Source organism: Bacillus cereus group sp. MG9 (genome assembly GCF_040459995.1).
Classification (GTDB): domain Bacteria; phylum Bacillota; class Bacilli; order Bacillales; family Bacillaceae_G; genus Bacillus_A; species Bacillus_A mycoides.
Window position 1 is genome coordinate 1,352,492 of record NZ_JARVHC010000001.1, and the last position, 115,343, is coordinate 1,467,834.

The following is a 115,343-nucleotide window of genomic DNA, read 5'->3' on the forward strand; positions in this document are numbered from 1 at the left end:
ACTGCCTCAGCTTCATGCGTTAGTATGGGGAAATAAACGAGGGGTATAATGAGAAGGGATGTTTAAAATGGCAGGAAGATTAGATGAAGATTTAAAAGATGTAACATTATTAGGAAATCAAAATACAAAATATGTATTTGAATATAGCCCGGAAATTTTAGAGGTATTTGATAATAACCATCCAAACCGTGATTACTTTGTAAAATTCAATTGTCCTGAATTTACAAGTTTATGTCCGAAAACAGGACAACCAGATTTTGCAACAATTTATATTAGCTACATTCCAGAACAAAGAATGGTAGAGAGTAAATCTTTAAAGCTATATTTATTTAGCTTCCGAAATCATGGTGACTTCCACGAAGATTGCATGAACGTTATTATGAATGATTTAATTAAATTAATGGATCCACGCTATATTGAGGTATGGGGGAAATTTACACCACGTGGTGGTATTTCAATCGATCCTTACTGTAACTACGGCCGCCCAGGAACTAAGTATGAGAAAATGGCAGACTACCGCATGATGAATCACGATTTATATCCAGAAAAGATCGATAATCGTTAATATAGAAAGAAAGGATCTGTATGATATACAGATCCTTTCTTTCTATTATATTATGCATGTTGATTAATGACAGTATAGTTTTTATGGCTTACAACTGTAAGAGGTTCCATATCTAGTTCTCTAAAATTCTCCATAATTGTTATATCAACAATAACGGAGTTTTGATTTACCTTTTGAACACGGCCTTGCATTCCACCTTTAAATTCAATGATATCTCCAGTTTCTGCGATCTGCATAAGCAACTCTCCTTGTTCCAGTTTTCCCAAAAAAAGAATAATTTGGGCTTTTTTATTTCTTCCTATTTTGAACTATATTTACTACTTTGTAAATGTTTCCAAAGTAAAAATTCGAAAAATATTCACTTTTTGTAAGAAAATATGTAAAAAATATTGTTTAGGAGAAGAATGATGAAAATGCATACATCTTTATACGGGAGTATAATAAAAGATACAATGACCTACTAAAGTGGGAGAAATTAGGGGCTGGAAAATGATGTTTGAAATTGTGGGGAGCTTTATAGCGATTTTATTATTTTTATTTTCATATATACAGTTGAAGAAAGTGCGTCATCATGAAACAACTACATATTTTGATGGACTGGATGGTGTGCACACTTCGATAACACATGATAGTGGTGGGGATATATAACTTTCTTTTTATGCATGGTATGATGGCAAGAAGAAATAGTACGTAATATAGTTCGTAAGTGATGAATGGGGAGTGGAAAGAATGCGAATTTCTTTTATTCGTCATGGTCGTTTGGACAGTACTATAGAGCCAATGACAATTATTTCATTTCGTGAATGGATGAAGCAATATGATTTAGGGACTACAGTAAAAGAAACTCCTATACCAATTGAAACAATTGAGGCGATTGAATCAGCGAAACTGGTTGTAACGAGTGATCAAAGGCGCGCTGTACAGTCAGCGGCTGAGTTATTGGATTCCCTATCTTTTGTGCAAAATCCTCTTTTTAGGGAAGCTGAAGTTCCAACGAGTTTTTATGCTCCAAAATGGTTGAAATGTAAACCGAATGTATGGATGTTTATTGGACGTACACGATGGATAGTTGGTTATAGTAAAGAGGTTGAGTCTTATAAGGAAGTACGAGAAAGAGCAAGGCAAGCCGCTAATATGTTGCACCGCTATGCGCTCGTACATGGACATATTGCCCTTGTAGGTCATAGTTATTTTAATGCAATGATTGGGACTGAACTGAGGGCAATGGGGTGGTCTGGTTCGCCTATTTTTCATAGGAAGCCATGGGGATGTACAACGTATACATTTCATGAGGCGATGGATGGAAATGTATTAAATACAAAATTAATTTAAAAGAGGCTGTCCCTTTGGCAGCCTCTTTCTCTACATAACAAGTAAAAAAGAATTGTCCTTTTAAGATATAGAAACCAATGACCGTAATGGTTTTATTAGATGGGCATACGGTTCACCGACGAGCATAACGGTTTTATCTTCTTTGTAACCAAGTTTTTCATATAGTGAAAAAGCGCGTTTGTTTTCTAAATTAACAAGTAAGGCGATTTTTTCATGCCCTTTTTCAGTTGCATGAAGTTCAGCTGCATCGATTAATTTAGAGCCAATACCACGTCCACTGTACATACTTGAAACTGACAACGTGTCAATATAATACTCATCAAGTTCAGCTTCTTTTTCTAACGTAATGGATTCGTCTTCATGTAGTTCTCTTAAGTAGTGTATGATTGGTGCATCAAGTTGTTCAGCGTCACTACCGTGATAAACGACAATAACCCCAACTACCTTTCCACCTTGTTCAGCCACTAAACAGTTTTCATAGCTCAATCGATTATTTTCTTTTACGAACCATGTTTCAAGTCCTAGTATTACTTTTGCTTCAACTGTGCTACCTGTGATTTTTTCAGCAATTTCGTGCAGAGCGTTATACAATAAAGGTGCTACTTCTACCGCATCTGTCTTTTTTGCTTTCCGAATCATAGTATCCCTCCTAGTTCTAAATGTATATTGTAGCATAAAATAAAATATCAAACAGTGATTTGGAACTTTGTTATACAGGGCATCAAAAAGTTTGATATAGAGAAGTAGCTATGTTAGTATATGATATTTAGTGCGAATATAATAAAGTGATATAGATATAAAAATAATGAAAGTGAATTACATAATAGTAACGGGATAATTTTACCGTTGTCGACCTATAGAAGATGCGATAGAATAAAATATTGCAGAGAGGTGAAATACATGGATAAACAATTAGCAAATACAATTTTGGATCAGCTGAAAAATGATGAAATAAAGGAGTATGTTGCGACGAAAGATGTATTTTATACGTTCAGAGAAGTTGTTGTAAATCGAGAAGATTTTAAACATATTATCGGGAACGCACAGCGCGGTGGACAGGTAATTTATACATATTCAGAAACACCACGTTCATAAATAGAAGATAAAGGAGAGGAGAATTATGGGAGATTTTAAACAAGGCATATTGCCACATTGGGATTACATGTGGAAAGATAGAGCTGGGAATAGGTTTATGGGAATGGTTATGTATCCAGAGAAACGAAAATGTTCAGCAAAAATGCTTCAGAAAATAAAAAGAGCATATGAGCAAGCAATAGAAATTAAAGTAACTGTACAAGTTCAACATACATATCAGTACGTAGAAGGAATGATCGTATACTTTGATGAAGAAGCTCCTGTATGTACAATGCTCGATAAAGATGAGAATCCACATCATATATTTGTAAAAGATATTTTGCGTATTGAGCAGCCTGAATGATTTTTTTCATAAATAAATTGAAGTTCCATAATAATAATCTTTTTCTATAATAGTTATCTTTTAGTATGTAACGAGGAACGAAAGAGTATGTATAAATATTTAATAAAGTAAAATTGATAAATGTAATCGTTTTTTGGAACAGATTATCGTTTAAGGTCTGTTCTTTTTTGCGTGATGCTGGAGAAATATATTACTCCAGCATTTACTGTTTTATGACAAAAAATATTGTTAACTTTTTTTAAAATAAGGTTAAATTCGTTGACAACTTTTTTGAAAAGCACTTTATTGACATGAGTTTTAGAATGTTGTTTCATAGTCTTTGTATTGAAAAAAATCGACGGTCATGTCGAAAAGTGAAATTTAAAAAAAGAAAGAATTTATACATATATCTTGTGTCTTATTTTGAAACGTAATACAATATATAGAGAAATCAAGAAACGACATACAGAGAATATAGATTGGAGAGGGAGGGTCGGAAATGTTAGTTGCATATGATTCTATGACAGGAAACGTGAAGCGTTTCATTCACAAATTAAATATGCCGGCCGTTCAAATTGATGAAGCTCTAGTATTAGATGAAGACTTTATTCTTATTACGTATACAACAGGTTTTGGAAATGTACCGGAACGTGTTTTAGACTTTTTAGAACGCAATAATGAAAAATTAAAAGGCGTATCTGCAAGTGGCAATCGTAATTGGGGAGACATGTTTGGTGCAAGTGCTGACAAAATCTCTACTAAATATGAAGTGCCTATTGTATCAAAATTTGAGTTATCTGGAACAAATAATGATGTAGAATATTTTAAAGAAAGGGTGCGGGAGATTGCGACACATTGAACTGAATAATGAAATCACGCAAATGCAGGACGGTTTTTATCAGCTTCATAAAGATAAAGAGGCATTAGAAGTCTTTATGGAAGAAGCTAGAGAGAATACCGTTCATTTTAATAGCGTGGCAGAGCGAATGGAGTATATGAAAGAACATGATTACTATTACAACGTTCTGGACGAGTATAGCTTGGAGGAAGTAGAAGGAGTTTATAACATCGCTTATGGTGAAAACTTCGAGTTCCAATCTTATATGGCAGCATCTAAGTTCTATAAAGATTATGCGTTAAAAACGAATGATCAAAAACAATACTTAGAAAGCTATGAAGATCGTGTAGCAATTGTGTCATTATACTTAGGACGCGGTGATGTTGCGAAGGCAAAACACTTCGCAAGCATGATTGTAAAACAAAACTACCAACCAGCGACACCAACCTTTTTAAATGCGGGACGAAGCAGAAGAGGAGAAATGGTGTCTTGTTTCTTGTTAGAGATGGATGATAGCTTAAATTCAATCGGCTTTAACATTAATACTGCAATGCAATTATCGAAAATCGGTGGTGGAGTAGCTTTAAACTTATCTAAGCTACGTGCACGTGGTGAGCAAATTAAAGGTATTGATAACGCCGCAAGTGGTGTAGTACCTGTTATGAAATTACTTGAAGATTCGTTTTCGTATGCGAATCAGTTGGGTTAACTTTATGGCTCAACTATAAAACCAGGTCAATTGCTGGAACGCCTGAGTATATCAAGGTAGGATACTACGAAGAAATTACGTAGCGAACCCTGAAAATCCAAGATTGCAGGAAATCAGCAGCCGAGCTCCTAAATTTATTAGATAAGGAGAAGGTTCAACGACCAAGTGGCTATGTAGGTGACTAAGTAGCTCGAACCTGGCTTCTCAAAACAACCAAATTCAAAGGGTGTATACAGTTATTATAGTTTATGCCATATTCATGTGCATCAAACATATGATAAATGGTTAAATGAAGAATTTGGCGAGAAGAAGATATGGTCTGAACTCTATAGCGATATAGAGAGGATAGCAGAAATGACTATCCCCCATACGTTTTGACGATATGGAGTAACAATATGCAACGAAAAGGTGCAGGTGCAGTATACTTAAACATTTTCCATTGGGATATTATTGAGTTCCTTGATACTAAAAAAATCAATGCCGATGAGAAGAGCCGTATTCAGTCTCTATCAATCGGAATTATCGTTCCAAGTAAGTTCTTTGAACTTGCTGAGAAAAACGAACCTTTCCATGTTTTCGCGCCTTATACAGTATTTAAAGAGTACGGAAAACATTTAGATGATATAGATATCGACGAAATGTACGATGAATTAATGGGCAATCCGAAAGTGAAGAAGAAGCCATTAGATATTAGTGCGCGTGATATGCTGATTAAAATTGCTATGATTCAGCTTGAGTCTGGTTACCCATACTTAATGTTTAAATCAAATGCAAATAACCAGCATCCACTGAAGGATATTGGAACTGTGAAGATGTCGAACTTATGTACAGAAATCTTCCAGCTACAAGAAACTTCTGAAATAAATGATTACGGTACAGAAGACATTATCCGTCGTGATATTAACTGTAACTTAGGATCGTTAAATATCGTAAACGTAATGGAAAATAAAGAAATTCGTGAAGCAGTTCATGCGGGAATGGAAGCTTTAACAGCTGTTTCTGATATGACGATCATTCCGAATGCCCCAACTGTGAAAAAAGCAAATGATGAGCTTCATTCAGTTGGACTTGGAGCAATGAACTTACACGGATATTTAGCAAAAAATAAAATCGCTTATGAAAGTGCAGAAGCGAAAGAATTCGCTCGTACATTCTTTATGATGTTAAATTACTACTCGATTGAGAAAAGTATGGAAATCGCTAAAGAAAAAGGCGAGACATTTAAAGACTTCGATAAGTCTGATTATGCAAACGGCACATACTTTGCAAAGTATGAAACGACAGATTACAGCCCAGTAACTGAAAAAGTTCAGCAATTATTTGAAGGAATTCATATTCCAACAAAAGAAGATTGGACAAGTTTAAAAGAGCAAGTACAGAAGAATGGTTTATACAACTCATATCGTCTTGCAATCGCTCCGACACAATCGATCAGTTACGTTCAAAATGCAACTTCAAGCGTAATGCCGATCGTAAATCAAATTGAATCAAGAACATATGCGAATGCGACAACATATTATCCAATGCCGTATTTATCAAAAGATACGTTCTGGTACTATAAATCTTCTTATGATATGAATCAGTTTAAATTAATTGATTTAATCGCAGAAGTTCAAGAACATATTGACCAAGGAATTAGTACAATTCTTTATGTTAATAGTGATATTTCAACACGTGAGTTAGCACGTTACTACATTTATGCACATAAAAAAGGCTTGAAGAGTCTTTATTATACGAGAACACGTAAATTAAGCGTGGAAGAGTGCGTGGCTTGTACCGTTTAATATAAAAAATGAGACATTATGAGCAGGGTTTTTCTGAACCCTGCTCATGCTTAGTTATCAATTTTTTATGTTTATTTAGAGAAGGGGCGATTTAATGCGTGCGGTAAACTGGAACAAAAAAGAAGATGATTTTAGTTTAATGTTTTGGAAGCAAAACATCGCTCAGTTTTGGACAGAAGAAGAAATCGCAGTGTCTTCTGACAAAAATACTTGGGCACAATTATCAAAAGAAGAGCAAATTGCTTATAAGCGTGTATTAGGTGGTTTAACACTTTTAGATACGAAACAAGGTGGCGAAGGGATGCCACTTGTACTTGTTCATCTTGAAAATTTACAAGCGAAAAGTGTATTAGCTTTCATGGGCGCTATGGAAGAAGTACATGCGAAGAGTTACAGCCATATTTTCACAACGTTAGCTACTGAAGAAGAAATTGATGATATTTTTGAATGGGTAGATAACCATCCATTACTTGAGAAAAAAGCTGGTATTGTTACTAGTTACTATCGTCGCTTATTAAAGCCTGAAGTAACGAAAAAAGAGTTATACATGGCAATGGTAGCAAGTGTGTTCTTAGAAAGTTACTTATTCTATAGTGGATTCTTCTATCCACTTTACTTAGCGGGTCAAGGTAAATTGACGGCAAGTGGTGAGATTATTAACCTAATAATTCGTGACGAGTCAATTCACGGCGTATTCGTTGGTATTTTAGCACAACAAATCTTCACAGAACTTTCTGCAGAAGAGCAACAAGAAGTACAAACGGAAACGCAAGAGTTATTAATGGAACTGTATGAAATTGAATTGGCATATACAGAAGAAATTTACACTTCTATCGGTCTTGTAGAGGATGTAAATCGTTTCGTTCGTTACAATGCGAATAAAGGACTTATGAACTTAGGACTTGAGCCGAAGTTTGAGGAAGAAGAAATTAACCCAATCGTTTTAAATGGTTTACGTACAGATACGAAAAACCATGACTTCTTCTCTGTAAAAGGAAATGGTTACGTAAAAGCAACGAATGTTGAAAAGTTAGCAGACGATGACTTCGTATTCAATTTTTAATATAGTGTTATAGAAAAAGCTGTCTTTATAGAAAAGACAGCTTTTTTGCTATGAATAGTTTACATAATGTTATTATTTCATGGAAATATTTTAATCTTGTAAAAGCCCAATTTTTGAGGAAGTGGGAATCAAGAAAAAACACGGATTAAGGTTTTATTTTCATATTTAGTCGTATGAGAGATTGAATAACTTATGTCAAAATGAATAAAAAATGAGAAGAAATGAGGTCTAATTCCACCTATACGTTCTTTTAATATTGAATTTTTAAACTCTAGAAATTTTGGCTTGAAAATTGCATGAATATTTAAAAAGTAACAAAAAGGGAGGTAATACTCGGTGTGATATATAGTTATTTGAAAACGCTTCCTTTTGATTGTCGATTTTTAAATGGAAATTAGATAGAGAAAGTAGGAGGAATGATAGGTGGGGAAAGTAGTTGGTTTAAAACGTTCATTAGGGCTTTGGTCAATTGTTATGCTAGGGGTCGGGTATATGACACCGATGGTTGGGTTTGACACATTTGGAATCGTTTCTGAAAAAACGGGTGGTCATGTTCCAGGAGCTTATCTTATTGCATTAGCGGGGATGTTGTTTACCGCTGCAAGCTACGGAAAAATGGTAAAGGCTTTTCCTACCGCAGGATCTGCTTATACGTATACACAGAAGACAATTAGTGCAAGGCTTGGGTTTCTTGTTGGATGGTCCGCGTTATTGGATTATTTGTTTCTACCAATGGTGAACGCACTATTAACGAGAATTTATATGTCAGCATTTTTCCCAAGTGTTCCTAGTTGGGTATGGGTCATTGGCTTTGTTCTCCTGGTTACATTAATAAATATGATTAGCGTAAATGTTACTGCTAATTTCAATACGTTCTTAGTAATATTTCAAGTGTTAGTAATGGCCGTATTTGTTTTTCTAGTTATAAAAGGCTTATTAGCGGGAGAGGGAACAGGAGAAGTTTTTTCCATTCAGCCGTTTTTTCAATCAGATATACAAATATCACCGTTAGTTGCAGGTGCAACAATTCTTTGTTTCTCATTTTTAGGTTTTGATGCAGTAACTACATTTTCAGAAGAGACACCAAACGCCAAAAAAACAATTCCTCGAGCTATTTTTCTTACTGCTTTAATCGGCGGAGTTTTATTCATTACTACAACGTATTTTACACAATCTATTTTTCCAGATACATCTGTATTTAAAAATCAAGAGTCAGCATCCCCAGAAATTGCGCTATATGTTGGCGGGAAATTATTTCAAGCTTTCTTTTTAGTAGGAACCCTTATGGGGACACTTGCGTCTGGTTTAGCTTCTCATACAAGTGTATCTCGATTATTATACGTAATGGGGCGAGATAATGTAATTCCGAAGAAAATATTCGGATACATTCATCCTCGCTGGAGAACCCCAGTATATAATATTATTTTTGTAGGAATTATTTCGCTCTTCGCTATATTCATTGATTTAGAAACAGCAGCATCTCTTATTAACTTTGGAGCGCTTATTGCATTTACATTTGTTAATTTGTCTGTAATTTCTTACTATATAATCAAGAAAAAAAGATATAAGACGATAAAAGATTTCTTAAATTACTTAGTTATGCCTATTTTGGGTGCTGCTACTGTAGCCGTACTATGGTTTAATCTCAATATCCATTCACTTATTTTGGGACTTTGCTGGGCTGCTATTGGAATTGGGTACCTTCTATATGTTACAAATATGTTCCGTTCAGCTCCTCCGCAAATGCATTTTGAAGAAGCACAGGAAATATAAAGTGAAACTATAATCAGTTGGGTGGGGCATCCCCCGCCGATTATTAGCCCTCACCAATCGGGCGTTTACGGGCAGCAGGGCTCCCACCTAACTTCTTTGCTCCAGCCGAATTTTGAGGTGGGAGTTTTACTGCCCACAAATAGCGGGATAAAAAAGAAAAAGAAATCGGGAATGGATCCGATGTCTTTTTCTTTGAAGATTGGGCAACCATGCAGTATTGCATAATTCATTCAACGATTCATAAGGAAGAGGGGCAAGTCTAGGGAGTATGGCTGATAAAAGATGATCAATATAGTATTTTCATTTGGCACAATTATTGCTTTGTACAATTAGTAAAAATATAAAAGCGGGGTGTTATTGTCGTAATCCAAGTAGAAAACAAATACAGTTGAACTTGAAAATCATTTCATTGAAGGTGGTTGCAAAGTTGTAGGAATAGCATGTCTAATATGCTAGTTGCATTTTTAACCTAAAGGAGGGAGCAAATGAAACTGGATATTTTATTAGAAGAAGTGGAGAGACAACAAATTGGCTATTATTGCATTTTGTCGAATAGCCATCGTTACGATATAGCTGTTACGTATTCGCAACAGTTTCTTGGAAAAGCAATGGTTACCTCAATTCAAAATGGGAGAATGGTTTTATTAAGTCAAGAAGATATTGGAGAGGAACAATATTGGGCACCAAGGTTAGGAATTGAGGTAGAAGATATAGAAGAGCTTCAAAGCTTTTTCTATATGGTTCTTCAGTCACAAAGGTTAGAAGAACAATATTAATAGAATAAAAGAAAGGGATGATTGATTGTGTATTATGATATTATTACGAGTCCGTGTTATGGAATAATTGAAAAAGTGTCTATTAATAAGGATTCTCGAATTTATGAATGGGAGCCATTATTCTCTATTAAAGATATGAATGGTAAACTGGAAGTAATTAAGATGGGATGTAGTGGAGAAGTTCAATCTTTAGAAGTAGAGGCGGGAGATAAAGTAATTCCAGGTATGGTATTAGCGTATATTCAAGAAGACCTTTTCGTTAGTGGTAGTGATTAATGATAGAACAATGAGGAAGATGGAGGCGTTCATCTTCCTTTTTTTATTAAGTAAAGAAAAAAACGTTTTATTTTCAGATTAATTAAAAAAATCTGCATTTAATGATACAATACAAATTATATAGTTCAAAGGAGGAATAGCAGCATGTTTTCCATTGCTCATAAAAAAATTAGACCTATTGTTTCTCTACCTATCGATCAATCTGAAAAGGAATGGAATATAGATGTTGAAAATATAAAAGAATCTTTTCTATTTTTAAAAAGAGAAGAGAAATTATTTGCATACGTTCATGTGAAGGATCTGCTATCAAATAGTAAGGGATTAACTGCTAAGGTATTGCTTTCAAATGCTGTTTCACTAGATACAATATGTCATCTTAGTAAAGATATTTCTTTAACAGCTCTTTTTCAAATTATTGGAGCACCGATTGCGATAGTAAAAAATGAAATGGATGAGCTAACAGGATATATAAGAAGAGAGGATGTTTTTGCAGAACTATTTAAACAAGAAAATCAGAGTGTTGATATATTAAAAATTATTTTAACGTCTATTCCAATGGGGATTTTTGTAGTAGATCGTGAAAAGAAAATTGTAAATTGCAATGAGTCTGGTTTGAAGATGATTAAATCGACTCCTGAAAAAGTTATGAATGTACCAGCAGAACTGATTTTTAACGAAGAGCACATTAATAACGTATTTACAACGGGAAAAACGATCTTGAATCAATTACAAATCACAAATGAGATGGGTGTATTAGTTGACTATAGTCCAATTCCAAACTTTGATCAAAGTATTGAAGGAATGGTTATTATTGTGCAAGATTTGCCGATGGTCGAGGACATGGCGATGGAAATTGAATATATAAAGGATTTAAATGAAGATTTACATGCAATCTTGTCTAGTATTTATGATGAAATATTAGTTGTTAATCATAAAGGGGAATTAATTCGTTATAGTGAAACTGTTATCAATGATTTTTGGGGGAGTAGTTTGAAAGACCTTTTAGGAAAAAATCTTTTAGAATTAGAAAATAAAGGATTATTCAGTCCGTCTGTTACGCGATTAGTGTTGGAAAAACAAAAAAAGGTATCAGTTGTACAAGAAACAAAAAGCGGAAGAAAAATATTAGCAGTTGGAAACCCTGTATTTAATGAAAACGGAGAGCTTCATCGTATTATTATTGCTTCAAGGGATATTACCGAAGCAACGAGATTGAAGACGGAATTACATGAAATAAAGAAGATATCAGAGCAATATAAGAAGGAGTTAGATGACTTTAAAAATAAAGATCGTTTTCTTAAGAAGCTTATTTACTGTAGTCCGAAAATGGAGCAAATTATTAACCAAGCTAAAAAAATAGCAGATTTTTCTTCCAATGTTCTTATTTCTGGAGAATCTGGCGTCGGAAAAGAAGTAATTGCTCAGGCAATTCATCAACTTGGAAACCGATCTTCAAAGCCATTTTTAAAATTAAATTGTGGTGCAATTCCAGAAACTTTGCTAGAAAGTGAACTATTTGGTTATACGAAAGGTGCTTTTACAGGAGCCGATAAAAATGGAAAAGAAGGATATTTTAAGCGGGCGGATCAAGGTATTTTATTTTTAGATGAAATTGGAGAAATGCCTTTACATTTGCAAGTGAAATTGCTTAGAGTCTTGCAAGAACAAGAAGTAATTCCTATTGGAAGTACAATCCCTACGAAAATAAATGTACAAATTATTGCTGCTACAAATAAGAGTCTTGAAAAGATGGTGGAATCTGGAATATTCCGTGAAGATTTGTTTTATCGGCTAAATGTAATTCCGTTGCGAGTGCCTCCTCTACGAGAGCGAATGGAAGATGTTCCGGTACTTGCCTTTCATTTCTTGCAACAGTTAAATGAAAAATATAATAAAAATTATCATTTAACTCCAGATGCGCTTAGCTTACTAGAGTTTTACTCATGGCCAGGAAATGTACGTGAATTACAAAATATGATTGAACGTTTAGTAGTATCAGCAGACGATCCAGTAATTGAAGCGGAGTTTGTTAGTAAGTTTTTAACAACTGGTTATGACTTTAAAAAATCAAAACCAGTTATTACAAGAGTATTACCATTACAAGAAGCACTACATTCTGTAGAAGAACAATTGATTTTACTTGCAATGAAGCAGTATAAAACAACGACTAAGGCTGCAAAAGCTCTTGGAATCAGCCAATCTTCAGTGAGTCGTAAATATCAAAAAATTGTTAGTGAAAAAGGGATAGCGGCTGATATCATCTCTTATTCCTAAAAAAGGAGAAGGTCACATAGACTTCTCCTTTTTGTGTGCGCTCAGCATGTGCATATTCTCTAGGAGTCAAGTCCCGAGTGGTGAAGGCGGTAGCGGAAATGATTAACATTCCGTTTTATGCAAAATGGAATAGTGTATGCGAGAGTGCATAAATTGTTTATTGTTTTTAAGAAAATAGTCAGTTTATGTATGATTCCTTTGGATTTTAAATATTGGCATGAAAATTGCTTATAAATATATAAACGATTGATGAAGGGGGATTCAATATAGTGCTAGATTTAAAAATGTATGTAAACGGTGAATGGAGAGAGTCTAGTAATCAAGAGAAAAGAACGATTATTAACCCTGCGAATGGCAAGGGTATAGCATATGCACCTGAGGGAACGATTGAGGATGCAAAATACGCGATAGAAGTGGCAAGAACGGCTTTCGATAGCGGAATTTGGTCAGCAACATCCACTGCTGAAAGGGCATCATATTTATTTAAAATAGCAGATGAAATTGATAAAAATATGGAAGAATTAGTATACCTTGAAACAATGGATAATGGAAAAACGTACCGTGAGGCAGAAGGAGATATTGGAGATGCAGCGGCTTGTTTTCGCTATTATGCCGGATTGATTACAAAGCCAGATGGTCAAACATATCATGTAGCCGATCCGATGCAAGCGATGGTTGTAAGAGAGCCAGTTGGTGTTTGTGGATTAATTGTTCCATGGAATTATCCGCTATTGATGAGTGTATGGAAAATTGCACCTGCTTTAGCAGCTGGAAATACAATTGTGTTTAAACCTTCTGAAGTGACACCAATCACTGCAACAAAGCTATTCGAAATCCTTGAAAAAGTAGGGCTACCAAAAGGTGTTGCCAATATGGTAATGGGGGCTGGTCCAATAGTAGGGAATGAAATTGCAGCGAGTCATAAAGTGGATATGATTTCCTTTACAGGTGGAACAAAGACAGGTAAGCACATTATGAGAACAGCGGCAGATAATATGAAAAAGATTTCGTTAGAGCTTGGGGGAAAATCTCCAAATATTATTTTTGCAGATGCGGATTTTGAGACCGCTATTGATTATGCTCTATTCGGTATTTATGCAGGTAGCGGACAAGTATGCTCAGCAGGATCAAGAATCCTTGTCGAAGAAAATATTTATGATAAATTTGTTAATAGTTTTGTAGAGCGAGCGCAGCAAATTAACGTTGGACCTGGTGATAATCCAGAATCAGAAATGGGGCCACTTGTAAGTCAAGAACATATGGAAAAAGTATTACGTTATATTGAAATTGGGAAAGACGAAGGTGCAAACGTTGCCAGCGGAGGTAGACGAATAATGGAGGATGGAAAAGGTGATGGTTTCTTTATTGAACCAACAGTCTTTGTCAATGTAAAACCTGATATGCGCATTGTCCAGGAAGAAATCTTCGGTCCTGTTGTAGTAATTCAAAAGTTTAAAAATGAACAGGAGGCAATTGAGTTAGCAAATGGTACAGATTATGGCTTAGCTGGAGGGGTATTTACGGTTGATGGTGCAAAAGCAATGCGCGTAATTCGCAAGCTTCGCGCAGGAATTACGTGGATTAATAGCTATCATCCAACATACAATGAGGCGCCTTGGGGCGGATATAAGCAAAGTGGTATAGGTCGTAGTCTAGGAACGTTTGGTTTAGAAGAATTTCAAGAAATTAAGCAGATTAATATAAATCTAGAAGTAGAACCTATTGGTTGGTTTGCAAATAAAAAAAATGTAGAGGTGAATTAGATGGAAACGAACGTGAAAAATAAATTGAATGAGAAAGAATCAAATGTAAATGAGTATATTACGAAAGTACTACAGTTAATTGAAAAAGAAAAGGTTACTGAAGAAGAGGCAAACTGGATTCAAAAAGAAACAGTAGATGGATTTAGAGAGCATGTAAACCCTGGTTTTCTTGCTTATAGAAAAACAGTAACAAAAGATGGACAATTTGCAGCAGTAGAATGGTCAGATGAAGGATCTTGTTTCATGGATATTAATGGTAAAAAGTATATTGACTGTTTAGGTGGATTTGGAATTTATAATGTTGGTCACCGTAATCCGAAAGTGGTAAAAGCTGTAACGGATCAATTAAAGCGTCAAGCATTGCATAGTCAGGATTTACTAGATCCACTTCGAGCAATTCTTGCAAAGATTTTAGCGGATATTACACCTGGTGATTTGAAATACGCCTTCTTCACAAATAGTGGAACAGAAAGCGTAGAGGCAGCATTAAAACTAGCAAAAATGTATAGTGAACGAACAACTTTCATTGCTACAACGCGTGCTTTCCATGGTAAGAGCCTTGGTGCTTTATCGGGGACGGCAAAAGGAATGTTCCGTAAGCCATTTTTACCATTAATTCCGGGTTTCCGTCATGTTCCGTTTGGCGATATTGATATGATGAGAAAAACATTTGAGACATGTGCATTAGTGGGAGAAGATGTTGCAGCAGTTATTTTAGAACCAATTCAAGGAGAGGGCGGTATTATTTTACCTCCAGAAAATTATTTGAAACAAGTACGAGAGCTTTGTGATGAGTTTGGATCACTCCTTATCTTTGATGAAGTACAAACTGGAATGGGACGTACAGGAAAAATGTTTGCTGCAGAATTATATGATGTCGTGCCGGATATTATTTGTCTTGCGAAGGCGTTTGGTGGAGGTGTAATGCCAGCGGGAGCTATTGTTGCGAAAGAAACAGTATTCAAAAGTTGGTTTGAAAATCCATTTATGCATACAACAACATTTGGAGGAAATCCACTTGCATGTGCTGCTGCAATTGCAACAATCCATGTATTATTGGAAGAGAAATTACCGGAACGAGCTATGGAAGTTGGGGAGTATTTCTTAAATGGATTGAAACAAGCTGCAGAAGGGCACGAAGATAAAATCTTTGAAATTCGTGGTCAAGGTTTAATGATTGGGATTGAATTCCATAAAGACGAGATTGGTTATGAAGTGTCAAAGGCGATGTTTGATCAAGGAATTCTTGTTGCGGGAACATTAATTAACTCAAAAACAATTCGTATTGAACCATCCCTTACAATTAGTTATGAAGAAGTAGATACAGTTATTAATACGTTTAAATCTGTGCTAAATCAAGTAAAAGTAAAATAAATTTTGTATAAGGTTATATGTGAATTCAAACGATTGAAACTAAAATTAGAATAGATTTACCTGTATGTTATTACAGGAAGGCAGTGTAACGAAAAGTTACACTGCCTTTTTATTACATTTTTTGTTGTAAGTATTTACATGTAATTTGTCTTAGTGTACTATTTAACTAACACACTAAGACAGGAGGGGAGAAATGAAAATCGAGTTTTCTCCAAATACACCAATTTACATTCAGGTAATGGAATACATAAAGAAAGAAATTGTAACGGGTCATTTATTGCCTGGCGATAAAATTCCCTCCGTACGTGAATTAGCGAGTGAATTACAAGTAAATCCAAATACGATTCAACGTACATTTCAAGAGTTAGAGCGGGATGGAGTTGTTGTAACACGTAGAGGAATGGGGCGATATGTAACGAATGAAGGGGAGAAAATTATGGAGCTGCGAAAAGATATGGCGAAAGAATTACTTCATTCTTTTATAGATGGAATGGACAATTTAGGTTTTTCAGAAGAAGAAATTCTTACAATCCTTCGTTCTTCATTACATGAGAAAAGGGAGGAGAGCGAATGACAGAGTTATTAAAAATAGAAAATCTATGGAAGCGGTACGGATTAAAAGCAGTGATCCGTGAGTTAAACATAGAGATTACAGAAGGAAAAATCGTTGGGCTTGTTGGAGATAACGGAAGCGGGAAAACGACGTTATTAAAAATGATTGCAGGCCTACAACACCTTTCTGAAGGCAGCATAGTAATTAACGGTAAAAAAGTAGGGTTAGAGACGAAAGAAATCGTTTCATTTATGTCTGATAAGCCAGTCTTTGATGATTGGATGACGGTAAAAGATTCTTTATTTTTCTATCGAGATTTTTATAAAGACTTCGACATTCAAAAAGCGGTAGATACGATTGCGGAATTTAAAATACCGTTAGAAGAAAAAATTACAGCTTTATCAAAAGGTATGGTTGAAAAGCTACAAATTATTTTAACATTTTCGAGGAAAGCGAAGTTATACGTACTAGATGAACCGCTTGGCGGAATTGATCTTGTTTCTAGAGAACACGTATTGAACCTCATTCTACAATTTTATAGAGAAGATTGTACGATACTAATCTCGACTCACTTAATAAATGAAGTTGAAAATATTTTTGATGAAGTAATCTTTTTAAAAGATGGGGAAATTGTATTGTATGAAAATGTAGAAGAGTTACGTTTTCAGAGAGGGAAAGCTGTCACAGATGTGTTTAAGGAGGTGTTTAGTAGGTGAAGTCGAGCTTAATATATATGTACAATGTGAATAAAAAGCAAATTATTATTTCATTATTATCATTTATATTCGTTGTAGCTGTCGCTTTCGTAAGCTTGGGAAATTATATTAAGCAAGAATCAGGAGAGGTAAGGCAAATAATTATAGTTTCCTTAGTCATCTTAGTATATATAATTTTTATAGCATTGATATTTATTCAGGCGATATCTGCATTTGGAAAAATGACTGAAAGTACATTATTTCGGTTAACACCGACATCAGGTAAAAAGATTGTTTTAGCAATATTGTTATATACTGCAATTAGTTTACTTATTTTTGAAGTAATAGGTTCTATTTTTTTATATAGTATTTCTATGAAAATAATAAAGGGTACAGAGCTCTATGAAGTGTTATTTACCCAAAGTGTATTCAATCCATTAAAGCACCTCTTTAGTACTATGTTATATGTATTTAAATTATCTAGCATATTGCTTGTATTACTTTTTGCAGTAGCTAGCGTTAAAGTTTTTTCTTTGAAAAAGAAGAAGCTAGAATATACGATTATATTTTTGTTGTTTTTATTAGTAACAAAAGTGATGAGCGTTATATATGAAATGTTGGGTGGGCTTGCTCCTATAGTGCCCTTAATAAGAAATTTAATTTATATAGATGAATCGTCAGATGGAGATATAATGTTATTCCCGGAAAAGCTTATGAATTTATATAGCCTTAGTTTTTCTATAGGAATATTTATCCTACTTGTTTATATAACAGGGCGCATCATCGACAAAAAACTAGAAGTTTAAAGGAGGAATCATCATTGGGAAATGTAGTAGTGAAATTAGAAAATGTCCGAAAAAAAATTGGTAGAACAGAAATTATTCGGGGCTTATCATTTGAGGTTCGTGAAGGAGAGGTATACGGATTCCTTGGACCGAACGGTAGCGGTAAGACAACGACAATTCGTATGATGACAGGTCTTATTTCTATGACAGAAGGCGATATTACAATTTGTGGTCATAGTATTCGCACAGAGCGTGAAAAGGCGCTAGAGCAAATTGGAGCGATTGTAGAAAATCCCGAGCTATATGATTATATGACTGGAATGCAAAATTTAAAGCATTTTGCGAACATGGCGATTACCCCAATTAGTAAAGAGCGCATCGCTGAAATTGTAAAGCTTGTTGAATTAGAGCATGCGATTCATAAAAAGGTGAAAACATACTCACTTGGTATGAAACAGCGTTTAGGAATTGCGCAGGCGTTACTTCATCAGCCGAAAATCTTAATTTTAGATGAACCGACAAATGGATTAGATCCAGCTGGTATTCGCCAAATTCGTGATTATTTACAACGATTAGCGAAAGAAGAAAATATTGCAGTCATTGTATCAAGTCATTTATTAAGTGAAATTGAATTAATGTGTGATCGCGTAGTTATTATAAAGCAAGGTGAGTTTGTACAAGAGTATAACTTACATGAACAAGCGAAGCATGATGAAACAGTTGTAGTTGCATTTGAAGTAGATCAAGTTCAAAAAGCGAACGAAATTATTAAAGGTAAAGTACAAGGAAATGTAGCTGTGGCATCTGTAATGAAAGAAGGGATTCCGCAAATTGTAAAACAGTTAGTGAATGCTGATGTACTCGTATACGGTGTTACTGTTCAAAATAAAACGTTAGAGGATGAGTTCTTAGCGATTACAGGGGGAGTGAAAGCGTAATGTTTAAATTAATTCAAAATGAATTTTTAAAGTTACATGCGAAAAAAGGTATGTACATTTTAATAGGTGTAATTGCAGCATTGGAGATTTTGGGAGTTTTAGCGATGCTGAAATGGGGAGGAGGAAATGAGTTTAAAGGATCATATTTAGATTTTGTAAGTTCAGAGATTGGTTTAATTACCTTATTTGCAACAATTTTTGGAATTACGATTGCGTCTCGTACAATTACTGATGAGTTCCAAAAAGGTACAATTAAGCAGTTATTAATCCGTCCGAGAAAACGAATTACAGTTTTGTTCTCTAAATATATTACAGTGTTACTTACTATATTATTTATCATATTTGCTAGCACGTTAATCGCAATGATTATTGGCGGGATTGTAATGGATGGTAGTAAAACAGGAGTAACGTTAGGAATCGTAATGAAGTCCATTTTATATCAAGTACTTTCACCGTTCTTCTTTGCAACTCTTTCATTTTGCTTAGCTAATGTATTTAGAAATTCTGTATTACCATTAATTATTACGATGTTCCTATTTTTCTTACAAGGACCAATTAATATGGTACTAATGATGTTTGCAAAAGGTGTAGCGAAATTTGTGGTGTTTTTCCATTTAAATTTAAGTGTTTACGACAGTAATAAATTAGTAAGCGGTGGAATGGAACCACCATTTACAGAATTTACGTTTACAACTTCATTATTACTTGTGGTTGCATATTTTGCTGTATTACTTGTAGCATCAAGTGTATTATTCCAAAAACGTGACGTATTATAGTAGAAAAAATCCCCGTGTTAACGGGGATTTTTATTAACCAGCTTTTTTGATTTATGTAGCTTTTAAGTGTGGCAGATACATATTTACTTAGGAACATAATTGTAACTAAGTTGAAGAACATTGATATGGTATATCAAATAGGATTGTTATTATGTAATTTAATACGTATATTATTCGGAATAAAGTGAGAAAAATAGGAAGATTTTCAACTATATTCATATTATAATTTAGTTATTCGGCCATTTGTGGAGAAGGGCTACCCATAAAACACTGAATAAATTTTCACTTTATATCATCTCTGGAGGTGTTCAATATGCAACATGCATTTTCACGTATAAGGCTACGTAGTTTTTTTGGATGGACGATTATAGGGATGTTCCTGACGATGATTCCATTAAATTTATCAGGTGCTTCTGACAATACGATAGAGTTCCTGTCACAAATATCAATATTTTTCGCATTTCCACTATTGTGGCTATATTTAAAAACAAGTAAAAATAATGTTGTTTTTAAAAGTTTTTTTGATAAGCCCGGACGTTTACATTGGGGGTTAATTGTATTAGCAACGATCATGGGAATGATTTTTGCAGTCGGTATATCCCAAATTCAATTTTATATTTTAGCACATACTTTACCTAATTTCTTAGTTACCATGTTAGAAGATGGTAATGTAATTAATACGAGTAACATATACATGACGATATTTACTTTTATTTCAGCATGTGTATTAGCCCCAATAATGGAAGAGGTTATTTTTAGAGGTTTTTTCTTACAACGAATGGCTTACAAATGGGGGATTAAACGAGCGATTATTATATCCTCTCTTATTTTTGGACTAGGACATTTTGATGTTATCGGTGCTTTCATGTTCGGTGTTATTATGTGCCTTCTATACATAAAGACAAAAAATATATGGACGAATATTGCTGTGCATGCTCTAAATAATTTGATTGCAACGAGTATGCAATTTGTAGGTGGAGATGGAAGTGACGCAATCTCGATTACTGAATTACAAGCACAAAGTAATTTATGGATCGGCATTGGTCTTGTGATTATCGGTTTATTATGGTTCATTCCTTTTACTTGGAACCAGTGGCGTACAGTAAAAGAAGTTGGTGTGCCACCGATTCGTTTCATAAATGAAGAAAAAGTAGTGAATACATCAGAAGAAAATGAAATATATAGCCAAGTGATAGTAACAGATAAATTGATGGCTGTAGAACTACCTGATGAAGCTGTAAATAAGCTTCGGTTAGAAGAAAATGATTATGTAACAGTTTCTGTAGAAGAAGATAAAATTGTTATAAAGAAAGCGCATAATAGATAATTAAAAAGTAGCTCCTAAAGAGCTACTTTTTAATTTGTAATAATCTCTACACGAAAATTATTACCGTTCTTTACATATTTAATATCTGTAACGATCCGAACGGTTTTTAGAAGTTCAACTTTTTCACCAATTCGAGGGATGGTCGGAACATTGTCCCAAATACCAAGCAAGTCATCTAATTGTGCCGTTTTTTCATAAAACCAGATTTTCAATGTAAAGCCCCTTTCTCGAACTTTATGTATTTTAATACATGATATATCATTTTTATTCTTAATGTAAGGGGTTTTTACTCTTTTTGTGAATAAATATGAATTAATCTTCTGGGAATATATGTTCAATGTCCGGAGTAAGAGCTACTTCTGATAATACGATATGAGAAACTGTCGTTGCATATGAAGAAACATCATTGATAAATTCTTCAAGTTCAACGAGTGAAGGAACAGAGATTTTTACAATGTAGCATAAGCTTCCTGTTACTCGGTAACAAAAACTTGCAGATGGATAAGACTGAATAAACTGTTGCATACGTGTTGTATCACCATTTTTTAAAGTGATTTCTAAAATACAATCTAAAACAAGTCCTGCTTTTTTATAATTGATATCGATTGTGTATTTTTGAATAATCCCTTCACTTTCAAGTTTACGTACACGTTCTGTAGTAGACGGAGCCGATAAGTTTACTCGTTTTGCTAATTCACGCATCGAAAGGCGGCTATCATTATATAATTCATTTAAAATTTTTCGATCAACACGGTCTAATTGCATTTGTAAATATACCTCCAGTAAAATGATAATTTTTGTAAAGAAAAATTTAAAATTAAGATTCATATGAAATGTAAAGTGAACTTTATTTATTTTACAATAAAAAAGAAGGAAATAGGAGGGGAAATGATGGAGAGAATTACATTATCAAATGTAGGAGATACAAAGTTTCAAAAATTATTAGGTCATAATCCAGATATATTAAATTCGTGGAGTACGTTAGAGAATACACTGTATAGTACAGGGGCCCTTTCCGTAGAGTTAAAGGAGCAAGTAAGAAGAACATTAGCGTTTGGGAATGAATGTCCGTACTGTATGGCAAAGGGAAAGCCGGATGATATACAAAAAATAGAAGAAATTAGCGTAGCCGTTACTTTTGCACATGCATTTGTTCATGACCAAAAGGCGATAGATGATAATATGTTTCATATATTAAAACAATATTGGACTGAAAAAGAAATTGTAGAGCTTTGTGCCTATATTTGTTTTATTACTGCTTCGCAGCAACTTGGTTTTCTGTTTCAATTACAGCCCAATTAATTAGGAGGATATTATGCTTAATCAAGCAGCACTTATAATCATTGATGTACAGGAAGCATTCAACTTACCATACTGGGGCGTGAGGAATAACCTTTTGGCGGAAGAAAATATGAAAAGTTTGTTAGAAGAATGGAGAAAAAGAAAACTACCAGTTTTTCATATTCAACATGTAAATAAAGAAAATGTTCAATCGATGTTTTATCAACATGCGGAAACGGTAAACTTTAAAGAAGAAGTGCAACCAATGCCAGATGAAATAATTATCCAGAAATCCGTTAATAGCGCGTTCATTGGGACAAATTTGGAAGAACAATTAAGAGAACAAAAATGTAATACGGTAGTGATTGTAGGATTAACAACAAATCATTGTGTGGAGACTACAACACGGATGGCAGGTAATTTAGGGTTTACAACGTATTTAGTGAGCGATGCGACGGCTACATTCAATCGTAAAGGTCTGGACGGGACAGAGTATAGTGCAGAGGACATTCACAATATGACACTTGTAAACTTACATGATGAATTTGCCAAAATCGTTACGACTGAAGGTGTTTTAAAATTATTTTAAGAAAATAATTGTGGAATTATGTAGAAAAAAAAAAGAATATTTCGTATAATCTAAGTATAATCATTTTGAAAATAGGGGTGTCATCATATGGAGCAAATTCCAGTAAAGAAAATAGAAGAAGTACTCGTTTTAGCAGGAGATGATAAACAAAAGCAAAAGGAATTTTATGAATTGCTCTTAACAACGGAGTTTTATGTTGCTGGTTCACTTGAAGCAGAAGACGGGGCAACGGAAGGAACACTTCGTTTGCGTCATTTCCAAGGAGAGGATAGATGGATCGTTCCGTTCTTTACACAATTGAAATTTGTAAAAGATGTGTTGCCAGAAGGTACACCCCTTATTACGATACGTGGAAAAGAATTATTGGGTAGCATCGAGAAAGATGCGACAGCTGTATTAAATGTTGGAACAGATATGAGTAAAACATTTATTCCAGAAGAAATTGCAGAGATAGCATCAGGACGAATCTTTAATTATTATAAGTAAAAGGAAAAGCTTAGCAGCTTTTCCTTTTTAATTTGAACATGGAGTGGCTATACCAGAAGAAATAGAAACAGTTTTGTTAGTTGTATTTATTGTTGCTGTAGCTCCGAGGGGAATACCGATATTTGGACTTATATGTCCAATCGGTAAACCGAATAACACAGGTATATTATATGGCGTGAAATATTCATATAATATTGTTTGCAATGATTGAGATGGCTTAGAAGGGTTGCAGTCGTGACAACTTGTAAAAATAACGCCGCTGCATTCATTAAACTGTCCAGATAAAAGTAGTTGATTTAACATCCGGTCAATGCGGTACGGTTCTTCACCAATATCTTCAAGCAATAAAAGTTTATTTGGCGTATTTATCTCATAGGGCGAGCCAATTATACTTGTTAACACAGTTAAATTCCCTCCAACTAATGTGCCTGTAACTGTACATGGAGAGGTAGGTACGATACATTCTGATGCATATAAGATAGATGAATACGGATGGAATAGTTGATTGAAAGAAGATAAGGAGAGAGAATCTATACCTTTTCCTAATTCTTCAATCATTGGACCATGAAAAGTAACCAGCTCCGCATAACGTGAAAAGGCAGTATGTAAAGCCGTAATATCGCTATATCCCCAAAAAATCTTTGGATTCCGTTGAATGATTTCATATTGAATGTAAGGGAGGAGACGAGCGCTGCCGTAACCACCTCGTGCACAAAAGACTGCTTTGACCTCAGTATTTGTAAATGCTTCATGTATATCATCAAGACGAACTTGATCACTTCCAGCTAAATATCCATATTTTTCATAAACACTCTTTCCAATTATTACGGATAATCCCATCTCTTGTAATACGTTCACACCTTTTAATATATTCTCAAGTGTTGGTGGGCCAGACGGTGCAATAACCATTACTGTATCACCTTTTTGCAACGCATTTGGATAAATCATTGTTCTCAGCCTCCTTCTCTTTCAATATATTCGCTTGAGCGAAAGTTCAATCCTTGTAAAAGAAGGGGAAAGCATGTCATATAAAGAAGGTATAGGGAAAGTAGGAGGGAAAATGATGTTTACAAGTCGAGTAATAGATATATTACAAATTAAGTATCCGATCATTCAAGCAGGTATGGCAGGAGCGATTACAACGTCAGAACTTGTTGCAGCTGTGAGTAATAGCGGAGGATTAGGTACGCTTGGAGCAGGGTATATGAGCCCAGAACAAATCCGTGAAGCGATTTATAAAATAAGGGAACTAACAAATAAGCCTTTCGGTGTTAATTTACTTTTAACGAAAGAGATACAGATAGAAGAAGAGAAGGTAAACGAGGCGAAAGTATTACTTAGTGGAGTGAATAGAGAATTAGGTATAGAGGAAGAAAAGACTTTAAAACTTCCAAAAGGCTATAAAGAACAATTACAAGTATTATTAGAGGAAAAGGTACCAGTCGTTAGTTTTGCATTTCAAACGTTAGAAAAAGAAGAAATAGATGATTTGAAAAAGGAAGGGATAAAAGTTATCGGAACAGCTACCCATGTAGCGGAAGCGAAAGCACTTGCTAAGTTAGGGGTAGATATTATTGTCGGGCAAGGTAGCGAGGCAGGAGGGCATAGAGGAACGTTTATTGGGAAAGAACAAGATGCGATGATTGGTACATTTGCATTAATCCCGCAATTAGTAGCGGAAGTACCTCATATCCCGATTGTTGCAGCAGGTGGTGTAATGAATGGGCAAGGGCTTGTTGCGGCATTTGCGTTAGGGGCAGAAGCTGTTCAAATGGGATCAGCCTTTTTAACGAGTGAAGAAAGTATTACGCATGACGTGTATAAAGAGGCGATTTTACATAGTACAGATACGAGTACAACGGTAACCCGTGCGTTTTCCGGGAAATATGCACGGGGTATTCGTAATGAATTTATAGAGAAACATGAAGGAAGAGAAGAGAATTTACCAATGTATCCAGTGCAAAACGTATTAACTTCAAAAATACGTCAAGAAGCAGCGAAGCAAAATAAGGAAGAGTATATGTCGCTTTGGGCGGGACAAGCATCATCATTAGCACGAACGGAATCAGCTCAGCACGTAGTGAAACGTGTCATGAAAGAAGCAGAGAACGTAATTGAACAATTACAAGATGTATATAAAAAAAGACCACTTGAATAATTCAAGCGGTCTTTTGGTTAGTTTGCTTTATAAAATTGTTGGATAGCTTCGTCGATGTAAACCCAGCCTTTCCAACCTAAGTGCATATGATCTTTTAAGAAGTACTTATCATATTCATGATTTGAGAAATCAGCAATTGGATAGCCAGCTTGCTTAATTTGCTCATGAACTTTATTGTAGTATAATTCGCGTTTTTCTTTCGGGAAGCCAGCGTAATCATACCAAGGACCTTTTACAGGAACAGAAATGAAGAGCGGTTTTGCGCCAGATTGTTTTAATAAATCAAGTACAATTTGTAAATCTTCATATTCTGGTGATTGGTCATAAGCATCATTTTTTAAGTAACCTTCACGTTGTTTTAATTTCTTCTTAATTTTGCTATTGAAGTAATCATCTTCGATACCATATTCGTTAGAGCTTGATTCTACTGCACCTGTTTGATCAGCATGCTTACGAGCTTCTTCCCAGTTCATTTGTTTCAATGATGGATCAAGCTGTTCTTTATGCGGCTTAATATTAAACATAACTGTAAATAAGTCTTTACGATCTAGAATGTTACGATAAATATAAGCGAAAGGTTTAGCAGCAAGTGCTTTTACTTTATACTTTGTATCATCGTAGGCGATACCTTCAAGCGAAATTTTTAATAAAGTTTCTTTTTTAACAATCTCAAAGTTTAATAAGCGTTTTGCAATTTGTTTTTTCATTTCAGGTTTTAAATCATCGTTGAAAATGAAGTGGTAACCTTGTTGTTTTGAAAAGTTAGGTGCAAAGTGTGTCTCATCAATACCTTGTGGTACAAACCATTGCGGAGAAAGAACGAATATCATTTTCTTATCTTTCAATTGATCCATTGTAGATGCGAAGTTTAATACATGTACAAGGTCTTGTGTTCCACCGCGCCCAAGTAGGAATGGTGTGAATCCTTCAGGCCTTACTTTGAAATAATTCGATGGATGGAAAGCATCCATACGTGCGAATTCCGATGAACCGTACATCGGAAGATATTTCGGGTCTGCTAACATCTTTTGCTGTAAAATCATACTTTGAATCTTTTCTTCTTTTAAAGAAGTCGCAGCTTGTTCTACTTTCTCATCACTTAAAAGTGGGAGTAGGAAGCGCGTAGGAATAAGTAAGAATACAGCAAAAAGGGCCAATGCTAAAAGCATCGGACCAAATTTTACTTTGTTCATCGGATTTCTTCCAACTTTTTAATAACCATATTTGGTGTAGCCCACTCATCGCGGTCAAAATCAGAAATAGAAACTTCAATCTCTAAACGCTCTTGAAATTCTACTAATAAAGACACTACAGCGAAAGAATCAAGAATACCTTCTTCAAATAATTGAACATCTAAGTTTTCTTTCACAATATCGTTTTCACATACTTCTTCTAAAATATCTAATACTTGCTCTTTGAATTCTGCCATTTTAAAAATCTCCTTTATATCCGAAATATATTATATGTGCAACTTCTTAATAGTATAAGAAGGGTGCATTAAAAGTATCTGTTAAGGTGTCCAGAGAAGATCAGGAAACCGAAACATACAACGTGGAACGTAATTACAATCGCAAGGACATGCGTAAATTTATTATTTGGCCAAAACTTATGCTTCTTGTTTTTTCGTTCGAAAATATCGAACAAGATAAACAAGGCAGCGTGATAAAGACCATAAATAATGTATTGATACACATGCTCACCAGTAATATGCCATATTCCCATGATGAAAAAGTTTAAAAATGCACCGATATACGAAATTGTGTAACGGTTTTTAATTAACTTTTTCTTCGTTGCGAAAAAGACGAAACGCATGTAAATAAAGTCACGGAACCAGAATGATAAACTCATATGCCAGCGGTTCCAGAAGTCTTTAATGTTACGACTAAGGAATGGTTTATTAAAGTTTTCTGGAGTTTTAATTCCCATCATATAACTTACACCAATTACAAATGAGCTATAACCAGCAAAGTCAAAGAATAAATATAAGCTATAGCTATACATGTAAATCATATTTGATAGGATTGTATCTTGCTGAGCGAATGCCGGATCCATAAAATATTGCTTTATTAAGTAAGCAATAATAAATTTATACAAGAAACCTTGGAAAATACGGTTTAGCCCTGTATATAGTAAATTTTGATATTCTTCTGCACTAGGTGGCTTTTGAATATCTTTTTGGAATCTGCGGTAACGATCGATAGGTCCCGTTGAGATAGCTGGGAAGAATAAAACGAATTCCCAGAAATTAAAGAAGGAAAGTTCTTTAATTAAGTTATCACGAACTTCAAATACCATTTGTACTGCTCTAAATGTTACATAGGACATTCCTAAAAATACAACAAACTTTAGCTCAGGTACAAACGGTGCAATTTTTGCTAAAACAAGCGGTAAAATCGATAAAATAACAGCTATACAAAACGTGAATGTACTATTATTTTGTTTTCTTAACATTAAATAGCCTTTAATAAGGGCATATTGCCAAATAATAAATGCGGCTAACATGATTGCTTGCTTCGGTTTATCAGAGAAGATAATAACGAGCATTACTAATGTTAAAACGGCATTATATTTACGCAACATTTTACCTTTTAATCCAGCTATGATAGTAGGTATTAATAAAATGCCTACTATAGCGAAAAAATAAAATGATCCATATGCGGTCATGCTGTAACCTCACTCAATAATTTTTTGCGATCTACCTTTCCATTTGGTGTCATTGGAATAGAAGAGTGATACATGAATTTACGTGGAATCATGTAATTTGGTAATCGCTCATTGAGTTCTTTTTTGATTGCAGATGTTAATTTGAATTCTTTTTCAAACGAATGCTCTCCAGGAACAACAACCGCTAATAAGTAATCATATTTTTCACCTTTTTTAATTGGAACAACAACTGCACCTTCTACGTAAGAACACGCGCGAAGATGATGTTCGATTTCTTCTAATTCCATTCGATAACCATGAAGCTTAATTTGGAAATCAAGACGACCATTATAGAATAGAAGACCATTTTCTACATAGCCAGCATCACCTGTTTTATAGGCGCGCTCACCATCAATCATGGTAAATACTTTTTCTGTTAATTCAGGGCTTCCTAAATAGCCAACGCTTACGCTTGGACCGACAATTACGATTTCACCTTTTTCACCGTCAGGTGCAATTGTACCATCTTCTTTCATAATAAGAAGGCGACAGTCTGATTTACAGTAGCCAACTGGAAGTGATTTGTATTGATCAAGCACTTCTGCTGTAACGTGAATGCCTGTTACAGCAACAGTAGCTTCTGTTGGACCGTACGTATTCATAATTGCTGCTTTCGGGAAACGCTCAATTAATTTTCTAGCTACTTCATTTGGTAACACTTCACCGCAGAATAAGAATGTTTTCATGTTTGGTAGCATACTTTCAGAGAAAGAGGCTTCCATTAAACACATTTCTGCGAAAGATGGTGTCGAAGTCCATACTTGTATATCCGATTGCTCTAAAGAAGCAAACAAGTCTTTTGGACGTGCAATCATATCTTTATCGATTGCCCAAAGTGTACCACCTGTTACTAATGATGGGTAAATATCCATTACAGATAAATCGAATGAGAAAGGTGCTTGGTTTAAGAATACTTGCCCTGTTTGTAAGTTGAAATCTTCTACAGCCCATTTTGTAAAGCTAACAAGACAGTTATAAGTAATCTGAACCCCTTTCGGATTACCTGTACTTCCTGATGTGTAAATAATGTAGAAGTTCTCATCACCTTTTACCGCATGTTCAGGATTTGGAATGTTCCCTTTATGAGTAAAGAAAATATCTTTTAAGTTGTCTTCACTTACGATACGAACTGGTAAATCAGTTACAGTTACTTCAGTTCCTGATAAAAGTAATTTCGCACCAGAATTTTCAGCGATACGTTGTACGCGATCAGCTGGGATAGATAAATCTACAGGAATGTAAGCATGTCCAGCTTTTACACAACCTAAAAAGTTAATAATCATTTCAGGTTGCATATGGCCATAAACCATAATTGGTGAACGATCATCTGGATACTCAGAAGAAATCCAATGTGCTAACGCATCAGAATCTTCCTTTAATTGTTTGTACGTAATTTTCGCATCTCGCCAAACAAAAGCGGTTTGATCAGGCGTTTCTACAGCCCACTTTTCAATTTGTTCTAATAACTTCATAACGTTCCCACCCTAGAATTCATTGTAAATAAATGTACTTGTGTTTGTATCATGGAATCCATACAACCAAAGTAATGCAAATAAAATTGCAAGGTAATAAACCGTCTTTGCAACCCATTGTGTGAGTGGTTGAGACCATATCTCTTTTAATCTTTCCATGTCTTTCCCTCGCTTAATGAAATAATAGCTCTTTGTAGGTATCATGTCCTACATTATTGTGAAAAAAACAAAATCCCACATTTTAGGTAAAAATAAGTCAAAAGGCTCTTTTCTGATATTAGCACTAAATACTAAAAAAGAAAATCCCTAACTTAGCAATTATATTACATTCAGCATGAATTTGTAATGGGTTTGACATGTAAATAGGAAGTGGATTGTGAGAAGGCGGGAAAATATAATATTTGTTTTGTTATTCCTGAATTGGAGTGGGTTAATAATCACTGGGTACTTAGTACATTTTCAAGGTATAGAGCCTTTTAAAAGGAGGTAATTATTATGAAAAGAGAGTGGAGGAGTTTTATTTCAGAGGAAAATATCATTAAATGGAGACGGCATTTCCATAAGTATCCGGAATTATCGTTTCATGAAAAAGAAACTTCGCAATTTATATATGAAACATTATGCTCATTTTCTTCTTTTGAAGTAACGAGACCAACGCAGTACAGTGTGCTAGCAATTAAAAGAGGAAGGCAACAAGGGAAAGTAGTTGCGATTCGAGCTGATATAGATGCTTTACCAATCCAAGAGGAGACAAGGAAACCTTATACGTCTGTGCATAAAGGAATAATGCATGCATGCGGGCATGATGCTCACGCAGCTATTTTATTAAGTACAGCAGAGACGATAGCAAATATGAAGGAAGATTTTGCAGGCGAAATCCGTCTGTTCTTTCAGCACGCAGAGGAAGTGTATCCAGGTGGTGGACAAGAAATGGTGGAGGCCGGTGTTATGGACGGCGTCGATTATGTAGTAGGTTTGCACGTTATGTCTGGATTAGAAAGTGGAAAGATAGGAATTGTATATGGCCCTATGATGGCAGCACCAGACGTATTTACAATTGAAATTTTAGGAAAGGGTGGTCACGCGGCACGACCAGAAGAAACGATAGATCCTATTGCTATCGGAGCACAAATTATTACAAATTTACAACATATCGTATCAAGAAATACAAGTGCTTTTATGCATAGAGTAGTGTCAGTTACACAATTTCATGGTGGGATGGCCGATAATATCATTCCTAGTGCAGCAGCTTTAATGGGAACTGTTCGATCTTTTAATCAAACATTAAGAGAGGAAGCAAAAGAGAAAATTGAGCAAATTGTAAAAGGAATTACAGAAGCACATGGGGGAGATTATACATATACGTATCGTTACGGATATGATCCAGTTGTTAATAATGAGTACATTACGAAAATAGTAGAAAAAAGTGCGATAAAATTGTTCGGAAATCAGCGTATTGTGCATCTTGAACCTTCTATGGGAGGAGAAGATTTTTCAGCGTATTTAAGAAAAGCACCTGGTTGTTTCATTAAATTAGGAACAGGGAATAAAAATATTGATACTTGTTATCCACATCATCATCCGAAATTTGATGTGGATGAATCGGCTTTAATTAATGGAGTGGAACTATTTTTAGAGACAACTATAAGACTACTAGAAACTGATAAAGCATAAAAAAAGGCAACTGCACTCTATTGCAGTTGCTTTTATTTCTTCCGTCAGAGAGGGCTGAGAAAGAACTATGCTCATTTATAGTATATGAATAGCTAACGGACAAGCTTGTACATTTTAACTATTTTTTAAAAAATAGTTATTGACTTTGATAATCAATTTCAATTAATCTAATGGTATAATTGAAATTGATAATTATTATCAATGAAATAGATGAGGAACCTTAATGAGAAAAACATTTCACCTTTTACGAAGGGGATTAAAAAATAAAGATGTTGATAAGCATATTGAATGGCAACGAAATGTAATTCGTTCTGAATATGTAGATGAGAAGAGTACGCTTCAAACAGAAAAAGAGATACAAGGTAAAAGGAGAGGTTCAGTTGAGTAAGTTAGTAATGATTTTTGCAAGTATGAGTGGAAATACAGAGGAAATGGCTGACCATATTGCGGGTGCGATTCGTGAAACAGAAAATGAGATTGAAGTAATTGATATTATGGATACACCAGAAGCTTCTATATTAGAGCAATATGACGGGATTATTTTAGGCGCTTATACTTGGGGAGATGGTGATCTTCCTGATGATTTTTTAGATTTTTATGATGCAATGGATTCTATTAACTTAACTGGTAAAAAAGCAGCTGCATTCGGTTCTTGTGATTCGGCTTATCCGAAATACGGGGTAGCGGTTGATATTTTAATAGAAAAGCTGCAGGAGCGCGGGGCAGCAGTTGTGTTAGAAGGATTGAAAGTAGAATTAACGCCAGAAGATGAAGATGTAGAAAAATGTTTACAGTTTGGAGCTGAATTCGTAAAACACCTTTCTTAATGGCAGAAGGGAGATGAAGAGCAATTGCATGAGAAAATCTCAATCAAAACGATGACAGATTACCATTTGTATGATTTTATGCGTTGTCCGCATAAATTTTATTTCCGTCATATAAAAAGAAGAGAACCTTCTTCATTTGAATGGCAACAAATAGCGCAAATGATTGTGAATCAAATTATTAATGAATATTACACGCTACCTGCGGGCCAACAAACGAAAATTGTACTTTTAATATTAATAGAAAAGTATTGGAAAAAAGTAAGGATTAATATGTTTGCTTCAAAGGCGGAGTACTATATTGTTTTAGCGAAGCTAACTGATCACTTATTACAGTTTGTTGAAAGGGATGATAGTCAGGCACCGCCGTTATTTTTATATGAGAAGTTTCAAACATATATGGAAGAGTTAGGTGTCCACATGTCATTGACATTTGAAGTTGGTGAGTGGAGTGCTGAATCGTTTGTAATTAAAAAGTATGTTGTCGATGCGGATGAGGAAATGCTTGCTCTTTGTCAGAAGCTAATGACAGTATTCAGTTATAAAGCTTTCGGTATTCTTCCGGGGAAAATTGAAGTTATTAATTTAATAGAAGGAACTAAGTATGAGTACATTCCAAAGCAGGAAGATATTATAACTGGAATGGATGATTTATTTAGAATGAAAGAAATGTTGCAGCAACCTGAGCACTATACAGAGCGTCATTTTCGTTCTGAGTGTATGAGTTGTGCGTTTCGTAGTGAATGCCAAAGGGAAGAAGTAAAGAAAGAAGCGAAGCAGAAGAAAAATATAGTACATTAAAGGATGCAATTTTGCATCCTTTTTATTATTGACATGAAAAGCTTTTCATCATTTACGGTATATGAGTAGCAGATTTTAATAAGAGGAGGAATAATCAATGAAAGATGAAACGGCAGTATTTCAATGGTTAAAAGAACAGAATGCTCCTTTTGGAATTCAACTGCAAATTTTACAGGCGTTTCAATTGTATAAAGTTATTGTTGAAATGGATAAAAAGTTAATGATGTATGAGGAGAGAGAGTATAGGGAGAGAATTTAATCTCGTCCCTGTAGTATTGCTTTAAGCTGTTCTTCATTCTTCTTTAATATTATTTCGTTGTTTGTTTCAATGTTATAAATAAGGTTATGTAGTAAAGGGCTGTATTGATAAAAGGTAGTGATGCGGTGAATGAGTAATGGATCGCGGTGAGAAATAAGTGCACTGTATTGTTCATATACAGATTTAGTAAACTCACGACCGAAATCATAATATAGCCCAGCAAAATCAAAAGCGGGATCGCCAATTTGAGCATCTCCAAAATCGATAACACCTGAAATGTTTTTGTGCAGGTTGTTAAATAAAATGTGATGATGTGTAAAGTCAGCATGAATGATTGCATTTTGAAAGGTAGATTTAGTTATACAGGTAAAGAAATTTTCGAATAAACGATTTAAGGCTGATTTCTGTAATGAAGTAAGACTGTTAGTAAGATATTGATTTAATTTTGTTTGTAGTTCTTTCCAGTAGGTAAGTGTTTTTTCGATAGGGAACCCTAGCGTTTCAGTACGTTTTAAAGGAATACTATGTAAAGCCGCAAGGAAAGTGGCTAATTGTGTAATGATTGCTTTCAATTCTTTTTTCTCTAGCTTGGTAACTATTTCGGTTGTTAACGGTTCACCGTGAATGAGAGGATAATAGCTACAAAATGGAACGGTATTACAATTATTCTTATACAATAGTTTATACTTAGGGACTGCAATTTCTTGTAATGAATGAGAAAGAATTGTGCACAGTTCTTTTTCTAACGGAATTCGGTTTGCATATTCAAGTTTTCGAGGGAAACGAAAGAGTAGGTCGTCATTTATAATAACCGCTATATTATCCCAACCTTCTTCATTTTGTTTATATGAATGTATAGAAAGACCGGGCAGAGCTTCTTTTATATATTGTTTGTAAGAGTCCATAATTGTTCCTCGTTTCTAAGTTAAAGGTAGGTTATTCCACTTTATGATATCAGAATTTTCTTTCTATATGTTAAAATATAACTATCATTATGGAGGAGGGTGGGGTGCATTACGAAGAAAAGAATATTAATCATTTCTCTATGTATCGCTTTTGGATTGTTTTGGCCATATAAAGAGGAGGTTTTTGCCACCTTTAAACCGATAGATCGCTACGAGTTAAATAAGGAATTAAAGAACAAAGGTATAGAAACTTTAACTGATAAAGAAATGAAAATGATAGGAGAACACTTGGTGACAGCGCAACTAGCAGTGTTTGAGTTTAATAATAAAGAAGATGTGAAACGAAAAGGTGAAGAAATATTTGTAAATAGAGGGTATGAACACATGCCTATCAAGCTAAGGTTGGGTATTTCATGAACTTCCGTTCTTGTTGCCTACATGCTTGATATTTTGCTTATTTGTTTCTAAAAATACGCATTCCAAATAAACCTTGATAAGGTGTATTTTTAAAGGTTATGCAGTTTTCTGCTTTAGATTGGATACAGTGCACTGATAAACAACACCTAGAATATCAAAGACTGTCTTTTTCTCATATCGATGGGATTTCCGTCCGTTTTTCTGTAAGAGGTCAAACAGACGAAGAAAAATTTTTGATACTTCTTGGGTGTCTTGTTGTATAGCTTCATATACTAAGTACAGATGATCTTGAATCATATAAATTGCTTTATATTCACTTAATTCTTTTTGTTTTTTCTGTAGTAACAGCTGTCGCATTTTGAACATAGTGGAAGAACAAAGAAAAATAGCGATTAACTGTCCATAAAGATGACATTCTAGACGCTCTCGCTTAATATTGTGACAATGATTGATACCAAAAAGAGATTTCCATGTTTTAAATACAATCTCTATTTGCCAACGTAGAGAGTAAATCTCGTGAACATGTTCCATCGGAACAATTTCCCATGGGATGTTGGTAATATAAACATTGATTTCTGTTAAACGTTTACTTTTTTCAGAGTATGTAACCCCTTTTTTCTTTTCAACATAAGTTTGCTGTTTCCTACGTTTATGAACTTGAGTTGATGTGAGTCTGTATATTACAACTCGTGAGGGTAATTTTTGTTGTCCAACATAGGCATTTCGAATTTCATAAGTATCTCCTGGTTTTATCTGATGCATGATATGTTCAAGGTCAAGTAAAGCATATAAAGATTGCTTTTTTACTGTCCCATCCCGAAAGAATTCTGGAGATTCATTTTTCACATATACTCTATTATTTAATTTCAACCGTGAAACATAGAACACCCCTCGTTGATCCATCTGGTCTAAATCTTTTAGAGAAAAGTATCCTAAATCTCGAATACATAAATCTCCTGGTCGTAAGGTATCCAAACATTCTGTACCAAAGGTTTTATCATTATTTTTACCTGGTTCCATTTGAAAATTGAGGAATTTTCCACTATGTAAATCATACTCTAGCTGAATCTTAATACCGGCTGTTTGTGCACATCCTCCTGAACCAGGATAAATAGGAGCCAAATGATTGGGTACTTGAAAAATAGTAGCATCTAAAATACGTATACGTTGAAAATAAGAGGTGTATTGGTTTGAGATTCGAGACGAATCGTTTAGTTTGCTTTTGATTAAAAGGGAGAACACACGCTGTAGAAATAAAACAGCACATCGGTTAAAACGTTGATTAAGTCCTTCTGGACTCATAAGTGTAGCTGTATTTGCATAAAGCTGGCTACATAATCGAGTAAGAGAATCGCTTGCTACCTGTTGACTAATCCAGATACATAAAGCAGCCAAATCTCGTGCGCCATACTTACTTTTACGTTTTACAAAACCTGTCTCTTGTGCGAGTTGTTGAAGAATATGTGGAGATAGATATCGCTGTAGTTCTTCTGCGAACAAATGAAACTCATCCTGAATCGATAGATTCATACAAAAACGCCATCCTTTCTGTATATTTCTACAAAAAGAATAACGTCTTTTTTACTTAATGGATAGTGTAAAAATTTATCTTTATGGCGATGGGACGGTACCTCATATAGTCGTTTGATAACTTTATATATTTACATGCTTTTCGTTAGCGGAAGTTAATTTCATTTTTAGCTTTCTGAATAATATCTGTTATAAATGGCGCTTTTTCATTTGTGTATGCGACTCTATCATGATGATGTTTTTCAGCTAATTTTTGTTTTAATTGATAATACTGTTGGAGTGTATCAGGATGATTTTTTAGATAATCTCTAAATAAGATATTACTGTTCCATTCTTCACTCCCTAGTTCATAAACATGTAAATGATGTGTTCCCGCTCTCCATAATCCCTTTCTAAAAAACCTTCTGTTTGGAAAATCTTTATGAAATACATATTCATATGCAATCTTTTTTAAAGGTTCAATAAACTCATCTACTTCTTTTAAATTATGAACTCCAATCATAATATCTAATATTGGTTTAGCTCCTAATCCTTCAACAGATGTACTTCCAATATGTTCGATTGTAATAGCTTTATCTCCCATTATACCTTTTAGAAGCCTTTGTTCTTCTTTAAATTGTAGTGCCCAATCCGGTGTATACTCATCAATAACAACTGGTCTTTCCATATTCCTAATCCCCCTTATGTATTTTGCGCTTGAACATAATATCAAATTTAGATGAGCAAAGCTACTTCAAATCAATAGAATTTTCGTTATGGGGGGATTTTGATTCCTTAGGTTGATGGGCATGGGGTATGAACAGTTAATAGAAAATTATTACCCAAATCGTTTTCGGGATTTAGAGTATAAATTTACAAACGAAGAGATACGTGAAGAGACAGATGAGAGTTTTCGCTATCATACTGTAGCGTACGTTACTGGTATTGAAAATGGCAAGAGAAGTGAAATGAAATTAAATTATGACATGAAAATTGTAAAGGTTAATAATTTATTCATGGTGTTAGAACAAAAACAATATGTACAATAAAAAACCCTCTAGAAGCAGAGGGACTTTAAAGATTTTCATTTTGTTGACCAAGTTCTTTTTGAGCAATGTATAAATTTCCTTGCTCAACTTGTTTCAGTGTATGAACAGAATCTCCTGCATATCCTTTTTCTGTTTTAACAGTTCTTTTTGAACGATTTGAATCTTGTTTCTTCATATAATAGACCACCCTTCCTTAAAAATAGACGAAAATGATGAGCACGAGTAATACAGCTGCGAAAATGGTAATGCCCATTAAAAAAGAAGTGTTTTTATATTTAGGTGGCTTATGTACATCTTGCCGATATCCAGGTGAAATTTCAGGGGCGAATTCTTCATCGAATGATTGTTTCTTTTGTTTTTCGTCCATATGTATCCACCTTTCTTTTTCATTATGTTACACGTTACAAGAAAAAATATGCATGAAGAAAACAGCCGCTATATCATTAGCGGCTGCTTTGCGTTGTATATTTTCTTTGTACTTGAAAGAGACGGATAAGCAGGAAGATTGCTCCAAATGCTAGACCGATAATAAGACCGATCCAATAACCTTTTGCTGCCCAGTCAGTATAAGTTGCTAACATGTAGCCAAGAGGTAGACCTATTACCCAATAAGCTATTAATGTCATAATTAAGGCAACATTTACGTCTTTATAACCACGAAGTGCTCCTTGTACTGGAGTTGCAATAGCATCTGAAATTTGAAATAAAATCGCGAATATAAGAAATTCTTTAGCTAAATGATGGACATTTGCATTTGTCGTATAAATAGAAGCAATTTCATCATCAAAGAAATAAAGAAGGATTGAATATAAAAGAGCGAAAGCAAGGGCTAACCCAATACCGATAAATCCATATTGTTTCGCATTATTGTAACGTTTTGCCCCAACTTCAAATCCGACTGCTATCGTCATTGCCATTGCTAAACTTAAAGGAGTCATATATAACAAGGAAGCAAAGTTCATAGCTGCTTGATGTGCTGCTATTGTTGTCGTACTAAAATTACTCATCATAAGTGTTACCGCAGCGAAAATACTCGTCTCAAAAAAGATAGCAAATCCGATAGGGACGCCAAGTTTCAGGAATTCCTTCCAGATTGTAAAGGAAGGGCGGTATAACTGTTTAAAGATATTGAAAGAAGCGAAAGGCTCTTTCGTACGAATAATAATAACCGTAATAATTAAAATACACCAATAGGTTGCTGCAGAAGCGATTGCCGCACCAACACCACCGAGTTTTGGAAAGCCAAAGTGACCAAAAATTAATAAGTAATTTAATACTACATTAATTGGTAATGATAGTAATGTAATAATCATCGTTGTTCGAGTTTTTCCTAATGCATCAATAAATCCACGTAAGACGGTGTAAGTAAATAAAGGGATAATTCCAATCGCGATAATAATTAAAAATTGTGCTGCAATACGTTCCACGGGTTCTTCTAATTGCATGCCATTTAAAATAGGTGAAACAGCGAAGAATCCGATAAGGATAACAACGAAACTAGCACAAATTGCTAAATATACTGCTTGTATGACAATGTGGGGAACGTCCTCCTTTTTCTTTGATCCAGCGAGCTGTGCAACAATAGGAGTAGTAGCCATTAAAATTCCTGTTAAGCCGGTACTAACGGGAAGCCATATACTTGTTCCGATAGCAACACCCGCTAAATCAATAGGACTCGCATGTCCTGACATTGTCGTATCAAAAAAGCTCATCGCAAATAATGACATTTGCGTTACAAAAATCGGGAAAAAGAGTAGTAAAAATTGCTTTAACTTTTGTGAGAATGAAGTAGTTTCTTTCATAAAATCCCCTTTCAACGTAAAAAACAAACTCTTATTATCATACAATTTAATCAAAAAATAGAAAAGAAATAAGCGTATACAACAAATGAAATCAATAAAAAAAGGATGCACTTTGAAAAGGGATAAGGTATTATGATAAGGTGTGAAAAAATTACATATTCGTTATTAAGGAGGCACTACTTGTGGCTGATTGGTTAATTGGATTAATCATGGGTGCTGTTGAAGGTTTAACAGAGTTTTTACCAGTATCATCAACAGGACATATGATTTTAACAGGACACTTAATTGGATTTGAAGACGATAGAGCGAAAGTTTTCGAAGTTGTTATTCAGTTGGGATCGATTTTAGCAGTTGTTGTTATATTTTGGAAACGTTTATGGTCATTAGTTGGAATAGGGAAAGTAACTGATGGACCATCTTTAAATTTATTACATATTATTATCGGGATGATTCCTGCCGGCATACTCGGCGTACTATTCCATAGCGCAATTAAAGAAGTTTTATTCGGTCCAGGACCGGTTGTTATTAGCTTAGTAGCTGGTGGTATTTTAATGATTGTTGCTGAGAAGTTTTCAAAACCAAGTACAGCAAGAACGTTAGATGAAATCACATATAAGCAAGCATTTACAATCGGAATGTTCCAATGTTTAGCACTTTGGCCAGGGTTTTCTCGTTCTGGATCAACAATAAGTGGTGGTTTATTAGCACGTGTTTCGCATACAGCGGCAGCGGAATATACATTTATTTTAGCGGTGCCAATGATGGTAGCTGCAAGTGCCTTAGATTTAATTAAAAGCTGGGATATATTAAGCGCGGCTGATATACCGTTATTTGCAACTGGATTTATTACAGCATTCGTTGTTGCGATGCTTGCAATTGTTTCATTCTTAAAATTATTAGGTCGTGTAAAACTAACACCGTTCGCTTACTACCGTTTCATTTTAGCTGCGGTATTCTATTTCTTCATTATGTAAGTATAAAATATCAGCAATACCCTATAGAATAGACACTTGAAAAAAGTCTACTCTGTAGGGTATTTTTTTATAGAGAGAGAAAAATGAAACTTTTACCTTCAATTACTTGTATTTCACCATGTGAAATATGCCATAATGATTTCGTTATAATAATTTTAAGGAAATCGATAGGGTATTTGAGAGGAGCAATTTAGTGAGTTTTGCAATAGAAATAGTAATTCCAGCACCAATTGATGTTGTATTTGATTATGTACACAATGACGAGAAAATACTAGAATGGAGTACCTTTATGGTAGAAAATAGGTATCCTTCAAATATAGATGTTGAAAACCCTCGTGAAGGTGACAAATATATATCTGTACAAAAGATGGGGAAGAAAATATATGAATTTGAGGCGGAAATTTTAGAGTATGATGAACCGTATATCGTTTCAGTTGGATGTGAGATGAAGCAAGGTTATACAGCTGCAACTTATATGTTAGAAGAGGATGAAGAAGGTACATCGCTTACTTTAATCGTAGAATTTGAACCGAAGAATTTTTTATATAAGATTATGTACAAGTTGACTGGGTGGATGACACGTGGAATATACATGGGTGAAATGGAACGTTTAGCAGCGTGCGTAGATGCTGTATATTCTCAGAAAAAAGGATTATAATTTAGTAAAATAAAAAACATGCCGAATTCGGCATGTTTTTTATTTTACTACTTTTTCAATCATGCTTTCCATTACATGTTCCCAAAGAGAAGTATCATCAGCTAATGTAGCACGGAAATTAGCATACATTTCTTTTTGTTTCTCTTCGAATGTTGGATCTTCTTTTTCAGGTAATGTAGCGCGCATTGAAGTTACTAATTCTTGTATTTTTGGAGCTCGTGGTCCAAAGACGGCTTGTTCATTTCCGTCTTTATCAATGAAAATAAAGATTGGAATCGCACGTGCTGTTCCGTTTGTTAAGTATTGATCCATTAACTCTAAGTTTTCATCGCGAATTAATAAACGCATATCAATATTTGCAACTTCAGAAATTCGTTTCATAACAGGTACACATAAAAGAGCGTCGCCGCACCAGTCAGCTGTTAATACGATAACGCGCCAGCCATCATTTTGACGTTCTTCTAAAACTGGAAGTAATTCATTTGGAATTAAAAAGTTATTGTAAATGTGTAGTAGCTCGTATTGGTTTACTTTCATTTCATTCACATATGTATCAAAGGACATGCCTTTATCGGCCCATTGTAGTAAGTTCATAAGTAACACCTCTTTAGTATGATTTATTTTTATTGTACCAATTTTTATATAGAAAAGCTTGTATTCTTACTCTTTCTTATCACTAAATAATTTATTTAGTGTGTAAAGGAATAGTGCGACACATAATTCAGCTATGTTGGGCATTTGTACACTCTCTATCCAGTCATCGGCGGTATGTATGACAAACCAATCTAACGTAATTTCAATTATAGAGAGCAGAGCAATTGAGAGCCAATTGGGCATACTTGTCATCATTGGATGTAGGAGCACTTTAAAGAAAATGAATATAAAATATGTAATACCGTCTAATAAAAGAATGAGTAAAAAAAAGAGTAGTAGAGCTGTTCTTGATGAATATTCTATACCTGTAATATGAAAGATTCCTACATATACAAAAAATATAAATGCAAAGAATATAATGAGAATAAGAATAACAACACTAATAATAATAGTCTTATCTTTTAGACTGAGATTAGAAAGTTTGTCTTCTTCACTCATTGCCCCAACTCCTTTTTCTGGAAAATCAATTTCATTGTACCATGAAATATCTATTAAAAAACTACGAATTATGGGGAAATAAGGTGACAAAAAGTAAGATTTCGTGTAAAATTATTAATAAGGTTTTTATTTAACTAAATTAAATAAAAGGGGCTGTCAAAGTTGTCTCAAAATCGAGAACAATTAATGGAAGAACTATCGACAAATGTTTTTGCAATGTTTCGCACGTTGCGTAATGATATTGGAAAAATATTTGGTGGTTACATACCGTGGAATGAGTTCATTGTCCTTAGAATATTGAACCGTACGAATAAAGAAATGGTCTCACGTGTAGCTAATGAGTTAAATGTGTCGAATAGTCATATTACAGCTGTTACAGAAAAATTAATTAATAAAGGCTTTGTAACTCGTTCACGTTCTACATCAGATCGCCGAGTTGTATATTTAGAGATTACAGAACAAGGGAAAGAGTTAGTTGCGAAAATGGAAGGTGAGAAAAAGAAATATTTACAAGAAAGATTTTCCGCACTTTCAGAAGATGAAATGGATATAATGATATCTATTTCTAAAAAACTTATTTAAATAATTACAAATAAGAAAACGCTTACCTAATTAAAAAGAAGACCTTCCTCATATATGGAAGGTCTTCTTCTGTGTGTAATAGATGATAAAAAATAAAATGTGTATGAAAAAAGATAGAGCGCCATACTACTAATAAAGGAAGGGGGGAGAAATATGACGAATCGTAATGGTAGTCAAGGAAGTGGGAATCAAGGTTCACCAAAATCAGGGCAATTCCAGCAGGAGTTTAGTACTGAATTTGAAACGGGAAATGATAATAAAGGAAAAGAATATCGTTCGAAAAAAGGAAGTAAATCAAAAAAGGAGTGAAATGATTCACTCCTTTTTTGATTTAAGATGCTGCAGATTGATCCGTATTATATTTTTCTTCTGATTTTGCAACAATCATTGCACAAATTGCATCACCGGAAATATTTACAGCAGTTCTAGACATATCTAGAATGCGGTCAATACCGATAATTAAAGCAATGCCTTCTACTGGTAGATTTACTTGATTTAAAACCATCGTAAGCATTACTAGTCCAACACCTGGTACACCTGCAGTACCGATACTAGCTAGTACAGCAGTTAATACGACCATAGCTAATTGTGGTAATGTAAGTTCAACGCCGTATACTTGAGCGATAAATACAGTTGCTACCCCTTGCATAATAGCAGTACCATCCATATTAATCGTTGCACCTAGTGGTTGTACAAAAGAGCTTATCGCTTTTGGAACTCCAAGTTTTTCTTGGGCTGTTTTCATGGCAAATGGAAGGGACGCATTAGAGCTAGATGTACTAAACCCAATTGCCATTACCGGACCGAAATGTTTAAAGAAACGAATAATACTTTCTTTGGCTAGTACCTTTAATAAGCCGCCGTATACGAAGACACCGTGAATAATGAGTACCAACATAACGACAATCATATACTTGAACATCGCAGCGACGCCTGCAAGACCCATTTTACCAACGGACGAAGCGAGCAACCCGAATGTTCCGATTGGAGCTAATTTCATGACGAGATTAACAAGATACATCATTAATTCGTTGCCCTGTTCAAGTAATGAATGGACACCTTGAACTCGTTTTCCTAAAACAGCTAAACCGAGTCCGATCAATGCGGCAAAGGCAATAATTTGTAGCATGTTCCCATCAGCCATCGCTTTTGCTGGATTATCTGGCACAATATTCAGCAATGTATCAACGAAAGATGTTTCAGTTTTTGCACCTTCATACTTAAGCCCGTCTGTTTTAAAGTTACCGCCAGCTCCTGGTTTTATGATAAGTGCAAATGTAACTGCAATAGAGATAGCGACAGCTGTTGTTACGAGAAAGAATGAAATTGATTTTAAACCAATTCTTCCAAGTTGTTTCGGATCTCCAAGACCAGCAGCCCCAAGTACGATAGAAATGAACACAACAGGAACAACTAGCATTTTAATAAGTCGAATAAACAGTTGACCAAGTGGATTGAACGCATATTGATTCAATGGCTCAAAAATAGATGGAGCAGCTAAATTTAAAGTGAGTCCGACAACTAGACCGAGAAATAATGCAATTAAGATTGCCTTTGTTTGTTTCAATAAAAACCCCCCTTTGTTTTTGTAAAATTGCTTTCTAAATTAATTATACCGAAAAAATACCTATTTTGACAATATTTTCTGAATATTTAGTATAAAACTGTCTGTTTCAATGTATATAGTCCAGTTTTGCTGAAATATGTGGAAAGAATACATTTATGTATTTGGAAAAAAAATAGACCATCACATGATGGCCTAGGGAAGGGGACAATTTATATCAATTTAATTAGGGATGGAAGCTATTCAAAGACACTGGGGAATGTCTTATAAATTAGGGAGGAACAGCTTCGATACATATACTATAAAAGATAGATGTGAACATAGAGTGAAAGAGAGAGGGATTTTTAAGTAAGAAGAAAGAGAGAATAAAAAAATAAGACCATCACATATAGGATGGTCAAAGGAAGGGGACAATTTATGTCAATTTAATTAGGGATGGAAAGCTGTTCAAGACACTGGGGAATGTCTTATAAATTAGGGAGGAACAGCTTCGATACGTATACTATAAAAGGTAGATGTGATCCTCGTGTGAACATGGAGTGAAAGAGAGAGGGAGTTTCAAATAAAAGATAGAAAGAATAAAAAATAAGACCATCACATATAGGATGGTCAAGGGAAGGGGACAATTTATGTCAATTTAATTAGGGATGGAAGCTATTCAAAGACACTGGGGAATGTCTTATAAATTAGGGAGGAACAGCTTCGATACATATACTATAAAAGGTGGATGTGATCCTCGTGTGAACTTGGAGTGAAAGAGAGAGGGAGTTTCAAATAAAAGATAGAAAGAATAAAAAAATAAGACCATCACATATAGGATGGTCAAGGGAAGGGGACAATTTATGTCAATTTAATTAGGGATGGAAAGCTGTTCAAGACACTGGGGAATGTCTTATAAATTAGGGAGGAACAGCTCCGATACATATACTATAAAAGGTAGATGTGACCCTCGTGTGAACTTGGAGTGAAAGATATGGGAATTTGAAAAGGGATAAAATAGTTGTTGTAAGAGTTATAGTATAAGTGGAGATATAATAGAAAATATTCTTTTGTAAAACGATAGGAGTCTGAATATAAATAAAAGTTGAAATCTATGAAAAAAAGGATTATGCTCAACTATATTATGAGAATATAAGGTTTATCCCGCTACTTGTAGGCTCTTAAAGAGTCTTTATTTATGAGGGGATAAAAGCTTCACTTGATAAAGGGAGTTAGTGATATGGAAGTAGCAAAAAAACAAGGGTTGTATAATCGTTTTATACGATTGAATCCACCACAAATTTTAGCATTAGGCTTTTTTTGTTTAATTGTGGTCGGAGGATTGTTATTAAAGTTACCGTTTGCAACGAAAGTACATATTAGTTGGGTAGATGCTTTCTTTACAGCTACGTCGGCAGCGACTGTAACCGGTTTAGGTGTTGTAGATACTGCGAGTACGTTTACGATGTTTGGTGAAATTGTTATTATGTTTTTAATTCAAACGGGTGGTCTCGGTCTTATGACGATAGCCATTTTAATTGTTTGGGTATTAGGGAAAAAAATTGGTTTACGCCACCGATTATTAATTGGAGAAGCATTTAATCAAACAAATATTGGTGGTCTTGTGAAATTAGTAAAACGTGTTTTTATTTTTTCTATTTGTATTGAGCTAATTGGAGTTATCTTTTTATCGATTCGCTTTATTCCAGAGTTTGGTTTTGGAAAAGGTTTATACTATAGTATTTTTCACGTTATTGCGTCATATAATAATGCCGGCTTTGCGCTTTGGCCAGATAATTTAACAAGATATGTAGGAGATCCTATTATTAATATTGGGATTTGTTCTTTAATTGTAATAGGAGGGTTAGGATTTACGGTATTAATTGATATATGGTATAGCCGTAGTTTCCGAAAATTATCACTGCACTCCAAAATCATGATTGTTGGAACGATAGCACTTAATGTTATTGCGATGATTGTGATTTTTGTATTGGAATATAATAATGTGAAGACTTTGGGGCACTTATCTTTAAATGAAAAATTATGGGCTTCGTTCTTCCAAGGAATTACACCTCGTACAGCTGGTTTTAACACGGTAGATTATGGGGGGATGGAAGAGTCATCGATACTATTTACGATGGTATTAATGTTTATTGGTGCGGGAAGTGTATCGACAGGCGGTGGAATTAAGTTAACGACATTCGTTATTTTAATTACATCAGTTCTTTCTTTCTTTAGAAAGAAAGAGAATTTTGTTTTATTTCAGCGTACGATTAAAATGTCGACAGTAACGAGAGCGTTAGCAATTGTCGTTGCTAGTCAAATACTTATTTTTACAGCGGTATTTGTATTAATGCTTACAGAAGACTTCAGTTTTATTCAGTTATTATTTGAGACAATTTCAGCGTTTGGTACAGTAGGGTTAACAATGGGGATTACTGCGAAGCTATCGGCGTTTGGAAAATGTATTATTATGTTTGTTATGTTTTGTGGATTAATCGGACCGTTAACACTTGTGTTCTCTTTGGCACGACCAGCAAAACAAAAAATTAAATATCCATCAGAAGATGTATTTACAGGATAAGGTATCCCGCATAAAGCGAGATACCTTTTTCTTTTTAAAAAAGAGAGAACAATAAACCAATAAGCGCCACTCGGAATAAAATCGCAATGAGTGCAGCGATACCACCCACAATGGCAGCGGTACCGCCAGTTACAGTAGCCCCGCGATTATAAGCGTAAATACCAAGTAGAACAGACACAAGACCAAATAGTGTTGGGAATGTGAATAATGATAATATTGCTAAGGCAAGAGCAATGAAACCAGCAGTCGATCCAGCTGCAGACGATCTTACATCATCGTTATCTTTATCATCATAATCGATACGCTGTGGTGCAACTTCAGCTGCGTATTCTTCTTTATAATCACTATCTATTCGATCTCTTTTTTTATATTCATCAAATTTCTCAGTCAAAGTAAGGACTCCTTTCATAACAAGGTTCAATAGTAGTATGTTTCTCTTTACTGTTTTTATCCCGCTATTTGCGAGCAGTGAGACTCCCACCTCAAAATTTGGCTGGAGCCCTGCGGCTCGTAAACGCCCGATTGGTGTGGGCTAATAATCAGTGGGGGATGAACAAAACCTCCACTGATTAAAGTTTCACTTTATCCGAACTTGTACAGGGAGTAATATCCAATTGGAAAGTGGAAAATGTTTTTTCAAAATAGGAAAACTTAGTATGACTTCCTCTATTTTGGAAAGTATAAAAAAGAATAATGAGGAAAGGGTGTAGTACATAATGGAACATCCAATTGAAAATTTAATGAAAACAGCAATGACAAATTTAAAAGAGATGGTAGATGTAAATACGATTGTTGGAAGTCCGGTTTCAACAGCTGACGGAAATGTAGTATTAACAGTATCTCAAGTGGCTTTTGGTTTTGGAGCTGGTGGAAGTGACTTTAAAGGTGATTTTATTTCCGAAAAACATAACGGCGGACAAGGGCAGCATAAAGAGAACAAGCAAAGTCATCCATTCGGAGGCGGAAGCGGGGCTGGGGTTTCTATTAGCCCAGTTGCTTTTTTAGTAGTTGGTTCTAACGGTGTGCAAGTGTTGCATCTCAATAGTAGTACACATTTAATTGAAAAAGCGTTAAATACTGTGCCAAGCACTGTGGATAAATTTGTGAATGGTCGCCAAAAGTGAACTTGCATTTTTTAGGAATTATGATATATTAGAAAAAGTGCGCTTTATGACGATCGGAATAATTGAACTGTAAATATATATGATGTGTGGAATAAGGGAGAGGAATTTATGATTAATATCAAAAACTTAGTAGTTGGCTTATGTATGTTAGTAAGCGGTTTTGTTGTATATGTAATAAAAGAAAAAGCTCCATTCTAAAACAGACAAACCGTTAATGTCTGTTTTTAATTTGTGAAAAATGTTGACAAGTTATTGTATTGGTGTTAAAATTTTAATTCGTGTCTCGGTTAAAGCTAGTGTAAAGTAAATAAATCTTATGAATATAATACGAAAAGTTTGCGAAAGATCGGGTAGTCTTACCAACAACTTTTGTGAACAAACCCTATAAATTGTATATGTAAGCTTTATATGTATACTAGTGAATCAAGGAGCGGTCAGTGGAACCGTAATGGTGAGAGAGAGGTAGGGCTTTCATCCAGTATATGTTACTTTCCCGTTAGGTGAATATAAAAAAGAGGGCTCCTTTTGAAAAGGAGCCCTCTTTCTATAAATAAATTGAAACTATAATCAGTGGAACCATTCTATTCCCTTTACATGTTAGCTCACAAATAATGTGATAAAAATGATTAAGTGCGGTTTTCAACTTGCTGACAAATTTCATCTGTTGTTAAACCATGTGCTTTAATTACAGATCCTTTTATCGATGTATCTGCAATGCCCATCATATTAGAATCTTGCCCGGTTACAACGCAACAATCACACCCATGTGCATCATTTTCAGAGTTAAGTGAAACGACTTCATGTCCTTGTTGCTGAAGAGCTTGTTGAACATCAGTTAAAGAGTTCTCAACACCAATTCTAGCCATAATTTTCACCTCCTACCATCTAGTTGCTAGTATGCTCAAGTTCATAGCATATATTTATGAAAAGATGGTAGGAAGAGAATATTTGTTTAGTCGTTATATACACCAGTAAGCATTTGACTTACGAATTGATCGTTTAATGTATCTTGTGCTGAACTGTTATTAGACTGAATATCGATTGAAGCTGTGTAGTTGTTATGTTTTTTGCTATGTGGTTCTACTTCAACGTAATTATCGAATTTACAAAAACCTTTCGTATCCATTAAATCAAATAATTGAAGCATTTCTACTACCTCTTGTCTCGTTCCTTTAATTTGTACACACGCCATTGTTATTTCCTCCTTCAATTTGACAAATTGTTTTTTAAAAATAGGATTATGATTACTAAATGAAAAATATGAATGTTATTTTTAGACAGCGTTATTTTTGTTATTTTCCCCCTTTTTCACCAAAAGTCGTTGTATATTACCGGATTTATAAAATCGGACGTCCGTTTATTGAATACAATAGATTCGTATCAATTGGCGAAAACCCTTCTTTTAAACAAATATTTTTTTTAGTAGAATTTGACGAAAAAAAAATTTTGACTTTTTGTAAACGTTAACAATGTTATTAAATCAATATAAACAAAGATGTACGTACGATTAAAAATTAAAAATTTTCTAAAAATTCACTTGATTTATTTGAAAAGGAGAGTAGACTAGGAAACAATAAAAAACTCATAGAACATAGGGGGCGCTTTCAAGTGAACGAGCAGTGGATTTTCTTAAATGGAGAATTTGTTCCAAAAGACGAAGCAAAGGTTTCAGTATATGATCATGGCTATTTATATGGCGATGGAGTGTTCGAAGGAATTAGGGTATATAGCGGTAATGTTTTCCGTTTGAGAGAGCATCTTGTCCGGTTATATGAATCAGCGAAATCCATCATGTTAGAAATTCCATATACGTTAGAAGAAGCAACGAAAATCGTTGTTGAAACGATTCGACAAAACAAAATATCTAATGGATATATCCGCCTCGTTGTATCAAGAGGACCTGGGAACTTGGGATTAGATCCCGATTCTTGTACGAAACCAAATGTAGTAGTAATTGCAGAGCAATTATCTTTATTTCCACAAGAATATTATGAAAAAGGGATTCCGATTATAACAGTTGCAACGCGTCGCAATCGCCCGGATGTTTTATCGCCTCAAGTAAAATCTTTAAATTACTTAAATAATATTTTAGTTCGCATTGAGGCGAAATTAGCTGGAGTACAAGAAGCACTTATGTTAAATGACCAAGGATATGTAGCTGAAGGCTCTGGAGATAATGTATTTATTGTGAAGGGAAATAAATTAATTACACCACCAAGTTCTGCTGGAGCGTTAGAAGGTATTACACGAAACGCGATTTTAGAAATCGGCGAAAAACTTGGATATGACGTAAGAGAAGAATTATTTACAAGGCATGATGTATATGTAGCTGATGAAGTGTTTTTAACAGGAACAGCTGCTGAAGTAATTGCTGTTACGACAGTAGATGGAAGAACGATTGGTTTAGGTAGAACAGGGCCACATACGAATCGTTTATTAGAAGAATTCCGTAAATTAGTTGTAGAAGATGGAGAGAAAATTTACGAAGAAAATAAAGTTGGATAATAGCTCTTATGACATGATAAAGCGTTGATAGGGAGGAGTAGTTGACTGTGAAGCCTCACAGAGAGTCGGTGGTTGCTGGAAACCGATGGTTCACGTTGACGAACATCACCCTTGAGTGCTAAGCTGAAACGTTTGTTTAGGCTTAGACGGTAGCTCCGTTATTAGCTAGACTCATATCCCGAGTCACTGAGGCAAGAGTAATCTTGCAAAGAAGGGTGGTACCGCGAAATCTTTCGTCCCTTCAGCACATAGCTGGAGTGTGGACGTAGGATTTTTTTATTTTATAAATGTTTTAAAAAAGGGGGCTTATAAGAAAAATGTCTTCAAAAACGGAAGAGAAACTGGCAACTGGTGCACAGCTATTGTTAGAAGCGCTAGAAAAGGAAGGAGTAGAGGTGATTTTTGGTTATCCAGGTGGTGCGGTTTTACCTCTATATGATGCGCTTTATGATTGTGAAATTCCGCATATTTTAACGAGGCATGAGCAAGGTGCAATTCATGCTGCTGAAGGATATGCAAGAATTACAGGAAATCCAGGAGTGGTAATTGCAACAAGTGGACCGGGTGCTACAAATGTTATTACGGGTCTAGCTGACGCGATGATTGATTCATTGCCACTTGTTGTATTTACAGGGCAAGTAGCAACAACGTTAATCGGGAGTGATGCTTTCCAAGAAGCTGATATTATGGGGCTTACGATGCCGGTGACAAAACATAATTATCAAGTACGAAAAGCATCGGATTTACCCCGAATTATTAAAGAAGCATTTCATATCGCTAGAACAGGAAGACCAGGCCCAGTCGTAATTGACCTTCCGAAAGATATGGTAGTAGAGAAAGGTGAGCGATGTAGTGATGTACAAATGGATTTACCAGGATACCAGCCTAATTACGAACCGAATCTACTACAAATAAACAAATTATTACAAGCGATTGCGACTTCAAAAAAACCGTTAATTTTAGCTGGAGCAGGTGTATTGCATGCAAAGGCATCGAAAGAATTAACAAGCTTTGCTCGTAAATATGAAATTCCTGTTGTTCATACATTACTTGGTCTTGGTGGTTTTCCGCCAGATGATAAATTATTTCTTGGGATGGGAGGAATGCACGGTTCTTACACGGCTAATATGGCGTTATATGAATGTGATCTACTTATAAATATAGGAGCAAGATTTGACGATCGTCTTACTGGAAATTTAGCTTATTTTGCTAAAGAAGCGATTGTCGCACATATAGATATTGATCCAGCGGAAATCGGAAAAAATGTGCCGACTGAAATTCCAATTGTTGCGAGTGCGAAGCAAGCATTAGAAGCTCTACTCAACTTTAAGGAAGGGGAAGTAAATCACAATGATTGGCTCTCATTATTGAATAGTAGAAAAGAAAAATACCCTCTTTCTTACAAAGAGCATTCGGAATGTATTAAGCCTCAATATGCAATTGATATGCTATACGAAATTACGAAAGGGGAAGCGATTGTAACGACAGATGTTGGGCAACATCAAATGTGGGCAGCTCAATATTATCCGCTGAAAAATCCAGATAAATGGGTAACTTCTGGAGGCTTAGGAACAATGGGCTTCGGGTTTCCAGCAGCAATAGGTGCACAAATCGCAAAGCCTGAAGAACTAGTTATTGCAATTGTCGGTGATGCTGGATTTCAAATGACCCTGCAAGAACTTAGTGTGTTAAAAGAGCATTCTTTACCAGTTAAAGTTTTTATTTTAAATAATGAAGCTTTAGGGATGGTAAGACAATGGCAAGAGGAATTTTATAATGGGCGATATTCGCACTCCTTACTTTCATGCCAACCAGATTTTGTTGCGCTTGCCAATGCTTATGGCATAAAAGGTGTTCGTATTGAAGACCCACTTCTTGCAAAGCAACAATTACAGTATGCAATTGAGTTAAGAGAGCCTGTTGTAATTGATTGCCGCGTACTTCAATCCGAAAAGGTAATGCCGATGGTTGCCCCAGGAAAAGGCGTTCATCAAATGGAGGGAGTGGAGAAAAGGTGAAGAGAATTGTAACAGCGACAGTTCGAAATCAAAGCGGTGTGTTAAATCGAATTACAGGTGTTATGACACGTAGACATTTTAATATTGAAAGTATTTCAGTAGGTCATACGGAATCATCGGATATTTCGAGAATGACGATTGTTGTACACGTTGAAAATGAACAGCAAGTTGAGCAGTTAATTAAACAACTTCATAAGCAAATCGATGTACTGAAAGTATCAGATATTACAGAAGAAGCGATGATCGCTAGAGAACTTGCACTTATTAAAGTAGCAACGTCTGTAGCAAGAGCAGAATTATATAGTTTAATTGAACCGTTCCGAGCCGCTGTAATAGACGTTGGGAAGGATTCCATAGTGGTGCAAGTAACAGGTACCCAGGAGAAAGTAGAAGCGTTAATTGAATTACTTCGTCCATATGGTTTGAAAGAAATTGCTAGAACAGGTGTAACAGCATTTACACGTAGTATGAAAAAACAAGATAAACAAGTTATGTTAATTCAATAATTATTTAAAAAATAGGGGGAAATGAAAATGGCGAAAGTTTATTATGAAAAAGACGTAACGGTAAATGTATTAAAGGAAAAGAAAGTAGCAATCATCGGATATGGATCGCAAGGCCATGCGCATGCGCAAAACTTACGTGATAACGGATTTGATGTGGTAGTAGGACTGAGGAAAGGGAAGTCATGGGATAAGGCGAAAGAAGACGGTTTTTCTGTATATACAGTAGCGGAAGCAGCAGAAAAAGCAGATGTAGTAATGATTCTACTACCTGATGAATTACAGCCGGAAGTATATGAAGCTGAAATTGCACCAAACTTACAAGGCGGCAATTCTCTCGTTTTCGCGCATGGATTTAATGTTCACTTTGATCAAGTAAAACCGCCAGCTAATGTAGATGTATTTCTAGTAGCACCGAAAGGTCCAGGACATCTAGTACGTCGTACGTTTGCGGAAGGGGGAGCTGTTCCTGCATTATTTGCAGTATATCAAGATGCAACAGGAGTTGCGACTGAAAAGGCACTTTCATATGCAGATGGAATTGGGGCGACGAGAGCAGGTGTATTAGAAACAACGTTTAAAGAAGAAACAGAAACAGATTTATTTGGAGAGCAAGCTGTACTTTGCGGCGGAGTGACTGCACTAGTAAAAGCTGGGTTTGAAACGTTAGTTGATGCTGGTTATCAACCGGAAGTTGCATATTTTGAATGTTTACATGAACTAAAACTAATCGTTGACCTTATGTATGAAGGCGGACTTGAAAATATGAGATATTCAGTTTCAGATACAGCGCAGTGGGGCGACTTCGTATCAGGACCACGCGTTGTAACGGAAGATACAAAGAAAGCGATGGGTGCAGTGCTAGCAGAAATTCAAGATGGTACATTTGCAAGAGGCTGGATTGCAGAGCATAAAGCAGGAAAACCAAATTTCCATGCGACAAATGAGAAAGAGAATGAACACGAAATTGAAGTAGTTGGACGTAAATTACGTGAAATGATGCCGTTTGTACAGCCGCGAGTAAAGGCAGGGGTCAAATAATATGAAGCAAATTTTGTTCATGGATACGACGCTACGTGATGGCGAACAATCACCAGGAGTTAATTTAAATGAACAAGAGAAATTACAGATTGCGAGGCAACTAGAGAGACTTGGTATTAATGTAATGGAAGCTGGATTCGCAGCAGCTTCTGAAGGTGATTTTCAATCGGTAAAACGTATCGCAAATACCATTCAAAATGCTACGGTTATGAGTTTAGCTAGAGCGAAAGAAAGTGATATTCGAAGAGCCTATGAAGCTGTGAAAGGCGCTGTCTCTCCTCGTTTACACGTATTTTTAGCTACGAGTGACATTCATATGAAATATAAGCTTTGTATGTCAAAAGAAGATGTATTAGATAGCATACATCGCTCGGTTACGCTCGGGAAATCACTATTTCCAACAGTTCAATTTTCAGCAGAAGATGCAACAAGAACATCGAGAGCATTTTTAGCTGAAGCAGTAGAAGTCGCGATTCGCGCAGGAGCGAATGTAATCAATATTCCTGATACAGTTGGATATACGAATCCAGAAGAATATTATTCTCTTTTTAAATACTTACAAGAATCCGTTCCGTCGTATGAAAAAGCAATTTTCTCTTGTCATTGTCACGATGATCTTGGGATGGCAGTAGCGAATTCGTTAGCTGCGGTTGAAGGCGGAGCGTTACAAGTAGAAGGAACGATTAATGGAATTGGAGAAAGAGCGGGGAATGCGGCGCTAGAAGAAGTCGCGGTTGCTCTCCATATTAGAAAAGATTTCTATGAAGCAGAATCCTCTATGACATTAAAAGAAATTAAAGCGACGAGTACGTTAGTAAGTCGGTTAACGGGTATGGTTGTACCGAAAAATAAGGCGATTGTTGGAGCAAATGCTTTTGCTCACGAATCAGGTATTCATCAAGACGGTGTATTAAAAGAAGTAACGACGTATGAAATTATTGAACCATCACTGATTGGAGAGTCACAAAATTTATTTGTATTAGGAAAGCATTCCGGGCGCCATGCGTTTACTGAAAAAATGAAAGAACTTGGTTATGAGTTTACAAAAGGAGAACGAGATGTGGTGTTTGAAGCATTTAAAAACTTGGCTGACCGTAAAAAAGAAATTACAGAAGAAGATTTACGTGCGCTTATGCTTGGTGAAGCAGCATTTGCGGCCCAGCAATATAGCATTACTCAATTGCAAGTACATTTCGTATCAAATAGTACACAGTGTGCAACGGTTGTACTAAAAGACGAGGAAGGAAATATGTACGAAGATGCAGCAACTGGTTCTGGAAGTATTGAAGCGATCTATAATGCAATTCAAAGAATTTTAGGATTAGAATGTGACTTAGCGGATTATCGCATACAATCTATAACGCAAGGTCAAGATGCACTTGCACATGTTCATGTTGAATTAAAAGAAGGAACTCATCAAGTATCAGGTTTTGGTGTTGCGCAAGACGTATTAGAAGCATCGGCGAGAGCGTATGTTCATGCGGCCGGAAAATTAAAATCTTTTATTACTCTTGTGAAGTAACTGTTTGATAAGTGAGGGGATCGTCCCTTACTTATCAAAGTATATTTCTGAAAATTCAGACAAAAAGGAGTGTTTTAATTGGAAAAACGTATCGTTTGTTTAGCGGGTGATGGTGTTGGTCCGGAAATTATGGAAAGCGCGAAGGAAGTATTGCATATGGTAGAGAGGCTATATGGACATCACTTTCATTTACAAGATGAGTACTTTGGCGGAGCGGCTATCGATTTAAATGGGCAACCATTACCACAGCGAACACTTGCCGCTTGTTTAGCGAGTGATGCGGTTTTACTTGGAGCGGTTGGTGGACCGCGGTGGGATGATGCGAAAGAAAGGCCAGAGAAAGGATTATTAGCTTTAAGAAAAGGACTTGGTGTATTTGCGAACGTTCGTCCTGTAACAGTAGAAAGCGCAACTGCACATTTATCGCCATTAAAAAACGCAGATGAAATTGACTTCGTTGTCGTTCGTGAACTAACAGGCGGTATTTATTTCTCTTATCCGAAAGAAAGAACGGAAGAATCGGCAACTGATACACTTACGTACCATCGTCATGAAATTGAACGTATCGTGTCGTATGCTTTTCAATTAGCGAGTAAGAGAGAGAAAAAAGTAACCTCTATTGATAAAGCGAATGTTTTAGAATCTAGTAAATTGTGGAGAGCTGTTACGGAAGAAGTAGCTCTTCGTTATCCTAATGTTGAATTAGAGCACATTTTAGTAGATGCAGCTGCTATGGAGTTAATTCGAAACCCAAGGAGATTTGACGTTATCGTAACAGAAAATTTATTTGGTGATATTTTGAGCGACGAGGCTTCTGTATTAGCAGGGTCATTAGGAATGCTTCCATCAGCGAGCCATGCGGAAAACGGGCCGTCTTTATATGAGCCTATTCACGGATCAGCGCCAGATATTGCAGGTAAAAATAAAGCGAATCCAATTGCGATGATGCGTTCAGTAGCGATGATGCTTGGGCAATCATTTGGATTAACGAGAGAAGGGTATGCGATTGAAGAGGCAATTTCTGCAGTTCTTCAATCTGGGAAATGTACAGCTGATATTGGGGGGAATGAGACGACAACTTCATTTACGAGGGCAGTTATTCAAGAAATGGAAGAGCAGGCACTAGTAGGGAGAGGAAGATAATGGGGAAAAGGTTACTAGATAAGCTTTGGGAAAGACATGTAGTTGTAACGAATGAAAATGGATTGGATTTATTATATATCGATCTTCATCTCGTTCATGAAGTAACGTCACCGCAAGCCTTTGAAGGCTTGCGGCTTGCAAATCGAACTGTTCGGAGACCGGAATTAACGTTTGCAACGATGGATCATAATATTCCAACGAAAGATGTTTGGAATATTACCGATCGCATTGCGAAGCAGCAATTGGATACACTTCGTGACAATTGTAAACAATTTAAGGTGCGATTAGCCGATATTGGTGATGAAGAGCAAGGAATCGTTCACGTTATAGGACCAGAACTTGGGCTCACACAACCGGGGAAAACGATTGTATGCGGTGATAGCCATACAGCAACCCACGGTGCTTTCGGTGCTTTAGCGTTTGGTATTGGTACGAGTGAAGTAGAACATGTATTAGCAACTCAAACGTTGTGGCAACGAAAACCGAAAGCGATGGGGATTGAATTAAAAGGAAAGTTACCGAAAGGCGTTTATGCAAAGGATATTATTTTGCATCTTCTCTCAAAGTACGGTGTAGCGGTTGGAACGGGGCATGTAATGGAATTCTACGGAGAGACGATTCGTGATATGGGTATGGAAGAGAGAATGACACTTTGCAATATGGCAATTGAAGGGGGAGCGAAAGCTGGCATCATTGCACCAGATGAGAAAACATTTTCTTATGTAAAAGGGCGTGAATATGCACCGAAAGACTATGAAACGTTTACGGGAAAATGGTCGGAGCTTTATACAGATTCAGATGCAATTTATGATTTACATATTTCGGTAGATGTTACGGATTTAGCACCGTATGTCACTTGGGGAACAAATCCTAGTATGGGTGTTCCTATTGATGAAAAATTACCAGAGAAGCATAACGAAAATGATGAAAGAGCATTTTCATATATGGGATTGAGCCCTGGGCAAAGTACGTTTGAAATTCCTGTTAAGCATGTCTTCATTGGTTCTTGTACAAATTCACGTTTATCTGACTTAGAAATTGCTGCATCTGTTGTAAAAGGGAAAAAGGTAAAAGAAGGTGTGCGAGCACTCGTTGTACCAGGATCAAAAAGTGTGAGAGAGCGGGCGATGCAAAAAGGCTTACATCGCATATTTGAAGAAGCGGGATTTGAATGGAGAGAGCCTGGATGTTCAATGTGTCTTGGGATGAATCCAGATCAAGTACCTGAAGGAGAACATTGTGCTTCTACTTCAAATCGTAATTTTGAAGGAAGGCAAGGGAAAGGAGCACGAACACATTTAGTAAGTCCAGCTATGGCTGCAGCAGCTGCGTTATATGGTCATTTTGTTGATATTAGAAAGGAGAGTTACGATGGAACCATTTCATATTCATAAAGGTACTGCCGCAGTACTTATGAATGATAACATTGATACAGATCAAATTATTCCGAAGCAATATTTGAAGAGAATTGAAAGGACGGGATTTGGAAAATATTTATTTGATGAGTGGCGTTACGATAATGAGCGCCATGAAAATCCTAATTTCCCCCTTAATGCACAAGAACGAAAAGGAGCAAGTATATTAATTACAGGTGATAATTTTGGATGTGGTTCTTCAAGAGAACATGCTCCATGGGCGCTTGCGGATTATGGTTTCCGCGTTATTATCGCCGGAGGATTTGCAGATATTTTTTATATGAATTGTATGAAGAATGGTATGTTACCGATTGTAATGGATAAAGAGATGCGTGAACAACTTGCCAAAACGAATGCGAGAGATCAAATGGAAGTTGATTTAGAGAATGAAGTAATTATTACGAATACGCACAGGTTTCATTTTACAATCGAGAAAATGTGGAAAGAAAAATTATTAAATGGTCTAGATGAAATCAGCATTACAATGCAATATGAACAAGAAATTGAAGAGTATGAAAGAAAAGTAGCTTCACATTAACTAAAAGTAGAATATTCGAAATGTATTTACATTCAGAATTAACTGTTATATAATATGTAAAAAATCAGAGGAGAAAGGGAGTAAGTATTATGAATATCGTGCAATCTATTAAAATGCTTACAAAACTACATCATCATACATGAAACCCTTGAACCTAACGTGAAAACGTGTAGGCACAAGGGTTATTCCCGTTGTACCTACACTCTACTAAAGAGCCTTGTAGGTATTTTGTCTACAAGGCTCTTTTTATTTTCGGTTTGGGTGGATGGAATGGCATAAATTAAAGAGGGAAGGGTGTGTGAATTCAGATGACAAAGTGGAAACGGGCAAATCCGAATGGAACGAGAGATTACTTATTCGAAGAATGTACGTTAATTGAAGAAGTGGAACAAAAATTAAGACGGACCTTTTTAGAGAGAGGTTATGAAGAAATAAGGACACCTACAATTGAATTTTATGATGTTTTTGCATTTCAAAACAGGCCGATAGATGAAGAAAAGATGTATAAATTTTTCGATGAAAAAGGACGGATTATCGTTTTACGCCCAGATATGACAATTCCTTTAGCAAGAGTAATTGGAACACAGAGAGGAGATATTCCTCTTAAAGTAACTTATAGCGGGAATGTATTTCGGGCGAATGAGTCCCTTACTGGGAAATATAATGAAATAGTGCAAAGTGGTATTGAAATTATCGGGATTGAAAATGTAAGGGCTGAAATTGAATGTGTGATAAGCGTAATTCAAGCACTTCAAAAATTAAAGGTGCAATCTTTCACAATTGAGATTGGGCAAGTGCAGTTATATAAATGTATCGTAAAAAAGCTCCCCATTAATGATGAAGAAGAGAAGTTACTTAGAACGTATATTGAAAGTAAAAATTATGCCGCACTCTCACACTTTATAGAAGAAAAGAAATTAAATCGGTGTGATGAAACAGTAAGGTTACTTGAGAAACTACCAAGGTTATTCGGGAGTTTAGATGTTGTTGAGGAAGCAGAAAAACTCGCCTCAAGTAATGAAATGAAAATGGCCATTGCGAGAGTGAAAGAAATATATGAAACAATTGAACAGTTAGGATATGGCTCTTACATATCAATTGATTTAGGTATGGTTCAACATTTGGATTATTATACGGGTGTTATTTTCAAAGGGTATATATATGAAATTGGAGAAGAGATTGTTAGTGGCGGAAGATATGATGAGTTAATTGGAAATTTTGGAGAGATGATGCCAGCGGTTGGGCTCGCGGTGCAAGTAAATCAAATAGTTAAGGCACTTCAAGAGCAGCAAGAACCATATAAACGAAAGAGAATAGATATTATGATTCATTATGAGTTAAATAGATTAGCAGAAGCGGAAAGGTTACGAAATTTACTGCAAAAGGACGGGAAGAATGCCCAGTTATCTTTATTCTCTAATTTAAACGATACTTTTCAATTTGCAAACAAGAATAAAATAATGACAGTCGTTGAGGCGAAGAGTGAGTCACTAGTGGAATATGTATGGAGAGAGAAATGGATCATCCAGAAAGAAGGGGAGGCTTCATGCGTAACATTCAAATTGCGTTAACGAAAGGAAGATTAGAAAAGCATGTTATTCCACTGTTTGAAAAAATTGGAATTGATTGTTCAGAGCTCAAAGATAAAGGAAGAAAACTTGTGTTTAAAAGTAAAAACACAAACATTTCATTTATTTTAGTGAAAGCGGTAGATGTTGCTACTTATGTAGAACATGGCGTAGCTGATATTGGAGTCGTTGGAAAAGATATATTAATGGAATTTGAGAAAGATATATATGAGATGGTCGATTTAGGAGTGGGCGTGTGTAAATTTTGTGTCGCTTCTATTCCTACGTATAATCCGAAGAGTTATCGAAAAAAACGAATTGCTACGAAATATCCGCACATTACTTCTACATATTTTCATGATAAAGGGGAGGATGTAGAAATTATTAAAATAGAAGGATCTGTAGAGATTGCTCCACTTCTAGGTTTGGCAGATGCCATTGTTGATATTGTTGAAACAGGAAAAACATTACAAGAAAACGGGTTAATTGTATTTGAGGAAATGTGCTCTATATCAGCTCGAATGATTGTGAATAAGGCTGCATTGAAAACTAAAAAAGACGAAATATTCTGTATTATAAATATGATGGAACAAGAAATTTTGTCAGGGAAATAGGGGGACTTTAAATGGAGATAGTTTTTGAAGATTTCCAAGAGGCTTTATCGAAAATAAAATCGCTACGAGAAAGCGCTAATATAATAGAAGAAACTGTTCAAAGAAGTGTAAGTGAAATTGTTCAAAACGTAAGGAAGAGTAAAGATGAGGCTTTATCGTTCTATACAAAAAAGTTTGATGGTGTAGAGACAAAAGATTTTCGTGTAAGTGAGGAAGAAATAAAACAAGCAAGTAAGTTTGTAGAACAAGCTTTTTTAGAAGCGTTAAAAGAGGCGAAGAAAAATATTATCTCGTATCACGAAAAGCAAAAAAGACAATCTATGTTTGATTGCGTGAGTGAAGGGGTAATTAGAGGGCAGCTTATTCGTCCGTTAGAAAATGTAGGTGTATATGTGCCGGGCGGGACTGCTTCGTATCCTTCATCAGTATTAATGAATGTATTGCCAGCAAAACTCGCAGGAGTGAAAAAAATTGTAATGGTAACACCGCCGAAGCAAGGAGGAATTGATCCGCATATTTTAGCTGCTGCAAGTCTTGCAGGTGTAGATGAAATATATATGGCCGGTGGTGCTCAAGTAATTGCTGCTCTAGCATATGGAACGGAATCGATTCCTAAAGTAGATAAAATAGTTGGGCCAGGGAATTTATATGTCGCGCTAGCGAAGAGAGAAGTATATGGGATAGTCAATATCGATATGATTGCTGGACCATCAGAAATTGTAGTTATCGCAGATGAAACAGGAAATGCCGAATATATTGCTGCTGATTTATTATCACAGGCAGAACATGACGAGAGGGCAACAGCTATTTGTATTACAACAAATATAAAGCTTGCTAAAGAAGTAGAAAGAGAAATAGAAAGGCAGCTAGAGACGTTGCCTAGAAGTGAAATCGCTCGTGAATCCATAAAAAGAAATGGAGCAATTTTTATTGTCCCTTCTTTAGAAGAGGCGTTTCATTTATCAAATGAAATCGCTCCAGAACATTTAGAGTTACACATAAAAGAGCCAATGAATGCTCTAGCTTATGTAAAGCATGCTGGATCAATTTTTCTTGGCCCATATGCACCTGAACCGCTCGGAGATTATTTGGCGGGGCCGAATCACGTATTACCGACAAGTGGAACGGCAAGATTTTTTTCTCCGTTATCCGTCGATGATTTCGTAAAAAAATCAAGCTTCGTTTCGTATACGGAAGAAGCGTTAAGAAGTGTACAGCATCATATTGTAGAACTTGCAAATAAAGAAGGTTTACATGCACATGCAAGAGCAATCCAAATTAGGTTTAAGGAGGAAGAATAATGCGCGAGTCTAGTCAAGTACGTGAGACGACGGAAACAAAAATTAAATTAAGTTTGCAACTTGATGAAAGTACGAATGTTTCTGTGCAAACGGGAGTTGGATTTTTTGATCATATGCTAACTTTATTTGCTAGACACGGAAGATTTGGTTTGCAAATTGAAGCTGAAGGTGATGTATTCGTTGATGCTCATCATACGGTTGAAGATGTTGGAATTGTACTCGGAACTTGCTTGAAAGAATCATTGCAAAATAAAGAGGGGATTAACCGTTACGGCTCAGCGTATGTACCGATGGATGAATCTTTAGGATTTGTCGCGATTGATATAAGCGGGCGCTCATATATTGTATTTCAAGGTGAATTAACAAATCCGAAGCTAGGGGATTTTGACACAGAATTAACGGAAGAATTTTTTAGAGCAGTTGCTCATGCTGCAAATATTACGTTACATGCTCGCATTTTATACGGAAGCAATACACATCACAAAATTGAAGCTTTATTTAAAGCGTTCGGTCGAGCGCTTAGAGAGGCAGTCGATAAAAATGCCAATATTAATGGTGTAAATTCAACGAAAGGGATGTTGTAATTGATTGCAATTATAGATTATGGAATGGGAAATATTCGTAGTGTGGAACAAGCATTAAAATATATTGGAACAGAGTACATCATAACGGATGATAAAAAAGAAATATTGAGAAGTGATGGAGTTATTTTACCAGGAGTAGGCACATTTCCGAAAGCGATGGGCGTTTTAGAAGAAAAAGATTTAGTATGTGTGCTAAAAGAAGTTGGGAGCTTAGGAAAACCGCTTCTGGGTATTTGCTTAGGAATGCAGCTTTTATTTGAGAAAAGTGAGGAACTACAAAATTGTAACGGATTAAATTTATTGCCAGGTGTTATTCGAAAGTTAAAAGTTCCTTATAAAATTCCACATATGGGGTGGAATGAATTAAAAAAAGAAGGAGAAATATCGCTTTGGAATGGAGTAGAGGACGGTTCTTTCGTATATTATGTCCACTCTTATTATGCAGATTGTCCGAATGAAATTGTGTATGGGGCAAGTGAATATGGTGTGAAAGTACCTGGTTTTGTAGCAAAAGGAAATATATTTGGCGCACAGTTTCATCCTGAAAAAAGTGGGGAAATTGGGATGCGAATGTTGAAAAATTTCAAAGGGGTGGTAGAAGCATGGAAATCTTCCCAGCTATCGATGTAAAAGAAGGACGATGCGTCAGGCTTTATCAAGGAGAGTTTAGTAAAGAAACGGTGATGAATGAAGATCCAGTCGCACAAGCAATCATATTTGAAAAACTTGGAGCGAAAATACTACACGTTGTTGATTTAGATGGAGCAATTGTTGGGGAGTCAGTAAATTTACCTGTCATTGAAAAAATATGCAAGGCGGTACGTATTCCGGTGCAAATTGGAGGAGGAGTTCGGTCACTCGCGGCAGTGGAGAAGTTGTTGTCAGTAGGTGTAGAAAAAGTGATATTAGGAACGGCTGCCCTTTACGATAAATCATTTTTAGAAGAAGCGGTTCGTCTATATAAGGAGCAAATCATAGTTGGAATTGATGCGAAAAAAGGTTTCGTAGCAACGAGGGGCTGGTTAGATGTGTCTGAAATTTCGTACATCGATTTAGCGAAGCAAATGGAAAGTGTAGGTGTTCAAACGATTGTGTTTACGGACATTTCAAAAGATGGGACACTTGCAGGACCAAATTTTGAGCAATTAGAGTTACTGCAAAAAAGCGTGGGTATTCGTGTGATTGCATCTGGAGGTGTCGCATCTATTCAAGATGTGAAAAGATTAAATGATATGAACATATATGGCGTCATTATTGGGAAGGCACTTTACGAGAAAACGATTGATTTAGAAAAAGTGTTACAGGTAACAAAACTATGTTAGCAAAACGAATTATTCCATGTCTAGATGTGAAAGAAGGGCGGGTAGTAAAGGGTGTGAATTTTATAGGGTTACAAGACGTCGGTAATCCTGTTGAAATAGCCGCATTATATAATGATGCGGGAGCAGATGAAATCGTATTTTTAGACATTACTGCGACGCATGAAGGGCGAAAAACGATTATAGATGTTGTAGAACAAACAGCCTCAAAGGTGTTTATTCCTCTTACAGTTGGCGGGGGGATTTCAAGTGTTAAAGATATGTACAATTTACTAAGAGCTGGAGCAGATAAAGTTTCAATAAACTCAGCGGCAGTGAGAAATCCGAAGTTAATCCAGGAAGGTGCGGAACATTTTGGCTCACAATGTATTGTCGTAGCAATTGATGCTAGAAAAGTAGCAGAAGATAAATGGAATGTATACGTAAATGGCGGAAGACTTAATACGGGAATGGATGCAATCGAATGGGCGAAGCGCGTTGTTAAGCTCGGGGCAGGAGAAATTTTGTTGACGAGTATGGATGCAGATGGAACGAAAAACGGATATGATCTTCGTTTAACAGGAGCAATTTCAAACAGCGTTTCTGTTCCAGTAATCGCATCAGGTGGATGTGGTCATGTGGATCACATTATAGAAGTATTTCAAAAGACAACAGTTGATGCAGCATTAGCGGCATCAATCTTTCATTATGGTGAAGCGACTGTACAAGATGTAAAGAGAAAATTAAGAGAAGCAAACGTTGAGGTGCGGTTATGAAACCTAATTTTGCAAAAGGATTGATACCAGCTGTTGTTATCGAGGAAGATACGAAAGAAGTTTTAATGTTAGCTTATATGAATGAAGAAGCGTATGACAAGACGCTGGAAACGAAAAGAACATGGTTTTATTCCCGTTCGAGACAATCGTTATGGAATAAAGGAGGTACATCGGGAAATGTCCAATATGTGCAATCACTTTATTTAGACTGTGATCAAGATGCAATCGTTGTTGTCGTAAAGCAAGTAGGGCCTGCTTGCCATACGGGAGAAAAAACGTGTTTTCACTACAAAATTATATAGGGGGATACATATGGAAGATATCCTTAAGTTATTATTTGAAACAATTGAAGAACGAAAGAAAAATCCACTCTCTGAATCATATACGAATTATTTATTTTCAAAAGGTGAAGATAAAATTTTAAAGAAAATTGGTGAGGAGTGCACCGAAGTAATTATTGCGTCTAAAAATAATGATAAAGAAGAAATAGTAAAAGAAATGGTTGATGTGTTCTATCACTGTTTTGTTCTATTAGCCGAAAAAAATATTCCATTAGAAGATGTCATGCAAGAAGTGAAAGAAAGAAATGGAAAGCTTTCGCGAGTAGGGGACAGAAGAGAAATAGATACATTATAAGGGGGAATATGGATGAAAGTGGACTATCATATTCATTTAGAAGAAGGACCATATTCAATAGGGTGGCTAGCTAAAATAAATGATGCGCTACAATATTTTGAACCGCTTAAAGAAGAAAAACATTCTATGGAATGGCTTATGAAAACACAAGAACGCCTGCAAAGACGTGTGAAGGAAGGTCCATTTACAGCGAAATGGATTGATTTATATTTAGAAGAAGCTGTGCGAAAAGGTATAAAAGAAGTTGGTATTGTCGATCATTTATATCGTTTTCATGAAGCGAAAGGATATTATGAAAAGTATGTAGATATTAGTGATTCTAAGCTTGGTCGCCTGCAAAAAGAATGGTTAGATCAAGTAAGAGTAACGTCTATTTATGATTTTACAAAGGCGATTGAAGAGGCAAAAGAGCGATGGAGTAAACGAGGGATAACGCTCAAACTTGGAATTGAGGCGGATTATTTTATCGGGGGTGAACAAGAGTTAAAAGGTTTACTAGCATTAGGAGACTTTGATTATGTAATCGGTTCGGTCCATTTTATAGATGGATGGGGATTTGATAATCCAGATACGAAAGAGTATTTTGGTACGCATGAGTTACATACTTTATATCACACGTTTTTCGCTACAGTTGAAAGTGCTGTTCGTTCCGAGCTTTTTGATATTATAGCTCACCTCGATAACATAAAAGTATTTAATTATCGATTGGATGAGAATGAACAGCTTTCTTATTATAAGGAAATTGCTCGTGCGTTAGTGGAAACAAATACAGCAACAGAAATAAATGCGGGATTGTACTATCGATATCCTGTGCGCGAAATGTGCCCAAGTCCGCTTTATTTACAAGTATTAGCTAAGCATGGAGTTCCGATTACTCTATCCTCAGATGCCCATTATCCGAATGATTTAGGAAAGTATGTGGAAGAGAATATAAAGACATTACGCAATCATGATATTTCTCACATAGCTACATTTACGAAACGAGTAAGAACGATGAGATTGCTTGAAGAAGAAGGAATAATTTCAAAATGAAACACGATTTTTTGATGAAAATCACCCTTTTTGTTCAAAATAAGAAAGAATGAAAAGGAGGATGAAAAATGGCGAAACAACAAAATAAACAAAACGTACAAGCGGCAGATCAAGCCTATACTTCTGAAACAAATAATACTGCTAACTCAGTTATTGAGGAACAAATTAGCGATACAGTTGCAGAAGGAACAATCGATGCGAAGCTTGGGAAAGAATCGCAAGAAAAAGCGTAAAAAGAGGGGAGAGTTGCATCTCCTCTTTTTTTATGGAAAAGTGTCGATTTTCAAAACTATAATCAAATTCCTTGGTTTTTATATGTAGATTTCTTACAATGAAATATAAGAGATATCATATTTTGTATAGAAGAGGTGTTAGTAGTGGCGAAAATATTAGTAGCAGGGAAAATTCCAGAAATCGGATTAGAATTATTGAAAAATCATGATGTAGAAATGTACAATAAAGAAGAATTAATTAGTGTAGAAGAGTTAGCAGAACGTGTAAAAGATAAAGATGCACTTTTAAGCTTACTTTCTACGAAGGTATCGAAAGAGGTTATTGACGCAGCACCAAACTTGAAAATTATCGCAAATTATGGTGCTGGTTACGATAATATTGATTACACATATGCAGGAGAAAAAGGAATTGCGGTAACGAATACACCGAAAGTATCAACTGAAGCGACAGCAGAATTAACATTTGCACTTCTTTTAGCAGCTGCACGTAGAATTCCTGAAGGTGATACGTTATGTCGTACAACTGGATTTAACGGATGGGCACCGTTATTCTTCTTGGGCCGCGAAGTACACGGTAAGACAATCGGAATTATTGGCCTTGGAGAAATCGGGAAGGCAGTTGCAAAGCGTGCGAGAGCATTTGGAATGAATGTTTTATATACAGGACCAAATCGAAAGCCTGAAGCTGAAAGTGAACTGGAAGCGACATACGTAACGTTGGAAGAATTATTACAAACAGCGGACTTTATTACAATTAACTGTGCTTATAATCCGAAATTACATCATATGATTGATGAAGAACAGTTTAAAATGATGAAGAAAACAGCATATATTATAAATGCTTCACGTGGACCAATTATGAATGAATCAGCACTTGCTCATGCACTAAAAACGAATGAAATTGAAGGTGCAGCTCTTGACGTATTTGAATTTGAACCGAAAATTACAGAAGAGCTAAAAGGATTAAAGAATGTAGTACTTGCTCCTCACGTAGGAAATGCAACATTCGAAACACGTGATGCAATGGCTGAAATGGCAGTAAGAAATATTTTAGCTGTATTAAATGGTGAAGAACCTGTAACACCTGTAAATCAAAAAGTATTAGTTACAAAATAAAAAAACCTTCCGAAATACGGAAGGTTTTTTTATTTTTCTTTATTCGCTTTTTTAGAAGGTCTTTGTCTAATAAATTGAGATAACATATACAAAATGTATAGTGGAATGGCAATGAATAAGAAAACAGAAATGTTGCCAAAACTTGTTTGGTACATTGTGATAATAATTCCAACTAAAAATAGTGTAATAATTATGCTATATCGTGGAATTGGTACATCTTTTAAACTTGGGATACGAACACGGCTCACCATTAAAAATGCGAACGTTACGAATACGGTAATGAGAACGATTTTTGGAATGGTATGTGAAAATAATGTTAAGAAAGCAACAAGCCCTCCTGCTGCAGTAATCGGAACTCCAGTGAAATATTTCATAGAAGTAGAAGATGGTGTTACATTAAATCGTGCTAAGCGATATGCTCCGAACAGAGGGAATAATCCCGCTATGTATAGTCCAATGATTCCGTAGTTGGAAAAAGATGTGTAATACATTAAAACAGCAGGTGCTGCGCCAAATGTTACAACATCCGCGAGTGAATCAAGCTCTTTTCCCATTTGTGAATCAACGCGTAATAAACGAGCGACACGACCATCAAGACTATCTAACATCATCCCGATCAGTACTAAAATAGCAGCTGATTTATAATATCCTAAAGATGCATAGCCGATTGACAAAAATCCGCTATATAAATTCCCGAGCGTAAATAAGTTTGGAATAGCTGCTCTATACAAAATCTGATCCCTTGCTTTCTGTTATAAATTCTTAATTAGTGTATGAAAGTTTACTTATTTTATCATACCATAAATTTCTTTCTCAGACGAAAAAAATTCCCAATTTGTGAAAGATTGTATAGAAGATAAATTTGAAAAATAAGTAAAAAAAGGAAGCAACTTTTGTAAAGTTGCTTCCTACACTATTCAAATTTCGTTGTCATCGTTCCGGTTTTATATCGATTGTTAGGATCAAAGCGTAATAAATCTCCATAAATGAGTTTGTCGGATAATTTTAATTCTGTTTTTGCTTTTTCAATATAAGGCTGACATAGTGTTAAATCAGCTTCTTCACCTGTGCTTCTTTTATAGCACATATTTTTTGTATAAACATAATCTTCCGAAACAAAACTGCCGTCCCGCATTACCATAAGAGGGTCTTTTTCTTTCGTAAATAAGTCTGTTCCAAATTCTACGGATTGATTTGTTTTAATACCAAGTAAATGAAGTAACGTTGGTTTAATATCAATTTGACCAGATACTTTAGAGATGACTTTTCCTTCTTGGCCAGGCACATGAATAATGAGAGGGACGCGTTGTAATTGCATAGAATCAAACGGTGTAATAGCGTCTTTCCCAAGGAACTGAGCCATAGCTGCATTATGGTTTTCAGAAATGCCGTAATGATCACCATAAATGACAATAACGGAATTATTATATAGTCCTTCGTCTTTCAATTGTTTAATAAATAATTTAAGAGCTTCATCCGTGTAACGAACGGTTGGGAAGTAGCGATTTAAAACACCACTTTCGGAATTAAATTCATCAACATATTGATCTTCTGGATTTAGAAGAAATGGAAAATGGTTTGTTAACGTAATAAATTTTGTATAGAACGGTTGTGGTAAAGATTTTAACTTTGGAATAGATTGCTCAAAGAACTCTTTATCTTTTAATCCCCAACCGACAGACATTTGTTCCGTTCCTACGTAATCATTTAAATTAAAGTAACGATCATATCCAAGCGCAGGATACATTACGTCACGATTCCAAAACGTTTTATCGTTTGAATGGAAGACAGCAGAAGAATATCCGTATTTCTTTAATTGTTCTGGTGTGGCAGTGTATTCATTTGTTGCATGAGTAAAGAATACAGAACCACGGTCTAACGGATAAAGGGAATTTTCAACGATAAATTCAGCATCAGAAGTTTTACCTTGTCCCGTTTGATGATAGAAGTTATCGAAATAAAAACTATCTTTAATAAACTCATTTAAAAATGGAGTAATCTCTTTTCCATTTATTTTTTTATTAATAACAAAACTTTGTGTAGATTCCATTGAAATTAAAATTACATTTTTACCCTTTGCAGCTCCAAATAAGTTTTTATCAACTTGTTTATCTTTTGAGTCTGTATAGTTTTTAATTTCAGAGAACCCGTCTCCACTTGCAAATACACGCTCAGCTGAAGACTTAGATTGAAGTGTAATATCAAATAGATGATATGTGTATAACCCTAAATTTTTCACGACAGTTTGACGATCAAACGAGCGTGAGAACATTTGTGGTTTATATATAACTGAAACAACAATTTGTAGTGCTAATAATACTGTTACGCCGCTAAAGAAAGTTCGCTTCTCAGAGCGAGAAAGGGGTGTTTTATCACCGAATGATGGGAATTTACGCGAAATAAACATTAAAATAATTGCGTCTGCAAATAAAAGTAATGTTTTATACGTAAAGAGTTCTTTTATACTCGTCCCTAAGTCAGCCATATTATTTGTTTGGAATAAAACAGGGAAAGTAACAAAATCGTTATAGAACCCGTAAAACATTGCATTTCCAAATAAAATAAATGACAGTATAAAACTAATTACAATAATAATTCGGTTTCGGTACTTAGATGCAAGTAAAGCGAAACCAAAAAATAAAAGCAACGAAGCTAGTGGGTTAATAAAAAGCATAAACTCTTCAAAGAAGTTATCAATTCTAATATCAAATGCTAGCTTGTACACAATATATGTTTTTATCCATAATAAAACGACTGCAACTAGTGCAAATCGCAGTTTTGGAAACAGATTTTGTAGCATAATATACTCCTCTCCTAAAAGCATGACGGTTCTTGTGAGCCGGTTTGATTAGCGCCTCATTTTATATATACGAACAGTCCTTTGTTATTATGTTTATTATACTATGAGTATCATTATACGAAAATAAAAGAGAGTTGTGGGCTTTTTTATAATAATTGAGTAGAAAAAGGGCAGTGGGAGACAATAAAACGGAGTTTCTATGTATGATAATTATCGTGCGCAAAAAGAATCGAGTAATAAAACGGAGGTTATAATGCGAAAATTATTATATTTTATAGTATGCAGTAGTGTTATACTTTTTGCTTCACCGAGTGTGTCGGTAGCACAATATGATGCACCCCTTATGGAAGATGCCCTTTATTCTGTTTTATTTCCAAAAATAAATAAGGCAATTGAAAAACAATATGGGAGCTTGAAGCCTTATCAATGTCCTAAAATTATTAGTTTAAAAAAAGTGTATAGTGGTACATATTTATTTCAAGCGAGTATTGAAGTAACGAAGTATGAACAGGTTGGTGGGAAAATTGTTCCACCATTTGAGAAGGTAACGGTTACATTTAATAACGAAGAGGGCGAATGGGAAGTGACAAAGGTTTCAGTAAAGCGCTTACCAAATGATACAAAATTAAACTGTAAAAAAACAATATAAAAAATTGTTTGACAAATAAAATGGTCCTTTGGTATTGTTAATAGCAACAATTAGATGTTTGAAAATTAAATAGACTTACCTCATCTACTCTCAAAGGTAGAGGCCGCGATAGGAAAGAGTAAGCTATGGGAGATTTAATGGAATCTGTGATCATAGGTTGAAAGGGACTATTGCCGAAATATAAGAATAACCATCTTATTCATATATTGGGACTGCATTGAATAAATGTAGTACTGTCATAAAATTTATTTTATGAAGAGCTATTTGGAGATGTTGATGCGGTTTCTTATTTTGAGGAGATAACAACTCGTTTATTTTTTCAATATATATTTTTCCTAATAAGAAACGCGTGTGAACATTGTTCCGCGCGTTTTTTGTCTATCTAAAAGCGTGCTGCAATGAATAGAAGATTGGGGTTATGAGTTTTAGAGGAAATAAGGGAGGAATTCAAATGTATTTACACGGCACAAGCCGAATCAATGGGCAAGGACACTTAGAAATTGGTGGGTGCGATACGACGCAGCTAGCAAAACAATACGGAACACCACTTTATGTATACGATGAAGAGTCTATTCGAGGAAAGTGCCGCGCGTTTCATCGTGCTTTTAAAGAAAGTGGTTTCTCTTATCAAGTAGCATATGCAAGCAAGGCGTTCTTGTGCATGGAGATGTGCCGAGTAGCTCGTGAAGAGAATATGTCTTTAGATGTTGTTTCAGGAGGAGAATTATATACTGCGCTCCAAGCTGGTTTTCCGGCATCGCGTATTCATTTTCACGGAAATAATAAAACAGAAGAAGAAATGATTATGGCTCTTCAGGCGAATATCGGTTGTTTTGTAGTAGATAATTTCTTAGAATTAGAAATCTTACATGATTTAGCAATGCAACATGGGAAATTTGTGAACATATTAATCCGTGTAACGCCTGGAGTAGAGGCACATACACACGAATATATAACAACAGGTCAAGAGGATTCAAAATTTGGATTTGGTGTTTCAAATGGTCAAGCGATGCAAGCAATTGAGCTTGCCTTGCAAAAATCAAATTATAATGTGCTAGGAATTCACTCGCACATCGGATCACAAATATTTGAAACGGCTGGATTTGTTCGAGCAATTGAAGTACTCCGCCAATTTTTAGAAGAAGTGAGAGAGCGAACACATTATGTGATGAAAGTATTAAATGTGGGCGGAGGTTTCGGTATACGTTATACGGATTCAGATACACCGTTAACACTTGAAACGTATGTGCACGCTGTAACAAGTACGATAAGAGAACAATTTACATTATGTGAATATCCGCTTCCAGAAATATGGATTGAACCAGGTCGTAGTATTGTAGGTGATGCTGGAACAACACTTTATACAGTCGGAGCGGTGAAAGAGATTCCTGGCATTCGGAAATATGTTTCAGTCGATGGTGGAATGACAGATAATTTAAGACCAGCGCTATACGGAGCCCGTTATGAGGCGATGTTGGCGAATCGAGGGAATGATGAGAATGAGGAACTCGTTTCGATTGCTGGGAAATGCTGTGAAAGTGGAGATATGCTGATTTGGGATATTAACTTACCGCAAGTTGCTTCTTCTGATTTACTAGCAATTTCTTGCACGGGGGCATATGGGTACTCGATGGCGAATAATTATAATCGTATTCGTAGACCAGCTGTCGTCTTTGCAAAAGGCGGGACGTCACAAATTGTCGTAGAACGTGAAACATATGAAAATATCATTGGGAACGATCGCATACGTATTAAAGAGCTGGTGTGAATGAGAAAGAAGGAGTTGTCTAGTAAAGGCAGCTCCTTTTAAAAAAATAAAAATAATTAAATATATCGGAAAACTAGGATTGAAAAAAATCAGAATTGTGATAAAATACAAATACAAAGCTTATCAAGAGAAGCTGAGGGAACTGGCCCTACGAAGCTCGGCAACCTGCTTATAGAAAGCAAGGTGCTAAATCCAGCAAAATGGAATCCATTTTGAAAGATAAGGTAAAATATATTACCGAACAGTCTTTTCGAAATGGGAAAGATTTTTTTTATGAATAAAAAGGGGGGCTGTTTGCGTGAGCGTACGGGAGCATTTTGATGAAGTATCTGAGAAAATTCAAGCGATGCTTGCTGATATGAAATATGGTTCCATTACAATTGTTGTGCAAGATGGAAAAGTGATTCAATTAGAAAAAAGTGAAAAGGTTCGTTTAAAGTAAAAAGCGCTGACTAGAAAAACTAGAGGCGGTTTTAATCTATTTTTAATAGGTTAAAGCCGTCTTTTTGCTTTTACAGGGGGAAAAAACATGTTGACGTACGAAACGTGGAAAGAAAATAGTGTTTCATTTTCTGAAGAAGATGAAACGAAAGGCGCGCTATCAGTATTAAGTTGGGCTTATAACGAATATAAAGATGAAATTGTATATGCATGTAGCTTTGGGGTGGAGGGAATGGTTTTATTGCATCTTATAAACCAAGTAAATCCATCTGCTAAAGTTGTATTTTTGGATACAAATGTTCATTTTCAAGAAACGTACGAATTAATTAAGAAGGTACGCGAGAGATTTCCTTCATTAAATATTATAGAAAAACAGCCAGAACTTACACTCGATGAACAAGCGAAGCTTCATGGAGAGAAGTTATGGGAAAGTAATCCGAATCTTTGCTGTAGTATTAGAAAAATTTTACCGTTAGAAAAATCATTAGCAGCGGAAAAAGCGTGGATATCAGGCTTAAGAAGGGAACAATCAGAAACGCGTAAGCATACACAGTTTATAAATCAAGATCGTCGTTTTCAATCTATTAAAGTTTGTCCGCTCATTCATTGGACTTGGAAAGAAGTTTGGCGATATGTATATAAACATAGTTTGCCGTATAACCCATTGCATGATGTTGGCTATCCGAGTATTGGGTGTGAGAAATGTACATTACCTGTAGGTGATTGTGGCAACTCAAGAGATGGAAGATGGGCTGGGAAAATGAAGACGGAATGTGGCCTTCACTTTCAATGAGATAGATTTTGAAATAAAGCTAAGAAGGGATATAAGAAGATGAGTACAACAAATGAATTAGTAAACCGCATTGATGAAACATATGAAATATCGAACATTGTAAAGGAAATCGAGATGGACAAAATTGCACTTAGTGATTTAGAACTTTTGGCGACAGGAGGATATAGCCCTCTTACAGGATTTTTAGGGAAGAGAGATTATGATTCAGTAGTAGAAACGCTTCGTTTAGCAAATGGTAGCGTATGGAGTATACCGATTGCACTACCGGTAACAGAAGAAGTAGCCGAGAAACTGCAGGCTGGAGAGGAAGTAAAACTTGTCAACGCCGGAAATGTATATGGTGTTATTCAAATAGAAGATATTTTTGTACCAGATAAAGAAAAAGAAGCGTTACTTGTATATAAAACGACGGATGAAGCACATCCAGGGGTGAAAAAATTATATGAACGACCAAACGTTTACGTTGGAGGAGCTATTATTCTTACAAAACGCTTTGGAAATAATCCGTTTCCTTCTTATCATTTAGATCCAATTGAAACGAGAGAAGAATTTAAAAAACGAGGTTGGAAAACAGTAGTTGGATTTCAAACGAGAAACCCAGTACATCGTGCCCATGAGCATATTCAAAAATCTGCCCTTGAAATTGTAGATGGTCTCTTTTTAAATCCGCTCGTTGGGGAAACGAAGTCAGATGATATTCCTGCTGATGTAAGGATGGAAAGCTATGAAGTATTACTTCAAAACTATTATCCGAAAGATCGTGTCTTTTTAGGTGTATTTCCTGCAGCAATGCGTTACGCAGGACCAAGGGAAGCGATATTTCATGCACTAGTAAGAAAGAACTTTGGTTGTACCCACTTTATTGTAGGGCGTGATCATGCTGGGGTAGGGGACTATTACGGAACATATGAAGCGCAGGAAATCTTTACGAATTTTACAGTAGAAGAGTTAGGGATTACGCCGTTATTTTTTGAACATAGTTTTTACTGCACGAAATGTGAAGCAATGGCTTCAACGAAAACATGTCCGCATGGAAAAGAAGACCGTGTCATTTTATCGGGTACGAAAGTACGAGAAATGTTAAGGAATGGTGAGATTCCGCCAAGTACATTTAGTCGTAAAGAAGTAGTGGAAGTGCTAATTAAAGGTTTGAAAAAAGAAGTAGTAACAGAATAGGGAGAGAATGAGATGGATACGAATATTACTTGGCATACAGCTTCTGTTTCAAAAGATGAGAGAAGAGTGAAGAATGGGCATCACAGTTTTGTAGTTTGGTTTACTGGTTTATCAGCTTCGGGCAAATCTACAGTAGCGAATGCGGTTGCTCGTAAACTATTTGAAAAGAATATAGGAAATTATGTGCTAGATGGGGATAACATTCGGCACGGTTTAAATAAAGACTTAGGTTTTTCTGAAAGTGATCGTATAGAAAATATAAGACGTATTGGCGAAGTGGCGAAGCTATTTGTAGATCAAGGTACTGTTGTCCTTACAGCGTTTATTTCACCATTTCAAGTAGATCGAAAACAAGTTAGGGATTTATTAGCGGCAGATGAGTTTATAGAAGTGTTTGTAAAATGTCCAATTGAAGAGTGTGAAAAACGTGATCCAAAAGGGTTATACAAAAAAGCGAGACAAGGTGATATTAAAGAGTTTACTGGTGTTGATTCACCGTATGAGGAACCAAAACAAGCAGAATTAATTGTAGAAACGCACAAGTATTCTATTGAAGAATGTGCAGAACAAATCGTGAAATACTTACAAGAGCGTAGTTTTATATAGGGGGATTAAAAATGACTTATGAAAAAGTATGGGCAAATAATGAAAAATTGAATCCGTCCGAGAAAAAGAAATTAGAAAAAGATGGATTAGAAATTTTTAATGATATTCCTTACTATGCGGAGAATGGATTTGAATCTATTCCGAAAGAAGAGTGGGACGCTTTTAAATGGGCAGGATTGTATTTGCAAAGACCAAAAGAGGCGGGCTATTTTATGATGCGTGTCAACATTCCTTCTGGAATTATTACAAATGCGCAGGCAGAGGTGCTGGCTTCCATTGCTGAAGATTATGGGCGTGATGTGTTAGATATTACGACAAGACAGGCGATTCAGTTTCATTGGTTAGAAATTGGGCAAATTCCGGATATTTTTAAGAGGTTAGCTAGAGTTGGTTTATCTTCAGCGGGGGCATGCGGTGATATTACGCGTAATATCACAGGAAATCCACTTGCTGGAATTGATGCGAATGAACTATTTGATACAACATCGATTGTTAAAGAAACATACGATTACTTCCAACATAATGAAGAGTTTTCTAATCTACCACGTAAATTCAAAATGTCTATTAGTTCTAACATTTATAATTCAGCAAATGCAGAGATTAACTGTGTGGCGTTTACACCTGCTACGAAAGAAATAAATGGTGAGGAAAAGGTTGGGTTTCATATAAAAATAGGCGGAGGATTATCAGCTCGTCCGTACTTAGCGGAAGAATTAAATGTATTCGTTTTACCAGAAGAAGTGAAGGCAGTGTCGATTGCAATTGCTACTATATTCCGTGATTTTGGATATCGTGAAAAACGCCACTTAGCACGTTTGAAATTTCTTGTCGCTGACTGGGGCGCTGAGAAATTTAAAGAGAAACTAGTAGAATACACAGGCCCATTGCAAAGTAAAGGGGAAAGTGCTCTCAAAGGCTGGAATGCAGGATACTTTTATGGCGTTCAAGATCAAAAACAAGCAGGATTAAAGTATGTCGGCTTTAATGTACCAGTAGGGCGTTTACACGCAGAGGAAATGTTTGAGATTGCAAGAATTGCAAAGAAATATGGAAACGGGCAAATTCGAACTTGTAACTCTCAAAACTTCATTATTCCGAATGTTCCGCCAGAAAATGTTGCAGGATTATTAAGTGAACCGTTGTTTGAAGCAATTTCAGCAAATCCGAAATCGTTTATCGGTCATGCGGTTTCATGTACTGGCATTGAGTATTGCAATCTTGCGTTAGTAGAAACGAAAGAAAGATTACGCAAAATCGCAGAGTACTTAGATACACAAATTGCACTCGATGTTCCAGTTCGAATTCATATGGTAGGATGCCCGAACTCATGTGGTCAACGTCAAATTGCTGATATTGGTTTGCAAGGGATAAAACTGAAAACGAAGGAAAAGGGAATCGTTGAGGCGTTTGAAATATATGTGGGCGGAACACTATTAGACGGAGGAGCATATAACGAAAAGTTAAAAGGGAAAATAGATGGAGAAGATTTGCCGGATGTTCTCGTGTCCTTTTTAAGTTATTTCCAAAAGAATAAATTACTAGCCGAAACGTTTTATGATTTCGTAGGACGTGTTGGAGTGGAAGAATTACAAATTGTACTAAATCGTGTATTAGAAGAAGTAATAGCATCTTAGGAGGGGCAATATGGACTTATATCGATTTGAAGCTGTATTAGTAAATAGTATTGTTCCAATTGTTGTCGTTGCTCAGAGTGAAGAACAGGCATTTAAGCTTGCGGAAATTGAGCTTGAAAAACATTTTTTACCGTTACCAGAAGTGAAAGAGATTTCTTTGTTTGAAAAAAAGAAGATTCGAAAAGGGGCGGCATTTGTTATTCATGAGTAGAGAACATGTAATACGAAATAATAGTAACTTCCATTCGTGATGAAGAGTGGAAGTTTCATTTTATAGTAGAAATGAGGAGAGATTATGGGGAAGGTTTATATCGTCGGGGCGGGTCCTGGTGATCCGGATTTAATTACTGTTAAAGGGTTGAGATGCATCGAGAAGGCTGATGTTATATTGTACGACCGTCTCGTAAATAAAGAATTGCTTTCTCATGCAAAGCCTGAAGCGGATTTAATTTATTGCGGGAAACTCCCAAATTATCACACGATGAAGCAAGAGACAATTAACACATTTCTTATTAAATATGCGAAAAAAGGAAAAGTTGTAACGAGACTTAAGGGCGGAGATCCATTTGTATTTGGAAGAGGTGGAGAAGAAGCTGAAGCGTTAGCGAAGCAAAGTATCCCATTTGAAATTATTCCTGGTATTTCAGCTGGTATAGCTGCTCCTGCTTATGCTGGAATTCCAGTAACGCATCGCGATGCAAGTGCAAGTTTTGCTGTTGTGACAGGGCACCGGAAAGAAGGGGCTGAAGAGGAAGTGAAGTGGGAAAGTTTAGCGAAAGGTGTAGATACATTAGCGGTCTATATGGGGGTTAGTAATTTACCTTACATATGTGAACAACTAATAAAACATGGAAAAGATCAAAGTACACCTGCCGCTATCATTGAGTGGGGAACGACATCTATGCAGCGTACTGTTACAGCGACGTTAGGAACAATTGTAGATGTTGCCAAAAAAGAACGAATTCAAAATCCGAGTATGATTGTTATTGGAGAAGTTGTCCGTTTTAGAGAAAAGATACATTGGTTTGAGAAACAAACGGAAAATGCATATCAAGTAAGCGGAGTATTGTAAAATGAAGGCTGTTATATATATATGTCATGGAAGCCGTTTGAAAGCAGCAAAAGAAGAAGCGGTTGCATTTATTACGTCATGTATGAACCGTGTAGAGGCAAATATTCAAGAAATTTGTTTTTTAGAGCTAGCGAATCCTTCTATTGAAGAAGGATTTCGTACATGTGTGAAGCGTGGTGCTACAGAGATTGTCGCTATTCCTGTTTTTTTATTAGCGGCAGGACATGTAAAGAAAGATATTCCGCTTGAATTACGAAAGTTAAACGAGGAATATCCGGATATCAAAATAGTGTATGGTAATCCATTTGGTGTATCAGAAGTGCTTGTAAAAGCGGTATATAACGGAAGTGGTATTAAAGACTATAAGGAAGAAGTAACACTTTTGCTCGTTGCAAGAGGGAGTAGTGATCCGGAAACTTTACAAGACATAAAGTGGATTTCTTCTTTATTTCAAAAAGAAGAGAACATTAAAGAGGTGGAAGTTTGTTATTTAGCAGCCGCAGAGCCGAAGTTTGATGAGAGGTTGAAAGAAATTGTAGAACAAAAAGAACGGAACATTGTTGTGTTACCTTACTTATTATTTACAGGCTTACTCATGAAACATGTTGAGAAAGAAGTGCGTCAATATGAGTCGGAAGAGATAAAAATAAGTCCCTATTTAGGAAAGAATGTAGCGTTTCGAGAGATGTTAATTCAGAAAACAGAGGAAATATTGAAGGGAGATCAATATGTATCCACTTACAGTGCGAGTTGATAAGAAACGTGTTGTTGTCATTGGTGGAGGGAAAGTAGCGGGGTTTAAAATTATTCCTTTACTAAAACAAGGTGCGGATATTGTTGTAGTAAGTACAGAATTAGATGCAAATTTAGTGAAACTTGTAGAAGAAAAGCAAATTCGTTGGTATCAAAGAGAGTATGAGAAAAGTGATATTAAAGATGCTTTTTTAGTAGTTGCAGCGACTAGTGATTCGGTACTAAATGAACAAATTGCTGAAGATGCCGCAGTGAATCAATTGGTAAATGTTATTACGAATCCGGAAAGTGGAAATGTTCATTTTCCGGCGGCAATTCATCGTGGACTACTTAATTTAGCTGTTTCTACTGGAGGGGCAAGTCCGAAACTTGCAAAAAAGATTCGTGATGATATCGCAAATAAATATGATGAGAAGTATGAATCGTATCTTGATTTTTTATATGAAGTTAGACTAAAAGTGAAAGAATTACAAGTGGAGAAAAGGCAAAAAAATATATTGTTACAAGAAGTATTAAAGTCGATATATGTTCAAAGTGAACAAAAAAGAGAGCTTTTTTTACAAGAATTAGAGAGGGGAATTTATATAGGATAGTGAGTGAATTGTGCTTTACAAATATAAAAATATAATTTATAATCACAAGTAACTTCAAAAGATGAAATCGATGAGCAAGAAGAGTACGTATATTTGATGCGTTCAGAGAGCTGGGGTAAGGTGTGAGCCCGGTACGATAAAATATACAGAATGGGCTTGCGAGAGGTATGCTGAACATTGCAGTAGGCAACCCGGGTTCCGCCGTTAAAAGGATAGGGTATCGGAATTTTCCTGTACCTGAACAAGTGGGATTTATTGATCCAATTGAGGTGGTACCACGGTATTCTATTACATATATCGTCCTCTACATGCATATTTGCGTGTAGGGGACTTTTTTATTTTCTAAAGGAGGTGTGCGAGTATGAAATGAAAGTGTATAATTGATAAAAGTTATAATATTCAGAAAAGGAGAATTTATGATGAAAGAAACACAGCAATGGACGTCGAAAATTGGCTTTGTACTCGCAGCAGCCGGAGCCGCAGTAGGTCTTGGTGCAATATGGAAGTTTCCATATGTTGCAGGTAATGGTGGGGGAGGCGCATTCTTCCTTGTATTCTTACTATTAACTTTATTTATTGGTATGCCTCTTCTTTTAGCTGAATTTGTTATTGGCCGTAGTACTCAAAAAGAGGCCGTTACAGCTTATAAAGTATTAGTACCGAATAGCAAGTTATATCCTTGGATTGGTCGTATGGGGGTTGTTACTTGTTTTAGCGTACTATCTTTTTATAGTGTTGTAGGTGGATGGATTTTACTTTATTTATACTATAGTGTCACAGGTAGTTTCTGGAACGGAGTAGTCGATTATGGACAATTGTTTGCTGAAACAATTTCAAATCCAGTAAGTGCGATTGGGGCGCAATTCATCTTTATGCTTTGTACCATTTTTGTTGTTAGTAAAGGTGTGGAAAAAGGCATAGAAAAAGCAAGTAAGTACATGATGCCGTTATTATTCATTTTATTTATTGCTATCATTATTCGTGCGTTAACACTTGATGGTGCTATGGCTGGGGTAGAGTTCTTCTTAAAACCAGATTTTTCAAAGCTTACAGCAGATACGATTTTATATGCGATGGGACAATCTTTCTTCTCACTAACGGTAGGTGCCTCGGTAATGGTAACGTATAGTTCGTATTTAAAGAAAGAAGAGCATTTAGCTAAATCAGCAACATCTATTGTAAGTTTAACTGTATTTATTACAGTACTTGCAGGATTAGCGATTTTTCCAGCGATTTTCGCATTAGGAGTTAAACCGACAGAAGGACCAGGACTACTGTTTATCGTTCTTCCTGCTGTCTTTGCAAAAATTCCATTTGGACAATTTTTCTTCATTATGTTTTTAGTTTTATTCTTCTTTGCGACTTTAACATCTGCGATTTCAATGCTTGAAATTGTAGTAGCATCTGTTGCGAAAGATAATGAGAAGAAGCGTCCATCAGCTTCGTTATTAATTGGTATTCTTATTTTTGCAGTTGGAATCCCATCAGCGTTATCGTTTGGAATTATGAGTGATGTGAAAATATTTGGTAAGACATTCTTTGATTTCGTCGATTTTTCGGTAAGTAATGTATTACTGCCACTCGGAGTACTAGCCATTTCGTTATTTGTACCAAATAAAATGAGTAAAGAGCTATTAATGAAAGAATTAGAAGTTACGGAAACGAAAGGGAAAACATTGTTTAATATTTGGTTCTTCTTGCTTCGTTATGTTATTCCGGTAACTGTAATTATCGTATTTTTAAATGCGATAGGTGTATTTAAAATGTTTGCATAATAAAAAGACGGAGATGTGGATTCTCCGTCTTTTTATTGTGTTGTAGAAGTATTTAATAAGCGATTATATGCTTTATAAGCTGTGACAACTGCGATAAATGATCCAATTAAAAATAACGCTGAGCCGCCGAATGTAAATAGCCGGCCAATGTATGTTTCTCTAGCTTCTTCTATTTCTTCTTGTAATTGTGTATTCATATTTATCCCCCCGCAAAATATAGGCATTTAGTTGTAGTTTATGTAAAACGCCTAAAAAGTGTGAAGTAGTAAAAAAAACTCGGTATGCACCGAGTTTTTTATAATCCGATATAAGGAGATGGATCAACTGCGTTTGTCTTACCGACATTCCATTCCCCAAGGTGAAGTTCGAAGTGTAAATGTTGTCCGTATGATTGGCCAGTGTTCCCCATAAATCCAAGTTGAGTGCCTTGTTTTACAGTTTGTCCATTAGATACAGAACGGCTACTCATATGTGCATATACAGTTGTATATGTTTTTCCGTTTATACGGTGAGATAAGTATACAACATTTCCGTAACTAGATGATAATTCTGAACGGATAACGACGCCATCTGCAGCAGCTACGATTGGCACTGTTCCTGAAGCTGCGATATCGATTCCTTTATGGTTATCTAAAGAACGTGTACCAAATCCTGAAGTTTTCGATCCAGCGGCAGGTTTAATAAATCCACCTTTGTTCGTATCTTGCGGTGTTGGTGCGGATTGTGTGCTTTCTTTAGCAGAAGCGGCTACCTGTTTTTTTGCTTCCTCAGCCTTACGTGCCTCTTCAGCTTTACGCGCTTCTTCTGCACGTTTTTCTTCTTCAATTGCTTTTTGAACAGCTTGACGCTGGTTTTCTAAAATGCCTTTTGATTCTTCTAACCCTTCAATCTCTGAATCTACTTTTGCTACTTTCGTATGTAGATCGTTAATAAAAGTTTGTTGCTGTTGTTGGTTACTTTGTAATTCTTGCTGTTTTTGTTCTAATTTTTGCTCAGATTCTTTCAGTTGTTGCTCTTTTTTCTCAACAGCCTCTTTTTCTGTCGTCACAGCATTTTGATCGCTTGTTTGTTTTTTCACAATATCTGTATCGTTATTTAAAATTAAACTTACAGAATACATATTATCAACAAGATCGGCAATATTTGCAGAACTTGTTATTACTTCTGTAATGATACTCGTACGAGGCTTTTCTTGCATAGATTGTAGTCGTTGTTTAATAACTTCCTGCCGTGTATCTATGTTCGTTTGTAATTGCTCTATATGTTTCTTTTTTTCAGTAATAACTTGCTGTGTGTTGCTAATTTCTTTTTTTGTATCGTTTAATTCAGCTTCGTTTTTATTAATAGAAGTAGTTAATTCGTCGATTTTCTTTTGTAATTCCTGGATTTCTTTTTCTATTTGTTCTTTCTCAGCTGATTTATTTTGTAAGTCATTTTGTTTGCCTTCTAATTCGGATTGAATATTAGATAATTTATTCTCATTCGTTTCAGCGTATACGGGTGAAAGTAACGGGGAAACGAAAATCGTTCCAGCTGCTAAAACACTAAATGCTGCAAATTTCTTTTTCATGGTTGTCTTGCTCCTTTCCCTATGAATGTTATATATCATAAGAAGAAGAGTGTCTATCGTTGTAATCATAATGTAAAGAAAATTTTATAATTTTGCTAAGTTTTGTCGGAATTTAGTATCTTTTCGTAGTGTTTGTCATAAATTTAAAATTCTTGAATGTATAGAAAAAGATATCAATTTCTATATTTTTTTAAAAAAACATGGAAAATGATGGAATTTTCCATAATGAAACAGTATTTTAAAAACCTATCAATCACTAGTAAGGAATCGATTTCATGTGAGGTTTTCTGACATGAAGTTTATTTTTGTCAAGAAAATTATTTGCATTCGTGCAAACTTATTTTGTTGTCAGATTTTAAATTTTGATTTATGATTTTCAACAGGGACAAAATGTAGTGAATTGTCGAATAATATGTAATACTCTTAATTTCAAGTTTTATAGAGATAGAATGAGAGATAGAGTGACACATCGAAGAGGGGGTTACCACAAGTATGAAAAGAATAGGACTTGCATGGCAAATTTTAATAGGACTTGCGCTTGGTATTGCAGTTGGGGCGATTTTCTTTGGCAATCAGGAAGTGGTGAAGTACTTACAACCAATTGGTGATATTTTCATCCGATTAATTAAGATGATTGTTGTACCGATTGTTGTAGCGAGTATTGTTGTTGGGGTTGCTGGTGTTGGCGATATTAAAAAGTTAGGTCGACTAGGCGGAAAAACAATTATTTACTTTGAAATTATTACAACGATTGCAATTGCTGTCGGTCTATTAATAGCAAACATTTTCCAACCTGGAAAAGGCGTTGATATGGATAAGTTAACAAAAACAGATATTTCTAAATATACACATACGACAGAGCAAGTACAAAGTCATTCGTTCGCAGATACGTTTGTAAATATTGTTCCGACGAACATTATGAAATCATTAGCTGAAGGTGATATGCTTGCTATTATCTTCTTCTCAGTATTATTTGGTTTAGGTGTAGCAGCAATTGGTGAGCGTGGCAAACCAGTTCTACAATTTTTCCAAGGTGTAGCAGATGCAATGTTTTATGTAACGAACCAAGTTATGAAGTTTGCACCATTTGGTGTATTCGCATTAATTGGTGTTACAGTTTCTACATTCGGATTAGCTTCATTAATTCCATTAGGGAAATTACTCATTGTAGTATACGGAGCAATGATCTTCTTCGTTGTAGTTGTATTAGGACTTACAGCGAAAATATTCGGTATTAACATTTTCCAATTCTTTAAAATTTTAAAAGACGAGCTGATCTTAGCGTACTCTACAGCAAGTTCAGAAACGGTTTTACCGAAAATTATGGAGAAAATGGAGAAATTCGGTTGTCCGAAAGCAATTACATCTTTCGTTATTCCAACGGGTTATTCATTTAACTTAGATGGATCAACTTTATATCAAGCAATTGCGGCAATTTTCTTAGCGCAAATGTACGGTATTGAATTATCCATTACACAACAAATTACGTTATTACTTGTATTAATGGTTACATCAAAAGGTATCGCGGGTGTACCGGGTGTATCATTCGTTGTATTATTAGCAACACTTGGTACAGTAGGTATTCCAGCTGAAGGTTTAGCGTTTATTGCAGGTATTGACCGTATTCTAGATATGGCTCGTACAGCAGTTAACGTTGTAGGTAACTCTTTAGCGGCTGTAGTTATGTCTAAGTGGGAAGGTCAATATGACGCTGAAAAAGGACAAGCCTATTTAAAAGAGATATCTGAAAAGGGTCAAGCAGCTTAATTATAATATGAACAAGCTCTCACATAATATGTGGGGGCTTTTCTATATATAGAAGAGGAGCGGACGTAATGAAACGTAAATATGGTGACGGTTCTTCGTGGAAGCGACTAATAGAGAAGGATTATAGGGTTAAGCAAGTAGAGGATGGAATGTTAGGAATACTGGACATAAAAAAAGTGAGGGAACCTAGTCATAAAGAATACAATGGTAAACAGCTTTGCATTGCAGGTGATGGGTATACATGGATGCAATATTTTATAAACGGGAAAAACTTTGCAATTACAGCTATGTTAGACAATCAAAAACAATTAGTACAATATTATATCGACGTGACGAAAGAATATAAAATAGACGAGCGTGGTTTACCTTATTTTGATGATTTATATTTAGATGTAGTATTGTTACCGAACGGTGAGATCTATGTACTGGATGAAGACGAGTTAGAGGATGCCTATAAAATTGGTGATGTTACAAAAGAAGAATATGAGTTAGCATGGAATACAACAAAATGGATTATCGCGACGATAAAAAATAGAAAATTTTATTGGATCTCAATATTGGATAAAGAAATCGAAAAGTTAAAATGATTGGTTTATTCATATTTTTGTATAATTACCAAAAAAATCTATACAAAAAATAATTGACTTTTGTTTTGTAAGCGAGTAAAGTTAGGAAAGAAATTATTATTAAAAAATAAATATGAAACCTTCTTATAAAGAGAGGCGGAGGGACTGGCCCTACGATGCCTCGGCAGCGGACTCGATTTCAGAGTGCTGTGCCAAATCCAGCAAGCATGTGCTTGAAAGATGAGAAGAGTGTTTCTTATAGATGTATAAGACCTCTTCTCATCGGAAGAGGTCTTTTGTTGTTCATTAGAAAAGGTTGAAAACTAGGGAGAGATGATACTTTGAAAGAAACGAGAGGAAATGGTTTAGCGTTATTACCACTTGGAATATTTTTGGCGCTATTTATTGGTTCTGGAATTATTACAGGTGATTTCTATAAATTGCCGATACTTGTAGCAATTTCAATTGCCGTAGGAATTGCTTTAGTGATGAATCGTAAGGAAAGCTTTAATGTGAAAGTAGAACGATTTGCTAAAGGTGCAGGAAACCCTGATATTATGATTATGGTATTAATTTTTGTACTTGCAGGGGCGTTTTCTGAAACAGCAAAAGGAATGGGCGGAGTTGATTCCACTGTTAACTTAGCGTTATCTATTTTGCCACCAGGATTTATCGTTGCTGGAATTTTTGTTATAGGGGCATTTATTTCATTAGCGATGGGAACTTCAATGGGAACAATTGCAGCACTAGCACCGATTGCTGTAGGTATTAGTGGGCAAACTGATATCTCAATAGCACTTGCGATGGCTACTGTTGTGGGCGGAGCGATGTTTGGTGATAATTTATCATTTATTTCAGATACAACAATTGCTGCTGTTCGTTCACAAGGAACAGAAATGAAAGATAAGTTTAAAACGAACTTTTTAATTGTATTACCAGCCGCTATTATTACAATTGTACTATTAGTAATAATTACTTTAGGAAGTGATACACAAGTTAAAGCCCATAGTTTTGACTGGATAAAGATTTTACCGTATGCAGGAGTACTTATTACAGCACTACTTGGCTGGAATGTACTTATTGTGTTAACTGGTGGAACAATATTATCAGGTGCTATCGGCCTTATAGATGGAAGTTACACGTTAGAGAGTTTCTTTAAAAGTGTAACGACTGGAATGGGCGGTATGATGGAGCTAGTACTACTTGCTATATTAATCGGTGGTATGGTTGAACTTATCCAATATAATGGTGGCATTCAATATTTAATGAATCTTTTAACACGTAATATTCGTTCGAAAAAAGGAGCGGAGTTTGGTATTGCTGGCTTAGTGAGTATGACGAATGTGTGTACAGCAAACAATACAATCTCTATCATTTTTACAGGTCCGCTTGCGAAAAAAATTGCGGATCAGTATGAAATTGATCCCCGTAAATCAGCGAGTGTACTGGATCTTTTCTCTTGCTGTGTACAGGGGTTAATCCCATATGGTGCTCAAATGTTAACAGCGGCAGGATTTGCTGCGTTATCTCCGGTCGAATTGTTACCATATGCATTTTATCCAATTTTAGTTGGAGTATGTGGAATCATTTCTATATTAATTGGTTTCCCGAGATTTTCTAAAGTGGCGGAAAAAAAAGAGTATCATAAAACTGCATAACATAAAGAGACATTTATTATTAGCAGTTGAAAACGCTCGGAGAACATTCTCTGAGCGTTTTTTATTATTTATAAATCCTTTTTCAAATAGTAGTGTTTATAATCTCTTCCTACGTTATCGAGGATACCATACTCTTTATAACCATATTTTTTATAGAAATCTAATGCTTGAAAGCTTAAAGTGTCAACTTTTATAAAATCACAATTTCTTTCTAAAGCGATTTTTTCTACTTCTAATAACAGTTTAGTTCCATACCCTAATGCACGTATATCTTCATCGATGATAAAAGAGTGAATCTCTAACCAATTCCAACAGACTTCACCTAATATTCCCCCGCATATTTTACCATTTTCATCCTTAAGAAATAAATGAATCTCTAAGTATCTGTCTCTTAAATCAGATGGAAAGTGCTTTAAATTATATTCATAAAGCTGATTGTTTATATAGTTTTTAGCGGCGGTATTGATTTCTTTCGTAATGTGTAAATTCATGATATATCCCCTTTAATTTAAATGTAGCCTTCTGATTTATTTTAACATAATTTTCTTAATAATATATTTAATGTAATTTAATAAACGTTTGTATGTATTGCTAATTTTTTGGACGCGCAAGTTGAGATTTTCATCCGTTATTGAATAAGAATTTTTCTGTATCTATACGCATCGTATACATGTTCGTTTTGCAAAAGGCTGAATGCAACTCAGTCTTAAGTCTGAGTCGAAAACAGTTCTTAAGCTCGTTATGAAAAAATGAAAAAATAGTTAAGATAAGAGTATCAAATCGAAGGGAGGCAAGCACAAGATGAAACAATTTCTAGCGTTTATCGCAGCCGGTATTTTGGCTTTAATTGCTCTTGGTAGTCTTGCTGGTATTGTAGGATTCGCCATTGGAGCAGGAGTTGTGTACTGGAGCTATAAATCATTTGTGCGAGCTAAATCATTCTTTGGAAAGTTAGCTTGGGGTATTGTTGGTTTAATCGGTTTGTCCATTGCGCTTTCTCATTCCCCAGCATTAATCGGTATCGCAGCATTAGTAGTTTTATACTACGGATACCGTGAGTGGAAAAAAGGAAAAAATGTAGTTGTTGATTCTGCTCCAGAAAGTGCTAAACCATATAGCAACTTTGAAGATGAGTGGAACAAGTTAATGAAAAACTAATATAAAATAAATCAAATTATAAAGTAGAAGAGAGGAAGATTATAATGAAACAATCTTTATTCGGACGTGTACGCGATGCAATTTTAGCTGATTTTCATAATGTGTTAGATGAGAAAGAAAGAAAAAATCCAATTGCTATGTTAAACCAATATTTACGCGATAGTGAGCGTGAAATAACAAAAATTGAGAAGTTAATTCAGCGTCATAAAGCATTAAAATCTAACTTCGCTCGTGAGCTTGAGCAAGCACGTTATTTCGTTAATAAAAGATCAAAGCAAGCTATCATCGCACAAGAAGCAGGCGAATTGCAATTGCATGAACGTGCATTAGAAGAAGTAGCGTATTATGAAGGGCAAGTAACTCGCTTAGAAGAAATGTATGCTGGTGTTGTAGAGCAAATTGATGAGTTAGAGCGTCGTCTTTCAGAAATGAAAAATAAATTAAAAGAAATGAACGCAAAGCGTATGGAATTAATGGCACGTGAAAATATGGCGCATGCAAACCGCCGTATGAATACTGCTATGCATAAAATGGATGAAAATAATCCGTTCTTACGATTCGAAGAAATTGAAGATCACATTCGTGACATAGAGCTTCGTATAAATGAAGAGCATGAGCGTGATACATTTGATATGAAAATTGCAAAACTAGAGAGTGAAATGAAAGAGAAAAATGAAGTATCGTTAACGAAAGAAGTAACAAAATAATTGTAGTATATAATAAAACAGGCTTATGATATAGTGATAGGAGAAAAGGTGTTGGAAAGCAATGCCTTTTCTTCTATGTATATGTGACAAGGAGGGGGGAGCTGAAATGAAGAAGCAATTTTCAAAAACACAATTTATGGGGATGCTCCTCATCATATTTGGATTCGGTCTTTTTCTTGATATGATACTTGGACATTTTGAACCAGGTGGTCTAATATTTGCATTTATTATGATTATGTTTGGAAGACATTATCGAAAGAAGAACCGTTATGTAAGAGGGAATGTATTTTTATTTGTCGGTGGTATTGTCTTCTTATTCTTCTTATTTTCATCAGCGGCATTCGTACTTGTTGTGTTTGCTTGTTTAGCTTTAATTGGTTATCAACTTATTCAACAAGGACATCGGCAAAAAGCAATGAAAGTTGAAATTAAAGAAAAAGGATATATAAATGAAGAAAAACAAATATATCGTACAGAACCGTATATAAAAAATATGTTTGTAGGTAATGTACGAATGATGGATCATATTTATGAAATAGAGGATATTAACGTCCAATATGGTGCTTGTGACGTCGAGATTGATTTAACAACTGCTATGATTCCAGAGGGAGAAACGGTTATTGTGATTCGGGGCGTCATTGGTAATATTCGCTTATATGTACCATATGATATTGAATTGTCTTTAAATCATTCTGTTATTGTTGGGCGAGTGCTCCTGCCAGGACACGAAGAAACTGGATTTAACCGTAATGTTACGTTTAGAACAGAACAGTATAAAGAAGCCCCTCGTCGTATTAAAATTATTTCTTCGCTTGTCGTAGGCGATACGGAAGTGAGGAAAGTATAATGAAAAAACAAAGGAATATTTCGTGGATGTATATTCGTTATTCTATGTTGTCCTCTGTGAGTATCGCACTTATTTGTACAATTGTATATGTATGGAAAAGCGAGCAACAAGTTTATGATTTACTCTGGAAAGAATCCATTGCTTCTGTTCCAATTGGCTTGTTTATTATGAGTACGAGTCTTCTTATCGGAGGAATTGTAGGATATGCAATCGGTTATTATATAGAACAGCGTATACAAGGATTAAATACTTTTCTATTTGAAGTAGAGCGAGGGAATTTTCCGAGTGATGTTTCATTTACTGCGGACGATGAATTTCATGAAGTGGAACGAAAAGTAATTGGTCTTGCTCGTCGCTTAGAGGAGCAAGCTGGGCTATTTCAAAAAGTAACGAATGAACGAGCCCATTGGAATGAAGAGATGAGACAAGAAGCGATTTCTCAAGAAAGGCATCGATTAGCGAGAGAGCTGCACGATTCTGTAAGTCAGCAGCTTTTTGCAATGTCGATGATGATGTCAGCCATTAATGAGCAAGCAGCTGAAATTCCAGACACGACGAAAAAACAGTTGCAGCTTGTTGAGAATATGGTTGTAAATGCACAATCAGAAATGAGAGCATTGCTCCTTCATTTACGCCCAGTGCAGTTAGAAGGTAAGAAACTAACAGAGGGTATAGAAGAATTATTAACAGAACTGTCTAGAAAGCAACATATGAAAATTGAATGGTTAATTGAACCGATTCAATTAAAAAAAGGTGTAGAGGATCATTTATTCCGTATTGTACAAGAGGCGCTGTCTAATACTTTACGGCATGCGAAGGCAAAGAAAACCGAAGTACGCCTTCGGAAAATTGATCAATATGCGATTTTGAAAATTATTGATGACGGTGTTGGGTTTAAAGTTGGTGTTAATAAGGCTGGTTCATACGGTTTAAGGTCAATGCAAGAGCGAGTTCATGAAATTGGTGGTACATTAAAAGTTCTTAGTTTTCCGAATAAAGGTACGCAAATAGAAGTGAAAGTACCTATTATGATTGAGAGAGGGGGAGAATCATGATAAAAGTATTACTAGTTGATGATCATGAAATGGTTCGAATGGGTGTATCAGCATATTTATCAACGCAGCCAGATATTGAAGTAGTTGGAGAAGCTGAAAATGGAAGAAAAGGTTCAGAGTTAGCGTTGCAATTAAGACCGGATATTATTTTAATGGACCTTGTTATGGATGAGATGGATGGGGTTGAAGCGACACGTGCTATTATTCAAGAATGGCCAGAAGCGAAAATTGTAGTTGTCACGAGCTTTTTAGATGATGAAAAGTTATATCCTGTTATTGAGGCGGGGGCGACAAGTTATTTATTAAAAACATCAAGAGCGAGTGATATTGCAGATGCTGTAAGAGCTACTTATGATGGGGAAACGGTATTAGAGCCGAAAGTTACTGGCAAAATGATGTCTCGTATGCGTCAGAAGAAAGAACAACCTTTGCATGAGGAGCTAACAGAAAGAGAGTCTGAAATTTTGTTATTAATTGCAGAGGGGAAAAGTAATCAAGAGATTGCAGATGAGTTGTTTATTGCCCTTAAAACAGTAAAGACACATGTGAGTAATATATTAAATAAGCTAAATGTAAGTGACCGGACACAGGCGGTTATTTATGCGTTTAGACACCAATTGACGAAATAAGAAGGAAGCTTTGACTATATATGGTCAAAGCTTTTTATTGACGGTTATTAATGTAAGCGTTATCATTTAGGTGTTAACAGTACATACAAAGGGGAGAGAGTGTATGTTAGTTCAAACGATATTTGGAATGGATGAAACGAAAAAATTAGGCAACTATGTGAATGCGTTGCAAGCACTTTGTGAACAATATGATATTGAAACAGATCGTATTGCAATTATTGAGGCAACAGAAGAATATTATTTATTTCTAGTGAAGCAAGAAGATTGCTATGATGTTGTAAAAGTAGAAACAGTGGATACAAATATTGATTACTATACGAAAGCTTATAAAGTAAGTAGCTTTAATCATACTTCTTATCAAATGTAAAAAACTCCCGAAATGGGAGTTTTTTTATGATACTTTCGATTCAGGTGAATGATCCGTTAATGGTACTGCTTTGGCGCCACTTAATTTTGCGATAGCAAAACCGATAATAGCCCCAACTAATGCTGGTACTAACCAGCCGATTCCTTCATTATATAATGGAATAAACTCGAAATAAGATGTGATAGATGAAACAGGAATATTCCCTTGTTTTAATCCATCAAATACGCTCACAACTGCAGAACCAATTAACGCACCTACATAAACAGAACGATATCCACCGAAATATTTATGAAGTAATGATAGTAATACGAGTACAATCGCAATTGGATATACAACAAGTAAAATAGGAACAGAGATTGCGATAATTTTTGTTAAACCTAAGTTGGCAACTAATAATCCTAATGTGCAAATGACACTTGCTAACGTTGTGTATGAAAATTTCGTTAATAATGTTGAGAAGTATTGACTGCATGCAGATACAAGTCCAATACATGTTGTTAAGCAAGCGAGTGTAACGATAAGAGATAATAGAATTAGACCATATGGACCGAGTAATTGTTGTACGATAACGGTAAGTAGCTGTCCGCCGTTTGTTGCGTATCCGAGAGAGACACTAGTTGTACCGAGCCAGCCAAGTGCACCATATACAAGTACGAGACCAGTAGCGGCAATAAGTCCTGCTTTTGCTGTTGCGATGGCAATTGATTTACGATCACTCACACCTTTTGAGCGAATTGCATTTACAACGATAATCCCAAATGCAAGTGCTGAAATGGTATCCATCGTTAAGTATCCTTCCATAAAACCTTTGAAAATTGGAGAAGTTTGATACTCTTGCATTGCTGGTCCAGATTGCCCGAGGGGTGTAAATACACTCTTAACGAATAATAAAAAAATAGAGAGTAATAAAATAGGTGTTAATACACTTCCGATACGATCGACGAGCTTAGAAGGGTTTAAACTAAGCCAAAATACGATAGCAAAGAAGATGACTGTGTATAAAAATAGCACTAGGCTGCTAGAGCGAATAGTTTCTGGTAAGAAAGAACTAATTCCCATTTCATAAGCGACATTAGCAACACGTGGGATGCCCATAGATGGACCGATTGCAATGTATACAACTACCGTAAAGAATATTCCGAATAATGGGTGTACATGACTTGCAAGTTGTTGCATTCCATTTCCTGATAGAGAAATAGCGATAACAGTAAGTAGTGGTAAGCCGACTCCTGTTAGTAAAAAACCAATCATTGCTGGCCAAAAGTTTTCACCAGCATTTTGTCCAAGCATTGGAGGGAAAATTAAATTTCCTGCTCCAAAAAATAAAGAAAATAGCATAAGACCTGTGAAAAAAACATGTTTTTTTGATACAGTGTTCATTGTTTTTTTCCTCCTTTTTTGTAAATTCATTGTAAGAACACAAAAAACTCGCCCCTTAAGAAAGGGACGAGTTATATTTACCCGCGATACCACCCTAATTTATACATGTAGAAATATATCTATATGTATACGGCTTTACAACGTACAACATGATACGTGTTCCTTGTAACGGGGGACGACCGGTAAGAACTTACTTTAGCATTCGGTTCTACTTCTCGGAGATGATTTTCGGTTACGAACTGAGCGTTGGCTTTCAGCAAAATACCAACTCTCTGGGGAACAGCTCTATAACATACTCGTTCTCGTCAATGAATTTTTATTCAAGTATTCTGACAACATTTTCACATGTTTTTTTTAGAAAGTCAACATATTTTTTGAGAAATACACTTTCCTGTAGAAATATAGCTGAGAATATAAGGGTTAATACTATTTGTAAAAATGCTGTAAAACATTATAGAGAATTGTAAAGTTTATGGAGAAAATCGATATTTATAGGAGTAAGGAAGGAATTGTTTGAATTTGCAGAGAATAATACAACAATCCACTTGCTGGAAAGAACAAACCAAAAGAGGTGACTGAAATGCTTGCGATGGGAGTATTATTTGGCATTATTGCTATAATTGGTTTTATGTGGTTATATTATTCGCGTTCGTTTAAACAAGCAGAAGTTTTACTCTTTCAAAAAGGTAGTTTGTTGACAAATCAGTCTAGATATTTAGTATGTCCGAAGTGTGGAAGTGCACAGGCCAGGAGTGGAGGATATCAAGAGTGTTGCAAAATTAGATTATGAAAGAAGGAAGCCTCACATTATTTTGTGAGGCTTCCTTCCTTACAATTTTTTCGCGCTCCAAATTGTCCAACGATCTCTTTCGATGATAGGAGAGACGTTTTGTAATGCCGTTTGGATATGATGTAGAAGCTGAGAAAGTTCATTATCTGTTAGTTCATATAGAATGGATCGGCCTGTTCGAGGAGATAAATCTTGTAGCAAAGCCTCTACAGAATCATGTACTTTTCGTACTTCCCATTGTGTTTGAATAGGGAGCGCTTGAAGAGGATATGTTTGTAATAATTGCTGTATAGTAGTGGTTTTTGGTCTTCTTTGCGCTTCTGTTTCAATGAGTTTTGGAAAGACCGAGAAAAAATATCCACGAAGGTGTTCAGGACTTCCTGGGATTATACAATCTTCAATGGTCCGGTCTTGTAAAATAAGTAGACCGTCTTTTTTTAATATACGAGAAGCCTCTCGTATAAATGTGGGAATATCATGCAAATGATGAATGACTGCACGAGAAATGACAAGGTCGAATGTTTCATTAGGGAATGAGATATTATGTGCATCACCGTGAATGAATGAAATGTTTGGGAAGGTATTACAATTTTCTTTTGCAGCTTGTAATATTTCTTTTGAAAAATCAAGCCCAACAACATTTTTGGCTCCCATAAGAGCAAGTTCTTTCGTATAAATGCCTCCACCACAACCTATATCAATTATTTGTTTGTTTTGTACATCTACAATATTGTTTATTGCTTCCTGCCATGAAATATGTGCGTTACGATTTGCATACGTATACTTATTATTTGCATCATGAAAATTAATGGACATTGTAAAATCCTCCCTTCAGTTTATAGTATAGCTCATTCTATATAATGTAACGTTTTTGTTTTATGCATGAGGATTATAAGGATTTCTTATTGGAAAAGGAGAATCGATTTGAAAGGGAAATATTTAATGTTTTTATGTGTTATTTTACTCGCGTCGTGTGGTCAATCCGAGCAAAAGAAAGAACCGAAACAAGTAGAGGAGACAGTGAATGAAATGAGAGAACCATTACAAGTAACTGTTATGCAAAAAGGTAAAGAAGAAAAAAATTTAAAGAAAATGGATGCGGAGTTGGTGGTGGATATTATAAACAAAGCGGAAAAACAAGAAGTAACGGGTAGTTTTGGTGAACCGGAATATGAAATACAAATTAGTAGTGATGGAAAAAAAGAAACATATTATGCATGGTTAAGAGGAGAAGATCGCCGAGGATGGATTCAATATAAGAAAGATATGTATATGCTTAACGAAAAAGATACGGAAAAGCTTTTGGCTATCTTTCCAAAGATTCCAGAACAAAAAGAAGATGAGATGCAGGTAGGTACTTTAACGGAAGTAACAAAAAAAGACATGCAGATTACTGCGTTTCATATTAAAGCAGGTGATCAAAAAATGAATTATACAGTACGTTATACGATTTCACAATCACTATATAATAAGTTAGCAAAGGAACAAGAATATTATTTGCAATTAATTTTCCCGGAAAAGGTTCAAAAATTAATTGGCGCAAAAGAGAGTGAGATAATTTCAGCTGAAAAAGTAAAGGAAGGGTATAAACAGTATGAGTTGAATGTTACTGTTCCGATAAAAGATGCTTCAGAATCACAATTAAAATCACTAGAAACCTATTATGACAATCACGATTTACAAATATTAAATAGTAAGAAAGAAAAAGTAGGAGCATTTCAAAACATTATTCAAATTGTTAAAGAGTATGGTGAAAAAATGAATTTACAAAGATAAAGTGAAATTTTAATCAGCGGGGGCATCCCCCGCTGATTATTAGCACGACTCCTACCTAAATTCTTTGCTCCAGCCGAATTTTGAGGTGGGATTCTTACTGCCCGTAAATAGCGGGCAGTAAGAATCATAAAGTCTATATGGCCTTTCCTAGGAAATGATAATAGAGGGGAAAGATCCCCTCTATTATTTTGCTTTTGCAGATGGCTCATTCATTGATTTTCGTGTAATTAGAAAGGAAATCATAAGAGCAGAAAGAATAATAAGGGCTATAAATAAGTGATTTGGCAACCAATCTAATAATAATACGTAGCTGACGGTATAAAAAATAAGAGTTGAAGCTAAAAACGATAGAGCGCCTATCATAAGAGATTGTAATTTCATTTGTATTTACCTCCTTTTATTTTTATTTTTGGCTAAAAATGGATGGAATAAACATTATTTCTAACAATAGAAAAAAATATGTCATAATAGAGAAAAAGAATAAGTTTTGATGAGTGTATATGGCTCAATAAAGCGAGATAAAGGAGAGGAATATGAAAAATAATAAAAAAGGATTATGGGGAGTTATCGTTGCAATAGGGTTATTTTTACTATCTAAGTTAAAATGGGTATTTGCAATTTTTAAGTTAGCAAAATTTTCAACAGTATTTAGTATGTTTTTATCGCTTGGTGCATACGCAGTCATATATGGTTGGAAGTTTGGGGTAGCACTCGTATATTTATTGTTTGTACATGAGATGGGGCATTTATGGGCAGCGAGAAAGAAAGGGATACCAACATCGCCAGCAATCTTCATACCATTTATGGGAGCTCTTATTGGGATGAAAGAGATGCCGAAAAATGCAAAAGATGAAGCTTACATTGCATATATGGGACCTCTTTTCGGGTTGCTTTCATTTTTACCCGCGATCCCACTGTATATAATCACGAAAGAGCCGTTTTGGGCGCTTATTATTTTACTTGGAAGTATGATTAATTTCTTTAACTTAATTCCAGTTTCTCCATTAGATGGTGGACGAATAATTTCAGTTGTAAGCACGAAAATTTGGGGAGCAGGGCTAGTTTTACTACTCGGCTATTCTATTTACTTCAAAAGTATTTTAGGAGGATTTATTTTTATTATCGGCTGTATGGAACTATATAGAGTAATAAAGAGAGATGAGCCGATTAAGGAATTAGGATATAAAATCGATGGAATGAAAGAATATGCTGCTAGGCTTGAAGAGGAATTAAAAGAAACTGGTGCGGTGCATCGAACGATTTATATGATTCACCATGAAATGAATGTATTAAGACAAAGAGAACGTGAAAAAGAATTAAAAACAGGAGAACTTCAAAAGATTGAAGTGCTAGAGTACCTTTTACCAAAATTTGAGCCACTTGATTATGTCCCATATGAAGATGAAAAAGAAATGCATACAATTCATATAAGAGAAGCATTTGAAATGTCAGAAGGAAAATTAAATGAATGGGAAACAGAAAAGGAACAACAAGAAAATTATTATAAAGTCGATACGAAAACGAAATGGACAGTATTTGCTTGTTATATCGGATTAATGGCTATACTCGGTTATACAGCTTATGAAGGTTATGTTGTTTTACAAGAGCATTTACCAAGGAGAAGTTTGTAGAAAAATAGTGTCGAAATGAAAAGGAGGATTTAAACAGGAATTACATTTCTACGAGAGAATGTTACAAGTGTAACAGTACATTGTAATATTCATAGTAGAAAAGGGGTTCTGTATATGAAGAAATTGTTAAGTGTATTGGTAACTATTACTGTGATGGCAATAGCGAGCTATAGTCTTATGAAAGTACTATTATATTATGCGAATAAGTCTGCTGGAGTAAATACAGTAGCACAAATAGAAGAGGTGCAAGAGAAGAAGAAGACACTCGATTTTGTTCGTACGACACATGAAAGTTATAATAATTTCTTGAATTATGGCAAGGCAGAGAAATATACAGATGGGGATTGGAAACATTTTAAACAATGGTTTCAAGAGCAAGAAGCCTCTTTAAAAAATATACATAAAGAAATAAAAAATGAAAAAATAAAACGCGATGTGAATAGAAGTTATGAAATTGTAAAAAAAGGTGTGGAGCTTCAGAATATGGAGTATGTAATCTATGCTCATCGCGTATATCATGACTTGGATATACTTGTAAATAAATATAAAGGTGAGACGAATGTATGGGGGTATACCGAGTTTGGAGATGGGCAGAATATAAGAGTAATTGAACAAGCAATACAAACGAAGTAGTAGGCTAGCTAGAATTCTAGTTAGCTTTTTTTTGAGCACTATTAATGATGGCTAATTAAAATTTACTTAATATGTGCATTGTTCATATATTTTTCACAAAAACACCATGTTAATAGTGATTAAAATCACAATATGTATTATACAATTCAGTTAAACTAAAAACAGTTAAGGAAATAGAGGAGTGGGATACAATGTTAAGTGCAAAAACAATTGAAATCGTAAAGTCAACAGTACCGTTATTACAAGAAAAAGGCGTTGAGATTACAACGAGATTTTATCAAATTTTATTTTCGGAGCATCCGGAGTTATTGAATATTTTCAACCATACGAACCAGAAAAAAGGAAGACAACAACAAGCATTAGCAAATGCTGTTTATGCAGCTGCAATGTACATTGATAATTTAGAAGCTATTATTCCAGTTGTAAAACAAATCGGTCATAAGCATAGAAGTTTAGGTATTAAAGCAGAGCATTATCCAATAGTAGGTACATGCTTACTACGAGCGATTAAAGAGGTCGCAGGCGCACCTGATGAAGTTTTAAATGCATGGGGAGAAGCGTATGGCGTCATTGCTGATGCATTCATTAGCATTGAAGCGGGTATGTATGAAGAAGCTGCACATAAAGAAGGTGGATGGAAAGATTTCCGCAACTTTGTGATTGTTAAAAAAGTGAAGGAAAGCGACGTTGTTACATCATTTTATTTAAAACCTGAAGATGGCGGGAAAGTTTCTTCATTCATCCCAGGACAATATGTAACGATTCAAATAAATATTAAAGGTGAGACATATACACATAATCGTCAATATAGCTTGTCTGATGCTCCAGGAAAAGAATATTATCGTATTAGTGTAAAGAAAGAAAAAGGTGTAGATACACCAGATGGTAAAGTATCTAATTACTTACATGATCATGTAGGGGAAGGGGATGTCTTACCAGTAAGTGCACCAGCGGGAGATTTCGTATTAAATATGGAGTCAACATTACCTGTTGTACTAATTAGTGGTGGAGTAGGTATTACACCGATGATGAGTATGTTAAATACGTTAATTGAACAAGAATCAAAGCGTAATGTATGCTTTGTTCATGCGGCGATAAATAGTAATACACATGCGATGAAAGAGCATGTTGAGACAGTAGAAAAAGAGTATGAACAAGTTAAAGCATATACTTGCTATTCTTCACCGACAGAGCAAGATGTGGAAATGAAGAATTTTGATCAAGAAGGATTCATTGAACGTGAATGGTTACAAACTATTATTCCAACGACTGATGCAGAATTTTATTTCTGCGGTCCAGTACCATTTATGAAACATATAAATGCTGCATTAATTGATTTGGGTGTTAAACAAGAGAACATTCATTATGAATTTTTCGGTCCCGCAGCAAGCTTACAATAGGTTAACGTTGCCAAGCAAAAAACGAGGTATTATTTTACCTCGTTTTTTGCTTGTTCTCTAAGTAAGCGATTTACTGTTTCGCGGCGTACACCTATGAGCTGACCAATTTCAGTTTGTGTTAATATTTCATAAATAGGGATGTCACCTAAATAAAAGGTGAACCACTCTTGTAAACGATGAAGGCGCTCTTTAGGAGAGACAGTTGTCAATTGATCGATACGCTGTTGCATCATTCTTAACTTCGATTGTAATTGTATAGCGATATTTTCATATGATGCAGGATTTGCCTGAAGTTTGTCGTACCATTCATTGCTAATTATAGGCTCCACTTCTGTTTTCATTAAAGCGATAGCTGTACCGTGATATTCCTTCGGTGAAATTAAAGAATGGTGAGGTATCGTTTCACCAGGAACGATAATATTAAATAAAAAAGGTGTTCCGTCTTCTTCTAACCGAATAACTTTTAATAAACCTGTTTTTATAAAATATAATGGACCGTCCTCACCTTGACGGAATAATACATCTCCCTTATGTAGAATCAATGTTAGCCCCCCATTAAAACATTTCTATTTCTTATATTTTAGCGTATATGTATAAAGACAATATGCTTTTTAAACAGCAATTTCATTGACGAAATGTATGCTATTACAGTAGTATACTATTTAGTGTGTAATAGTACTAGCAATGAATACGCTGTAGGGGGTTTAGTATATTGTTAGATGCGATGAAGATGACGGATATGAGAATTCCGGCGAATGCTATCATTCATGTGGAAGAGATGAAAGGTGGAGTCGTTTTATCCGTTGAAATAGACGGCCAAATTATTTATACGATGGCTTATGATGAAGAAACAGATAGTTATGCTGAATTATATGATCGAAACGATAAGAGGGCGTGCCAGGTGCATGAAGACTTTATGGGATGGTCACTTCTTCACTAAAAAGATGTCAATATGACATCTTTTTTTATTGAATCGATAGATTATACAAAGAAATGAAATATAAGGATAAAATTTGTAATAAATGATTTTGCATTGTTAGCGCTTTGTAACTGTAAGATAACTGTTTTTTCGCTATCATAAAGATAACAGTCATAGCTATAGGAGTGATCAACTTGAAGAAATTACATATTTCAAATTTTATGCTATTAAGTGTTTGTTTAGTTTTATTTGTTCTCCTAGGAGCCTTTTTATATTCATGTGTATAAGAAAAAACGCATTCTAGAAAGAACGCGTTATAAAAATGAAGTAATGATTAATCTAGTTCCAAGAATAATTAATGTGATACGTAATAAATTAATTACTGCATTACCGCTTAATTTTGTGTTAATATAAGCCCCGATTTTTCCGCCAATCCATGCACCAGGAATAAGAATTAATGCATAAGCCCAGCTGACATTTCCTAGAGAGATGTGAGTTAAAGAACTTACAATTGCTGAGAGAAATACGATAAACATTGAAGTTGCTACAGCAATGTGTGCTGGGAACGCAAAAAGGAGCATCATCGCTGGCACAAGTAAGGCACCACCACCGATTCCAAATAATCCGGATATAAATCCAACTATAAAGGCAATAAAGATAGCGAGAAATGGTGGAAATTGATAGTCTACAGTATTTCCTTCGTTATCTGTAAAAGATCGCTTAATTACAGTCATATTTGATAGGGAAAGAGGTTTCAATTTGTCTCGTAGTATAAGAAGAATGGAGACGAATATAAGAAAAATCCCAAAGTATAAAGAAAATGTATCTTGGTTTAAAAATTTGTTTGCCCATGATCCGATAATACCACCAGGGCCACTCCCGATAAATAAAATAAGTCCACTTTTATAATCTACCCGTTTATGTTTCATATAAGTAAGGGTAGAAGCCAGCCCTGTAAAAACGACTGTTACCATAGAAGTTCCTACTGCGAGTTGTGGTGATAAACTGTGTAATCCAATTAATAACGGAACGATAATAATTCCGCCTCCAAGTCCGACTAGGCTCCCGACTGTCCCGGCGATTAATCCGATGAAAAGTAACATGATGTATTCCAAAATTGCCAACTCCTCTATATAACTTATCCATCAATCATTATACACGCTTTTTAATAAGAAATAGGCTTGTTCACAAAAAAGTCGTCTTCCTAGAAAAATAAGGAAGACGACTTTTGATTAAAAGATTAAGTGTAATAAGTAGTAAAATAATGCAGCTAAAGAAGCTGAAATAGGAAGTGTAATAACCCATGTAATTAACATGCGTTTTGCAGTTCCCCATTTTACACCTTTCACGCGATGTGAAGCACCAACTCCTAAAATAGAAGAAGAGATAACGTGCGTCGTACTAACCGGTAAGTGAATAAATGTTGCGCCGAAAATAACAAGTGATGATGATAAATCGGCAGCTACACCATTTACAGGACGAATTTTCATAATTTGTCCACCGACAGTTTTAATAATTTTCCAACCACCGACAGAAGTACCAAGACCCATTGCGATTGCACAAGATAATTGTACCCAGAAAGGGATATCGCCAGAAGTATGATAGTTATTGGCCATAAGAGCCATCGTAATGATTCCCATTGCTTTTTGTGCATCATTCGTACCGTGCGTATAAGCTTGTAATGCAGCGGTGAAAATCTGGAATATACGGAAGTTCTTGTTCGTTTTCGTTAAGTTAAAGTTTTTAAATACCACTTTAAAAATACTATATACGATGTAACCAATAACAAAAGCGATGATCGGTGAAATGATTAAAGCTTCAAGAATTTTTATAAACCCTTTATAGTTTAATGCGCTAATACCAGCAGCAGCAATTGCTGCACCAGCGATTGCGCCAATGATTGCATGCGAAGAACTACTTGGAATGCCATAGTACCAAGTGATCAAATTCCAGACTATTGCCGCAAGCAAAGCAGCTAAAATTACAAGAGAACCATTTTGCAAAGCAAACGGGTCAACAATATCTTTTGTAATCGTTTTTGCTACACCTGTAAATGTCATCGCACCTAAAAAGTTCATAATAGCTGCCATAACAATTGCATGTCTAGGCTTTAGAGCTTTCGTTGAAACAGCCGTTGCAATAGCGTTTGCTGTATCGTGAAATCCATTGATAAAGTCAAAAGCTAAAGCGCAAATGACTACTAAAACGGTCAGTATCAAGAGTGTATCCATGATCAAACTCCTTACGCGTTCTTCATAATGATTGTTTCTAATACGTTTGCAACGCTTTGACAGCTATCAGCTACTTCTTCAAGCTCTTCGTAAATCTCTTTAAATTGAATAATCTTAATCGGATCTTTCTCACGAGAGAATAAGTGCTTAATCGCATGACGGCGAATATCATCACATTGTGACTCGTAATCCTTAATCTTGATCGCATTTGTACGAATATCGACTAATTTCTTTTTAGAAAGTAGTTCAACAGAATTTGCAATCTCAATCGCACATTGATTAATTGCTTCAACGAATTTAATCATGTATTCATCAGCTTCTGTAATAGAATACATTTCGAATAGACCAGCACTGTGATCTAATCCGTCTAATACATCATCCATACTCATTGCAAGTTGTAGGATGTCTTCACGTTCAATAGGAGTAATAAACGCTTTGTTTAGCTCCATAATGATTTCGTGAATGAATGAGTCACCTTTTGACTCATACTCTTTCATGCGCATAGAAAACTCTTTTAAATCGCTAGCATTTTTAATTTTATACTCCACGAAAAACTGCGCGCCTTCTTTTAAATTTTCGGAAACGTTCATAAGCATTTCAGAAAATTTATCTTTTTTTGATTTAAAGACCATTATTGTTACCCCCACAAAAGTAATATATGTAAAATATATTGGCTAATCAATTCTAACAAAAAACTGTCGTTTTTTAAAACATTTTATCGAAAAGTTTACAAAAACTTAACATAACTCTCATTGTTGTATTAATAATATTAATACTCAACAATGAATATCTTACTTGTAGAATGTCCTTTTCTTGCAAAAAGTATGAATGTGAAAGAAAAGCTTTACACTATAGGAACGACTACGTTATTATAATAAATTTAAAAGGAGGTATATTCTTCCTTTTAAAAAGAAGAGTGTAAACAAATGAAGGAAGTGAACCAATGAAATTGAAGAACACTCACTTTAAAAAAACGCTTGAGTGGTTCAATAAGAGAAAGAAACTACGCAATTCATTAATTGTATTGGGAAGTTTACTTGCTACTCTATTTATTGTTGTAAATATAATAATTTCCATTCAAGATATATCTGAATTAAAACAAGCTGTTCCACAACCGACTTTAATTTATGATGCAAATAATGAAGTTGCGACTAAATTAGCTTCTTCTAAAACAGAAGGGGTCAAAAGGAAAGATATTCCTGATATTATGGTTCAAGCAATTGTTGCAGTAGAAGATAAGGAATTTTTTAGTCATCATGGTATTTACTATAGTGGAATTATAAGTGCTGTATTTAAGAACATTACAGCTGGTGAAGTTGTGGCAGGTGGTAGTACAATTACACAACAACTTGCGAAAAATGTATTTTTAACGCAAGACCGTACATTCTCTCGTAAAATAAAGGAATACTTTCTAACGAAAAAAATAGAACGTACTTATACGAAAGATGAAATTGTTGAAATGTATATGAATCAAATTTATTTTGGTGAAGGTGCTTGGGGGATAAAAAGAGCAGCTAAATCTTATTTTGATAAAGAAGTAAAAGACTTAACGATTTCAGAAGCTGCAACGATTGCAGGATTAATTAAAGCGCCATCTGCGTATTCGCCGTATAAAAACTTTAATAAATCAATTGAAAGACGTAATGTCGTATTAGGTTTAATGAAGGAGCAAGGATATATTTCTGAAGAACAATTTAACCAGGAGAAAGAATCAGGTCTTGTATTACGACGTGGTGTTGACGATAAATATAAGGGAAAATATTCTCAATACGTAGATTATATTGTTAGAGAAGCGATGGACAAGTATGAATTAACACAAAATGAAATTTTAGCAGGTGGCTATCGTATTTATACGGAACTTGACTCGAAAAAACAACAAGCGGTTGAAGATGTTGTGAATAATGATAGTTATTTTAAAGATAGTGGCTCAGATCAGCTTATGCAAACGGGAGTGGTCCTTATGAATCCAAAAACTGGCGGTGTTCCGGCTTTAGTTGGAGGCAGAGGTCCTTATCAATTTTTACAGTTTAATCATGCAACACAATTAAAAAGACAGCCAGGTTCAACGTTAAAGCCTCTTGCAGTGTATGTACCAGCGTTAGAACAAGGATATGAAGTATACGATGTCTTAAAAGATGAACCGTTTAATATTAAAGAATATGCACCACAAAATAGTGATCATACGTTCCATGGTAATGTGACGATGTATGAAGCGGTGGCAAAGTCATATAATGTTTCAGCAGTTTGGCTATTAGAGAAAATTGGATTAGATAAAGGATTGAAATCTTTAGAGCGGTTTGGTATTCCATTAGAGCCTGAAGACCATACGTATCCGATTGCTTTAGGAGGTATGCATGTAGGGACTTCACCATTTGTAATGGCTCAAGCGTATAGCGCACTTGCAAATGATGGTGTCCAAGTAGAAGCTCATGCCATTAGAGAAATCCAAAATGCTGAAGGGGAAACAATTGGAAAATGGTATAAGAAAGAAACTCGTGTGACGAACGAGAAAGTTGCCCAAAAGATGACATACTTATTAAAAGGTGTTATTGAAAGGGGAACAGGTGAAAAAGCGAAAGTTAATAATATCGATACCGCAGGCAAGACAGGGACTACCCAGCTTGTAAATGGACCAAGCACTGGTGCGAAGGATTCGTGGTTTGTTGGATACACACCGGATTTAGTAGGTGCGATTTGGGTAGGGTATGATAAAACGGATAGTGAGCATTATGTGCCAGGAGGCAGCCAAATTACAACGACAATGTTCCGGGATATTATGAAGAAAGCGAATGGAAATCCAACTCAAAAGGCATTTCAGTTATCACTAATACCTGAGGCGGATTATACAAAACAATTAAAAACGATTGAGGAAGAAAAACGAAGGAAAGAAGAAGAGAAAAAACGAAAAGAAGAGGAACAACAAAGAAAAGAACAGCAAAATGAATGGATAGATAAAGTGAAAGAGTGGATTCCATTTTGGTAAAAAAAGAGGCGAATAACGAGTTCGCCTCTTTTTTATGAGAAATGAGCGGTTTTATCTCGGTTCAAAATGTGGCAACAGAAAAGAAGTTAGGTGAGAATCGAGCTGCCTATAAAAATTTGATGGGTTTAACTTAATAATCCGTGGGGATGGGAAAAGCGCCACGGATTAAAGCTTCAGTTTATTTATTTAGCGTAACATTGGTCCTACCGAAGGATTGAGAATCATACGTGACGGTTATTATTCCTTTACTAATAGGTTCATATGGCAATTCCTCTTCGAAATTTCCAGTATTTTCATTATGGATAGAGAGTGTTATTTCATCAACGTCTTTATTTTTATATTGATCTTTAATCGTTTCAGCGATTTGAAGTAGGTTTTCATAACTAGAAGCTTCTGTAATAAGCATTCCTTTTATAACTTTTTTTTCATTTTGTGTGGAAGAGGAATACGGGATGTTGTTTTGTTTTGTATACAGAAGTTCGTATGGAATTGTTTTTCTTTCTGCTTTTGAAACATTTGAATAGTTTAGAGTTAAAAGAAACCCTATACATAAAATTATGCATACCATAAGAACAAACCAAAAACGTGTCAGTGATATAATTCGCATTGTCATCCCTCTTTCATGTCTTTGTCTTCACTATTCATCATACAAAAAGAGGATTAAGCTAGAGTAAATTTGAAGTAAAGAAACGTAAAGAAGGAGCACTTATCCTCCAAAATAAGTGCTCCTTTTTATTAAAAGAAAGATTTAACATACAATCAAAATAATACAAATTACTATAAATCAAACATTCTTGGTCGTTCAAAAATAAAATGAAAACTAAAATTAGTAAATTCGGAAGACTGATAGTGTAGCTGTTGTGTCACCAGTGTTAGGGATGGAAATAGTATTTACTGTAGGTTGTACAGAGATTGTTGTACCAGCTGTTAAAGTAACAATTGTGGAGAAAGAAACCGCACTACCGATAACGTTAGTTGAAAAATTACGAGTAGGTGGTTGACCGTTGAATGAAATACCGAATCCAAATGGTGAAGAACCCGGGAAGGTTGTAGATGCTGAGAAACTAATATCGTATACTCCTGTTTCTAAAATAGTTAAAGTATCTGAAGTGTCATTAAAAATGAGATTATTTAGTTCGAAAACTTGATTAAATTGGATATTCGTTCCAGGTGATATAGTTTGTGGATTAGAATTTCCTATTGCTGCTATAGTTACAGGGAGTGGTTTGCCCGATGGTCCAGTAGCCCCACGAAGTCCTTGAGGTCCAGTAGCGCCGGTAGCGCCAGTAACGCCACGAAGTCCTTGAGGTCCAGTAGCGCCGGTAGCGCCAGTAACGCCACGAAGTCCTTGAGGTCCAGTAGCGCCGGTAGCGCCAGTAACGCCACGAAGTCCTTGAGGTCCAGTAGCGCCGGTAGCGCCAGTAACGCCACGAAGTCCTTGAGGTCCAGTAGCGCCGGTAGCACCAGTAGCCCCACGAAGTCCTTGAGGTCCAGTAGCGCCGGTAGCGCCAGTAACGCCACGAAGTCCTTGAGGTCCAGTAGCGCCGGTAGCGCCAGTAACGCCACGAAGTCCTTGAGGTCCAGTAGCGCCGGTAGCGCCAGTAACGCCACGAAGTCCTTGAGGTCCAGTAGCGCCGGTAGCACCAGTAGCCCCACGAAGTCCTTGAGGTCCAGTAGCGCCGGTAGCGCCAGTAACGCCACGAAGTCCTTGAGGTCCAGTAGCGCCGGTAGCGCCAGTAACGCCACGAAGTCCTTGAGGTCCAGTAGCGCCGGTAGCGCCAGTAACGCCACGAAGTCCTTGAGGTCCAGTAGCGCCGGTAGCGCCAGTAACGCCACGAAGTCCTTGAGGTCCAGTAGCGCCGGTAGCGCCAGTAACGCCACGAAGTCCTTGAGGTCCAGTAGCGCCAGTAACGCCACGAAGTCCTTGAGGTCCAGTAGCGCCGGTAGCGCCAGTAACGCCACGAAGTCCTTGAGGTCCAGTAGTGCCGGTAGCACCAGTAACGCCACGAAGTCCTTGAGGTCCAGTAGCGCCGGTAGCGCCAGTAGCCCCACGAAGTCCTTGAGGTCCAGTAGCGCCGGTAGCACCAGTAACGCCACGAAGTCCTTGAGGTCCAGTAGCGCCGGTAGCGCCAGTAACGCCACGAAGTCCTTGAGGTCCAGTAGCGCCGGTAGCACCAGTAGCACCTCCACCAAGGCAACCAGAGCCATATTTAACTAAAATGGTTTGGATTTCTATAATCAGCTTAATAAGTTTGTCTATAGTACAGCAATTAACTTTAAATAACTTAGCGATATACAGTAAAAAATTAAGCAGGCTTTGCAGTTCAACGTATAATGCTCCGCACGAGAAAGGTTTTGTTTTTAGAATAGTTAATAGGTGAGTAATAATAGAAGTTCCGATTTTTTCTTGTGCAGGTGATAAGTCTAAACATTTGAGGGATTTTTCTAGATTATCTAGGGTAGCTATAAGTTTATCAATATTACTTTGAGAAGGATTTTGGAATATATCTTTAATATTTTGTCCAAGAGCTTGAAGGATTTTAATAAATTCTTTAAGTTCAGATTTAGAGATGTTAATAAAACTACAAGCCCGGACTTCGCAACAATCGTTACCGAAGAATACGTTCCCTCTATTTTTATTGTTCATCTTTTCATTCCTTTCTTTTATAGAATAAATAGTCTCAATATAATAAAATGAAAATAAAACTAAATTCGTGATGGACAAACTACTATTTCAAAAAAAATAAGGGTTTTACCTACTTAGTAAGGGGAATTAAAGAGATTGAAAGATTTCTATCTAGCAAAAGGCTGATTAGTTAGGGTTAATAAGCAGTAGGAGATGCAAAAAACGCTGATTAAAGTTTCATTTTGTATAGTTTTTTAGGAAAATGATGAGTTAAACAAAAACAGTGGGGGCAGTTAAAAACTGCCCCCACTGTTTTTGTTTATCGACACTTTAACTATCTCTTTTGGGCAACGATGGGATAGATATTGTAAAAGTTGTCCCACTGTGATTACTAGTAACTTTTAATGTACCGTTATGATTTTGAATAATTTTCTTCGTTACTGACAAGCCCAGTCCTGTTCCTGAATCTTTTGTTGAGAAGAATGGATCAAAGATATATTCTTGAATAGCTGGAGGAACCCCAGTTCCGTTATCTGTGAAAGTAATCCGAACAAAGTTATCTAGGCGATAACTAGAGATTTGAATGGAAAGAGGTCTTTCGCCTCGAGCATCGATAGCATTTTGAAATAAATTTAAAAAAACTTGCACAAGTTCATGACGATCGATATTGACAAGTACACCATCTAATTCCGTAGAAAATTCATAGTCAATAGAAATATTGTGTAAAAAAACTTCACTAGCAAGTAGTTGTTGAATATATTCGCGTAAAAACGTATTGATGGGAAAAGGTTCTCTAGTAAATTCACGTGTTTTTGAAATGGCTAAAAATTTTGTGATAATACTATTTGCACGATCTAGTTCAGGAATGAGTAGACTTTTAAACAATTCTTTATTGGATGGAGAAACGTTATCTTGTAGAAATTGCAAGTATCCACGTACCGTTGTAAGGGGATTTCGTACTTCATGAGCAATCCCAGCTGCGATTCGTCCTGCTAATGAAAATTTTTCTGCATCACGTTCTGTGTTTAAATAATGGAAGACACTAATAACTCTAAAAATCTCTCCGTTATAATCCCGAATAATTCGATTGTTTAAAATACCATAGTTTTTGTCTAACACTTCTTCATTATATATTTCTGTTCCTGTTCTTAATGTTTCAATCGCTTTAATTTGTTCTTCTGGCAAGTTTAGTAATTGTTGAATTGGCTTTCCAATTATATCATTTCGTACTACACCAAAATCATCTGCTGCAGCTTGATTACATAAAGTTATATTTCCTTTACTATCAACAAAGGTGACATGATGTGAAAAAGCATCAAAAATATGAACAAAGTATGTTTCAAGTTGTTCAAATAAAAATAATGAATCGCAAGTAAGTTGAAAATCAGCCTTTTTATTCTCTTTTTGTATGTTTTGAATGGAATGAGTCGTTCTCGTTTTCTTTATTTGTAAACCAATATGTGGATTTTTGTATGTGAAATGATGTGGTAATTGATTCACAAGCTCTTCATATAACCGCACTTTATTTTCTAGTTCTTCTATTCGTTTTTCATGAGATACAATATCATCGTTTGGAAGCATAAATAAATAACCCCTCAATTTAAAAATTCTTCCATTTAGTATATCATATTTTTATACGGATACTCTTAAAGAAGGGGCTACTTAATGAAATTGATTAGCTGAAATGTCCGGGAAGTGAGTAGAATGGATAGAAGGTGAAGTTAAAAAGGGAGGGATATATTTGCTTTTCATTGGAGTGACAGGGTGGGGAGATCATGATTCTTTATATATAAATCCCTATGAAAATAGAAATAAATTGCGAACTTATAGTGAACATTTTCCCATTGTGGAAGTAGATAGTTCATTTTATGCGATACAACCTTCGCGGAATTATACAAAATGGACGATGGAAACGCCGAAAGATTTTTCTTTTATAGTAAAAGCCTATCAAGGAATGACAGGACATATGAAAGGGGAAATCCCTTTTTCTACGTTCGATGAGATGTTTGATGTGTATAAACAATCCATTCTTCCTTTAATAGAAGCAAATAAATTAAAAATGATTTTATTTCAATATCCACCATGGTTTGATTGTAAAGTGAAAAATGTAGATTTACTTCGATACACGAAAGAAAAAATGGAAGATTTACCATGTGCAATAGAATTTCGAAATCAAACATGGTTTTATCCAGAAATGAGAGATAAGACGTTACAGTTTTTAGAAAAAGAAAACTGGATTCATACAATTTGCGATGAGCCTCAGGCTGGAATAGGATCAGTACCGCTTATATTAGAGGCAACAAACTCGGACATGGCGTTAATACGTTTTCATGGCCGAAATGTTCATGGTTGGCTGGATAAAGGAGAAAATTGGAGAGCGGTTCGCTGTTTATATCGTTATAATAGTAAAGAATTGGCGGAATGGGTAGAACGATTAGAGCGATTGAAAAAGAAGACGAAGGATATATTTGTATTGTTTAATAATAATTCGGGCGGAGATGCAGCGGATAATGCGAAACAGCTTATGAAAATGATGAACATTACATATGGTGAGCTGAAGCCTGAGCAATTAAATTTGTTTGAATGATGATAAACAAGAAAGGCACTGTACAAACAGGGGGAATGTACAGTGCCTTTCTATATGAAAAAGAGGGGTAACAATGTTACTGAGCGTTTGGTTGATTCATCAATTGTTGGCTTCATAATAAATGATAATGGTTATCATTATCATTGTCAATGGTTTTTCGGAAAATAAGTAAAAAACTTTTTATCCCGCTATTTGCGGCAGTAAAACTCCTACCTCAAAATTCGGCTGGAGCAAAGAAGTTAGGTGGGAGCCCTGCTGCCCGTAAACGCCCGATTGGTGAAGGCTAATAATCAGTGGGGGATGAACAAAACCCCCACTGATTAAAGTTTCACTTTATATTTTAAATAGTAATAAAAAAAGAACAGCAATTACTGCTGTTCTTTTCCATTGATGATTTGTTGTAAATCAAAAGGAGTTATCGCTTGGATAAATTCCTTTGAGATAAGTGTTTGAACGAGAGTGCTTTCAGAAATTGTAGCACCTGTTTTCTTTTCATAAGATTTCTTTAATAAATCAAGTTTTTCAGCCGTTTCTTTCGGTAATTCAATTGTTAATGTGTTCATAATTTCTCCCCCTTACTATTAGAGTACCACTACAGTATAGGAGAGACAAGACAAGAAAAGAGAATATGAAACATAAAAAAGGTTACCAAATTTACAAATGGTAACCTTTTTATGTATAAGAGTTATTAAGCAATACCGATATACTTTAAAGTTTTGGATGGAGTACTGTGATCAAAGAAGTGTTGTAAAAATGCAATATCAACACCTGATTTGTATGCACAATAGCCCCAAGTTTTTCGAAGTGTATGTGAGCTAATCCCTTCTAATCCAACTTCTTTTGCAGCTTTGTTTAAAATGTACCATGCATGTTGTCTCGTAATAGACTTTGTTCCTTTTTGAGACTTTAATAATGGTTCATTACGTTTCCAAGTTTTACGTTCTTTCATGTAGTCTTCGATTGCGTGCTGTAAGTCTTCATTTACAGCAAACCATTTATGTTTCTTTACTTTTTCATTGTAAAATAAAATGGAATGGCGAACATTTTCGTCTTCATCGATTACATCACTAACTTTTAATTGTAAGATTTCACTTACTTTTAAGCCAGAATTTACAGCTAATACGAATAATAAGCCATCACGTTTCGAAGATTGTAAAAGTATATTTTTGATAGTTTCTAATTGTTTTTCATTTTGAATAGGTTGTCCTGCTTGTTTCATTTCACGCACTCTCCTCTTTTATATGTGTAAAGGAAAGGATTAACTTGTTTCTTACTATAAAGGGAGAGTGTGAATTTCATGTGAACTCCTAGTGAAATTAAGACAAATTATTTGACTTCTTTTACTTTTTGTAAATTAAAATAAAATACAACGCTATTAGTGGTATTATACACGCCGTATTCAGCGTGATGGAGATCTAAAATGTTTTTCACAATGGATAACCCAAGGCCAGTACCTCCAGTATGACGGCTACGAGAAGCGTCTAAACGGTAGAAGCGATCCCAAATTTTTTCAAGGCTTTCTTCTGGAATAGGATTACCTGTGTTTTCAATTTTGATTTTCACTGTATCTTCCGTTTCTATAACAGAGACGTGTATTTTTTCACCATCTGGAGTATATCGAATTGCATTGCTAAGTAAGTTTACAACGACTTGCTCAATACGGCTACGATTTGCTTTAACAAATAGAGAAGAGTCAGCATGGATGTCTACTTGTAAATGTTTTTCCTCCATGCTAAATAATAATTTTGTATAGACTTGTTGAATTAATTCACCGATCGAGAATGTCGACATTTCTAGTTTGTACGTACCTGATTCTAGTTTTGCTAATTCTAACATTTCAACAATGAGCCTGTTCATATTATCTGTCTCTTCCAAAATAACATTTGTATAATATGTCGTATCTTTACTTACGCCATCTTGAATACCTTCAGCGAAGCTACGAATAACACTAAGTGGTGTTTTTAATTCATGAGATACACCAGAAATGAATTCTTTTCTCGTTTTTTCCAATTGACGTTCGCGTTCAATATCTTGTTGTAATTTTGTATTGGCAACATTTAATCGGTCGATTCGATCTTTTAAATTTACAGAGAGTGTATTAATACCACTTGATAACCCGCCAATTTCATCGTCTGCCGTAACAGGTAACTTCTCGCTAAAATCAAAGTTTGCCATTTTTTTTGTAACACGATTTATCTTAATTAATGGTTTAACAATGATTTTTGAGTAGTAGAAGGATAACAAAATAATAACGAGAAACACGATAATTAAGGCATAGACATAATAATCTTTTAAAACGAGCATCGCTTCATTAACAGGTTGTAAAGATGCTATCACAAAAGCGTAATCCTTAATTTTTCCGTTTTCCATAATAGGCTTTACAAAGACACTGTTTTTTATATTTTCCCCACTATCTAAAATATACGTGTTTAATTGATTTGAATTAGAAGTACCTTGTCTAATAGTACTTGCAAAATATTCAACAGCTTGTAATGTTTCAAAATCATTTGCAAGGCGAACCTCAGATTTGGAAGGGATATGTAATTTAGATATCACACCGGTAAAACTGATCTGAGACGTAGTTTTATATCGATTTGTGAGTCTATTTTTAGAGGGGTTACCACTAATTGATTGAAAATCAGAATTGCCATTTTCATTTCGCCATCGATTATAATTAGTCGTCAGTTCTAGTGGCGTTATTATATTATCTTGTAAAAATCCCTCTACGTGAATCATGCCCTCTTTTTTTAAGCCTAAATTTTCGAATTTATTATATTCTTCGGGTGTTAAAAGATTATTAAGTGGGATGGAATAGGTTTTATTGTTATTAGGGTTAATTACCTCAATGTAGTAATTGTTTTCACTTTTAATAATGCCGTTAGAATCTAAAAATTGCATTTCAGCATTCGTTTTATCGTGAAATTCTTGTTTTAGCTTTCTGATTTCCTCAAAACTTTTGTCGCTTTTTTCATAATTATCTACGAATTTTTCAAAAGCCGTTTGAACGGTTTTTATTTTTTTATTAATATAAAACTTCTCTAAAAATAGAGATTGTCCAAGGAAAAAAAGGAGAAATATGATTGTAAATAAAGTTGATGTTAATAAAAATAGTTTAAAGACGATGCTTCTGTTCTTCACTGTTTCACCTCGTATGAAAAATACTGTAATACAAATGATTTCTTAATTATAACAAAGGTTACAAAAAAGTAGAGGAGATAAATCTGTCTCTCTCTAAAGTAGTTTTTTATAGAAAGTCACATAAAGAGAAGGTGCAGTGACTATAGAAGTATTTTAGCATAAAAAAGAACTCGCCAGACGTATGACGAGTTCTTTAGTGTACTATTGCTGAATTGCTGCATCTAAAGCGATTTCAATCATTTCGTTAAATGTAGTTTGACGCTCTTCAGATGTAGTTTCTTCACCAGTGAAGATATGGTCGCTTACTGTTAATACAGATAATGCATTTACACCATATTTAGCTGCTAATGTGTAAAGAGCAGTCGTCTCCATCTCTACTGCTAATACACCGTAATCTGCAAGTTTTTTAACCATGTCCATGCTCTCACGATAAAATACATCTGCTGTTAATACGTTACCAACACGAACGTGTAATCCTTTTTCTGTTCCAGCATCGTAGGCTTTCTTTAAAAGATCAAAGTTTGCAGCAGGAGCAAAATCAAAACCCGGGAATGTTAAGCGATTCATATTAGAATCTGTACAAGCCGTCATCGCAATAATAACGTCACGTACCTTAACATCTTTTTGAATTGCACCACATGTCCCAACACGAATTAAATTTTTCACTCCGTAGCTTTGAATTAATTCGTTTACATAAATAGAAATAGAAGGAACACCCATGCCTGTACCTTGAACAGATACACGCTTTCCTTTGTAAGTTCCAGTGAAACCTAACATGCCACGCACGTTATTATAACAAGTAACATCCTCTAAAAATGTTTCAGCAATATATTTTGCACGTAATGGATCACCAGGTAATAGAATAGATTCAGCAATTTCGCCTTGTTTTGCTTCAATATGTACACTCATGAAAAATCCTCCTTATAATGTATTGATAGAAATCAATATCATTTGCATTATACACTACGACTCCTTTCAATTAAAATCTTTTTTATTTGTAATATGTGCAAAAGAGGAGGATTTCATAAATCATAATCTAGAATATATATTTAAGAGGTTTTGCATGGATAAAGAAAATAAAAATGGTAGGTGATATTTTGAAAAATCTTGTCATTGGGCTTATTGCACTAGTACTTATTGTGGCAGGAGGATTTTACATAAAAAAATATCAAGAAACTGTAGAAACGACCGGAGATGTTCAAGAAGTGAAATGGGATGTGAAAAATAAAAAGGGAAATGAAAAAGCCGATATTTCGTTTCAATTGCTAAATAAAATGAATAATGAAGTTCGTGGTGTGAACGATCAAATTCGAGCAGTGATAGTGGATGGGAATTTGAAAAACATACAACAAACGAAGCCTATATTTGCTGGAAATGGATCGTATAAGCTATCTTCAGATGTAGCAAAAGGTGAAGGGTACACGATATTTTTGTATGAAAATGAAAACAAGTCCGTGGAATCATTTGCTAAGAAAGATTTTGGTGAAGAGAAAAAGGAGACAAACAAGGACAAGAATA

The 115,343-nt window shown here is 35.5% G+C and carries 129 protein-coding genes, 4 pseudogenes, 3 riboswitches and 3 other annotated features (2 of these 139 running past the window's edge); of the genes and pseudogenes, 92 read left to right on the plus strand and 41 right to left on the minus strand.

The genetic code is table 11. The features are described from left to right. Both queE and queF read left to right on the plus strand, forming a co-directional pair. Positions 1-49 carry the end of a 7-carboxy-7-deazaguanine synthase QueE gene (queE, locus tag QCI77_RS06885; protein WP_113770115.1) on the plus strand. The gene continues 668 nt to the left of window position 1, outside the view, so only the last 49 of its 717 coding nucleotides appear in the window; its start codon lies off the left edge, out of view; its stop codon occupies positions 47-49. An 18-nt stretch (positions 50-67) separates the two neighbouring features. Continuing rightward, positions 68-565 (plus strand): preQ(1) synthase, encoded by a 498-nt coding sequence (queF, locus tag QCI77_RS06890; RefSeq protein ID WP_002140938.1) that lies wholly within the window; start codon positions 68-70, stop codon positions 563-565. 50 nt (positions 566-615) lie between these two features. Here the strand turns inward: queF and QCI77_RS06895 are convergent, their stop codons facing one another. Then, entirely contained in the window at positions 616-801 is a 186-nt protein-coding gene (locus QCI77_RS06895) for a YkvS family protein (protein WP_002064385.1), read from the minus strand. Positions 802-1,054: 253 nt separating this feature from the next. Here QCI77_RS06895 and QCI77_RS06900 point away from each other — a divergent pair, with 253 nt between their 5' ends. Together QCI77_RS06900 and QCI77_RS06905 are read left to right on the plus strand one after the other, a co-directional pair. Then, on the plus strand, positions 1,055-1,213 hold the full coding sequence (locus tag QCI77_RS06900; protein ID WP_002086806.1) for a hypothetical protein: 159 nt from the start codon (positions 1,055-1,057) through the stop codon (positions 1,211-1,213). An 81-nt stretch (positions 1,214-1,294) separates the two neighbouring features. Continuing rightward, positions 1,295-1,897, plus strand: coding sequence for a histidine phosphatase family protein (locus QCI77_RS06905; protein ID WP_002188882.1), 603 nt, complete (start codon positions 1,295-1,297; stop codon positions 1,895-1,897). Between the two features lie 60 nt (positions 1,898-1,957). Here QCI77_RS06905 and QCI77_RS06910 read toward each other — a convergent pair whose 3' ends face one another. Further along, a complete protein-coding gene (locus QCI77_RS06910; protein ID WP_002011516.1) occupies positions 1,958-2,536 on the minus strand; it encodes a GNAT family N-acetyltransferase in 579 nt (192 codons plus the stop codon). A gap of 261 nt (positions 2,537-2,797) precedes the next feature. On the opposite strand from QCI77_RS06910, the gene QCI77_RS06915 reads away from it, so the two are divergent. From QCI77_RS06915 to QCI77_RS07000, 18 genes and pseudogenes are all read left to right on the plus strand, one after another. Then, entirely contained in the window at positions 2,798-2,992 is a 195-nt protein-coding gene (locus QCI77_RS06915) for a hypothetical protein (protein ID WP_002011514.1), read from the plus strand. 25 nt (positions 2,993-3,017) lie between these two features. After that, on the plus strand, positions 3,018-3,335 hold the full coding sequence (locus tag QCI77_RS06920; protein ID WP_060750618.1) for a hypothetical protein: 318 nt from the start codon (positions 3,018-3,020) through the stop codon (positions 3,333-3,335). Between the two features lie 478 nt (positions 3,336-3,813). Further along, complete coding sequence (gene nrdI / locus QCI77_RS06925) at positions 3,814-4,173, plus strand: class Ib ribonucleoside-diphosphate reductase assembly flavoprotein NrdI (RefSeq protein WP_000959445.1); 360 nt, start codon at positions 3,814-3,816, stop codon at positions 4,171-4,173. Then, positions 4,160-4,858 (plus strand): annotated as a pseudogene (locus QCI77_RS06930) (ribonucleotide reductase N-terminal alpha domain-containing protein); the annotation flags it as partial. The gene nrdI and the pseudogene QCI77_RS06930, both read left to right, overlap by 14 nt. A 401-nt stretch (positions 4,859-5,259) precedes the next feature. Next, positions 5,260-6,645, plus strand: a pseudogene (locus QCI77_RS06935) (ribonucleoside-diphosphate reductase subunit alpha); the annotation flags it as partial. Between the two features lie 94 nt (positions 6,646-6,739). Continuing rightward, positions 6,740-7,708, plus strand: a complete 969-nt coding sequence (gene nrdF / locus QCI77_RS06940) for a class 1b ribonucleoside-diphosphate reductase subunit beta (protein WP_002011508.1) — start codon at positions 6,740-6,742, stop codon at positions 7,706-7,708. A gap of 423 nt (positions 7,709-8,131) precedes the next feature. Further along, on the plus strand, positions 8,132-9,481 hold the full coding sequence (locus QCI77_RS06945; RefSeq protein WP_002126196.1) for an APC family permease: 1,350 nt from the start codon (positions 8,132-8,134) through the stop codon (positions 9,479-9,481). Between the two features lie 485 nt (positions 9,482-9,966). Next, entirely contained in the window at positions 9,967-10,257 is a 291-nt protein-coding gene (locus QCI77_RS06950) for an SAV0927 family protein (protein ID WP_113770114.1), read from the plus strand. A 27-nt stretch (positions 10,258-10,284) separates the two neighbouring features. Further along, positions 10,285-10,533: a biotin/lipoyl attachment domain-containing protein gene (locus QCI77_RS06955; protein ID WP_002149602.1), complete on the plus strand. Its 249-nt coding sequence runs from the start codon at positions 10,285-10,287 to the stop codon at positions 10,531-10,533. A gap of 144 nt (positions 10,534-10,677) precedes the next feature. Next, positions 10,678-12,807 carry a sigma 54-interacting transcriptional regulator gene (locus QCI77_RS06960; protein WP_353824698.1) on the plus strand — a complete coding sequence of 710 codons (2,130 nt, stop codon included), beginning with the start codon at positions 10,678-10,680 and terminating at the stop codon, positions 12,805-12,807. Positions 12,808-13,076: 269 nt separating this feature from the next. Further along, positions 13,077-14,570: an aldehyde dehydrogenase family protein gene (locus QCI77_RS06965; RefSeq protein ID WP_113770112.1), complete on the plus strand. Its 1,494-nt coding sequence runs from the start codon at positions 13,077-13,079 to the stop codon at positions 14,568-14,570. Then, positions 14,571-15,944 (plus strand): putrescine aminotransferase, encoded by a 1,374-nt coding sequence (locus QCI77_RS06970; protein ID WP_113770111.1) that lies wholly within the window; start codon positions 14,571-14,573, stop codon positions 15,942-15,944. A 193-nt stretch (positions 15,945-16,137) separates the two neighbouring features. Further along, positions 16,138-16,518, plus strand: coding sequence for a GntR family transcriptional regulator (locus tag QCI77_RS06975; RefSeq protein ID WP_002030586.1), 381 nt, complete (start codon positions 16,138-16,140; stop codon positions 16,516-16,518). After that, positions 16,515-17,213 carry an ABC transporter ATP-binding protein gene (locus QCI77_RS06980; RefSeq protein WP_044437909.1) on the plus strand — a complete coding sequence of 233 codons (699 nt, stop codon included), beginning with the start codon at positions 16,515-16,517 and terminating at the stop codon, positions 17,211-17,213. Before QCI77_RS06975 ends, QCI77_RS06980 begins: the two co-directional genes overlap by 4 nt. Further along, entirely contained in the window at positions 17,210-17,998 is a 789-nt protein-coding gene (locus QCI77_RS06985; protein ID WP_044437911.1) for a hypothetical protein, read from the plus strand. Before QCI77_RS06980 ends, QCI77_RS06985 begins: the two co-directional genes overlap by 4 nt. A 14-nt stretch (positions 17,999-18,012) precedes the next feature. Continuing rightward, positions 18,013-18,915 carry an ABC transporter ATP-binding protein gene (locus QCI77_RS06990; RefSeq protein WP_113770110.1) on the plus strand — a complete coding sequence of 301 codons (903 nt, stop codon included), beginning with the start codon at positions 18,013-18,015 and terminating at the stop codon, positions 18,913-18,915. Further along, positions 18,915-19,691 (plus strand): ABC transporter permease, encoded by a 777-nt coding sequence (locus QCI77_RS06995; protein WP_044437913.1) that lies wholly within the window; start codon positions 18,915-18,917, stop codon positions 19,689-19,691. The genes QCI77_RS06990 and QCI77_RS06995 overlap by 1 nt, the downstream gene beginning before the upstream one ends. Before the next feature lie 313 nt (positions 19,692-20,004). After that, positions 20,005-21,018: a CPBP family glutamic-type intramembrane protease gene (locus tag QCI77_RS07000; protein ID WP_353824699.1), complete on the plus strand. Its 1,014-nt coding sequence runs from the start codon at positions 20,005-20,007 to the stop codon at positions 21,016-21,018. A 29-nt stretch (positions 21,019-21,047) separates the two neighbouring features. On the opposite strand, the gene QCI77_RS07005 is transcribed toward QCI77_RS07000, so the two are convergent. After that, on the minus strand, positions 21,048-21,230 hold the full coding sequence (locus QCI77_RS07005) for a DUF3913 family protein (RefSeq protein ID WP_000707108.1): 183 nt from the start codon (positions 21,228-21,230) through the stop codon (positions 21,048-21,050). Between the two features lie 100 nt (positions 21,231-21,330). Next, positions 21,331-21,783 (minus strand): Lrp/AsnC family transcriptional regulator, encoded by a 453-nt coding sequence (locus tag QCI77_RS07010; protein WP_002011610.1) that lies wholly within the window; start codon positions 21,781-21,783, stop codon positions 21,331-21,333. A gap of 123 nt (positions 21,784-21,906) precedes the next feature. Here QCI77_RS07010 and QCI77_RS07015 point away from each other — a divergent pair, with 123 nt between their 5' ends. The 3 genes from QCI77_RS07015 (at position 21,907) to QCI77_RS07025 (ending at position 23,374) form a co-directional block, all read left to right on the plus strand. After that, on the plus strand, positions 21,907-22,320 hold the full coding sequence (locus tag QCI77_RS07015; protein WP_170935223.1) for a carboxymuconolactone decarboxylase family protein: 414 nt from the start codon (positions 21,907-21,909) through the stop codon (positions 22,318-22,320). 13 nt (positions 22,321-22,333) lie between these two features. Next, a complete protein-coding gene (locus QCI77_RS07020; RefSeq protein WP_033730616.1) occupies positions 22,334-22,888 on the plus strand; it encodes a cysteine hydrolase family protein in 555 nt (184 codons plus the stop codon). Positions 22,889-22,975: 87 nt separating this feature from the next. After that, complete coding sequence (locus QCI77_RS07025; RefSeq protein ID WP_113770108.1) at positions 22,976-23,374, plus strand: SseB family protein; 399 nt, start codon at positions 22,976-22,978, stop codon at positions 23,372-23,374. 27 nt (positions 23,375-23,401) lie between these two features. On the opposite strand, the gene QCI77_RS07030 is transcribed toward QCI77_RS07025, so the two are convergent. Next, positions 23,402-24,322, minus strand: a complete 921-nt coding sequence (locus tag QCI77_RS07030; RefSeq protein ID WP_113770107.1) for a S66 peptidase family protein — start codon at positions 24,320-24,322, stop codon at positions 23,402-23,404. Positions 24,323-24,395: 73 nt separating this feature from the next. Between QCI77_RS07030 and QCI77_RS07035 the strand changes: the two genes are divergently transcribed. Continuing rightward, positions 24,396-25,532 (plus strand): NAD(P)H-dependent flavin oxidoreductase, encoded by a 1,137-nt coding sequence (locus QCI77_RS07035; protein WP_016093015.1) that lies wholly within the window; start codon positions 24,396-24,398, stop codon positions 25,530-25,532. A gap of 17 nt (positions 25,533-25,549) precedes the next feature. Here the strand turns inward: QCI77_RS07035 and dltD are convergent, their stop codons facing one another. The 5 genes from dltD to QCI77_RS07060 all read right to left on the minus strand — a co-directional run bounded on the left by dltD (position 25,550) and on the right by QCI77_RS07060 (position 29,866). Then, positions 25,550-26,725, minus strand: coding sequence for a D-alanyl-lipoteichoic acid biosynthesis protein DltD (dltD, locus tag QCI77_RS07040; RefSeq protein ID WP_353824700.1), 1,176 nt, complete (start codon positions 26,723-26,725; stop codon positions 25,550-25,552). Then, positions 26,722-26,961, minus strand: coding sequence for a D-alanine--poly(phosphoribitol) ligase subunit DltC (dltC, locus tag QCI77_RS07045; RefSeq protein ID WP_002011622.1), 240 nt, complete (start codon positions 26,959-26,961; stop codon positions 26,722-26,724). Before dltC ends, dltD begins: the two co-directional genes overlap by 4 nt. Before the next feature lie 68 nt (positions 26,962-27,029). Continuing rightward, a complete protein-coding gene (gene dltB, locus QCI77_RS07050) occupies positions 27,030-28,196 on the minus strand; it encodes a D-alanyl-lipoteichoic acid biosynthesis protein DltB (protein WP_113770105.1) in 1,167 nt (388 codons plus the stop codon). Beyond that, complete coding sequence (gene dltA / locus QCI77_RS07055) at positions 28,193-29,707, minus strand: D-alanine--poly(phosphoribitol) ligase subunit DltA (RefSeq protein WP_016101496.1); 1,515 nt, start codon at positions 29,705-29,707, stop codon at positions 28,193-28,195. Before dltA ends, dltB begins: the two co-directional genes overlap by 4 nt. A 12-nt stretch (positions 29,708-29,719) precedes the next feature. Next, positions 29,720-29,866: a teichoic acid D-Ala incorporation-associated protein DltX gene (locus tag QCI77_RS07060; protein ID WP_002011626.1), complete on the minus strand. Its 147-nt coding sequence runs from the start codon at positions 29,864-29,866 to the stop codon at positions 29,720-29,722. 336 nt (positions 29,867-30,202) lie between these two features. Between QCI77_RS07060 and QCI77_RS07065 the strand changes: the two genes are divergently transcribed. From QCI77_RS07065 to QCI77_RS07085, 5 genes are all read left to right on the plus strand, one after another. Then, the gene (locus QCI77_RS07065) at positions 30,203-31,381 is read left to right on the plus strand and encodes an amidohydrolase (protein ID WP_002030615.1); all 1,179 of its coding nucleotides are present in this window, start codon (positions 30,203-30,205) and stop codon (positions 31,379-31,381) included. A 223-nt stretch (positions 31,382-31,604) separates the two neighbouring features. After that, complete coding sequence (locus QCI77_RS07070; protein WP_002011628.1) at positions 31,605-31,769, plus strand: hypothetical protein; 165 nt, start codon at positions 31,605-31,607, stop codon at positions 31,767-31,769. Beyond that, positions 31,762-32,208, plus strand: a complete 447-nt coding sequence (locus tag QCI77_RS07075; protein WP_002086759.1) for a flavodoxin — start codon at positions 31,762-31,764, stop codon at positions 32,206-32,208. Before QCI77_RS07070 ends, QCI77_RS07075 begins: the two co-directional genes overlap by 8 nt. Positions 32,209-32,232: 24 nt before the next feature. Further along, a complete protein-coding gene (locus tag QCI77_RS07080; protein ID WP_002140953.1) occupies positions 32,233-33,006 on the plus strand; it encodes a hypothetical protein in 774 nt (257 codons plus the stop codon). A 97-nt stretch (positions 33,007-33,103) separates the two neighbouring features. Next, the gene (locus QCI77_RS07085) at positions 33,104-33,265 is read left to right on the plus strand and encodes a hypothetical protein (RefSeq protein WP_002126244.1); all 162 of its coding nucleotides are present in this window, start codon (positions 33,104-33,106) and stop codon (positions 33,263-33,265) included. Here the strand turns inward: QCI77_RS07085 and QCI77_RS07090 are convergent. Further along, a complete protein-coding gene (locus QCI77_RS07090) occupies positions 33,262-34,170 on the minus strand; it encodes an aminoglycoside phosphotransferase family protein (RefSeq protein WP_353824701.1) in 909 nt (302 codons plus the stop codon). The two genes, QCI77_RS07085 and QCI77_RS07090, sit on opposite strands and share 4 nt — an antisense overlap. A 99-nt stretch (positions 34,171-34,269) precedes the next feature. On the opposite strand from QCI77_RS07090, the pseudogene QCI77_RS07095 reads away from it, so the two are divergent. After that, a pseudogene (locus QCI77_RS07095) lies at positions 34,270-34,557 on the plus strand (biotin transporter BioY); the annotation flags it as partial. A 126-nt stretch (positions 34,558-34,683) separates the two neighbouring features. Here the strand turns inward: QCI77_RS07095 and QCI77_RS07100 are convergent. After that, positions 34,684-36,117 carry an IS4 family transposase gene (locus QCI77_RS07100; protein ID WP_353824702.1) on the minus strand — a complete coding sequence of 478 codons (1,434 nt, stop codon included), beginning with the start codon at positions 36,115-36,117 and terminating at the stop codon, positions 34,684-34,686. A gap of 145 nt (positions 36,118-36,262) precedes the next feature. Continuing rightward, entirely contained in the window at positions 36,263-36,784 is a 522-nt protein-coding gene (locus QCI77_RS07105) for a GrpB family protein (RefSeq protein ID WP_353824703.1), read from the minus strand. Between the two features lie 124 nt (positions 36,785-36,908). Between QCI77_RS07105 and QCI77_RS07110 the strand changes: the two are divergent. Beyond that, positions 36,909-37,145 (plus strand): annotated as a pseudogene (locus QCI77_RS07110) (biotin transporter BioY); the annotation flags it as partial. Between the two features lie 25 nt (positions 37,146-37,170). Here QCI77_RS07110 and QCI77_RS07115 read toward each other — a convergent pair. From QCI77_RS07115 to QCI77_RS07125, 3 genes are all read right to left on the minus strand, one after another. Next, positions 37,171-37,320 (minus strand): hypothetical protein, encoded by a 150-nt coding sequence (locus QCI77_RS07115; RefSeq protein ID WP_000743737.1) that lies wholly within the window; start codon positions 37,318-37,320, stop codon positions 37,171-37,173. A gap of 18 nt (positions 37,321-37,338) precedes the next feature. Further along, complete coding sequence (locus tag QCI77_RS07120) at positions 37,339-37,512, minus strand: hypothetical protein (RefSeq protein WP_000343684.1); 174 nt, start codon at positions 37,510-37,512, stop codon at positions 37,339-37,341. Positions 37,513-37,588: 76 nt separating this feature from the next. Further along, a complete protein-coding gene (locus tag QCI77_RS07125) occupies positions 37,589-38,947 on the minus strand; it encodes an MATE family efflux transporter (protein ID WP_353824704.1) in 1,359 nt (452 codons plus the stop codon). A gap of 182 nt (positions 38,948-39,129) precedes the next feature. Between QCI77_RS07125 and uppP the strand changes: the two genes are divergently transcribed. After that, positions 39,130-39,921, plus strand: coding sequence for a bacitracin resistance undecaprenyl-diphosphatase (gene uppP, locus QCI77_RS07130; RefSeq protein WP_002086752.1), 792 nt, complete (start codon positions 39,130-39,132; stop codon positions 39,919-39,921). 193 nt (positions 39,922-40,114) lie between these two features. Next, positions 40,115-40,579 (plus strand): SRPBCC family protein, encoded by a 465-nt coding sequence (locus QCI77_RS07135; protein ID WP_002126258.1) that lies wholly within the window; start codon positions 40,115-40,117, stop codon positions 40,577-40,579. Between the two features lie 39 nt (positions 40,580-40,618). On the opposite strand, the gene QCI77_RS07140 is transcribed toward QCI77_RS07135, so the two are convergent. Together QCI77_RS07140 and QCI77_RS07145 are read right to left on the minus strand one after the other, a co-directional pair. Then, entirely contained in the window at positions 40,619-41,206 is a 588-nt protein-coding gene (locus tag QCI77_RS07140) for a thioredoxin family protein (RefSeq protein WP_137076219.1), read from the minus strand. A gap of 33 nt (positions 41,207-41,239) precedes the next feature. Continuing rightward, entirely contained in the window at positions 41,240-41,671 is a 432-nt protein-coding gene (locus QCI77_RS07145; protein ID WP_002193242.1) for a regulatory YrvL family protein, read from the minus strand. A 162-nt stretch (positions 41,672-41,833) separates the two neighbouring features. Between QCI77_RS07145 and QCI77_RS07150 the strand changes: the two genes are divergently transcribed. Both QCI77_RS07150 and QCI77_RS07155 read left to right on the plus strand, forming a co-directional pair. Then, the gene (locus QCI77_RS07150) at positions 41,834-42,253 is read left to right on the plus strand and encodes a MarR family winged helix-turn-helix transcriptional regulator (RefSeq protein WP_002064429.1); all 420 of its coding nucleotides are present in this window, start codon (positions 41,834-41,836) and stop codon (positions 42,251-42,253) included. Between the two features lie 153 nt (positions 42,254-42,406). Further along, positions 42,407-42,562 carry a hypothetical protein gene (locus tag QCI77_RS07155; RefSeq protein WP_002011733.1) on the plus strand — a complete coding sequence of 52 codons (156 nt, stop codon included), beginning with the start codon at positions 42,407-42,409 and terminating at the stop codon, positions 42,560-42,562. Between the two features lie 22 nt (positions 42,563-42,584). On the opposite strand, the gene QCI77_RS07160 is transcribed toward QCI77_RS07155, so the two are convergent. Next, a complete protein-coding gene (locus QCI77_RS07160) occupies positions 42,585-43,820 on the minus strand; it encodes a dicarboxylate/amino acid:cation symporter (protein ID WP_002030637.1) in 1,236 nt (411 codons plus the stop codon). A gap of 1,216 nt (positions 43,821-45,036) precedes the next feature. Between QCI77_RS07160 and QCI77_RS07165 the strand changes: the two genes are divergently transcribed. Then, positions 45,037-46,380, plus strand: coding sequence for a TrkH family potassium uptake protein (locus QCI77_RS07165; protein ID WP_044437938.1), 1,344 nt, complete (start codon positions 45,037-45,039; stop codon positions 46,378-46,380). A 34-nt stretch (positions 46,381-46,414) separates the two neighbouring features. Here QCI77_RS07165 and QCI77_RS07170 read toward each other — a convergent pair whose 3' ends face one another. Next, entirely contained in the window at positions 46,415-46,789 is a 375-nt protein-coding gene (locus QCI77_RS07170) for a hypothetical protein (RefSeq protein WP_002011728.1), read from the minus strand. Positions 46,790-47,096: 307 nt separating this feature from the next. On the opposite strand from QCI77_RS07170, the gene ytfJ reads away from it, so the two are divergent. Together ytfJ and QCI77_RS07180 are read left to right on the plus strand one after the other, a co-directional pair. Beyond that, positions 47,097-47,504, plus strand: coding sequence for a GerW family sporulation protein (gene ytfJ, locus QCI77_RS07175; RefSeq protein WP_002030645.1), 408 nt, complete (start codon positions 47,097-47,099; stop codon positions 47,502-47,504). A gap of 108 nt (positions 47,505-47,612) precedes the next feature. Continuing rightward, positions 47,613-47,702 carry a hypothetical protein gene (locus QCI77_RS07180; RefSeq protein ID WP_000608225.1) on the plus strand — a complete coding sequence of 30 codons (90 nt, stop codon included), beginning with the start codon at positions 47,613-47,615 and terminating at the stop codon, positions 47,700-47,702. Positions 47,703-48,130: 428 nt separating this feature from the next. On the opposite strand, the gene QCI77_RS07185 is transcribed toward QCI77_RS07180, so the two are convergent. After that, a complete protein-coding gene (locus QCI77_RS07185) occupies positions 48,131-48,370 on the minus strand; it encodes a YkuS family protein (protein ID WP_002011725.1) in 240 nt (79 codons plus the stop codon). A gap of 86 nt (positions 48,371-48,456) precedes the next feature. Further along, positions 48,457-48,696 carry a DUF3911 family protein gene (locus tag QCI77_RS07190; RefSeq protein ID WP_016119885.1) on the minus strand — a complete coding sequence of 80 codons (240 nt, stop codon included), beginning with the start codon at positions 48,694-48,696 and terminating at the stop codon, positions 48,457-48,459. 59 nt (positions 48,697-48,755) lie between these two features. Here QCI77_RS07190 and QCI77_RS07195 point away from each other — a divergent pair, with 59 nt between their 5' ends. The 21 genes from QCI77_RS07195 to QCI77_RS07295 all read left to right on the plus strand — a co-directional run bounded on the left by QCI77_RS07195 (position 48,756) and on the right by QCI77_RS07295 (position 67,347). Next, positions 48,756-48,971: a hypothetical protein gene (locus QCI77_RS07195; RefSeq protein WP_113770100.1), complete on the plus strand. Its 216-nt coding sequence runs from the start codon at positions 48,756-48,758 to the stop codon at positions 48,969-48,971. A 141-nt stretch (positions 48,972-49,112) separates the two neighbouring features. Beyond that, positions 49,113-50,009 carry a branched-chain-amino-acid transaminase gene (gene ilvE, locus QCI77_RS07200; protein ID WP_107886965.1) on the plus strand — a complete coding sequence of 299 codons (897 nt, stop codon included), beginning with the start codon at positions 49,113-49,115 and terminating at the stop codon, positions 50,007-50,009. Between the two features lie 15 nt (positions 50,010-50,024). Beyond that, positions 50,025-50,253, plus strand: a binding site (T-box leader). Positions 50,254-50,326: 73 nt separating this feature from the next. Beyond that, on the plus strand, positions 50,327-52,027 hold the full coding sequence (ilvB, locus tag QCI77_RS07205) for an acetolactate synthase large subunit (RefSeq protein ID WP_002168823.1): 1,701 nt from the start codon (positions 50,327-50,329) through the stop codon (positions 52,025-52,027). After that, positions 52,024-52,533 (plus strand): acetolactate synthase small subunit, encoded by a 510-nt coding sequence (ilvN, locus tag QCI77_RS07210; RefSeq protein ID WP_000822948.1) that lies wholly within the window; start codon positions 52,024-52,026, stop codon positions 52,531-52,533. Before ilvB ends, ilvN begins: the two co-directional genes overlap by 4 nt. Before the next feature lie 21 nt (positions 52,534-52,554). Next, positions 52,555-53,571: a ketol-acid reductoisomerase gene (gene ilvC, locus QCI77_RS07215; protein ID WP_003188179.1), complete on the plus strand. Its 1,017-nt coding sequence runs from the start codon at positions 52,555-52,557 to the stop codon at positions 53,569-53,571. Position 53,572: 1 nt separating this feature from the next. Next, the gene (leuA, locus tag QCI77_RS07220) at positions 53,573-55,093 is read left to right on the plus strand and encodes a 2-isopropylmalate synthase (RefSeq protein WP_353824705.1); all 1,521 of its coding nucleotides are present in this window, start codon (positions 53,573-53,575) and stop codon (positions 55,091-55,093) included. A 78-nt stretch (positions 55,094-55,171) separates the two neighbouring features. After that, positions 55,172-56,236 (plus strand): 3-isopropylmalate dehydrogenase, encoded by a 1,065-nt coding sequence (leuB, locus tag QCI77_RS07225; protein ID WP_002011718.1) that lies wholly within the window; start codon positions 55,172-55,174, stop codon positions 56,234-56,236. Further along, positions 56,236-57,630, plus strand: coding sequence for a 3-isopropylmalate dehydratase large subunit (leuC, locus tag QCI77_RS07230; RefSeq protein ID WP_002011716.1), 1,395 nt, complete (start codon positions 56,236-56,238; stop codon positions 57,628-57,630). Before leuB ends, leuC begins: the two co-directional genes overlap by 1 nt. Further along, the gene (gene leuD, locus QCI77_RS07235) at positions 57,608-58,189 is read left to right on the plus strand and encodes a 3-isopropylmalate dehydratase small subunit (RefSeq protein ID WP_002126281.1); all 582 of its coding nucleotides are present in this window, start codon (positions 57,608-57,610) and stop codon (positions 58,187-58,189) included. The genes leuC and leuD overlap by 23 nt, the downstream gene beginning before the upstream one ends. Before the next feature lie 308 nt (positions 58,190-58,497). Further along, positions 58,498-59,760, plus strand: a complete 1,263-nt coding sequence (locus QCI77_RS07240) for an ATP phosphoribosyltransferase regulatory subunit (protein ID WP_002140970.1) — start codon at positions 58,498-58,500, stop codon at positions 59,758-59,760. Next, positions 59,736-60,371 (plus strand): ATP phosphoribosyltransferase, encoded by a 636-nt coding sequence (hisG, locus tag QCI77_RS07245; protein WP_033708301.1) that lies wholly within the window; start codon positions 59,736-59,738, stop codon positions 60,369-60,371. Before QCI77_RS07240 ends, hisG begins: the two co-directional genes overlap by 25 nt. A gap of 11 nt (positions 60,372-60,382) precedes the next feature. After that, a complete protein-coding gene (gene hisD, locus QCI77_RS07250; protein ID WP_061675104.1) occupies positions 60,383-61,672 on the plus strand; it encodes a histidinol dehydrogenase in 1,290 nt (429 codons plus the stop codon). Then, entirely contained in the window at positions 61,672-62,256 is a 585-nt protein-coding gene (gene hisB / locus QCI77_RS07255; protein ID WP_002030662.1) for an imidazoleglycerol-phosphate dehydratase HisB, read from the plus strand. Before hisD ends, hisB begins: the two co-directional genes overlap by 1 nt. Next, complete coding sequence (gene hisH / locus QCI77_RS07260; protein ID WP_002168816.1) at positions 62,257-62,886, plus strand: imidazole glycerol phosphate synthase subunit HisH; 630 nt, start codon at positions 62,257-62,259, stop codon at positions 62,884-62,886. Next, positions 62,859-63,578, plus strand: a complete 720-nt coding sequence (hisA, locus tag QCI77_RS07265) for a 1-(5-phosphoribosyl)-5-[(5-phosphoribosylamino)methylideneamino]imidazole-4-carboxamide isomerase (protein WP_044437953.1) — start codon at positions 62,859-62,861, stop codon at positions 63,576-63,578. The genes hisH and hisA overlap by 28 nt, the downstream gene beginning before the upstream one ends. Beyond that, positions 63,572-64,330: an imidazole glycerol phosphate synthase subunit HisF gene (gene hisF, locus QCI77_RS07270; RefSeq protein ID WP_044437955.1), complete on the plus strand. Its 759-nt coding sequence runs from the start codon at positions 63,572-63,574 to the stop codon at positions 64,328-64,330. The genes hisA and hisF overlap by 7 nt, the downstream gene beginning before the upstream one ends. Beyond that, positions 64,327-64,632, plus strand: coding sequence for a phosphoribosyl-AMP cyclohydrolase (hisI, locus tag QCI77_RS07275; protein ID WP_002086731.1), 306 nt, complete (start codon positions 64,327-64,329; stop codon positions 64,630-64,632). The genes hisF and hisI overlap by 4 nt, the downstream gene beginning before the upstream one ends. Positions 64,633-64,642: 10 nt before the next feature. After that, on the plus strand, positions 64,643-64,966 hold the full coding sequence (hisE, locus tag QCI77_RS07280; protein ID WP_002011702.1) for a phosphoribosyl-ATP diphosphatase: 324 nt from the start codon (positions 64,643-64,645) through the stop codon (positions 64,964-64,966). Between the two features lie 12 nt (positions 64,967-64,978). After that, positions 64,979-65,998 (plus strand): histidinol phosphate phosphatase domain-containing protein, encoded by a 1,020-nt coding sequence (locus tag QCI77_RS07285; protein ID WP_002030669.1) that lies wholly within the window; start codon positions 64,979-64,981, stop codon positions 65,996-65,998. Positions 65,999-66,066: 68 nt separating this feature from the next. Continuing rightward, positions 66,067-66,231: a YozQ family protein gene (locus QCI77_RS07290; protein ID WP_002030670.1), complete on the plus strand. Its 165-nt coding sequence runs from the start codon at positions 66,067-66,069 to the stop codon at positions 66,229-66,231. A gap of 135 nt (positions 66,232-66,366) precedes the next feature. Continuing rightward, on the plus strand, positions 66,367-67,347 hold the full coding sequence (locus QCI77_RS07295; protein WP_002011699.1) for a 2-hydroxyacid dehydrogenase family protein: 981 nt from the start codon (positions 66,367-66,369) through the stop codon (positions 67,345-67,347). A 29-nt stretch (positions 67,348-67,376) separates the two neighbouring features. Here the strand turns inward: QCI77_RS07295 and pssA are convergent, their stop codons facing one another. Next, the gene (pssA, locus tag QCI77_RS07300) at positions 67,377-68,078 is read right to left on the minus strand and encodes a CDP-diacylglycerol--serine O-phosphatidyltransferase (protein WP_002011698.1); all 702 of its coding nucleotides are present in this window, start codon (positions 68,076-68,078) and stop codon (positions 67,377-67,379) included. A 182-nt stretch (positions 68,079-68,260) separates the two neighbouring features. Further along, positions 68,261-70,147 (minus strand): LTA synthase family protein, encoded by a 1,887-nt coding sequence (locus QCI77_RS07305; RefSeq protein ID WP_353824707.1) that lies wholly within the window; start codon positions 70,145-70,147, stop codon positions 68,261-68,263. A gap of 253 nt (positions 70,148-70,400) precedes the next feature. Here QCI77_RS07305 and QCI77_RS07310 point away from each other — a divergent pair, with 253 nt between their 5' ends. The 12 genes from QCI77_RS07310 (at position 70,401) to QCI77_RS07365 (ending at position 81,407) form a co-directional block, all read left to right on the plus strand. After that, positions 70,401-70,796 carry a DUF3888 domain-containing protein gene (locus QCI77_RS07310; protein WP_176280957.1) on the plus strand — a complete coding sequence of 132 codons (396 nt, stop codon included), beginning with the start codon at positions 70,401-70,403 and terminating at the stop codon, positions 70,794-70,796. Positions 70,797-70,885: 89 nt separating this feature from the next. Further along, positions 70,886-71,067: riboswitch (Lysine riboswitch) on the plus strand. A 180-nt stretch (positions 71,068-71,247) separates the two neighbouring features. Next, positions 71,248-72,564 carry a diaminopimelate decarboxylase gene (lysA, locus tag QCI77_RS07315; protein WP_002126306.1) on the plus strand — a complete coding sequence of 439 codons (1,317 nt, stop codon included), beginning with the start codon at positions 71,248-71,250 and terminating at the stop codon, positions 72,562-72,564. Positions 72,565-72,681: 117 nt separating this feature from the next. Then, positions 72,682-72,790: riboswitch (SAM riboswitch) on the plus strand. A gap of 72 nt (positions 72,791-72,862) precedes the next feature. Further along, positions 72,863-73,006, plus strand: coding sequence for a YezD family protein (locus QCI77_RS07320; RefSeq protein WP_000116159.1), 144 nt, complete (start codon positions 72,863-72,865; stop codon positions 73,004-73,006). Positions 73,007-73,093: 87 nt separating this feature from the next. Beyond that, entirely contained in the window at positions 73,094-73,798 is a 705-nt protein-coding gene (locus QCI77_RS07325; RefSeq protein WP_353824708.1) for a phosphoadenylyl-sulfate reductase, read from the plus strand. A 39-nt stretch (positions 73,799-73,837) separates the two neighbouring features. Next, on the plus strand, positions 73,838-74,974 hold the full coding sequence (sat, locus tag QCI77_RS07330) for a sulfate adenylyltransferase (protein WP_088039038.1): 1,137 nt from the start codon (positions 73,838-73,840) through the stop codon (positions 74,972-74,974). A gap of 12 nt (positions 74,975-74,986) precedes the next feature. After that, positions 74,987-75,580, plus strand: coding sequence for an adenylyl-sulfate kinase (gene cysC / locus QCI77_RS07335; RefSeq protein ID WP_061675107.1), 594 nt, complete (start codon positions 74,987-74,989; stop codon positions 75,578-75,580). A gap of 11 nt (positions 75,581-75,591) precedes the next feature. Continuing rightward, the gene (locus QCI77_RS07340) at positions 75,592-77,214 is read left to right on the plus strand and encodes a nitrite/sulfite reductase (protein ID WP_353824709.1); all 1,623 of its coding nucleotides are present in this window, start codon (positions 75,592-75,594) and stop codon (positions 77,212-77,214) included. A 10-nt stretch (positions 77,215-77,224) separates the two neighbouring features. After that, the gene (locus QCI77_RS07345) at positions 77,225-77,425 is read left to right on the plus strand and encodes a DUF3906 family protein (RefSeq protein ID WP_000366913.1); all 201 of its coding nucleotides are present in this window, start codon (positions 77,225-77,227) and stop codon (positions 77,423-77,425) included. Between the two features lie 84 nt (positions 77,426-77,509). Then, entirely contained in the window at positions 77,510-78,286 is a 777-nt protein-coding gene (gene cobA, locus QCI77_RS07350; RefSeq protein WP_002030683.1) for a uroporphyrinogen-III C-methyltransferase, read from the plus strand. 1 nt (position 78,287) lies between these two features. Beyond that, positions 78,288-79,040: a sirohydrochlorin chelatase gene (locus QCI77_RS07355; protein ID WP_016092989.1), complete on the plus strand. Its 753-nt coding sequence runs from the start codon at positions 78,288-78,290 to the stop codon at positions 79,038-79,040. Continuing rightward, positions 79,015-79,632, plus strand: a complete 618-nt coding sequence (locus QCI77_RS07360) for an NAD(P)-binding protein (RefSeq protein WP_353824710.1) — start codon at positions 79,015-79,017, stop codon at positions 79,630-79,632. Before QCI77_RS07355 ends, QCI77_RS07360 begins: the two co-directional genes overlap by 26 nt. Before the next feature lie 61 nt (positions 79,633-79,693). Beyond that, positions 79,694-79,940 (plus strand) — a binding site (T-box leader). Positions 79,941-80,051: 111 nt separating this feature from the next. Beyond that, entirely contained in the window at positions 80,052-81,407 is a 1,356-nt protein-coding gene (locus tag QCI77_RS07365; protein ID WP_002140989.1) for a sodium-dependent transporter, read from the plus strand. A gap of 32 nt (positions 81,408-81,439) precedes the next feature. Here the strand turns inward: QCI77_RS07365 and QCI77_RS07370 are convergent, their stop codons facing one another. Both QCI77_RS07370 and QCI77_RS07375 read right to left on the minus strand, forming a co-directional pair. Next, the gene (locus QCI77_RS07370; RefSeq protein ID WP_003188170.1) at positions 81,440-81,604 is read right to left on the minus strand and encodes a hypothetical protein; all 165 of its coding nucleotides are present in this window, start codon (positions 81,602-81,604) and stop codon (positions 81,440-81,442) included. Between the two features lie 98 nt (positions 81,605-81,702). After that, entirely contained in the window at positions 81,703-82,977 is a 1,275-nt protein-coding gene (locus QCI77_RS07375; RefSeq protein WP_044437969.1) for a murein hydrolase activator EnvC family protein, read from the minus strand. A 492-nt stretch (positions 82,978-83,469) separates the two neighbouring features. Here QCI77_RS07375 and gltP point away from each other — a divergent pair, with 492 nt between their 5' ends. The 3 genes from gltP to QCI77_RS07390 all read left to right on the plus strand — a co-directional run bounded on the left by gltP (position 83,470) and on the right by QCI77_RS07390 (position 86,968). Next, the gene (gene gltP / locus QCI77_RS07380) at positions 83,470-84,744 is read left to right on the plus strand and encodes a glutamate/aspartate:proton symporter GltP (protein WP_002030692.1); all 1,275 of its coding nucleotides are present in this window, start codon (positions 83,470-83,472) and stop codon (positions 84,742-84,744) included. 68 nt (positions 84,745-84,812) lie between these two features. After that, the gene (locus tag QCI77_RS07385; RefSeq protein WP_002135200.1) at positions 84,813-85,331 is read left to right on the plus strand and encodes a ribonuclease FAU-1 family protein; all 519 of its coding nucleotides are present in this window, start codon (positions 84,813-84,815) and stop codon (positions 85,329-85,331) included. A gap of 120 nt (positions 85,332-85,451) precedes the next feature. Beyond that, a riboswitch (SAM riboswitch) is annotated at positions 85,452-85,557 on the plus strand. Between the two features lie 94 nt (positions 85,558-85,651). Next, positions 85,652-86,968 (plus strand): Na+/H+ antiporter NhaC family protein, encoded by a 1,317-nt coding sequence (locus QCI77_RS07390; RefSeq protein WP_088292783.1) that lies wholly within the window; start codon positions 85,652-85,654, stop codon positions 86,966-86,968. Positions 86,969-87,036: 68 nt separating this feature from the next. On the opposite strand, the gene QCI77_RS07395 is transcribed toward QCI77_RS07390, so the two are convergent. Next, entirely contained in the window at positions 87,037-87,459 is a 423-nt protein-coding gene (locus QCI77_RS07395; RefSeq protein ID WP_002011677.1) for a GNAT family N-acetyltransferase, read from the minus strand. A gap of 310 nt (positions 87,460-87,769) precedes the next feature. Between QCI77_RS07395 and QCI77_RS07400 the strand changes: the two genes are divergently transcribed. The 6 genes from QCI77_RS07400 to QCI77_RS07425 all read left to right on the plus strand — a co-directional run bounded on the left by QCI77_RS07400 (position 87,770) and on the right by QCI77_RS07425 (position 91,731). Continuing rightward, positions 87,770-88,126 (plus strand): lmo0954 family membrane protein, encoded by a 357-nt coding sequence (locus QCI77_RS07400; RefSeq protein WP_002011676.1) that lies wholly within the window; start codon positions 87,770-87,772, stop codon positions 88,124-88,126. 44 nt (positions 88,127-88,170) lie between these two features. After that, on the plus strand, positions 88,171-88,833 hold the full coding sequence (locus QCI77_RS07405) for a PspA/IM30 family protein (RefSeq protein WP_002030696.1): 663 nt from the start codon (positions 88,171-88,173) through the stop codon (positions 88,831-88,833). A 106-nt stretch (positions 88,834-88,939) separates the two neighbouring features. Continuing rightward, positions 88,940-89,680, plus strand: a complete 741-nt coding sequence (gene liaF / locus QCI77_RS07410) for a cell wall-active antibiotics response protein LiaF (RefSeq protein ID WP_002126337.1) — start codon at positions 88,940-88,942, stop codon at positions 89,678-89,680. Then, entirely contained in the window at positions 89,680-90,735 is a 1,056-nt protein-coding gene (locus QCI77_RS07415) for a sensor histidine kinase (protein ID WP_002011673.1), read from the plus strand. Before liaF ends, QCI77_RS07415 begins: the two co-directional genes overlap by 1 nt. After that, positions 90,732-91,364, plus strand: coding sequence for a response regulator (locus QCI77_RS07420; RefSeq protein ID WP_000598709.1), 633 nt, complete (start codon positions 90,732-90,734; stop codon positions 91,362-91,364). The genes QCI77_RS07415 and QCI77_RS07420 overlap by 4 nt, the downstream gene beginning before the upstream one ends. Positions 91,365-91,434: 70 nt before the next feature. Continuing rightward, positions 91,435-91,731 carry a DUF3992 domain-containing protein gene (locus tag QCI77_RS07425; RefSeq protein ID WP_002030700.1) on the plus strand — a complete coding sequence of 99 codons (297 nt, stop codon included), beginning with the start codon at positions 91,435-91,437 and terminating at the stop codon, positions 91,729-91,731. 24 nt (positions 91,732-91,755) lie between these two features. Here QCI77_RS07425 and brnQ3 read toward each other — a convergent pair whose 3' ends face one another. Further along, a complete protein-coding gene (gene brnQ3, locus QCI77_RS07430; RefSeq protein WP_060750571.1) occupies positions 91,756-93,111 on the minus strand; it encodes a branched-chain amino acid transport system II carrier protein BrnQ3 in 1,356 nt (451 codons plus the stop codon). A gap of 59 nt (positions 93,112-93,170) precedes the next feature. Further along, positions 93,171-93,429 (minus strand) — a binding site (T-box leader). A 262-nt stretch (positions 93,430-93,691) separates the two neighbouring features. Between brnQ3 and QCI77_RS07435 the strand changes: the two genes are divergently transcribed. Beyond that, positions 93,692-93,901 carry a hypothetical protein gene (locus tag QCI77_RS07435; RefSeq protein WP_000880630.1) on the plus strand — a complete coding sequence of 70 codons (210 nt, stop codon included), beginning with the start codon at positions 93,692-93,694 and terminating at the stop codon, positions 93,899-93,901. A gap of 39 nt (positions 93,902-93,940) precedes the next feature. On the opposite strand, the gene QCI77_RS07440 is transcribed toward QCI77_RS07435, so the two are convergent. Beyond that, the gene (locus tag QCI77_RS07440; protein ID WP_353824711.1) at positions 93,941-94,717 is read right to left on the minus strand and encodes a class I SAM-dependent methyltransferase; all 777 of its coding nucleotides are present in this window, start codon (positions 94,715-94,717) and stop codon (positions 93,941-93,943) included. Between the two features lie 108 nt (positions 94,718-94,825). Here QCI77_RS07440 and QCI77_RS07445 point away from each other — a divergent pair, with 108 nt between their 5' ends. Further along, on the plus strand, positions 94,826-95,677 hold the full coding sequence (locus QCI77_RS07445; RefSeq protein WP_002011668.1) for a YhfM domain-containing protein: 852 nt from the start codon (positions 94,826-94,828) through the stop codon (positions 95,675-95,677). 183 nt (positions 95,678-95,860) lie between these two features. On the opposite strand, the gene QCI77_RS07450 is transcribed toward QCI77_RS07445, so the two are convergent. Beyond that, positions 95,861-96,058 (minus strand): hypothetical protein, encoded by a 198-nt coding sequence (locus QCI77_RS07450; protein WP_000776287.1) that lies wholly within the window; start codon positions 96,056-96,058, stop codon positions 95,861-95,863. Between the two features lie 152 nt (positions 96,059-96,210). Here QCI77_RS07450 and QCI77_RS07455 point away from each other — a divergent pair, with 152 nt between their 5' ends. The 3 genes from QCI77_RS07455 to hmpA all read left to right on the plus strand — a co-directional run bounded on the left by QCI77_RS07455 (position 96,211) and on the right by hmpA (position 99,341). Next, positions 96,211-97,308: a site-2 protease family protein gene (locus QCI77_RS07455; RefSeq protein WP_113770091.1), complete on the plus strand. Its 1,098-nt coding sequence runs from the start codon at positions 96,211-96,213 to the stop codon at positions 97,306-97,308. A 114-nt stretch (positions 97,309-97,422) separates the two neighbouring features. Further along, positions 97,423-97,941 (plus strand): hypothetical protein, encoded by a 519-nt coding sequence (locus QCI77_RS07460; protein ID WP_012260624.1) that lies wholly within the window; start codon positions 97,423-97,425, stop codon positions 97,939-97,941. A gap of 191 nt (positions 97,942-98,132) precedes the next feature. Continuing rightward, positions 98,133-99,341, plus strand: coding sequence for an NO-inducible flavohemoprotein (hmpA, locus tag QCI77_RS07465; RefSeq protein ID WP_113770090.1), 1,209 nt, complete (start codon positions 98,133-98,135; stop codon positions 99,339-99,341). A 29-nt stretch (positions 99,342-99,370) separates the two neighbouring features. On the opposite strand, the gene QCI77_RS07470 is transcribed toward hmpA, so the two are convergent. Then, positions 99,371-99,883, minus strand: a complete 513-nt coding sequence (locus QCI77_RS07470) for a Crp/Fnr family transcriptional regulator (protein WP_002086692.1) — start codon at positions 99,881-99,883, stop codon at positions 99,371-99,373. 170 nt (positions 99,884-100,053) lie between these two features. On the opposite strand from QCI77_RS07470, the gene QCI77_RS07475 reads away from it, so the two are divergent. Further along, complete coding sequence (locus tag QCI77_RS07475) at positions 100,054-100,281, plus strand: hypothetical protein (RefSeq protein ID WP_000883004.1); 228 nt, start codon at positions 100,054-100,056, stop codon at positions 100,279-100,281. Positions 100,282-100,574: 293 nt separating this feature from the next. Here QCI77_RS07475 and QCI77_RS07480 read toward each other — a convergent pair whose 3' ends face one another. The 3 genes from QCI77_RS07480 to QCI77_RS07490 all read right to left on the minus strand — a co-directional run bounded on the left by QCI77_RS07480 (position 100,575) and on the right by QCI77_RS07490 (position 103,123). Beyond that, positions 100,575-101,375 (minus strand): sulfite exporter TauE/SafE family protein, encoded by an 801-nt coding sequence (locus QCI77_RS07480; RefSeq protein WP_002086690.1) that lies wholly within the window; start codon positions 101,373-101,375, stop codon positions 100,575-100,577. Between the two features lie 117 nt (positions 101,376-101,492). Next, the gene (locus QCI77_RS07485) at positions 101,493-102,491 is read right to left on the minus strand and encodes an inorganic phosphate transporter (protein WP_002030715.1); all 999 of its coding nucleotides are present in this window, start codon (positions 102,489-102,491) and stop codon (positions 101,493-101,495) included. An 11-nt stretch (positions 102,492-102,502) separates the two neighbouring features. Then, on the minus strand, positions 102,503-103,123 hold the full coding sequence (locus tag QCI77_RS07490; RefSeq protein WP_000231445.1) for a DUF47 domain-containing protein: 621 nt from the start codon (positions 103,121-103,123) through the stop codon (positions 102,503-102,505). A 311-nt stretch (positions 103,124-103,434) separates the two neighbouring features. Between QCI77_RS07490 and QCI77_RS07495 the strand changes: the two genes are divergently transcribed. Next, positions 103,435-105,474, plus strand: a complete 2,040-nt coding sequence (locus QCI77_RS07495) for a transglycosylase domain-containing protein (RefSeq protein ID WP_113770089.1) — start codon at positions 103,435-103,437, stop codon at positions 105,472-105,474. 178 nt (positions 105,475-105,652) lie between these two features. Here the strand turns inward: QCI77_RS07495 and QCI77_RS07500 are convergent, their stop codons facing one another. From QCI77_RS07500 to QCI77_RS07510, 3 genes are all read right to left on the minus strand, one after another. Beyond that, positions 105,653-106,081, minus strand: coding sequence for a hypothetical protein (locus tag QCI77_RS07500; protein ID WP_002168802.1), 429 nt, complete (start codon positions 106,079-106,081; stop codon positions 105,653-105,655). Between the two features lie 219 nt (positions 106,082-106,300). Then, a complete protein-coding gene (locus tag QCI77_RS07505; protein WP_353824713.1) occupies positions 106,301-108,121 on the minus strand; it encodes a Gly-Xaa-Xaa repeat protein in 1,821 nt (606 codons plus the stop codon). A 309-nt stretch (positions 108,122-108,430) separates the two neighbouring features. Beyond that, positions 108,431-109,681 (minus strand): ATP-binding protein, encoded by a 1,251-nt coding sequence (locus QCI77_RS07510; RefSeq protein ID WP_002030719.1) that lies wholly within the window; start codon positions 109,679-109,681, stop codon positions 108,431-108,433. Between the two features lie 160 nt (positions 109,682-109,841). Between QCI77_RS07510 and QCI77_RS07515 the strand changes: the two genes are divergently transcribed. Together QCI77_RS07515 and QCI77_RS07520 are read left to right on the plus strand one after the other, a co-directional pair. After that, positions 109,842-110,687 carry a DUF72 domain-containing protein gene (locus QCI77_RS07515; RefSeq protein ID WP_113770088.1) on the plus strand — a complete coding sequence of 282 codons (846 nt, stop codon included), beginning with the start codon at positions 109,842-109,844 and terminating at the stop codon, positions 110,685-110,687. A gap of 149 nt (positions 110,688-110,836) precedes the next feature. Beyond that, entirely contained in the window at positions 110,837-110,974 is a 138-nt protein-coding gene (locus QCI77_RS07520) for a hypothetical protein (RefSeq protein ID WP_003188136.1), read from the plus strand. Between the two features lie 81 nt (positions 110,975-111,055). Here QCI77_RS07520 and QCI77_RS07525 read toward each other — a convergent pair whose 3' ends face one another. From QCI77_RS07525 to deoD, 4 genes are all read right to left on the minus strand, one after another. Next, on the minus strand, positions 111,056-111,250 hold the full coding sequence (locus QCI77_RS07525; protein WP_002011737.1) for a DUF3924 family protein: 195 nt from the start codon (positions 111,248-111,250) through the stop codon (positions 111,056-111,058). A 125-nt stretch (positions 111,251-111,375) separates the two neighbouring features. Beyond that, entirely contained in the window at positions 111,376-111,906 is a 531-nt protein-coding gene (locus tag QCI77_RS07530) for a tyrosine-type recombinase/integrase (RefSeq protein WP_000806230.1), read from the minus strand. A 107-nt stretch (positions 111,907-112,013) separates the two neighbouring features. Next, entirely contained in the window at positions 112,014-113,825 is a 1,812-nt protein-coding gene (locus tag QCI77_RS07535) for a sensor histidine kinase (RefSeq protein WP_002030723.1), read from the minus strand. 201 nt (positions 113,826-114,026) lie between these two features. Next, positions 114,027-114,734 (minus strand): purine-nucleoside phosphorylase, encoded by a 708-nt coding sequence (gene deoD / locus QCI77_RS07540; RefSeq protein ID WP_000110704.1) that lies wholly within the window; start codon positions 114,732-114,734, stop codon positions 114,027-114,029. Positions 114,735-114,907: 173 nt separating this feature from the next. Here deoD and QCI77_RS07545 point away from each other — a divergent pair, with 173 nt between their 5' ends. Continuing rightward, on the plus strand, positions 114,908-115,343 hold the 5' portion of the coding sequence (locus QCI77_RS07545) for a hypothetical protein (RefSeq protein ID WP_044438004.1). Its footprint extends 359 nt past the window's final position; 436 of the gene's 795 nt are visible here — the first part of the coding sequence; it begins with the start codon at positions 114,908-114,910; its stop codon lies off the right edge, out of view.

Coding starts and splice junctions, on each gene's coding strand:
- QCI77_RS07325 (WP_353824708.1), top strand. CDS start 73,094: ATGTTGACGTACGAAACGTGGAAAGAAAATAGTGTTTCATTTTCTGAA.
- QCI77_RS07285 (WP_002030669.1), top strand. CDS start 64,979: ATGAAAGTGGACTATCATATTCATTTAGAAGAAGGACCATATTCAATA.
- liaF (WP_002126337.1), top strand. CDS start 88,940: ATGAAGAAGCAATTTTCAAAAACACAATTTATGGGGATGCTCCTCATC.
- QCI77_RS07010 (WP_002011610.1), bottom strand. CDS start 21,783: ATGCAATTAGACCGTGTTGATCGAAAAATTTTAAATGAATTATATAAT.
- QCI77_RS06910 (WP_002011516.1), bottom strand. CDS start 2,536: ATGATTCGGAAAGCAAAAAAGACAGATGCGGTAGAAGTAGCACCTTTA.
- QCI77_RS07145 (WP_002193242.1), bottom strand. CDS start 41,671: ATGAGTGAAGAAGACAAACTTTCTAATCTCAGTCTAAAAGATAAGACT.
- hisB (WP_002030662.1), top strand. CDS start 61,672: ATGCGCGAGTCTAGTCAAGTACGTGAGACGACGGAAACAAAAATTAAA.
- hmpA (WP_113770090.1), top strand. CDS start 98,133: ATGTTAAGTGCAAAAACAATTGAAATCGTAAAGTCAACAGTACCGTTA.
- dltD (WP_353824700.1), bottom strand. CDS start 26,725: ATGAACAAAGTAAAATTTGGTCCGATGCTTTTAGCATTGGCCCTTTTT.
- QCI77_RS07120 (WP_000343684.1), bottom strand. CDS start 37,512: ATGGACGAAAAACAAAAGAAACAATCATTCGATGAAGAATTCGCCCCT.
- QCI77_RS07090 (WP_353824701.1), bottom strand. CDS start 34,170: ATGGACTCTTACAAACAATATATAAAAGAAGCTCTGCCCGGTCTTTCT.
- dltC (WP_002011622.1), bottom strand. CDS start 26,961: ATGGCAGAATTCAAAGAGCAAGTATTAGATATTTTAGAAGAAGTATGT.
- QCI77_RS07360 (WP_353824710.1), top strand. CDS start 79,015: ATGTATCCACTTACAGTGCGAGTTGATAAGAAACGTGTTGTTGTCATT.
- QCI77_RS07185 (WP_002011725.1), bottom strand. CDS start 48,370: ATGGCTAGAATTGGTGTTGAGAACTCTTTAACTGATGTTCAACAAGCT.
- QCI77_RS07370 (WP_003188170.1), bottom strand. CDS start 81,604: ATGAATACACAATTACAAGAAGAAATAGAAGAAGCTAGAGAAACATAC.
- ytfJ (WP_002030645.1), top strand. CDS start 47,097: ATGGAACATCCAATTGAAAATTTAATGAAAACAGCAATGACAAATTTA.
- QCI77_RS07030 (WP_113770107.1), bottom strand. CDS start 24,322: ATGATTTATCCAAATGCGTTGCAAAAAGGTGATACAGTAATGGTTATT.
- QCI77_RS07455 (WP_113770091.1), top strand. CDS start 96,211: ATGAAAAATAATAAAAAAGGATTATGGGGAGTTATCGTTGCAATAGGG.
- QCI77_RS07355 (WP_016092989.1), top strand. CDS start 78,288: ATGAAGGCTGTTATATATATATGTCATGGAAGCCGTTTGAAAGCAGCA.
- QCI77_RS07400 (WP_002011676.1), top strand. CDS start 87,770: ATGAAACAATTTCTAGCGTTTATCGCAGCCGGTATTTTGGCTTTAATT.
- QCI77_RS07435 (WP_000880630.1), top strand. CDS start 93,692: ATGCTTGCGATGGGAGTATTATTTGGCATTATTGCTATAATTGGTTTT.
- nrdF (WP_002011508.1), top strand. CDS start 6,740: ATGCGTGCGGTAAACTGGAACAAAAAAGAAGATGATTTTAGTTTAATG.
- QCI77_RS07310 (WP_176280957.1), top strand. CDS start 70,401: ATGCGAAAATTATTATATTTTATAGTATGCAGTAGTGTTATACTTTTT.
- QCI77_RS06920 (WP_060750618.1), top strand. CDS start 3,018: ATGGGAGATTTTAAACAAGGCATATTGCCACATTGGGATTACATGTGG.
- dltB (WP_113770105.1), bottom strand. CDS start 28,196: ATGACCGCATATGGATCATTTTATTTTTTCGCTATAGTAGGCATTTTA.
- brnQ3 (WP_060750571.1), bottom strand. CDS start 93,111: ATGAACACTGTATCAAAAAAACATGTTTTTTTCACAGGTCTTATGCTA.
- deoD (WP_000110704.1), bottom strand. CDS start 114,734: ATGAGTGTACATATTGAAGCAAAACAAGGCGAAATTGCTGAATCTATT.
- QCI77_RS06950 (WP_113770114.1), top strand. CDS start 9,967: ATGAAACTGGATATTTTATTAGAAGAAGTGGAGAGACAACAAATTGGC.
- QCI77_RS07070 (WP_002011628.1), top strand. CDS start 31,605: ATGAGAAAAACATTTCACCTTTTACGAAGGGGATTAAAAAATAAAGAT.
- leuD (WP_002126281.1), top strand. CDS start 57,608: ATGGAACCATTTCATATTCATAAAGGTACTGCCGCAGTACTTATGAAT.
- QCI77_RS07195 (WP_113770100.1), top strand. CDS start 48,756: ATGAAAAATATGAATGTTATTTTTAGACAGCGTTATTTTTGTTATTTT.
- QCI77_RS06895 (WP_002064385.1), bottom strand. CDS start 801: ATGCAGATCGCAGAAACTGGAGATATCATTGAATTTAAAGGTGGAATG.
- QCI77_RS07290 (WP_002030670.1), top strand. CDS start 66,067: ATGGCGAAACAACAAAATAAACAAAACGTACAAGCGGCAGATCAAGCC.
- QCI77_RS07020 (WP_033730616.1), top strand. CDS start 22,334: ATGCTTAATCAAGCAGCACTTATAATCATTGATGTACAGGAAGCATTC.
- nrdI (WP_000959445.1), top strand. CDS start 3,814: ATGTTAGTTGCATATGATTCTATGACAGGAAACGTGAAGCGTTTCATT.
- QCI77_RS07510 (WP_002030719.1), bottom strand. CDS start 109,681: ATGCTTCCAAACGATGATATTGTATCTCATGAAAAACGAATAGAAGAA.
- QCI77_RS07420 (WP_000598709.1), top strand. CDS start 90,732: ATGATAAAAGTATTACTAGTTGATGATCATGAAATGGTTCGAATGGGT.
- QCI77_RS07530 (WP_000806230.1), bottom strand. CDS start 111,906: ATGAAACAAGCAGGACAACCTATTCAAAATGAAAAACAATTAGAAACT.
- QCI77_RS07375 (WP_044437969.1), bottom strand. CDS start 82,977: ATGAAAAAGAAATTTGCAGCATTTAGTGTTTTAGCAGCTGGAACGATT.
- QCI77_RS06970 (WP_113770111.1), top strand. CDS start 14,571: ATGGAAACGAACGTGAAAAATAAATTGAATGAGAAAGAATCAAATGTA.
- QCI77_RS07460 (WP_012260624.1), top strand. CDS start 97,423: ATGAAGAAATTGTTAAGTGTATTGGTAACTATTACTGTGATGGCAATA.
- hisG (WP_033708301.1), top strand. CDS start 59,736: ATGCGTAACATTCAAATTGCGTTAACGAAAGGAAGATTAGAAAAGCAT.
- QCI77_RS07180 (WP_000608225.1), top strand. CDS start 47,613: ATGATTAATATCAAAAACTTAGTAGTTGGCTTATGTATGTTAGTAAGC.
- QCI77_RS07405 (WP_002030696.1), top strand. CDS start 88,171: ATGAAACAATCTTTATTCGGACGTGTACGCGATGCAATTTTAGCTGAT.
- QCI77_RS07340 (WP_353824709.1), top strand. CDS start 75,592: ATGACTTATGAAAAAGTATGGGCAAATAATGAAAAATTGAATCCGTCC.
- QCI77_RS07500 (WP_002168802.1), bottom strand. CDS start 106,081: ATGCGAATTATATCACTGACACGTTTTTGGTTTGTTCTTATGGTATGC.
- QCI77_RS07085 (WP_002126244.1), top strand. CDS start 33,104: ATGAAAGATGAAACGGCAGTATTTCAATGGTTAAAAGAACAGAATGCT.
- QCI77_RS07000 (WP_353824699.1), top strand. CDS start 20,005: ATGCAACATGCATTTTCACGTATAAGGCTACGTAGTTTTTTTGGATGG.
- hisF (WP_044437955.1), top strand. CDS start 63,572: ATGTTAGCAAAACGAATTATTCCATGTCTAGATGTGAAAGAAGGGCGG.
- QCI77_RS07450 (WP_000776287.1), bottom strand. CDS start 96,058: ATGAAATTACAATCTCTTATGATAGGCGCTCTATCGTTTTTAGCTTCA.
- QCI77_RS06915 (WP_002011514.1), top strand. CDS start 2,798: ATGGATAAACAATTAGCAAATACAATTTTGGATCAGCTGAAAAATGAT.
- QCI77_RS06995 (WP_044437913.1), top strand. CDS start 18,915: ATGTTTAAATTAATTCAAAATGAATTTTTAAAGTTACATGCGAAAAAA.
- QCI77_RS07440 (WP_353824711.1), bottom strand. CDS start 94,717: ATGTCCATTAATTTTCATGATGCAAATAATAAGTATACGTATGCAAAT.
- QCI77_RS06960 (WP_353824698.1), top strand. CDS start 10,678: ATGTTTTCCATTGCTCATAAAAAAATTAGACCTATTGTTTCTCTACCT.
- QCI77_RS07365 (WP_002140989.1), top strand. CDS start 80,052: ATGAAAGAAACACAGCAATGGACGTCGAAAATTGGCTTTGTACTCGCA.
- QCI77_RS07035 (WP_016093015.1), top strand. CDS start 24,396: ATGTCATATAAAGAAGGTATAGGGAAAGTAGGAGGGAAAATGATGTTT.
- QCI77_RS07015 (WP_170935223.1), top strand. CDS start 21,907: ATGATGGAGAGAATTACATTATCAAATGTAGGAGATACAAAGTTTCAA.
- QCI77_RS07125 (WP_353824704.1), bottom strand. CDS start 38,947: ATGAAAGAAACTACTTCATTCTCACAAAAGTTAAAGCAATTTTTACTA.
- hisD (WP_061675104.1), top strand. CDS start 60,383: ATGGAGATAGTTTTTGAAGATTTCCAAGAGGCTTTATCGAAAATAAAA.
- dltA (WP_016101496.1), bottom strand. CDS start 29,707: ATGAAGTTATTAGAACAAATTGAAAAGTGGGCTGTAGAAACGCCTGAT.
- QCI77_RS07525 (WP_002011737.1), bottom strand. CDS start 111,250: ATGAACACATTAACAATTGAATTACCGAAAGAAACGGCTGAAAAACTT.
- QCI77_RS07345 (WP_000366913.1), top strand. CDS start 77,225: ATGGACTTATATCGATTTGAAGCTGTATTAGTAAATAGTATTGTTCCA.
- sat (WP_088039038.1), top strand. CDS start 73,838: ATGAGTACAACAAATGAATTAGTAAACCGCATTGATGAAACATATGAA.
- QCI77_RS07115 (WP_000743737.1), bottom strand. CDS start 37,320: ATGAAGAAACAAGATTCAAATCGTTCAAAAAGAACTGTTAAAACAGAA.
- QCI77_RS07415 (WP_002011673.1), top strand. CDS start 89,680: ATGAAAAAACAAAGGAATATTTCGTGGATGTATATTCGTTATTCTATG.
- QCI77_RS07165 (WP_044437938.1), top strand. CDS start 45,037: ATGGAAGTAGCAAAAAAACAAGGGTTGTATAATCGTTTTATACGATTG.
- QCI77_RS07105 (WP_353824703.1), bottom strand. CDS start 36,784: ATGGAAAGACCAGTTGTTATTGATGAGTATACACCGGATTGGGCACTA.
- ilvB (WP_002168823.1), top strand. CDS start 50,327: ATGTCTTCAAAAACGGAAGAGAAACTGGCAACTGGTGCACAGCTATTG.
- hisI (WP_002086731.1), top strand. CDS start 64,327: ATGAAACCTAATTTTGCAAAAGGATTGATACCAGCTGTTGTTATCGAG.
- QCI77_RS06900 (WP_002086806.1), top strand. CDS start 1,055: ATGATGTTTGAAATTGTGGGGAGCTTTATAGCGATTTTATTATTTTTA.
- QCI77_RS06905 (WP_002188882.1), top strand. CDS start 1,295: ATGCGAATTTCTTTTATTCGTCATGGTCGTTTGGACAGTACTATAGAG.
- QCI77_RS07240 (WP_002140970.1), top strand. CDS start 58,498: ATGACAAAGTGGAAACGGGCAAATCCGAATGGAACGAGAGATTACTTA.
- lysA (WP_002126306.1), top strand. CDS start 71,248: ATGTATTTACACGGCACAAGCCGAATCAATGGGCAAGGACACTTAGAA.
- QCI77_RS06975 (WP_002030586.1), top strand. CDS start 16,138: ATGAAAATCGAGTTTTCTCCAAATACACCAATTTACATTCAGGTAATG.
- queF (WP_002140938.1), top strand. CDS start 68: ATGGCAGGAAGATTAGATGAAGATTTAAAAGATGTAACATTATTAGGA.
- QCI77_RS07190 (WP_016119885.1), bottom strand. CDS start 48,696: ATGGCGTGTGTACAAATTAAAGGAACGAGACAAGAGGTAGTAGAAATG.
- QCI77_RS07495 (WP_113770089.1), top strand. CDS start 103,435: ATGAAATTGAAGAACACTCACTTTAAAAAAACGCTTGAGTGGTTCAAT.
- hisA (WP_044437953.1), top strand. CDS start 62,859: ATGGAAATCTTCCCAGCTATCGATGTAAAAGAAGGACGATGCGTCAGG.
- QCI77_RS07155 (WP_002011733.1), top strand. CDS start 42,407: ATGACGAATCGTAATGGTAGTCAAGGAAGTGGGAATCAAGGTTCACCA.
- QCI77_RS07395 (WP_002011677.1), bottom strand. CDS start 87,459: ATGAATTTACACATTACGAAAGAAATCAATACCGCCGCTAAAAACTAT.
- QCI77_RS07060 (WP_002011626.1), bottom strand. CDS start 29,866: ATGGAAAGATTAAAAGAGATATGGTCTCAACCACTCACACAATGGGTT.
- QCI77_RS07305 (WP_353824707.1), bottom strand. CDS start 70,147: ATGCTACAAAATCTGTTTCCAAAACTGCGATTTGCACTAGTTGCAGTC.
- QCI77_RS07100 (WP_353824702.1), bottom strand. CDS start 36,117: ATGAATCTATCGATTCAGGATGAGTTTCATTTGTTCGCAGAAGAACTA.
- QCI77_RS07520 (WP_003188136.1), top strand. CDS start 110,837: ATGGTTTTTCGGAAAATAAGTAAAAAACTTTTTATCCCGCTATTTGCG.
- leuA (WP_353824705.1), top strand. CDS start 53,573: ATGAAGCAAATTTTGTTCATGGATACGACGCTACGTGATGGCGAACAA.
- QCI77_RS07385 (WP_002135200.1), top strand. CDS start 84,813: ATGAAACGTAAATATGGTGACGGTTCTTCGTGGAAGCGACTAATAGAG.
- QCI77_RS07170 (WP_002011728.1), bottom strand. CDS start 46,789: ATGAAAGGAGTCCTTACTTTGACTGAGAAATTTGATGAATATAAAAAA.
- QCI77_RS06980 (WP_044437909.1), top strand. CDS start 16,515: ATGACAGAGTTATTAAAAATAGAAAATCTATGGAAGCGGTACGGATTA.
- hisE (WP_002011702.1), top strand. CDS start 64,643: ATGGAAGATATCCTTAAGTTATTATTTGAAACAATTGAAGAACGAAAG.
- QCI77_RS07490 (WP_000231445.1), bottom strand. CDS start 103,123: ATGGTCTTTAAATCAAAAAAAGATAAATTTTCTGAAATGCTTATGAAC.
- QCI77_RS07485 (WP_002030715.1), bottom strand. CDS start 102,491: ATGGATACACTCTTGATACTGACCGTTTTAGTAGTCATTTGCGCTTTA.
- cobA (WP_002030683.1), top strand. CDS start 77,510: ATGGGGAAGGTTTATATCGTCGGGGCGGGTCCTGGTGATCCGGATTTA.
- ilvC (WP_003188179.1), top strand. CDS start 52,555: ATGAAAATGGCGAAAGTTTATTATGAAAAAGACGTAACGGTAAATGTA.
- leuC (WP_002011716.1), top strand. CDS start 56,236: ATGGGGAAAAGGTTACTAGATAAGCTTTGGGAAAGACATGTAGTTGTA.
- QCI77_RS07505 (WP_353824713.1), bottom strand. CDS start 108,121: ATGAACAATAAAAATAGAGGGAACGTATTCTTCGGTAACGATTGTTGC.
- QCI77_RS07025 (WP_113770108.1), top strand. CDS start 22,976: ATGGAGCAAATTCCAGTAAAGAAAATAGAAGAAGTACTCGTTTTAGCA.
- cysC (WP_061675107.1), top strand. CDS start 74,987: ATGGATACGAATATTACTTGGCATACAGCTTCTGTTTCAAAAGATGAG.
- QCI77_RS07065 (WP_002030615.1), top strand. CDS start 30,203: ATGAAAAGAGAGTGGAGGAGTTTTATTTCAGAGGAAAATATCATTAAA.
- gltP (WP_002030692.1), top strand. CDS start 83,470: ATGAAAAGAATAGGACTTGCATGGCAAATTTTAATAGGACTTGCGCTT.